We start from the raw sequence: 113,258 nt of genomic DNA, 5'->3' as shown, positions 1-113,258 counted from the left end.
CCGGGTTGTCGGTCTTCGTCCGGGCCAAGAACAGCTGCGACGAGGCCGGCGGTGTGGTCCGGCTGGCCGCCCCGCAGCGCGGGGTGCTGCGCATCCTTGAGGTCAGCGGCCTGGTGGAGGTGCTGCACACCTATCCGACGGTCGAGCAGGCCGTCGCGGGTGACCCCACCCCCGCGTCGTCCTGACCGGTCTCCTCAGCGCTCGTCCTCGATGAACCGGGGACGGGCGATCACCATGCCCGCCGTCGTCTGCACCGCCAGCGCGGCGAGCAGGAAGCCCATCGGCGCGGTCCAGCCGCCGGTCGCCTCGTAGAGCACCCCGACGAGCAGCGGGCCGAGCGCGGCGATCACGTAACCGGTGCTCTGCGCGAAGGCGGACAGCGCCACCGTGCCGTCGGCCGTGCGGGCCCGCAGGCCGATGGTGGTCAGGATCAGCGGGAACGCGCCCTGGCCGAAGGCGAGCAGCAGCACCCACAGCAGCGCCCCGCTCCGTGGCGCGAACGCCAACCCCAGGTAGGCCGCCGCGGAGAAGGCGGTCAGCCCGAACACCAGCGGGCGCAGCGTCCGGAGCCGGCCGGCCAGCGTCGGCATCAGCAGGGCCACCGGCACCCCGAGCGCGGTGACCCCGGCGAGCAGCAGGCCGGCGCTCTCCGGCCGGAAGCCGGCGTCCCGGAAGAGCTGGGCCAGCCAGCCCATCACCGCGTACCCGCTGAGCGACTGCGCGCCGAAGTAGACCGCCATCGCCCAGCCGAGCCGGGTGCGGGCCGGCCGGACCCGGGTGCGGGCGGCCGGGACCGCCGTCGGGGTGGTGGCCCGTCGGGCGGCGCGGGCCCGCAGCGCCAGCGGCACCCACGGGAGTACGGCCACCGCCGCCAGCAGCGCCCACACGCCGAGCCCGGCCCGCCAGGAGCCGAAGGCGTGCGCCACCGGCACGGCGGAGGCGGCGGCCACCGTCGTGCCGGTGGTCAGCGCCATCGTGTACGCCCCGGTGACCAGCCCGGTGCGGTGCGGGAAGTGCTGCTTGACCAGCATCGGCAGCAGGATGTTCGCCACCGCGATGCCGGCCAGGGCGAGCGCGCTGGTGAGCACGAAGATCGTCGCCGAGCCGGTGACGACGCGGAGCAGCTGACCGACGGTGAGCGCGAGCATAGCCACCACCAGCACCCGGGCGGCCGGCCAGCGCCGGATCAGCCACGGGGTGAGCGCGCCGAGGCCGGCGAAGGCGATGGTGGGCAGGGTGGTGACGAACCCGGCCATCGCGCCGGAGAGCCCGAGTCCGGTGCGTACCTCGTCGAGCAGCGCGCCGAGGCTGGTCACCGCGGCCCGCAGGTTGAGCGCGACGAGCAGCATCCCCACCAGCACCAGCGCGCCGCCGGTGGCCGGCGACGGGGTGCGGTGGGCCGGCCGGTGGGCGAGCGGTTCGGGTGCCTCGACGGCGGGAGCGGTTGGCGGGGTCATGACCTCGAACCTACAATCATGGGATGAATTTCGGCAGCTGGTGTAACCGGTGACACCGTCGCTCGATTCCCCACCCGTGCCCCCGCGCGGTCAGCGGGTGCAGCAGACCATCGAGCAGCTCCGGGGACGGATCCTCGGCGGCGAGTGGCCGGTGGGCGGGCGCATCCCCACCGAGCCGCAGCTGGTGACGGCGCTCGGGGTGGGGCGCAACACCGTCCGGGAGGCCGTCCGGGCGCTGGTGCACGCCGGGGTGCTGGAGTGCCGGCAGGGCTCCGGGACGTACGTGGTGTCGACCGACGAACTGGCCCCGGTGGTGGCCCGCCGGCTCACCGACGACCGGATGGCCGAGGTGGTCGAGGTCCGCCGGGCGTTCGAGGTCGAGGCGGCCCGGCTGGCCGCGCTGCGGCGTACCCCGGAGGACCTGGTGGCGCTCGACAGCGCGCTGGCCGCCCGGGAGGCCGCCTGGCGGTCGGGCCGGGTCGCCGAGTTCGTGGAGGCCGACGTCACGCTGCACACGGCGGTGGTCGCCGCCGCGCACAACGGCATGCTGGCCGAGCTGTACGCCTCGGTCGGCGCGGCACTGCGCAGCACCGTCGCCTACGTGACGGGTGACTCCCTGCAACCGCAGCGGTACGTCGACCACAGCCGGCTGGTGGCCGCGATCCGGGACGGCGATCCCGGACGGGCGGCGTTCGAGGCCGGTGCTTTTCTGGAGCCCCTGTCCGGGGCATAGGTTGTCCCCGACGGAGAATCGGACGGCACAGGAGTAGGGATGCTCAAGGGCTTCAAAGACTTCATCATGCGCGGCAACGTCGTCGACCTGGCGGTCGGTGTCGTCATCGGCGCCGCGTTCACGGGCGTGGTCACCCAGCTGACCAAGTCGTTCCTCGAACCACTGGTCCGGGTCGTCATCGTGCTGATCACCGGCCAGAAGGACGGCCTCAAGGGCTCGACGCCGGAGTTCCGCGGCATCCCGTTCGACTGGATCGCCTTCGTCAACGCGGCGATCACCTTCGCGCTGACGGCGGCGGCGCTGTACTTCCTGGTCGTCTACCCGATGAACCGGCTCGCCGAGCGGCGCAAGCGGGGCGAGGAGCCGCCGCCCGCCGCGCCGAGCGAGGAGGTCAAGCTGCTCACCGAGATCCGCGACGCGCTGCTCGCCGGCGGACACGCCACCCCGGGGCAGCGCGGCGCGCTGGACGACGTGCTCGGCCGGCGTCCGGAGCCGCCCGCCCCGCGCTGACCCGACCGGCGCACATCGGCCCCTGCGGATTCCCGCAGGGGCCGCCTTCTGTCGTACACATGTTCGATAGAGTCCGGCCATGGAGCAGCGTAGGCACTGGTGGAACGGCAAATGGGGACGACTGGCGCGGCGGGACGTCTTCCTCCGCGTCGACGCCGACCGGTGGCACGTCGAGCAGCGCGCCGGTGGCGCGGAGGGGGTCTCCCAGTTCTACGAGTACGGCAGCGCCGACGAGGCCGAGGAGACCGTCCGGGCCCTGCTGGAGGGGACGGACGCCTGGCGGGAGCTGTCCCCGCGTCCGCCCGGTGCCTGGGGTCCGGCGGTTTAGCGGTGGGTGGGGCAGGGAACCGCCCGGGGATGGAGCAGCAGGGCATGGCAGAGCAGGCGGTCATCTCGCGGATCACCACCGGCATGCGGGTGGTCGACACGGTCGGGGTCGAGATCGGCACCGTCGACCTGGTCCAGCGGGGCGATCCCAACGCGGTGACCGTGCAGGCGTCGACCGCCGATCCGGGCGGCAGCCTGGACGAGCTGATCGAGTCGGTGGCCGTCGAGGAGCCGGACGTCCCAGCCGACCTCGCCGCCCGCCTGCTGCGCACCGGCTACCTCAAGGTCTCCACCGAACTGGCCCGCACCGGCGCGGTGTACGTGCTGGCCGACCAGATCGCCACGGTCACCGACGACCAGGTACGCCTGCACGTCCCCGTGGGTGACCTGCCCCCGGAGGAGTGATCCACCCGCCCCGCACCGCCGGGCGGTGTCGGTGGCGACCCGGGCGGCCACCGTGGCACCGACGCGCCGGCGGCGTCCGCTCCGGCGTGCCGAGCCCTCACCTCGACAGCGGTCCCACCGGTGTCGGCGTCGGTGGGGGCGTCGGCGTCGGTGTCGGTGGGGGCGTCGGTGGGGGCGTCAGTGTCGGCGTCGGTGGGGGCCCGGTCGGGGCGGGTACTCGAAGCCGCACCTCGACAGCGGTGCCACCGGGGCACCAGTACCTGTCGCGCTCCCTTTCGACCTGACGGCGTCAACGAATCACCTGCCCGAGGCATGGCGCGACAGCGAAGCCGGGACCGTTCGCCCGGGTGAGTGGGTGAGCGGGCAGCCAGGGGGGTGAGCGGACGAGCGGGTGAGCGGGCAGCCAGGGGGCGAGCGGGCGAGCGGGTGTCTGGGGGCGAGCGGGCGAGCGGGTGCCTGCGGGCGAGCGGGCGAGCGGGCGAGCGGGCGAGCGGGTGCCTGGGGGCGAACGGGCGGGCGGGCGCCATGGGAAAGCCGGCGATCGGGCAGCCAAGGGGTGAGCGGGCGTGCCGGCACCCGGCAGGATGCGGATGAGTCGTTGACGCCGTCAGGTCGAAAGGACGCGCGGAGGTAGTTACCCCCTGGCCGAACGGTGGCCGAGAAGGCGCGGTGCCACGCCCTCCTGACGCGGGAGCAGGCACCGGGACGGCGGGCGGAGCGGCGTCGCGTCGCGTCCCGGGTGGGGGCGCGGCGGTGGGGCGGTCGGACCGGTCGCCGTCGGCCCATCAGGCGGCAGGGACGGGCCTGCGGCGACGGAAGAGCAGCAGCATCAGCCAGCCGGCGACCAGTCCCCAGAACGCCCCGCCCACGCCGAGCAGGCTGACCCCCGAGGCGGTGACCACGAAGGTGACCACGGCGGCCTCGCGGCTCCGGGGATCGGAAATGACCACCGACGCGGTGGCGGTCGTCGGTTCCGGCAGAGCGGTGGACGCGGACCCCGGCAGAGCGGTGGACGCCGGTGCCGGCAGAGCGGTGGACGCCGGTGCCGGCAGGACGGGGGTCACGGACGCCGGCAGAGCGGTGGACGCCGGGCCAGGGGTCGCGGGAACGAGGGGTGCAGCGGGAGCGGGGGGCGTGACGGGAACGAGGGGTGCAGCGGGGGCGGGGGGCGCGGACAGGGCCGCGGAGAGGGCACCGGCCAACGCGCCGAGCAGCGCGAGCCCGGCGACCGCCTCGATGAGCACCGGCGGGGAGAGCAGCACCAGCGTGGTCGCCGCGCCCGCGCCGAGCCCGAGCAGCGCCAGGCCGACGCCGGCGGTCACCGAGGCGATCCAGCGCCGGTCCGGATCGGGGTGGGCGTCGGGGCCGGCGGCGAGGGCGGCGGTGATCGCGGCGAGGTTGACCGCGTGCCCGCCGGTGGCGGCACCGAGCGCGCTGGCCAGCCCGGTGGCGCGCAGCGCCGGGGCGAGCGGCGGCCGGTAGCCGAAACCGCGCAGCACCGCCGTGCCGGGCACGTTCTGCGCGGCCATGGTGACCAGGAACAGGGGTAGCGCCAGGCCGATCACGGCGGGCAGGGTGAACGCCGGCACGGTCGGCGACACCACCGGCCGCAGGTCGCCGAGGGCGACCCCCACGCCGGACGTGGTCAGGGCGATCACCACCGCCGCCGCCACCAGCGCGGCCGGGACCGCCCACCGGGGGGCGAGCCGGTGCAGCACCAGCCAGGTGACGATCACCGGGGCGGCCAGGGCCGGCACCTCGACCAGCGCGCGTACGGGGGCGGTGCACAGCGGCAGCAGCACCCCGGCCAGCATCGCGGCCGCCACCGGGGCGGGGATGGCGGCCACCGCCCGCCCCAGGGCGGGGAAAAGGCCGGCGGTGACGATGAGCAGCCCACACAGCGCGAACGCGCCCACAGCGGCGGGCCACCCGCCGGGGACCGGCCCGGTGGCGACCAGCAGCGCCGCGCCCGGCGTGGACCAGGCGATCGCGATCGGCATCCGGTGCCGCAGGCCGAGCCAGGTCGCGCAGATCCCGGCGGCGACGCTCACCGTGAGCAGCCCGGAGGCGGCCTGCGCCTCGCTGGCGCCGACCGCCCGCAGCCCGGCGAGCACGACGGTGAACGAGCTGGCGAAGCCGACCACGGCGGTCACCACGCCGGCCAGCAGCGGTTGCAACCGATCCCCCACCACACTCCCCCTCGCGCCGGCCACCCATCGTTCCGTTTACGGAACAGCGGCGTGTAGCACCATAGCCGGATGACCCCGCCCCGCCCAGCCCGCCGGCCCGCGCTCGACACCGACGCCGGGGCGGTCGGCCACCGGTTGCGCGCGCTGCGGATGGAACGCGGGGTCTCCCTCTCCACGCTGGCCCGTACCGCCGGGGTCGGGAAGGCCACCCTCTCGGCGCTGGAGAACGGCACCCGCAACCCCACCCTGGAGACGCTCTACGCGATCACCGCCCAGCTCGGCGTACCGCTGGCGGCCGTGCTCGCCGGGCCCGCCGCCACCCCGACCGTGCGGGGCACCAGCGTCGTCGCCACCCTGCTGGAGTCGTTCACCGACACCGACGCCAGTTACGAGCTGTACCGGCTGCGGGTCCGCCCCGGCGGAGAGCAGGTCTCCCCCGCCCACCAGTCGGGGGTCACCGAACACGTCACGGTCTTCGCCGGGGTGCTCCGCGCCGGCCCGGTCGACGCCCCGCTGACCGCCGCCGCCGGTGGCCACCTACGCTGGACCTCCGACGTACCGCACGGCTACGCCGCCCTCGGCGACGAGGAGGTCGCCGCCAGCCTGCTGCTGCGCTACCCCCGCACCTGACCCGCACCGGGCACCCGGTGCTGCACCGCCCAGATCGCCGCCTCGGTACGCGACGCCGAGCCGGTCTTGCGCAGCAGGTTCGACACGTGCACGGTCACCGTCCGCACCGAGATGCCCAGCGCCCGCGCGGCCTGCTTGTTGGACATCCCGGCGACCAGGCAGCCCAGCACCTCGACCTCCCGGCCGGTCAGCTCGGCCTCGGGCGGGGCGGCGGCCCGGGGCGACGGCATCCGCAGGTGCTCCGGCAACGGCTCCCGGACCAGCGCGTCCAGCCCCCGGCCGGCGTGCACCGCCAGCAACTCGGTGAGCGCGTACGGGTTGCCGCCGGTGCGTTGCCAGACGTCGGCACAGACCCGCGCCGGGGGTGGGCTGTCGCCGTACACCTGGGTGAGGATCTCGGCCACCTCGGCGACGCCGAGCGGGCCGAGGTGCTGGCGCACCGCGCCGCGTACCCCGCAGAGGCGGGCCAGGACACGGCGGGTGAGGTCGGGTGCGACCGCGTCGGCCGGCGGCCGGCTCGCCACCACCAGCAGCGCCGGCAACTGCGGCGCGGTGGCCAGCTCGACGACCAGGTTGAGGCTGGCCGGATCGAGATCGTGCAGGTCCTCCACCACGAGCACGGCCGGGCCGGCACCCACCAGCGACCGGACGGTACGCACGGCGAGCCGGAGCAGCGTGCCGGGGGCGTACCGCTCGCGCGGCGCGGCCGGATGCTGGGCCAACCAGGCGAGCGCGTCGGACGGCAGGTCGAGCGCGCCGACGTCGCGGACGCTGAGCACCGCCGCCAGCCAGTCGTACGGGGCCGGATCGTGCACCCGTGCCGTCCCGGCGAGGATCACCGCCGGTCGGGGGGAGAGACCCTCGACGGCCGCCGCGACCAGCCGACTCTTGCCCACCCCGGCGGCCCCGGTGATGACCGTGACGGCGGGGGCCGACCGGCCCGTACCGGCCACGGTGGACCACGCCCGGTCGAGCTCGGCGAGCTCTCCGACGCGACCCACCATGGACACCGGGATCATTTCTCCCACCCTACGTACTAGTGCGTAGAGACGGAGCGAGGGTGTATCCGGCAAGCTTGTCCCATGACGCTGATCCTCCGCTCGGCCATCCTCAACGACGTCGGCCTGGTCCGCACCAACAACGAGGACTCCGCCCTCGCCGGTGAACGCCTGGTCGCGGTGGCGGACGGCATGGGTGGGCTCCCCGCCGGCGAGGTGGCCAGCGAGATCGTCATCCGCATCCTGGACGAGCTGGTCCCCCCCACCGGCACCGACGAGGCCGCCGAGGCGTTGCGGGCCGTCGTCTCCACCGCCAACCGGCGGATCCGGGCGGCGATCTCCGCCGACCCGGCCCGCGAAGGCATGGGTACGACGCTGACCGCCGCCCTGCTCGCCGGGGACACCCTGGTCCTCGCGCAGGTCGGCGACTCCCGGTGCTACCTGCTGCGCGACGGGGAACTGACCCAGCTCACCCGGGACGACACCTTCGTCCAGGCGCTTGTCGACCAGGGGGCGCTCTCCCCCGACCAGGCCCGCCACCACCCGCAGCGTTCCCTGGTCACCCGGGCGGTGCAGGGAGCGGACGCGCCCCCGGCGATCGGGGTGCTGACCGTCTTCGCCGGGGACCGGGTGCTGCTGTGCAGCGACGGTCTCTCCGACTACGTGGCCGACGAGGCGATCCACGGGGCGCTCGTCACCTACCAGGACCGCCGGCACTGCGGTGAGCAACTGGTCAAGCTGGCCCACCAGGCCGGCGCACCGGACAACGTCACCGTGGTGGTCTCCGACGTGACCGAGGGCTGAACCCGGCCAACCGGGTTGCGGCCGACCGCCGGCCGGGTTGGGATGGACGGATGCTCATCCGTCGCCTGGCCGCCGAGGAACGACTGACCACCAGCTTCCCGCTCCAGGCGTACGCCTTCGAGGCGACCCCGCTGAGCCGGGAGCGGGTCGACGCGTTCCACCGCTACCTGCCGTACAACAAGGGCAACCGGACCCTGGTCGTCGAGGAGGGCGGCGAGGCGCGGGCCACCGCCAGCGCGGTGCCGATGCGGCAGAACCTGCGCGGCGCGGTGCTGCCGATGGCCGGGGTCGCCGGGATCGCCACCCACCCGCTGGCCCGCCGTCAGGGGTACGTCCGCGCCCTGCTCTGCCAACTCCTCGACGAGATGCGCGACGGCGGGCACCCGGTGACCGCGCTGTACCCGTTCCGGGCCAGCTTCTACGAGCGGTTCGGCTACGTGGGGCTGCCCCGGGCCCGTACCGTCCGGTTCTCCCCGGCCGACCTGGGCCCGCTGCTGCGCGCCGAGCTGCCCGGCACGGTGGGCTGGGAACGGATCGGCGGCGGCTATCCGCACTACCGCTCGTTCACCGAGCGGTGCCTGCGGGAGCGGCACGGTTTCGCGATCTTCCCCGACTTCCGGGACGTGGGACTGCGGGACCGGGACGACAGGTGGCTGATCACCGCGACGATCGACGGCAGCGTGGTCGGCGCGCTCACCTACCGGATCGACGACCACGGTGGCGAACTGGTCGGCGACGACCTGCTCGCCGCCGACCCGTACGCCCGCGCCCTGCTGTTGCAGTTCCTCGCCCGGCACGTCGACCAGGTGGAACGGATCAGCCTCCGGGTGCCCGCCGACGAGCTGCCCGAGCTGTGGCTGACCGACCTGGCCGTGCACGTCGAGGCCCGGGTGTCCCGGCCCGGGTCGCCGGCGCCGATGGCCCGCCTGCTGAGCGTGGACGCCCTCGCCGGGCTGCCCGCCGGGCCGGGCCGGGTGCGGGTGGACCTGGTCGACGACCGGTGGCTCGCCGGCACCCACCTGCTCGACGGCGTCGACGGGCGGATGGCGTTGGCGCCCGGCGGCCGGTCGGCGGTGACCGACGGTGGCCGGGTGCCGACGGCGACGCTCACCGCCGCCGGGTTGTCCGCGCTGGCGTACGGGGTGCTCGACCCGGCCGAGGTGCACATCCGGGGGCTGGGTGACGTCGGCCCGGAGGCGGCGGACGAGTTGCGCCGGCTCTTCCCCCGTGCACTGCCCTACCTGTTCGCCGACTTCTGAGCGGCCGGCCCCGGCAGGGCCGCCGGGTCTGGTTGACGCGGTGCGGGGGCGGGTACGGTCCCCGGAATGCCGCAGTGGTTGCAAGCCGGGGCGTGGGGCCTGTTGGCCGGTTCCGCGCTCCTGGTCGGGGCTGCCGTCGGGTTCTTCCTGCCGGTGCCCCGCAAGGTCGTCGCGTCGATCATGGCGTTCGGTGCGGGGGTCCTGCTCTCCGCGGTCTCGTTCGAGTTGATCGCCGAGGCGCACGAGCAGGGTGGACTGCTGCCGACCGCGATCGGGGCGGCGGGCGGGGCGTTGGCGTACACGGGGGCCAACCTGCTCCTCGCCCGACGGGGTGCCCGGCACCGGAAACGCTCCGGCGCGGAACAACCCTCCGAGCGGGAGCAGCCCGGTTCGGGTTCGGCGATCGCGGTGGGTGCGCTGCTCGACGGCGTACCCGAGTCGGTGGTGATCGGCGCGAGCCTGCTGGCCGGTGGCCCGGTCAGCCTGGTCACGGTGGCCGCGGTCTTCCTCAGCAACGTGCCGGAGGGGCTGTCGAGCGCCGCCGGCATGCGCCGGGCCGGCCGTTCCCGCCGGTACGTCTTCGGGCTCTGGACGGCGATCGCCCTGGTCAGCGGGGTCGCCGCGCTGCTCGGCAACACCCTGCTGGTTGGTGCGCCGCCGGAGCTGCTGGCCACCATCACCGCGTTGGCCGCCGGGGCGATCCTCGCGATGATCACCGACACCATGGTCCCGGAGGCGTTCGAGGACGCCCACCTGCTGGTCGGCCTGATCACCGTGCTGGGCTTCCTGACCGCGTTCGCCCTCTCCCACGCCTGACGGACCGGCGGCCGGTGGCGGGGGTCAGTAGGGGTCGCCCTGGCCGGGGACGCGGCCCCGGAGCAGGCCGGCGGCCCGACCGGGCAGGTCGGCGACGCCTGACATCGGCGGGCCGGCGGTGTGCGCGCCGTCGGCCATCCCGGCGAACAGTTCCCGCAGCGCGGTCACCGCGTCGACCCGGGGCTGCCAGCCGAGTTCGGTCTCGGCCCGTTCGCTGGACATCAGCGGCGCGGCGAGCCCCAGCTCGACCCAGCCCGCGTCCACCGGTTGCAGCCGGCACCGCCAGGTCAGCGCGGCGGCGGCGCGCAGCACCGGGGCGGCCACCGGCACCGTCCAGCCCTTGAAGTGCCGGGCCACCAGTTCCGGGGTCAGCACCGGGTCCGCGGCGACGTTGAACGCGCCGCGCGCCGCACCGAGGACCGCCCGGGCGTACGCGTCGGCGACGTCGTCGGCGTGCACCGCCTGCATCCGCAGCCGCCGGTTGGCCGGTACGAGCGGGATCCGGCCGTACCGCAGCAGCCGTACCGGGGCCAGTGGCCCGAGGAAGTACCTGGTGATCTCGGTGCCGGCGTCCCGTTGGAAGATCAGTCCGGGGCGCAGCCGCACCACCCGCAGCTGCGGCTGGGCGGCCTCGACGGCGTCCAGCACGGCCTCCACCTCGGCCTTGTCCCGGCTGTACGAGGAGCCGGGCACCCCGGTCGCCGGCCACCGTTCGCTGACCGGGTGGTCCTTCGGGCCGGGCGCGTAGGTGCCGACCGACGAGGCGTACACCAGGGCGGGCACTCCGGCCCGGACGGTCGCCGAGATCACCGCGCGGCTGCCGCCGACGTTGGTCCGGTGCAGGGTGCGCTGGTCGTGGCTGGGCTGGATCTGCCAGGCCAGGTGCACCACCGCGTCGGCCCCCGCGAAGATCGCGGTGAGCTGGTCGACCGCGCCCGGCGCGCCGATGTCGCAGGAGTGCCACCGCACCCCGGCGTAGGGCACTCCGGCGTCGGGGCCGGGCAGCCGGCGGGCGACACCGACCAGGTCGAGCCCCCGTTCCCGACCCAGCCGGCGCAGCACCGCCGTGCCCACGTTGCCGGTGGCCCCCACGATCACGATCCGCATGCCGGGTGCGGTACCCGCTGGACCGTCCGCCAACCCCGCCGGGGGCGGATCGTGGGTCAGCCGCCGGCCGGGGTACGCGCCGGACCGTTGTCGACCAGCTTGAACGTGCTGCGCAGCGGCGCGTCGCCCAACTCTTCGAGGATCAGGCCCCGGCTGGGCGAGAACTGGAGGAACGCCGAGTCGTTGCTGATCGCGTACGCGCCCTTGCCCTTGCTGACGATGCTGAACAGCTGCGTCGGCTTACGCTTGTCGCAGGCCGACCCCTCGACGGTGAGCGGCGTGCCGTCGCCGGGGTTGACCACCTGCCAGCAGGCCGGGTCGTCGTTGGCGGGGTGGCCGTCGCGCCGGCCGTACGCCTTGACCAGGTACTTGCCGCCGCCGGCCGGCGTCGGGACGAACAGTTGGCGTCCGCTGTCGTCGTCGACCTCGACGAGCGCACCGCCGTCGAGGGCCACCCCGGACTCGGTCGCCTGCACCCGGACGATGGTGACCTCCCGCTTGCCGGACAGCACCCCGCCGGCACCGGCCGTGGCCGACGGCTTCCCGGCGGGCCGCGACGGGCTCGCCGACGTCGACGCCGGGGGCGCGGTCGGGTCGGGTGCCGTCGTGGCGGTGGGCGTCACCGCGTCGGAGGGCGTCGCCGACCCCGACGGCGTGGCCGTGGCCGACCCGTCAGCGGCCGGCGTGCCGCCGTCCCCGCAGGCCACCAACGCCCCGGAGCACGCCAGTACCGCGACCCCGGTGACCCACTTCAGCTTCGACATCCCCTGCTCCTCCACCGGCGACCCCGCGCGGGCGCGGGGTGTCCACTGCGCTCCACCCGGACGATGGACGCGCCACAGCATCGAACTGGACGCCGGTGACCCCCCGGCGGTTTCCCCGTACCCGGGAGAACCCGAATCTATCTGCGCCGCCGCGTACCGGGGCCGGCGGCCGGCCGGGACCGGTTCCGGCGGCGGCGTCCACAGTGACCCCGGTCACGTCAATGCCGTGTTTTCCATCGACGGTGACCCCTGCCAAATGGCTGACCAGTACGAACGGCACGACCGTCCACTGTCGTCGAATCGTGGGCGGGTACGGGTCCGATAAGACGGTAGGGTTGGCACACATCGGCGTCGACCAGTGGCGTAGGACCGCCGCTGTCTGTGGCTTGACCAGGATTGGATACGACGACTTTGGCGCACAAACAGGCCGACCGCGAAGAACCGCGCCGCGCCTCAGACGACCAGGCCGCACCGACGACACCGGGTCGCCGTGCCGGTCGACCGCAGTCGATCAAACGACGCGTGATCAGGCTGGTGCTCATTCCCAGCGTCGTCGCCCTGGTGGTCTGGCTCGTCGCCTCCGGCTATCTCATCTTCCAGGGTTTCTACAACCGCCAGGTCGCCAACAGCGTCCGGCAGGTGTCGATCCCGGCGGTCTCCGCGTTGTCCTCGATCCAGCAGGAACGGCGGCTGAGCGTCAGCTACCTCACCCAGCCGTCCCGGGATCTCAGCCGGCTCATCGAGCAGCGGCAGCAGACCGACCAGCGGGTGGCCACCCTGCGTCCCGCCGCCAACGCCGCGCTGGGCAACGCCCCGGACTCGATCGTGACCCGGTGGGAGACGCTCGCCGGCCTGCTCGACGAATTGGCGAGCGTGCGGAGCACCATCGATTCCCGGTCGGCCAACGGGACGGGTGTCTACGATTTCTACAACCGTCTGCTCGACGCCGCGACCGACCTCTTCGACACCCAGGCGAGAATCGTCCCCGACCCCGCCGCAGCCCAGGGCGGTATCGCGGCGACCGAGACTTTCCGCGCCAGTGACCTGATGTCCCGGGCCGGTTCCACCATTGACGGCGCTTTCGGTGCCCGCACCCTCAGCCCGCAGGACCATCTCGACTTCACCAACCTGGTCGGGGCCTATCACGCCGGCCTCACCAACGTGGCTCCGCACCTCGAACCGGAAGCCCGGGAACGCTTTGCCGCGATCACCGGGAGCGACTCCTGGAAAGAACTAGTCGCGGCAGAAAACGCCCTGGTCAGCAATGGGCCGTGGCGTTCCGGCGCACCGCGTGCCCTGACGTTCAACCGGGCCCGGTGGGAAGCCCTCACCCGGCAGGTGTCCGACGATCTGATCAACCTGACCGTGGTGCAGGCCGACACGGTCTCGGCGCGGACCCTGCGCACCGGCAACACCCAGCTCTTCACCGCCTCCCTGGGCAGTCTGGTCGCCCTGCTCGTGGTCATCGCCGCGATCATCTGGGCGATCCGGCAGTCGCAGATCCTGGTGGACCGGGCGTTGTCGGTACGCCTCGCCCAGCTCGGTCGGGACGCCGAGGCGGTGGTCGACAAGCAGCTGCCGGCGATGATGGACCGGCTACGCCGACGGGAGAAGGTCGACCTCGCCTCCGAGCTGCCGCTACCGGATTACGGCAGCGACGAGATCGGCCGGGTGGCCGAGGTGATCAACCGGTCGTTGCAGGCGGCGGCGGGTGCGGCGGTCGACGAGGCGAAGACCCGGGCGGCGGGTATCGCGATGCTGATGGGTGTGGCCCGCCGTCCGCAGCGCCCCCTGCAACGCGGCCTGAAGGTCATCGAGGACCTCCAGAACCGGATCGGCGACGAGAAGCTGCTGGCCGAACTGTTCGACATCAACCACCAGCTCACCCAGACCCGCCGGTTCCTGGAGAACCTCGTCATCCTGGCCGGCGGTCAGATCGGCCGCCGCTTCCAGAACCCGGTGCCGGTGCGCCGGGTGCTGCTGGCGGCCTTCGCGGAGGCCCAGCAGTACCAGCGCATCACCCTGCGCAGCGCGCCGGACGTGGCGGTCGCCGGGCCGGCGGTGGCCGGCACCGTCCACCTGATCGCCGAGTTGCTGGACAACGCGCTGGCGTTCTCGCCGCCCGAGACCACGGTCTGGGTGACCTGCATCGAGGTCAAGCGCGGCATCGCGGTGGAGATCGAGGACGCCGGCGTGGGCATGCGGGCGGACGCGTTGGAGCGGGCGAACGACCTGCTCGCCACCGCACCCACGCCGGACGTGACGGCGCTGAAGGACGGCGCGCAGGTCGGCCTGCACGTGGTGGCGGAGCTGGCCAAGCGGGACGGCGTCCAGGTGAGCCTGCGGGCGTCGGCGTACGGCGGCCTGCTGGCGATCGTGCTGCTGCCCGACCGGGTGATCGTCACCGAGTCGTACGCCGCCGAACTGGACCGCACCGACCCGGGCGTCCTGCCGCTCGGCGGCGTCGCCACGGCGATGTCCCGCCCCGGTGTCGGCGCGGTGCTGCCGGTCGGCGGCGGCCGGCGGGAGCTGCATCCGGCCGCCGGGGCCCGACCCACCGCCGTGGCGACCACCGCACCGGGCGGGGCCGGGCGGACGCCGGCAGATCCCACCGGGGAGCGACACTCCGACCGCAGCGGGGGCATCATGACCGAAGTTCCGGCGCAGCGTGGCCCGGCCCGCGGCGGCTCGTCCGGCCCGCAGGTCGCCGACCGGCCGCCCCTGCCGCACCGCCGGCCGCAGCAGCACCTCGCCCCCGAGTTGCGCGACGAGGGTCTGCCCGGGCCGAAGCCCGACGCCGCGCCGGCTCCCGCCCGTTCACCCGAGGAGGCCCGGGACCGGTTCAGCAGATACCAGAAGGCCTGGGCCGCCGGCCGGGCAGCGAAAAACGGGGACTCCGCCAGCAGAGACGACCGAGGCAGGAACGTATGACCCACTCCGCATCGCAGAACGATCTGACCTGGATCCTCGACGATCTGGTGGAGGTCCCTGACGTGGTCTATGCGGTCGTCCTGTCCACCGACGGGCTGATCGTGCAGAAGTCCACGTCGCTCCCGCAGGATGCCGGGGAGCTGTTGGCCGCCGGCGCGTCGTCCCTGCACAGCATCGCCGCGGGGATGGGCCGCCGGTTCGACAGCGGCCCCGTCCAACAGGTCATCATCGAGTACGAGGGACGCACGCTGTTCGTCGCCGCCGCCGGCCAGAACGCGCGGCTGGCGGTGCTCTGTGAACAGTCCGTCGACATGGGCACCGTCGCGTACGAGATGAGCCGCCTGGTGACCCGCATCGGTGACTACCTCGGCTCCGAGGCCCGCCTCGACGGCCCCCTACTCACCGACCGACCCGGGTCGAAACCATGAGTCACGACGTGTGGGACGGCGACGACGAGGCGGAGGCCGGCCGGCTGGTGCCGTTGTACATCCTCGTCAACGGGCGGACGAGCCCCCGCAACACCAGCCTCGACCTGGCCACCCAGGTCATCGCCCTGCCGGCCGACCAGAGCCGGCTGGAACTGGAGTACCGGGAGATCCTGCACCAGTGCACGGGGTGGATCTCCATCGCCGAGATCGGCGCCTACCTGCACCGGCCGCTCGCCATCACCAAGGTGATGGTCGACGTGCTCCACGAACAGGGGTTCCTGGACATCGGCTCACCGGCACAGGAGAAGATCGCCGACCGGTGGCTGCTGGAAACGGTTCTCGCCGGCCTGCAGCGGATATAGAAGAGGGACTGATACGCGTGGATCGGAAATCGGTGAAGGTCGTCGTGGCGGGCGGCTTCGGCACCGGCAAGACCACCCTGGTCGGCTCGGTCAGCGAGATCCCACCACTGGTCACCGAGGAGGTCCTCACCCAGGCCAGCATCGGGGTGGACGACCTCACCGGCGTGGAGGACAAGTCCAGCACGACCGTCGCCCTGGACTTCGGGCGGATCACCATCAGCGACGACGTCGTGCTCTACCTGTTCGGCACCCCGGGGCAGGACCGGTTCTGGTTCATCTGGGACGAGCTGGCCCAGGGCGCGGTGGGAGCGATCGTGCTGGTCGACACCCGTCGGCTCGGCACCAGTTTCCCGGCCGTCGACTACTTCGAGCGTCGGGGCATCCCGTTCGTCGCCGCCGTCAACCGCTTCTTCGGTGAGTGCCCCTACACCGAGGAGGAGATCCGCGCCGCGCTGGAGCTGGACGAGACCGTGCCGCTGCTGTGGTGCGACGCCCGGGACCGGGCCTCCAGCAAGCAGGCGCTGATCGAGCTGGTGCGGCACGCCCTGTCCCGGCTGCCCGCCACCGCCTGAGCGACCCCGTCCCGCGGTGTCGGCCGGCTCCGGCCGCGCCGGCCGGAGCCGGCCGTACCGGGTTCAGTCGGTACCGCCGCCTCCCGTCGGGAGCTGCGCCAACCGCACCTTGAAGTGGCGGAGCAGGGGCGGCGACGAGACGACCCGGTAGCCGGGGACCCGGCCGGGTTCCTTGGCGATGTCGGCGAGCACGGCGGCCACGTACTCGAAGTGGGTGTCGGTGTAGACGCGGCGCGGGATGGCCAGGCGCACCAGTTCGAAGGGGGCCGGCGTGACCAGCCGGTGCCGGTCGTCCATCCCGCCGAGGTAGAGGGAGCCCAGCTCGGCGCAGCGGATGCCCCCGTCGAGGTAGAGCTGGCAGCCGAGGGCATGCCCGGGGAACTCCGCCGGGGACAGGTGGGGCAGCAACCGGCCGGCGTTGAGGTAGAGGGCGTGGATGCCGGCGGGTTGCACGGTGTCCACCCCGGCCTCGTTGACCAGCCGGGCCAGCCGGGCGGTGGAGGCGGCCCGCGCCCGCAGGTACGCGGGGTCGACCACCTCGCGCAGCCCCTGGGCGAGCCGTTCGAGGTCGTGTCCGGCCAGCCCGCCGTAGGTGGAGAACCCCTCGGTGGCGATCAGGTTGGCCTCGCACCTGGCGAACAGGTCGTCGTCGCGCGACCCGATGAGCCCGCCGATGGCCGACAGACCGTCCTTCTTGAGGCTCACCACGCAGCCGTCGGCGAGCCCGAAGGCGTGGGTGGCGATCTGCCGGGGCGTCCAGTCCCGGTAGCCGGGCTCGCGCTGCCCGACGAGCCAGGCGTTCTCGGCGAACCGCGCCGCGTCCAGGAAGAACGGCACGCCGTGCGCGCGGCACAGGTCACGGACGGCGGTGAGGTTGGCCATCGACACCGGTTGCCCGCCGAGGCCGTTGTTGGTGATCGTGATGAGGACCAGCCCGACCCGGTCGCGTTCCGGCCCGGTGAGCGTGGCGGCCAACGCGTCGAGGTCGATGTCGCCCTTGAACGGGTCCGCGCTGTCGAGGTCGAACGCGGCCGGGCAGGGCAGGTCCCGGGCCTCCGCGCCGGCCAGCGTGACGTTGGCCCGGGTGGTGTCGAAGTGGGTGTTGCTGAGGCAGAGCTGACCGGGTTCGAGCAGGCTGGTGAAGAGCACGCGTTCGCCGGCCCGCCCCTGGTGCACGGGGAGCAGGTGCGGATAGCCGGTGAGGTCGCGTACCTCGTCGCGGAACCGGAACCAGGAGCGCGCCCCCGCGTAGGACTCGTCGCCGAGCGCGGCGGCGGCCTCCTGCGCGGCCGAGGTGGCCCCGGTGCCGGAGTCCGACAGCAGGTCGATGGTGATCTGGTCGGCGCGCAGCTCGAACGGGTTGTATCCGGCGTCCGCGAGGGCCTCCCGCCGCTGCTGCGGGTCGAGGAAGGGGATCGGTTCGACCACCTTGATCCGGTACGGGGGCAGCATCGCGTAGGCGTCGACGGGCACTGTTCGCTCCTCGATGGACGGTCAGGGGTGTCCCGCGCCGGCCCGGCCGGTCGGGGTGGCCAGCGCCGTGCGGTCGACGGTCAGCGGGCGGCGTACCGGCGGGGTCACCCGGTACGCCTCGGCGGACAGGTAGACGGTCACCCCCGGCCGGGGCGCGCCCAGCCGCAACGACAGGTGCGGGATCAGCCCGACGCCGTCCCGCAGCGGCCGTCGGGCCACCGCGGCGAGCGCCCGGTCCAGCAGCGTGTGGCCGAAGCCGTAGCGGTCCAGCACCGCCACCACCCGGTCGTACGCTTCGTCGTCGTCGTCGACGTAGCCGCGGATCGGCACGTAGAGGCTGTAGCCGACCGGCCGGTCGACCCCCTCGACCAGGGTGTAGCTGCCCACCAGGGGAAGACCGGCGAACCGGGTCCGGCCGCCACCGGCCAACTCGACGAACTCGGTGAGCCGGGTCGCGTCCACGTCGTGGACGATCCCGGCAGCCCGGACGACGTCGCGCACCTCGGCGTCGTGGTGGGTCAGGTAGAGCTTGACCCGGGCCTGGGCGTCGTCGTGCAGGTCGAGGGCGAAGAACGTCAGCCGGTCCCGGCGGCCCAGCTCGCCCGGCCGGACGCCGTGGTCGAGCATCGCCCGGTAGGACCTGCCGAGCCCGAGCCGGTGCAGCGCCTCGGCGATCAGGCCCGGCGCCCGGTCGGCCCCCCGCAGCTCCGGATTGAGGTAGACCTTGAACTCGGGCCGCCGGCCGCTGCGGAACACCAGTGAGCACCAGAGCGCGAAGGCGCCCTGCGGGTCGTCGGTGGTGAACAGGTCGCGTACCGATTCCAGCCGGGACGTGGACAGTCCGGCACGGTGCGCCTGCCGGTCGAGGAACCGTCGGGTGGCGACCATGTTGGCCGACCGGCCGGGTGGTGCACCCAGGGTCTCGCCGAGAATGCGCACGGTCGGCGGTTCGGTGGCGCTGAAGGCGATGGAGAACTCCACCGGGGTGTGGTCGTCGGCGATGTCGGACGGCCAGCGTGGCGGGGCCGACAACGGCTGCGAACCGGCTGTTCCGAGCAGGCTTTCCAGCAGTTCCACCGGCTCTGCCGCAGCGATTCCGCCGACCTCGCACAATCGCCTCAGCTGGTCGCCCAGACGATCGGAAAGGGACACCTCGTCCATCAATTCCCTCTCCCGATCAGGCTGCCGACCAAAAGAGACCTTAGGAAGCATTTCACGACAAGGTCAAGATTGATCACAACTTGCAATGACATAACGGGAGCGAGACCGGCAAATCACCTCGGACAATTACCCAGAGTCGCGTACAGGATACGTCACACCGAGTTGATGAACGCGCGGGGGCATCAGTTTTCCGGGTCCCACCCCGCTCGCCGCCGCCGCGTCGGCCGGCAACCACCAACACATCCATGTGCGACACTGTCCGTCACGGTGCGACACCGGTCACACACCGAACGGAGGGGCGGGCGATGGCCACCGCTGCGGCACCATCAGTGCTGATCGGCGCGGTCGTGCGCGTCATGAGGGACCTGGCGGTCCACCCGCTCGCCCTGGAGATCGACGGCACCGGGGCACGCGTGCTGACCACCATGCACGCCAAGGCGCTGCGGACCCGCAGCCGGGGCCCCTACAGTCCGGACAACCTGCCCCCCGAGGCCCTCACGATGATCGACTGGCTCAGCCTGAAGCTGTCCGTCGACCCGCAGCGGGTCGACGTCACCATCGAGGGCGGCGGACCCTGGCCCCGACTGCTGCTGGAGTTGCCCGACAAGCGGGTCACCGTACGGTTCGTGGTGCCCGAGGACGCGCCGCCCGGATACCAGCCGGAGTCCAACAACGCCACGTTGTCGGGTGACGTGAACATCGCCCTGGAGTTCCTGGCCGGTTCCCTGCGCGCCCTGGGCGGTCGGCTGCACGGCGAGCCACCGATCACCCTGACGCTGAGCTACCCCGACGATCCCCACTACGAACGCAACACCGCAGGGCTGCCGGCGGAGTTCCGGGATCTCGTCCCGCCGGTCGTGGCCGACCTCGCGGTCGACCGCAGCCGGTTCTCCCGCAAGCAACGGGTCGCCCACAACGAAGCGCTGCGCGCGGCGGCGTACGACGACCAGCCGATGGAACCCGCGGCGGGCAGTTGGTTCAGCACCCGGCTCAGCACCCGGCTCGGCGCGGCCCGGTTGCGGGTCAACCCGTGAAGTCGTAGTCCCAGTCCAGCTCCCACCGCCGGATCGCCGGCCGGTTGTCCATCGACACCAGGCTCCGGCCGTCCGCCGTGAACGCCACGGACGTCACCGGCTCCGGATGACCGTCGCACGTGTGCACGCGTCGTCCCGTCCGCACGTCCCAGATGCGCAGCGTACGGTCCGCGTCGGCGGTCACCGCGTGCCGCCCGTCGGGGCTCACGTCGAACACGTCCGCCTCGGAGGCGAGTTCGCACAGCACCCGCCCGGTCGCCGTCTCCCACACCGACACCACCCGCCCGTACGACCCGTCGTACGCGGCGACGAGCCCGACCCGTCCGTCCCGGCTCAACGCTACGGCGTCGCCCCGGCTCGGTAGCGCGTACCGCTGGCGGCCGGTGTGCACGTCCCACGCGGTCAGTTCCCTCGCCGAGTTGACCAGGAGCTGTCGTCCGTCCGGGGTGAACCGCAGCGTCGTCCGCCCGAACCCGACGGGGACCGTGAGCACCGGGCTTCCGGTGCCCGTACGCCACAGCCGGCACGTCCGGTCCTCCGCACCGGCCGACGCGGCGTACCTACCGTCGTCGCTGAGTCGGACCGACCCCACCGGCCCCTGGTGCGCCACCATCGTGCGGCTCAGGTGCAACCGGTGCAGGCTCCACAGGCACAGGTTGCCCTCGGCGTCACCGACGATCGCGTACCGGCCCGCACCGTCCAGGGCGATTGCCCGTACCGCGCCGTGGTCGCCGTGCAGTTCCGCCTGCCGCCGGCCGGCCGTCAGGTCCCACAGGTGGGCGGTCCCGGCCCAGTCCGCGCTGACCGCGAGCCGGGCGTCGGTGGAGAGCACGAGGGTGTGCGCCTTGCCCACCCGCTCCGCGAAGGTGTGCCGTTGCCGGCCGGTCGGCAGCTCCCACACCCGGATCAGGCCGTCGGCGCCGCCGGTCACCGCCAGCTCGCCGTCGACACTGAGCGCCGGCTCCAGCCCGGGTACGAAGGTGAACTGGCCGCCGCGCAGCTCGTAGCGCTGCCAGATGCCCAGCGGCGCGGTCCGCTCGCCCGCCGCCCGCCCCAGCCGCTCCCACAGGTCCCGCAGCTCCGGGTGACGCTCGAACCCGACCAGGTCGCGGGCGGCCCGCAGTTCCCCGACGGCGTCGGCCGTCCGGCCCTCCCGGGCGAGCGCCTCCGCCCGGACGATCCGTTGCCGGACCTGCGCCTCGGCCGCCAGCACCGCCCGCGCCGCCAGGGGCCGCTCGTAGCTCCACGGCGCACGCAGGTCGGGACGGGGCAGCCGGTGGACGTGCAGCCCCCCGTACTCGTCCCCGACCACGACCAGCGCGCCGTCGGCGCTGATCGCCACACAGGTGAGCGACAGCAGACCGACCAGCTCCGGTGGCAGCCCGTCGGTACGCGTGGCGACGGTACGCAGGCACCGGCCGGAGGCCGTCTCCCAGACCCGTAGCGGTTGGCCGGCACTGCCGTACCCGACCGAGGCCGCCCGTTCGCCGTCAACGCTGAGCACGACCGTCGAGTACCGGTTCAGGGTGTTCGGCACCGGACCCCGCACCCGGTTGGGTCGGGTCTCCCACAGGTGCGCCACCCGCGTCTGGTGCCCGATCAGCAGGGCGTACCTGCCGGACCCGCCCAACGCCACCTGGTCGACCCCGGTCATCCGCATGTCGGCGGACTTGACCAGGCGGTGCAGCCAGCGCCCGGTGTCGACCTCCCAGACCACCACGCTGCCGTCGCCAGGTGCCGCCGACACCGCGACCGTGCCGTCCTCGCTCAGGCCCAGCACGGTGACCTCGGCGGGCCTCTCCTGGATCTCCGGCAGGATCCGGCCCGTCGCCGGGTCCAGCCGCTGGTAGGTGCCAGGCGGATGCTCCAGGGTGCGCCGCAGCCGCCCGTCCGCCGTGTCCCGTAGCTCGATCCGGCCGTCGTCGTACCCGATGGCGGCCGTGCCCGAGGCGGTGAGCGCCAGGGCGGTCACCGCCGCCCCCCGGTCGGACGGCACCCGGACGCACCCGCCCCGCGCCAGGTCCCAGCACTCGACCCGGCCGTCCTTGCGGGCGACGAGCGCGGCCCGGCCGTCCCGGTCGACCGTCAGGGCCGTGACCGCGGCACCGGTGGCGTCCGCACCGAGTTCGGTGCCCGCCGGCGGCCCGGTCAGCGACCACGTCCGGAGGCTGCCGTCCGCGCCGCCGGTGACCGCCACCCGGCCGCTTGCGTCCACGGCGACGGCGGACACCCGGCGACGGTGGCCGGGCAGCCGCTGCGACCCGGGCTGCGTCCCGCGCCGGGCCAGGGCGGCGGTCACCTCGGTGACCTCGGGGCCGGCGGGCGCGGTGGCCAGCAGCGTCCGGGCCGCCGCGTCGTCACCCCGTTCCGCGTGGACGAACCCCAGCAGGTGGTCGGCCCGCCAGTTCTCCCCGGCGATCTCCCGTGCCGCCAGTAGCTCCGCCAGCACCTGTTCGTCGGTGATCCGGCCCTGCCGCCACCGGTACAGCGCCCAGTTGTAGACCGCGCCGGGATGGTGCGGGTCGATGTCGACGGCGGAGCGCCACAGGTGTTCCGACTCCGCCGGCCGGTCGAGGTCGAGCAGCGAGAGCGCCTGGTTGGAGAGGCTGCCGGCGAGCAGGCCCGCCGCCGACGGCGGCACCCGTGGATAGCGGACGCCGAGCAGGTCGGCGTACGTCCCGGCGACCTCGGTGGCCAGGTCGGCGAGGCTGTGCGGGCGGGTCGACGGGTCGACGTCGAAGCACCGCCGGAGCAGGTCGACGATCCCCGGTGGCATCGGCTGCGCCCCCGGGCGGGCCTCCCCCGCGGCCAGGTATTCGGCGAAGGCCTCCCGTGCCGCCTGACCGTAGCGGCAGGGGCGGTGACCGGCGAACATCTCCCACACGCACAGCGCCCACGACCAGACGTCGGTGGCCCGGGTGAGGGTGACCCGCGCGCCGGCCGCCGCCTCGGCCTGCTCGGGCGAGCAGTAGGCGGGGGTCATGCCGCCGAAACTCGCGCCCAGGCTGGCGTCCGGCCCGGTGCCGTCGGCCCCGTCGACGGCGGCGCGGGCACCGGCCAGACCGAAGTCGGTGACCTTCGCGGTCCAGTCGCCGTCGAGACCGACCATGATGTTCGCGGGCTTGACGTCCTGGTGGACCAGGCCCTGCCGGTGGGCGTGGTCGATGCCCCACGCCGACTGCACCGCGAGGTCCAGCGCCCGGGCGAGGAACCCGCCGTCGGGGCCGTCCGGCCCCCCGTGCAGCCGCCCGGCCCGGACCAGGTGGTCCAGCGACCCGCCGGTGACCCACTCGGCGAACACGCAGGGCAGCCCGTCGACCCGGCGCACGTACGCGCAGCTGACCACGTGGGGGTGCAGGCCCAGCCCGACCCAGGTGCCCGCCTCGGATTCGAAGCGGGCCCGTCGCGCCTCGGTGGACAGTTGCTCGGGGCGCGGCACCTTGACGGCGAGGTCGGTTTCCCAGCCGGGGTGCCGTACCCGGTAGACCAGGCCCATGCCACCGGCGAGGGGGTCGTCGAGCACTTCGTAGAGGTCCAGAATCCGGTCCCCGGGACGCCACGGCATGGTTCGAGCCTGGCACCGCCCGGCACACGGGACAACCGTCGGTTGGTCGCGGACGGTAACCTCGGGGGTCGGGCCGCGTCGTCAGGGAGTGACCGTGAGTTTTCGTTACTACCTCTACGTCAGCGACGCCAAGGTGGACATGCTGCTGTCCCAGATCGACCCGGGTCACCAGCGCAGGAGGGCCGCCGAGTTCAGCGTGAACCTCACCGTCGTCGGGGTGAAACGCAGCGTCGAGAACCCCGGCACCGACCGGTTGGCCCGCCTGGAGCGGGTCACCCGCTACCTGGACGAGCACGCCGACGTCGGTTCCGTGGACGAGCCGGGGCAGTTCTTCCGGGGGCTGCTGCCGATGCGGTGGGGCATCGTCCCGACCACGGGCGAGCTGTCACTCGTCTACTTCGGTGGCCGCACCGACGACACCATCGTCGGGCTCGGCGGGTCACCGTCGCACCTCATCGGCGCGACCCCGGCGGCCGAGTCGACAGTGCGCGGGCTCGTGGGTTCGTCCACGATGCCGGCGCTGCTCGCCGGGCTCGTCGACGAGGAGGCCGAGCCGGCACCGGGCCCCCCACCCGCCGGGGTGGACGAGCCGGACCCGGCCGAGGTGGCGGCGCTGGCCTCGGTGCACCAGGCCGGCACCCGCCTGCGTGGACCCACGCAGAACGTCGAGTTCCTCGCCAAGCGGCTGCTCCACGGGCCCAGCCCGTACCCGGAACTCGACGGGCGGCCCGGCATGACCGTGCTGCTCGGCAGCCCGTTGTACGTGGCGCTGGTCGACTGACCGGGCGGCCGGGCGTGGACACCGACGACCCCGGGGCCGGGCGACCCGCCGGGGCGGTGCCGGCTCCCCCGCCCGTCACGGTGACCGTCCTGGCCGGGTCCACCGTCGACACGTACGTCTTCGACCGCCGCACCTCGGTCGTGGTGGGGCGGGCCGCCGACTGCGGGATCCGGGTCGACGACGGGCACCTGCGGGTCTCCCGCCGGCACTGCCGGCTCGACATCGATCCGCCGCAGGTGCGGGTACACGACCTCGGCAGCCGGCACGGCACCTGGCTCGACGGCCGGCCCGTCGACGGCGGGCGGCTCCTGTCGGCCGGTGACGAGGTGCGGATCGGGCGCGCGACGGTACGCGTCACCCTTTCCGACGACGGGACGCGGGCCGCCGCAGCGACCGGACCGGACCGGGGCCGGCCCCTGCCGGCGTTGGCGGCGGCCGCCGCGCTCGGGGCCCCCGCCCTCGACGGCTTCGCCGACCACCTGGTGCTGCGCGAGCTCGGGCGGGGCGGCCACGGTGTCGTCTACCTGGCCCGCCACGAGCCGTCCGGCCGGCTCGTCGCCCTCAAGACGCTGCTCGCCGACCGGGCGGTGGACCCTGCCGCGCGGGACGCCTTCCGCCGTGAGATCGCCTGCACCCGGGGGCTGCGGCACCCCAACATCGTCGCCCTGCACAGCAGCGGTGTGGCCGACGCCGCGTTCTTCCTCACCTGCGAGTACTGCCCGGGTGGCAGCGTCGCCGAGTTCGTGGCCCGGCGCGGCGGCCGGCTCACGGTCGACGAGGCGCTGCCGATCACGCTCGACGCGTTGGACGCGTTGGCCTACGCCCATCGGGCGGAACTCGCGGTCGTGCTGGCCGACGGCCGGACGGAGACCGCCCACGGGCTGGTGCACCGGGACGTCACCCCGCACAACCTCCTGCTCACCACCGGGCCCGCAGGGGAGGTCGTCACCAAGGTCGCCGACTTCGGGTTGGCGAAGGCGTTCGAGAAGGCGGGCCTGTCCGGGCACACCGGGACCGGCGCGACCGGCGGCAGCCTCGCCTTCCAGCCCCGGGCCCAACTGGTCGACTACCGGTACGCCCGCCCCGAGGTGGACCTCTGGGCGGTCACCGCCTGTCTCTACTGGATGCTGACCGGGGCGACGCCCCGGGACTTCCCCGCCGGGGCCGATCCGGTCGCGGTGGTCCTGCGTACCCGGCCGGTGCCCGTGCGGCAGCGGGTCGGGGCCGTGCCGCCACGGCTGGCCGGGGTGATCGACGCGATGCTCGTCGACCAGCCCCGGGTCACCGCGACGACGGCCACGGAACTCGCCGACGCGCTCCGGCAGGCCCGCTGACGGTGTGCCGCGCCGGGACCGGGACGGTGCCGGCCTGTCGCGCCGGCACCGGGCGACCCGGTTCGGCGGGCGGCGGCCGGGTGGGCCTGGGTCACTGCCGGGTCCGGGGCGGTGAGCTGCCCGGACGGGGCACGCTAGCCTCTGCCGGCATGTCAGCATTCGGCAACTCGCCCAACGTCCTGTTCGCGACGACCGTGACGGCGACCCGGCGGCTGTCGCCCGGGTTCGTCCGGGTGACGCTCGGCGACGAGCGGCTGCGGGAGATGGCCCCGTACCAGCTCGACCAGCGCATCAAGATCATGCTCCCGGTCGACGGCGGCTACCCGGCCGAGCTGCGGGCGGGGCTGCCCGAGCAGACGTGGCGACGCGAGTGGCGGTCCATTCCCGGCGACGTGCGCCCGAGGCTGCGCAGCTACACCGCGTACCGGACCCGGCCGGCGGCGGGCGAGCTGGACCTCGACTTCTACCTGCACCAGCCGCACGGTCCGGCGAGCGGCTGGGCGGCGGCGGCCCGGCCTGGTGACCGGCTGCTCCTGTCGGGCCCGCACGTGGGGGCGGGCCAACCCGGGTACGGCGTGCAGTGGGAACCGGGGCCGGCGACGCGGGTGCTGATCGCGGCGGACGAGACGGCGTACCCGGCGGTACGCGGCATCCTGTCCGGCCTCGGCCCGGGGGTCCGGGCGACGGTCCTGCTGGAGGCGGGCGACGCGGCGGATGCCGCCACCCTCGACGACGTGACCGCCGGCCACCGGGTCGAGGTCCGGCTGCGGGGCGACGCCCGGGGCGGGACGACGCTGACCGGGCTGGTGGCCGACTGGCTGGCCGGGCACGGCCGGACGGCGGCGACCGCGGGGACGGACTTCTACGCCTGGGCAGCTACGGAGAGTAGCAAGATTGCCCTGGTGCGTCGGCTCTTCACCGAGGCGAACGTTGATTTACGGCAGGTGCACACCCAGGGCTACTGGCACGACCGGCCGGCCCGCGAAGAGATCGATGATTAGGTAATGCTAACCTAAACATCGCCGTGAGTAATCACTGTCAGTAGCCAGACGGGAACCTGCACCATGCGCACGCCGACCCCTCGAACAATCCGCCGACGACTCCTCGCCCTCACCGTCGCCTCGGCGGCCGTGCTCGCCGTGGCCGCCTGCGGCTCCGACGACTCCGACCCGGCGGGCAGCGTCGGCGACACCAGAACCGTCGAACACGCACGCGGCAAGACCGCCGTGCCGAACAAGCCGACCCGGGTCGTCGTCCTCGAACCGGTCCAGCTCGACACCGCCATCGCCCTGGAGCTCACCCCGGTCGGCGCGGCCGTGCTCAACGAGGCCGCCGGCGTGCCCAAGTACCTCGGCGACAAGGCCGCCGGCATCACCACCGTCGGCACCGTCCAGGAACCCAACGTGCAGAAGATCGCGGCCCTCAAGCCCGACCTGATCATCGGCACCGAGTCCCGGCACTCCGCCCTGTACCAGCAGCTCACCGACGTCGCCCCGACCGTGTTCATGGCCTCCCAGGCCGACCCGTGGCAGGACAACGTCAGGTTCACCGCGACCACGCTCGGCGGCGCGGACTCCGCCGACAAGCTCCTCGCCGGCTTCCAGCAGCGGTGCGCGGACATCGCCAAGAAGTTCGGCACCGCCGGGAAGACCGCGCAGCTCATCCGCCCCCGCGACGGTGTCCTCACCCTCTACGGCCCCACCTCGTTCGCCGGCAGCGCCCTGGAGTGCGTCGGCTTCACCACCCCGAAGCGCGACTGGGAGAACTCCATCTCGGTCGACGTCTCCCCGGAACGGGTGCTGGAGGCCAAGGCCGACCACGTCTTCGTCACCACCGTCGACGTCAACGACCGCAGCACCATCCCCGCCTCGATCACCGCCAACGCCGCCGCCTTCCCCCGCCTGCACCTCGTCGACCAGTCGTTCTGGATCACCGGGGTCGGCACGGTCGGCGGGAAGGTCGTCCTCGACGATCTCGAACGCATCCTCACCGCGTCGAGTTGACCGCCACCACACCCGCCCGCGCGGTACGGCCGGACACCGGCCGTACCGCGCGTCGCCGTACCACCCGGCGGTGGCTGGTCGGCGCGGTCGTCGTACTCGTGGGGTCGCTGGTGCTGTCGGTCTTCGTGGGCGCGAACCCGGTGCCCCCGGCGGACGTCTGGGCGGCGCTGCGGGGCGCGGGCAGCGACACCGCGCAGTACGTCGTCTGGGGGCAGCGCCTGCCGCGCACCCTCGCCGGGCTGCTCGTCGGAGCCGGCCTCGGCGTCGCGGGCGCGCTGATGCAGGCGTTCACCCGCAACGCGCTCGCCGAACCGGGCATCCTCGGCGTCAACGCCGGTGCCGCCGCGTTCGTCGCCGCCGGCATCGCCTTCTTCGGGATCACCTCGCCGGCCGGCTACATGTGGCTCGCCCTGCTCGGCGCGCTCCTGGTCGCCGTCGCCGTGTACGCCGTCGGCGGTGCCGCCGACCTGCGGGCCACCCCGACCCGGCTGCTGGTGACCGGGGTGGCGACAGGTGCCGTGCTCGCCGGCCTGACCACCGGGATCACCCTCACCCACCCCGACACCTTCGACCGGATGCGCGGCTGGAACGCCGGCAGCCTGCTCGAACGCGACACCGCCGTGGTGCTGCCGGTGCTGCCGCTGATCGTGGCCGGTCTGCTCGCCGCGCTGGTCGCGGCCCGCAGCCTCAACGCGCTCGCGCTCGGCCCCGACCTGGCCGCCGCCCAGGGCGTCAGCCTGGTCCGGACCCGGCTGCTCGTGCTCGGCGCGGTGACCCTGCTCGCCGGTGGGGCCAGCGCCATCGCCGGCCCCATCTCGTTCGTCGGTCTCGTCGTGCCGCACCTGGTGCGCTGGGGCGTCGGCACCGACCAGCGCCGCATCCTCGCCGGATCGCTGCTGGCCGGCGGGATGCTGGTGCTGCTGGCCGACGTGCTCGGCCGGATCGCCGTCCTGCCCAGCGAGATGCCCGTCGGCATCGTCACCGCGTTCGTCGGTGCGCCCATGCTGATCGCGCTGGCCCGACGCCGACGGGCGACCGCGCTGTGAACCGGCCGGTCCGCCGCACCGCCGGGGGTCGCCGGCTGCTGCTCGGCACCGACCACCGGCACGTGACCGTCGGCGTACGCGAAGCCGCCGTCTGCGCCGCCGCCGCGCTCGTCGTCGCGGCGCTGGCGGTGGTCGGCCTCTGGCTGGGTGACTTCCCGCTCCGCCTCGACGAGGTGCTCGGCGTGCTCGGCGGCCGGATCGACGGGCTGACCCGCACCGTCGTGCTGGAGTGGCGGCTGCCCCGCATCGCCGCCGCCGTCGCCTTCGGCGCGGCCCTCGGCGTCGCCGGGGCGATCTTCCAGACCATCACCCGCAACCCGCTGGCCAGCCCGGACATCATCGGCCTGGCGAACGGCTCGTTCACCGGCATGCTGATCGCCCTGCTGCTGCTCGGCGGCGGCTGGCACCTGCTGATGCTCGGTTCGCTCGCCGGCGGCCTGCTCGCCGCGCTGGCGATCTACCTGCTCGCCTACCGGGACGGGCTCTCCGGGTTCCGGTTCATCGTCGTCGGGGTGGGCGTCTCCTCGATGCTCGCCGCCACCAACACCTGGCTGCTGCTCCGCGCCGACCTGGAGACGGCGCTGTTCGCCGCCGCCTGGGGTGCCGGCTCGCTCAACGCGGCCACCGCCGACGTGGTCTGGCCGGCCGCCGCGATCATCCTGGTGCTGCTGGCGGTCACCCCGCTGTGGGCGGCGGCCCTGGCCCAGCTCGAACTGGGCGACGACGTCGCCGCCGCCAGCGGAGTCGCGGTCGAGCGCAACCGCGCCGTCCTCGTGGTCATCGCGGTGGTCCTGGTCAGCGCGGTCACCACCGTCGCCGGCCCGATCTCCTTCGTCGCCCTGGCCGCACCGCAGATCGCCCGCCGGCTCGTCCGGGCACCGGGCCTGCCGCTCGCCGCCACCGCCGGGGTCGGTGCGCTGCTGCTGCTCGGCGCCGACCTGGTCGCCCAGCACGTGATCCCGCTGACCGTGCCGGTGGGGGTGGTCACGGTCACCCTCGGCGGCGCGTACCTGCTCTGGCTGCTCGTCCACGAGATCAGGAGGACCCGATGGTCGACCAGCTGACCGCGCGGCTGCGGGCCGAGCACGTCACCCTCCGGTACGACCAGCGGACCGTCAGCGCCGACCTGTCGTTCGCGGTGCCCGACGGCTCGTTCACCGTGCTCATCGGGCCCAACGCGTGCGGCAAGTCGACGCTCCTGCGCGCCCTCGCCGGGCTGCTCCGCCCCGCCGGGGGCCGGGTCACGCTCGACGGGTCGGACCTGGTCACCCTGCCGGCCAAGGAACGCGCCCGGCGGATCGCGCTGCTGCCGCAGACCATGACCGCGCCCGAGGGGATCACCGTCCGCGAACTGGTCGGCCGGGGCCGCTACGCCCACCAGCGGGTGCTGCGCCGCTTCTCCCACGCCGACGAGGAGGCCGTCGAGTCGGCGCTCGACTCCACCGGCACCACCGACCTGGCCGACCGGCGGGTCGACGAACTCTCCGGCGGGCAACGCCAACGGGCCTGGATCGCCATGGTGCTCGCCCAGGAGACGCCCCTCGTCCTGCTCGACGAGCCCACCACCTATCTGGACGTGGCACACCAGATCGACGTACTCAACGTGCTGCACCGCCTGGTCACCCGGGGACGCACCGTGGTGGCCGTGCTGCACGACCTCAACCACGCCGCCCGGTACGCCACCCACCTGGTGGCGATGCGCGACGGCCGGATCGTGGCCGAGGGGCATCCGGCGTCGACCGTCGGTGCCGGGCTCGTCGCCGAGGTGTTCGGGATGCCGAACCAGGTGGTCCCCGACCCGGTCACCGGAGCGCCCATGGTCGTACCGGCCGACACCCGGGAACCGGCCGCCGGGTGAGGTGGGCGACCGCCGCCCGGCCTCCGGGGCCGCCCGCAGGCGTACCCGACCGGGAGGGCGTGGTCGGGTAACCTGTGGGCGAACGGGCCGCTAGCTCAATGGCAGAGCTGAGGACTTTTAATCCTTAGGTTCAGGGTTCGAGTCCCTGGCGGCCCACCACGATCCGCCTTGGACGCGAAAGCGTCTGACGAAGGTCACCGGACGCAGCCGGGGCACGACGCAGCCCCGGTCCTCGTCTGCACGCAGACCCCGAGCACTGCCCGTCTCCCGCCTGCGGCCACCCACCGGGCCGCGCGGCCGGTCCTTCTTCGGGCACCCGTTGAACGTAGGTCTGTACGTGCTCCGCAGGCTGGCGGCCCGATCCCACCGGCGTCGGCCGGGACGCCGGTGGGCCGTGCGCTGGAGGGCACCGCTGGACGCCTTCCATTTCGCCTTCGAGATCGGGTCCCACCCCACCGACGACTGACCACCCTGACTTCCGAGACCAGCCGTCGATGTAACCGGCCCTGCCTGCCCGGCTACAGGGTGCATCGGCGCCTCAGGCGGCCCCGGCAATCGGGCCCAAGGGTTCGGCGTTGCTGCGGCGGATACTCACCACCTCTCCCTCTTCGTGCCAACCAAGCTGTTCCGCTTTCGCTCCCAGCGCGTAGAGAGTGGGTGCGTTTGCGCGCTGGCGGAGCCTGGCGAGCATTCTTTCTGCCGTCCTCGTGCTGACGTAGAGTGCTGCTGCCGCAGCGGCGACGGTCTGCCCCAACAACAGTAGTCGCAGTAATTCGTGTTCCTGGCCACTAACACTTCTGTCCCCCGTGGACATGACAACCTCCGGCTGAGAATCCCGGCATCGGTAATCAAGAGCCTAGGGTGCAGCACCCATCCCCGACTGTCAATGCCGACAAATACGCCAAAAGCTCGATACCGGACACGGTCGCAGCACTGCTGCGGGTATCCGCAACCCTTCCCCGGCAGGCTTGTCGTGGCCCCATGGGTCCGGCCAGTCTGCATCGACGGGAGTTCCCGTGACAACTATCGGTTCCATCGGGAGGATGCATCTTGTTCGCCAAAGGGATTATCGGCCGCATTGTCGCCCTCACGGCCCTCGTGTCCGGGAGTGTGGTAATCATCAGCGCCACGGGAGCGCAGGCGGCACCTGAGCCCCTCTGTCTCAGCAACTCCGCGGCCAACAGGGCGACAGCCGGCGACGGCGGGGCAAAGGCGTTGGACCGCACCCTCGTCGCCCTGCGTCGTTCCGGCAAGTCGCAGGCGGAGATCGACCGGACGCTGTTCGCCGAGGAGGGACTCAGGCTCGTCTCGACCCCGACGCCCCGAACCGCTACTCCGATGTCGTCGGAAAGCATCGTCAGCGTGCCCGCGCCCTCCATCTACAGGGACACCTGCACCAGTAAGTACTACGCGATCGCAACGTGGAAGTTCAGCAGTCTCACCTCACTCAAGAGTGACGGTGGCTGCACGACCACGTGCAATGTCGGTGGATACGACGTGTTCGCGATCTCCTTCAGCCGTAACGTCTCCTCGGTGTCGGGATACTCCTCGACCGCATGGGGCGCGTCCAGCACGTTCCCGTCCTTCAGCCTGACCATGGTCTCCGGCGGGACCGACGGGGTCGCGGCCAGGGCGCAGGATCGACTCTGCGGTGGATCCGGCTGTGGCGCGCTGGACTACAACATGTACAACGGCCAGATCGTGTACTCGATCAATACTCCCGGCTGCGGCGAGCTCCAGGCCTTCTCGGAGTACACCCACACCTGGTCGACCGCACAGATCACCGGCATCGGCGTCGGGATCGACTCGATCAGCGTTTCGTGGAACCCGACCGACAAGGGTTGGGACAAGGGCAGCCAGCCCTCGAACGTCGTGCGGCCGTGCTGAGTCCCGGCGCCTTCTCCAGGGCATCCGGTGGCGTTTTCGTCGCGGCGGCAGTGCTGACGGCCACCCTCGGCGTCGCCTCACCCGCCCTGGCCAACGACGGCAACTGCGGACCTGGCGACTTGTGCCTCTTCGAGGGCAACAACATGAGCGGTGGTCGCTGGGACCTGGGCAGCAGCGACAGCGACTACGCCAGTGGCGACAAGTGGTGGGGGACGACGATCTCCATCAACGACCAGGCCAGTTCCGGACAGAGCAAGTACAGCTTCTGGGACGCCTACCTTTACGAACACTCCTACTACCGAGGCTCCTGGCTCCGCATCCTCCCGGGGGAGAAGGTCTACTACTTCTCCGACTACGGGTTCAACAACAAGGCTTCTTCCAACGACTACTGAACATTCCGCAAGTGGCGGAATTGAGGAATAATTGTGATGCGTCAGGCGCTGGTGGCCCTGCCGGCCACCAGCGCCTCAATCGCAGAGGTAGGCCATGCCACGATTGAGAACTTTACTCCCCGTCGTTGTGGTGACCTTTATTTCCGGCTGCGCAGGGCCGACCGCCGAAGTTGCGGGTGAGCCGGAGATAAGTGTCCGTACGGGACCGGTGCTCGCCGAGAAGGTTGCCCTCCCACTCGACGCCTACATGCTCGACGCGCGGAGCGAGGCGATAGTCACCTACGCAACTTCCCTGATCGCCGCGAAATGCCTGGCTCGCTTCGGCTACCAGGTCGTCCCACCACCGCTGGTCGAGGGACGCCCCGGTCATCCCGACAGGTTCGGCATCACGGACGAGGCGGAGGCACGACGCTACGGCTACCACCCGCCTCCCAGCCGGCTGGCCGGCCCGAGGCGGGAGCCGGAGTTACCCCCGGGGGCCTACGCGATCATGCATGGCGAGGTCGCCAGGAGCGAAGCCGGCCAGGTTCCGGAGGGCGGATGTCTGGGGGAGGGACGCCGGGCGCTGGGGTCAGCCTCCGCGGAGAGTTTCGCGCTGCCCTTCGCGCTCGCCGGTGAAGCAACGGCGCGGGCCAGGCAGGACCGTCGCCTCCTGGCCGCCTTCGACGACTGGCGTGACTGCATGTCGAAGCGGGGCCATGACTATCCGGACCCCTGGAAGGCGAATGACGATGTGCGGTGGCAGGGTTCGAACGTCGCGACGGCAACCGAGAGGGAGGTCGCGGTCGCCGATGTCACGTGCAAGCGCGAGACGAATCTGATCAACATCTGGATGGCAGTGGAGGCGGCCTACCAGACGCGCTCCATCGAGGAGAACGAGACCCGCCTCGACGAGGTCAAGCAGACGATGGATGCGGAGCTTCGCGCTGCCACATCCGTCGTCATGTCGAGTGGGACAACATGGTCCCCTCACGTCGCACCGCGTTGATCGCGACAACCGCTGCGGTGGCGGTACCCACCGGTCGACCGTGGCAGGCTGGCGAGCCCTCCGGGCCCGATGCCAGCACGCCGCGCCCGAACTCGACGGGCACAGGGGGAGGACAACGCGATGAGCGGTGAAACACACAACGGCGTTTGCCGGTGCGGGTCCGCGAAGGCTGGCCTGGCGACAAGACGACGGTGGTTGGCACTGACCGCCGGGGCAGCTGTCCTGTCCGTGACCGGTCTGGTGGGCTCGACCTATGTGAAGTCGCCGGCGGAGCGGCGAGCGGCCGCCGCGCCGCCAACTCCCACCGTGCTGACCGCGCCCGTCGAGCGCAAGGTTCTGGCGGACACCGTAGTCGTACGGGGGACCGTGGTCACCGAGCGGCGAATAGAGGTCACGCCCGTGGTGTCCGATGTCGGCGCTCAGGTGGTGACCCAGGTCAGGGCGAGGACCGGTGCCACCGTGCGCGCGGGGCAGGTCCTTCTCGCCGTCTCGGGACGGCCCTTGGTGGTGCTGCCGGGGCGCACGCCCGGCTACCGTGACCTCAAGCCGGGAGACAGTGGTGAAGACGTCACGCAGCTTCAGCATGCCCTGAAAGAACTGGGCCACTACCGGGGTGGCGACCGGGCAGGGTACTTCGGTGCATCGACCAAGTCAGCGGTGCGACGACTGTACCGCTCGATAGGTTACGACGTTCCTGACACAGGAGGCCGCGGCGGAGCAGCCGATCGTCCCGCCCTGGACGCCGCTCGGTCGGCCATCGAGTCAGCGGAACACGAGCTACGGACCGCGGCTCGCGACGCCGCAGGTCACGACGCCGTCGACATCGCCCGTCGTCGTCTCGAACGCGCGAAGGCGGCAGAGACGGAACTGATTGCGCATACGGGGCCGATGCTGCCGTTGGCGGAGGCTGTCTTCGTCCCAGCGTTCCCGGCCCGGGTCATCGACACGAAAGCGGAAGTCGGCCGCAAGATCGAGGAGCCCCTGCTCACCCTCGGCGCCGGGAATCTCAGCATCGAGGCGAAGCTGCCCCCGGACCAGGCCACCCTGGTGCAACCCGGGATGGGGGCGATCGTGGCGTCGGAGATCACCGGTGACGAGACCGCCGCGAAGGTCACTGCGGTTGGCGAGCCGGTGGTGGACAGCACGGGTGGGGCGGCTCCACACTGTGTCGTCCTCCTGCAGTCGCTGCGCAGGTTGCCGTCAAGTTGGGCCGATCTCGACGTGCGGGTCACGGTGACCTCCGCCAAAAGCGCGCGGAAGGTCCTGGTGGTGCCGGCGTCCGCGATCTTTGCCGGTGCGGACGGAACATCCGCCGTGCTCGTCCAGCCGGCTGCCGGCGTCCCCGTCAGGACCGAGGTACGCGCCGGGGCGAGTGCGGGTGGATTCGTCGAGGTCACCCCACTACACCAGGCACGCCTGCGGGAGGGCGACGTCGTCGTGGTGGGTACCGGCGCATGAACGACCTCATGCGCCTGAGTGCGATCGGACTCACCTATCCCGGTCCGCCGCCGGTGCGAGCGCTCAACGACGTGAACCTATCCATCGCGGCCGGCGAACGAGTCTCCGTGGTAGGCGCCTCCGGTTCCGGAAAGTCGACCCTGCTGAACGTCATCGGGCTGCTGGACCGGCCTACAGCCGGGCGCTACGAGTTCCGGGGCAGGGATGTGGGCTCGCTGTCGGAAGGGAAGCGATGCGCGCTGCGCGCTTTCGAGATCGGGTTCGTCCTCCAGGCGTTCCATCTGCTGCCCCGGCGCTCGGCGTTGGAGAACGTGGAACTCGGCCTGCTCTACCGGGGCGTAGCGGGTGAGACGCGCCGGGCAGCGGCCACGGAGGCGCTGAAGCGTGTCGGACTGGCCCGTCGAGCACAGGCGATGGCCAACAATCTCTCCGGAGGGGAGCGGCAGCGGGTCGCTGTGGCGCGGGCCATCGTCGGACGGCCGCAGGTGCTGCTCTGCGACGAACCCACCGGAAACCTCGATAGCCGGAGCGCGGCTGACGTCCTCGATCTCTTCGACGAACTTCACGGTGACGGTCTGGCGCTGATCGTCGTCACTCATGACATGGCGGTGGCGGATCGGTCACCGCGCTCCATCTCCGTCATGGACGGGGTGGTCACGTGAATCGCCGCACCAGTGTCCGCTTTCTCGACCTGATGTCCGAGGCCTTGGCCGGCCTGCTGCAGAGGCCCGGTCGATCGGTCCTGACGGCACTCGGCGCGGTGCTCGGCATCACCTCGCTCGTCTCGGTCCTCGGCCTCGCCGCTACGGCCGGGGCGCAGATTGATGACCACTTCAGCGAACTCGCCGCGACGACCATCACGGTCGAGGATATCGGCAGAGCCGGGGAGATCTCCTCTCCGCCGTCCTTTCTCCCGGACGCACCGGAGAAAATTGCCCGCCTGAACGGCGTGACGGCTGCGGGAGTGTGGTGGCCGGTACCGAACGAGCGGTATCACCTTGCGGCAGCGCCCGGAGTCCGCAACGACACGAATGTGGGCGTGATGGCTGCGGACAGTGGCGCGCTGGCCGCAGCGGAGATCAAACTCCGGTCGGGTCGGATCTTCGACACCTTTCACGAAGAACGTGCGGAACGGGTGGCCATCCTGGGTGCTGCGGCGGCCGACAGGCTCGGGATCTCGACCCTCGCCTACCAGCCCACGGTCTTCATCAATGACATGCCGTTCTCAGTGATGGCGGTTGTCGACTCGGTAGAGAGGTTGCCCGAACTGCTCCTCAGCGTCATCATCCCCCCGAACTCGGCCGTGGTCGCGTTCGGCACGCCCGAGGAACCTCGTGCCCGAATGCTGGTGGAGACGAGGGCCGGGGCAATTTCCCTCGTCGCATCCCAGATAGCGTTGGCTTTGCGGCCGGAAGCTCCGGAAATGTTCAAGGTGGTAGCGGCCGGCGACCCTCAGTCGCTACGCGCGAAGGTCACCGGCGATCTCGACGATATGATCATCGTGTTGGCAGTCGTATGTCTCGTCATTGGCGCGGTCGGTATCGCCAACACGATGCTCGTGTCAGTCCTGGAACGGGTCGAGGAGATTGGGCTGCGGCGGACGCTGGGCGCGCGGCCGTGGCACATAGGTGTCCAGTTCATAGCCGAATCCGCCGTGCTCGGCGCGACCGGCGGGCTCATCGGCACCGCCCTCGGCGTCTCCCTCGTCTTGGCCATCGCCATCGCGCGGAGGTGGACCGCGGTGATCGAACCTTGGACGGTCGCCCTGGCACCCTGCCTCGGCTTGGCAATCGGGCTATCGGCAGGGCTCTACCCAGCACGTCGTGCGGCGCGTATCGAACCAGCCGACGCAATGCGGCGATGAGGTAGCGTAAGAAGTGACATCTACCGATCAGGAGGGCGCTGTGAAGATTGGTCACCCGCAAGTACGGTCAGCAGCCTGCGTCGTTTTGTCAGCCTTGGCCCTGGCCGCCTGCGGAGGTCCCGCCCGCACCGAGGTCGATGTGGAAATCCGCCTCAACTCCTGCAACACGCAGAAGGCGAGCTGCCTTGCGTTGGGGCTTTCTGAAGCCGAGATCTCGCTGGTGGATGCCGACGGGCAGACCATCGCCTCCGGAAAATCCGACGACGCGGGAAAGTTGGTGCTGGCGACAGGAGGTGCCGTGGGCGAGGCGCGGGTGATTGCCGTGTCCCCGCTGATTGAAGGTGGCCGGAAAGAGGCCAATCTCGTCCTTCCCCGCGAGGGAGAGACGACAAACATCACCATCATGGCCAACGGATCCGGGACCTCTTCACCCTAGTCGATCCACTTGCAGAGAACCGTAAGAATTAATCAGATCCTTGCCGCACCCTCTTGCTTTCCATAGGCTGGAACCGCCAATAAAATCAAGACAAGGGAGTCGTCGTGAAAATTTGGCGGTTTGGAAGAACCGTTTCAGCGCCCGTCGTTGTCGCCACCACGGCAGCGATCATGGTGTTGACCGGGGCAAGTGCGGCTACAGCTAACGACGGGGTCTGCGGTTCAGGTGACGTGTGCCTTTACGAAGACACGTCGTGGAGCGGTGGTCGCTGGGACGACAGTGGCAGCGTCTCGAACTTCACGAACGAGCGTTGGTGGGGAACGTCGCGATCCATCAACGACGCCGCGAGCTCCGCCGAGAACAAGTACAGCTGGGCGGTGGCCACGCTGTGGGAGCACTCGTTCAACCGCGGAAGCAAGGTCAGCTTCGGTCCAGGAATTCGGATCGGAAACCTGGGCGACTACGGAATGAACAACAAGGCGAGCGCCAACTGGTGGGGCTAGCCACCAGTACCCTGCTCCTACGAGACCAGCGCGACTTGGCGTGATCCTCCATCCTCCCGAGCGAAGGACGCCCTGGCGAGAACAGCCTCACCCAGGGCGTCCGCCCGCCAGGTCCGATATGAAGCCGGGTGACTGTCACTCGGCGTGACCGGCTGGCCCTCCGGCCCGACACGACGCGCCGCATCCCGTCGCGCCGCCCACCGCACGCGCCGTGGAGCGACGCTGAAGAGCGTTCGGGCCGGAGTGGGGGGCCACGGCCCGATGCCCATCGTGGGCGTGCGTCACGCTCGGGCCGGCCGGGCGGACAACGTCGTACCGCCGCCCGGTGACGCGGAGCGGGGGCAGTTGCTGCGCGCGATGGCCAGCGACGCCATCCGGGCCAGCCTGGAACGCCACTTCGGGGTGAAGCTGGCGTTCCAGAACTGCCACCGGGTCGCCGCGTTCCGTCCGGCGGCGGTCGACTCGGGGTCCTACCGCCGGTTCGTCTCCACCCGGGGCCAGCTCCTGAACCAGTCACCCGAGCTGCGCAACTGCTGACCCGCCACCGGTCGTCAGCGGGCGCACTCCGCGCAGGTGCCGAAGATCTCGAAGGTGTGCCCGACCTCGGTGAAACCGTGCTGGGCGGCGACCTGGTCGGCCCACCGCTCGACCGCCGGCCCGGCCACCTCGACCGTGCTGCCGCACCGGCGGCAGACCAGGTGGTGGTGGTGCCGGCTCTGGCTGCACCGGCGGAACAGCTGCTCCCCGCCGGGCAACCGGGTGGAGTCGATCTCCTGGGCGTCGACGAGAAGTTGCAGGGTGCGGTAGACCGTGGTCAGCCCGACCCGGGCCTTGCGGGCCACCAGCATCTGGTGCAGCTGCTGCGCGGTGTGGAAACCGTCGACCTCGCGCAGCAGCGCCAGCACCTCGCCGCGCTGACGCGTGTTCCGGGTCACGTTCGGCATCGCCTGGGTCACCGTACCGCCGTCTCCGCTCGTCGCCCCGGCCCCGCCCGGCGGCCGTCGCTGCTTCCCGCCCCCGCCGGTCCACGCGGAGGCCGTACCCATTATGCGCTGCGGATACGGGCACCCCACGGCCCGAGGCGGGCCCGGGGACGACGACCGCCGGGGGCGGGTCAGGCCACGGCCGCGACCGTGGTGAGGGCCGCGTGCCGCGACCGGGCGACCACCGCCAGCTCGGTGGCCGGCACCAGCTCGTACTCGGGCACCCCGGCGCGGAGCACGGTGAGCAGCTTCTGCCCGGTCACGGTGCAGGTCCTGCCCCGCGCCGCGAGCAGGGCCGGCACGTCCGCGAACGAGCCGGTCGCCACCACCGCGCCGGCCACCCGGAGGGTGGCCAGGCCCTCGGCGGCGAGCACCGCCTCGACGGCGTCCGGGTCGTCGCCGGTGAGCACCACGGAACGGGCGTCGGCCACCACCGCGTACGCCGGGTCACCGGTCGGGCCGATCACCGAACCGACGTGGAAGTCACCGGTGTTCAGCCGGCAGGTGACCGTCACACCGTGCCGGGCGGCCAACTCGACGGCCCCGGAGTGCAGCACCTTCGCGCCGGCCCGCGCCATGGTCACCACGTCGGCGTACGCCAGGGTCGGCAGCAGTCGCGCCGCCGGGACCTGCCGGGGGTCGGCGTCGTACACGCCCTCCACGTCGGAGTGGATGTCGCAGCCCGGCAGCCGTAGTGCGGCGGCGACCGCGACCGCGGACAGGTCGGAGCTGTTCTTGCCCAGCCAGGTGGGGCGCTGGTGGGCGTCGGCCGCCTGACCGCCGGGCAGCACCAGCGCGTCGGCGGCGGCCAGGTGCCCGTGCAGGTAGACCGGGTCGACACCGGTGAGCGCGGCGGCCTGCCCACCCGCCGGACTGCTGGCCAGCCCGATGTGGTGCGGCGGCAGCAGTTCGGCGCGCAGACCGGCGCGTTCCAGCGCGATCCGCAGCAGGGCCGCACCGACCGTGTCGGCCAACGGCAGCAGGCCGAGCAGGGCCGGGCTGCTGACCTCGGGATGCAGCTCGGTGGCGAGGCGACGCAGTTCCTCGGTGGCCCCGGGCATCCCGCTGGTGACGACCACCAGTTTCTCGCCGTCGCGGACCCGTCCGGCGAGGTGGGCGGCGACGGTGTGGAAGTGCTCCGGACCGGCGAAGCTGGAGCCGCCGAACTTGACCACCCGTACCCGGCTCACCGGACCCCCCTCGCCACCAGCACCTCGGCGATCTGCGCCGCGTTCAGCGCGGCACCGATCCGCAGGTTGTCCGCCACCAGCCAGAACGCCACCCGGTTCGGGTGCTCCGGGTCGACCCGGATCCGCCCGACGTGCACCAGGTCGGCGTCGTCGAGGGTGCGCGGGGTCGGCGGCCGGTCCGTCCACACCCGGACCTCCGGCTCACCGGCCAGCAGCGCGGCCAGCTCACCGGCGTCGACCGGCGCGTCGCAGTCCACCACCACGGTCTCGCTGTGCCCGTTGAGCACCGGCACCCGGACGCAGGTGGCGGTCACGTCCAGCGTCGGGTCGCGGAGGATCTTGCGGCTCTCCTGCCGCATCTTCTGCTCCTCCAGCGTGAAGCCGTCGGCGAGCAGGGTGTCGATCAGCGGAATCACGTTGTACGCCAGCGGCACCCCGAACGCCTCGACCGGGCCCGTGCGGGTCGGGTCGTCGGTCGCGGCAGCGGCCTGGGCGCGCAGTTCCGCCATTCCCCGGTTACCCCGGCCGGAGGCCGCCTGGTAGGTGCTGACGGTGACCCGGCGCAGGCCGTAGCGCTGGCGTAGCGGGGCGAGCAGGCGCACCAGGGGAATGGTGGAGCAGTTCGGGTTGGCGATGATGCCGCTGTCCGGCCGCCGGTGCAGCACGTCCGGGTTGACCTGCGGCACCACCAGCGGCACGTCCGCCGCCATCCGGAACGCGTTGGTGTTGTCGATGACCAGGGCGCCCTGGGCGGCGGCGCGACGGGCGTGCCGTTCGCTGACCCCGGTGCCGGCGGAGAAGAACGCCAGCCGTACGGCGGAGAAGTCGTACCGGTCGAGGTCGTGGACGGTGGCGGTGCCGCCCGGCACGTCGATGCGCTGCCCGGCGGAGCGCGCCGACGCCACCGGCACGCACTCGCCGACCGGGAAACCCCGCTGGACGAGCAGGTCGATCAGGGTACGACCCACCGCGCCGGTGGCCCCGACGACGGCGATCGGCAACGCGGCGCCGGTGGCGGCCCGCGGGGCGGTCTCGGGGAGAGCGGGGGTGTCGGTGGAGGATGTCACGTCAGCCCTGCTTTCGAAGGACGGAGTGGGGTGACCCGGCCTCGTCGACGGTCACCAGAGGAGTGGGTGCCCCGGTCGCCACCGGCACCTCGGCCGGCTCGGGCACCGCGGGCCCGGTCGGGGTGCCGCCGGGCGCGGGGTCCGGGCGGCGGGCGGCCAGCGGCTGCCAGCGCAACGTCACCCCGAGGCTGGACAGCACGATCAGCACGATGCCGACGATCTCGGCGAGGGTGGGCCGGTGGGCGTAGACGACGACGTCGCAGACGATCGCCACCGCCGGGTTCACGAACGCCACCACCGCGATGGTGGAGCTGGGCAGGTGCGGGACGGCGGAGTAGAGCAGGTGGTAGAGCACGCCGGTGTGGAACACCCCGAGCACCGCCAGCCAGATCCAGCTGCTCGCGCCCGGTGCCGGCAGCGCCGCGAAACGGACGAACGGCAGCAGCAGCGGAATGCCGATCAACACCTGGATCAGTGCGGTGATCTGTGGCCGTACCCCCTTGAGCTGCTTCGCGGCGATGGTGGCCAGGGCGTAGAGGACGGCGGCGGCAAGCGCGTTGAGGATGCCCAGGAGCTGCCGGGAGTCCAGCCCTTCGCCGCGCAGTGCCGTCCACAGTTCGGTGGTCAGCACCAGCCCGACGAAGGCCAGCACCACCCAGCCGACGTTGGCCCGGGTGAGCCGTTCCTTGAACAGCAGCGCGCCGAGGAACAGCACGTAGAACGGCTGGGTGTGGTAGACGACGGTGGTGATGGTGATCGACGTCTGCTCGAACGAGGAGAACAGGAACACCCAGTTGAACACCAGGCAGACCCCGCCACCGGCGGCGAGCAGCAGGTTGCGCCGGGTCAGCCCGGTGTTGCGGAAGTAGCCGCCGACCAGGCAGGCCACGGCGAGGGCGACCGCGCCCAGCACGCACCGGGCGAAGACCACGTTGAACGCCGGCTGCCCGGATTCGAGGACGAACACCCCGATCGTGCCCCAGCCCGCCATCGCGACGATGATCTGGACCATCGGTGTCCTGCTGCTGCGGTGGTTCTCCATGGTGTCCCTTCCGGTTGCGGTCGCCGCCCCCTCGGCTGCGGCCGTGCTCAGGCGAACGGCGGGGCGTACATCAGGCCGCCGCGCGTCCACAGGTCGTTGAGGCCGCGGGGCACGTCGAGGCCGCTGGCCGCGCCGAAGCTGCGGTCGTACACCTCGCCGTAGTTGCCGACCTGACCGACGGCGTCGCCGATCCAGGTCCGCGGCAGGCCGAGCGTGTCGCCGAGGTGGGCCTGCGCGTCCAGCAGCGCCGACGCCGCGCCCTGGCCGACGGTGGCCGAGGTCAGACCCTCCTCCTCGGCGGCGATCAGCGCGAAGATGATCCAGCGGACCGTCTTGAGCCAGTGCGAGTCACCGTCGGCGACCGCCGGGCCCATCGGCTCGCGGGAGATCAGCTCGGGCAGGACGACGTGGGCGTCGGGGTCCGGCAGCCGGGTCTTCTCGGCCGCCAGCACCACCCCGTCGCAGACGTACGCGTCGACCGCGCCGTCGCGGTAGCCGACGAGCGCGTCCGCCGCGTCCGGGTACGGCACCACCTCGACCTCGGCGTTCAGCGGCGCGTAGTAGCGGGCGAGGCTGGCGGCGCTGCTGGTGCCGCCGAGCACCCCGATCCGGCGTCCGGCGAGCTGCGCGGCGGCGGTGACACCGGCCGCCCGGGGCACCAGGAACGCCCCGCCGTCATAGCAGGTGGTGGCGACGAAGGTGGCCCCGAAGCCGGCCTCCCGGCTCACCGTCCAGGTGGCGTTGCAGGTGAGCAGGTCGATGTCGTCGCCGGCCAGGGCGGGCATCCGCTGGTCCGGGGTCAGCGGCACGAACTCGACCGCGTTGGCGTCACCGAGCACGGCGGCGGCCACCGCACGGGCCGTGTCCACGTCCAGGCCCTGCCACCGGCCGTCGGTGTCGGGGGCGGACAGGCCACGGATGCCGGTGCTCACCCCGGCGCGCACCGCGCCGTGGCGGCGGACCCGGTCGAGGCGGGCGGTCGTGCTGGTCAGGACCGAGGTCATCGGGTCTCCCTGTCAACGGGCCGGGCTCAGGGCCGGCGTGGTCGGCTCGGTGGTCGGGGTGTCGAAGCGGCGCTGGTTGAAGGCGAGCATGTCGATCAGTTCGGCCGAGCCGAGGTCGGCGGCGTGGCCGGTGGCGGGCCGCAGCGGCATCCGCCCGGTGCGGGTCCAGTGCAGCGTCCCGTCGGGTTCGACCCGGCTGCGGGCCTGGTTCGCGTTCTCCGGGTGCAGGCAGAACGGCACGTCGAGCAGGCCGGTGCCGAACGCCGCGGCGAGGGCGGCACCGGGCTCGGGGTGCAGGTCGAGCACGGCCTCGACGAGCAGCCGCGCCTCCGCGTACGCGGGGGAGGCGGCCGGGTCGAAGGACTGCCGGGTCGGTGCGGCGCAGCGGGCCGCCTGGGTGGCGGCGAACTCCAGGGCGGCGACGTTCTCCGCCACGGTGGGGATGCGGAACGCCTCGGCCGAGGTCTTGACGATCAGCCGGGCGGCCCCACCGGCCACGGCGAGCCGGACGCTCTCCGCCAGGATCGCGGCGGCACCGGCCGGCGTGCGGGGGAACAGCCCCATGAACGTGTAGACCACCAGGTGCACGTCGCAGTCCGGCAGGAACTCGGCGGCCAGGTGCCGCAGGGCCAGCAGCGCGTCCAGGTCCTGCCCGGGGTTGGTCTGCTGGGCGAAGCTGAGCGACAGGCTGCGCACCCCGTGCCGGCGGAAGAACAGGCCCTCCAGGATGCCCAGCGCGACGAGCAGGGACGGCGGGCAGAGCTGGCCGAGCATGCAGCCGGCGAAGCTCTCCAGGTGGGCGCCCCGCCCGTCGCCCACGGTGGCGAGCAGTTCGCAGCAGGCCGCCCACTCGTCGATCGCCGCCCGCAACGGCACCCGGCTGTAGGGCAGGCAGTACGAGACGGGCCCGCCCTCGGTGGCGTCGAGGCCGGCGTCGAGCAGGGCGTGGAAGATGCCCAGCGGCAGTGCCGAACCGTGTCGTACCTGGACCGGGAAGTCGTCGGCGGCGATGTCCTCCAGCATCGCCCGGGTCATCACCGCCCCGTGCGCGACCAGCGGATAGCCGTTGAGGTCGTGGCCGTGCACCAGGGCACGGGCGGCGCTGGCGTGGTCGCCGACCCGGGTGAAGCTGTCCAGGGTGAGGGTGCCGGCGGTGGTGGCCCGGGCGGCGCGGACGGCGAGCAGGCCGCCGCGCATCTGTTCGGTGGTGGCGAAGCCCATCCGGGGCTGCACCACCAACCGACCGGCGGCCTGGTTGTCGGCCACGTACGACGCGAACCGTCCCCGGGTCACACCGGGCTCGCGGCCAGGTGCGGGTGGGCGTGCAGGGTGTGCAGGTGGGCGCGGAAGTCGTCGACGGCCCGGTCGCCGACGAAGACGCCGGTGTAGCCGGCGTCGAGCAGGGCGGGCACGTGCCGTTCGTCGGCGGACCCGGCCACGCCGAGGTTGCCGCCGATCACGACGGGGGTGGTGTGGTCGTGCCGGCGCAGCCGGCGGACCAGTTGCTCGCCCTCGACCGCGCCGTGCCCGTTGACGGTGCTGACCACGACCAGGTCGGGCGTGTGCCGCAGGTGGGCGGCGACGAGTTCGTCGATCGGCGTGCAGGCGCCGAGGTTGACCACCCGGAAGCCGTGCTCCTCCAGCAGCAGGTGGAGGTAGACCAGGTTCCAGGTGTGCGAGTCGGAGGGAATGGTGGACAGGACAGCGACCGGTGCGTTGGCCGTTGAGAGGCGCATGCCGAACTCCAGGACACTTCGCTAGCGGAAAATCGTCACGGAAAATGGGCACGACTGGTCCGCCGCAGCCTCCGGGCGGAAGCTCGGCGAAAGCCGTTCCATGGTCAGAGAAAGATGATCTGGCTAGCGCAGGCCCGCCATTGCATTGAACACCGCAACTCCCCGTAAGTGGGTGTCTCACACATCTGTCGGTCGCCGAGTCTAGGACGCGACCAGAACCCTGACAAGCAATGTCCCGGTTGACTTCCGGCGGGTCGTCGTCGGTGGATACGCACGGTAGCCAAATCACCACCGACACCCGCGTGCAGCCCACCCGCACCGCCTGCGGGCCGCTTCCCACCAGCACCGCCCGCCGGGCCGGCCGCCACTCGAAGTGGCGCAGGGTGACCGAGGTAATCTGTCCCCGCGTTCCGCATCCTGAGACGTAGTCGACCGCACACCCCCGTCGCACCCGACGACCGCCGCTGCGGAGTGACCCAGATCATTCCCGCCACCGACCGCTCCCCCGCCGCTCACCCGGGTGGGCCGGATCGCCGATCCGACACGTGTTCGGTTCGACCGGAGACACCCGAACGAACCGGGAAACCGCCTCCGCAGATCATCGTTCCCGAATCGCGGGACACTTGAACAGGTCAATTGATGACTGCGGGTCACGGACGAGGCCCTGCCGGTGGCCAGGGAATAGATAAGGCGCGATGGGCTTCGACACTCGGTGACGAGCCGACCCGGGGCGAAGAGATGCATTGCACGGCCCCCGCAACCGACCTATGGTCTACCCGCACGCCTGATCGACAGTGATCATTGCGGCACTCATAGTCACCGGCGCCGCCGCGTCACGGGGGTTCCCCGCACCGCGCGTAGCCGACGAACATCCGGTCGTCGTCGACCGTCCCCCGTGCCGTCGCCGCCAATGCGCGGTGACCCGGCACGCCCTCGGAAGGAGGTTTCCGTGGCGAGTGCGAAAGGCCAACGCGAATTGTTCGCGGTACACGGCGAAATCGAGGTGAACGCCACCGGTCAGCACATCTACGAAGTGGTCAGCGACCTGGCGGGCAGCGGTCGGTGGAGCCCGGAGTGCCGGGGCGGGAAATGGATCTCCGGCACTCCCGGCACGGTCGGTGCGGTGTTCCGGGGCGACAACGTGCGCAGCGACGACGTGGTGCCCTGGGCACCGGTGGTCCGGGGCGAGTGGCAGACCACCGCCGAGGTGGTACGCGCCGAACCCGGTCGGGAGTTCGCCTGGGCGATGCGCAACAGCGCCGGTGAACGACAGGAGAGCGTCTGGTCGTACGAGATCGGCGCCGCCCCGGGCGGCAGCCTGCTCGTCCACCGGTTCCGGATGGGCGAGGCGACCGAGGGCATCCGGGGCATCACCGCCGACCTCGACGCCGAGGCCACCGAGCGGTTCTTCACCCAGTGGACCGAGAAGCTGCGCGGCGACATCGAGCTGACCCTCGCGCGGCTGAAGACCTACCTCGAACAGCCCTCCGGAGGACAGTAGCCATGCTGCTGCAACGCGTCGCCAACCAGGGAATCCGACTCGGCACGGTGTTCGACCGGGCACTCGCCCGGCACCCCGCCAACCTGCTCATCCTCGACCACGACCTGGACGTCGCCCCGGAACTCGGCCGCCGGATCGCGATGGCCGAACTCGCGGACCTCGTCGACGACCTCGCCTCCCGGCTGTGGGCGGCACGCATCCGCCCCGGCGACCGGGTGGTCGTCTACAAGTCGGACGGGTTCGACATCCCGCTGCTCGCCGTCGCCATCGCCCGCATCGGCGCGGTACCGGTGCTGCTCTCCCCCAAGCTGGACGGTGCGACCGTCGCCGAGCTGCTGCGCCGGGCCGCCCCGGCGTACCTGCTCACCGACGGGACGAAGCTGACCGGCAGCCTGCCCGAGGGCGTCGGGGAGCTGGCCGACGGGGTGCTGCTCGCCGCCGGCAGCCACCCGGCGGGCACCGCGCTGGCCGAGCTGGCCGGCGCACCCCGGGTCGCGCCGGTGACCATGCCCGCCGACCACCCGTCGCTGGTCACCCACACCTCCGGCACCACCGGCATCCCCAAGATGGCGGTGCACACCGGCCGGTCGCTCCAGGCCCGGTACCGGCCGCAGGCCACCATCGCCGCGCTGGTCCGCCGCCGGGAACCGCTGCTGCTGCACGTGTCGTTCGTGCACTCCCGGGCGATCAGCGCGATGACGCTGGCGCTGTCGCGCGGCGTACCGCTGATCGTGCTCGCCGACGACGACCCGGCCCGCGCCGCCGAACTGCTCACCCGGTTCCGGCCCGGCGTGATCGAGGCGCACCCCAACTCGTTCCTGCGCTGGGAGGAACTGGCCGACGACCCGCGCCGGCCGCTGGCCAGCGTCCGCTACTTCAGCAGCACGTTCGACGCCATCCACCCGCGCACCATCCGCCGGATGCTCGCCGCCTCCGAGCACCGCAACCCCAAGTTCGCCCAGCTCTACGGCCAGAGCGAGACCGGCCCGGTGGTCGGTCGGACGTACAGCAGGCGGTGGGAGCCGGAGCACGACGGGCGCTGCGTCGGCGTGCCGTTCCCCGGCATGACCGACATCCGGGTGGTGTCGATCGACGGCCGGCCCCCGACCCGGGAGTCGCCGGGTCGGATCGAGGCCCGCAGCGACGGACGGGCGGTCACCTTCCTCGGCGAGCCGGAACGCTACGCGGCCCAGGTCGACGGTGGCTGGTGGAACATGGGCGACGTCGGCTACCGCACCCGGTGGGGCTGCCTGCACCTGCTCGACCGCGAGGTCGACGTGGTGCCCGGCTTCGGCAGCACCCTGGTCGCCGAGGACCACCTGCTGGCCCGGATGAGCGACCTCACCGAGGTGATCATCGTGGGCACCGAGGGCCGGCCGGTGCCGGTGGTGTGCACGCGCGACGACAAACCCCTCGACCTCGACGCCTGGCAGGCGGCGGCCCGGGGGTTGCCGCCGATGGCCGACCCGGTGCACCGCCGGCTGGCCGACCTGCCGCACACCGCCACCACCAAGATCAAGCGGCTGGAGCTGGCCCGGGCGCTCGTCGCCGAAGGTGTCGGTCGGTGAGCACCGTCGGCACGGCCCTGGTCACCGGCGCGGCCGGCGGGATCGGCGCCGAGGTGGCACGGGCGCTGGCCCGGCGCGGCACCCCGGTCGCCGCCGTCGACAGCGACGCCGACCGGCTGCGGGCCACCGTGGACGAGGCCCGTTCCGCCGGGCTGCCGCTGACCGCGTACCCGGCCGACGTCCGCTCGGGTGCGGCGGTACGCGACCTGGTGGACACCGTCGAAGGGACGCTCGGACCGATCGACGCGCTGGTCAACGCCGCCGGGGTGCTGCGCTCGGGCGAGGCCCGCACGCTGACCGAGGAGGACTGGCAGCACACCTTCGCGGTCAACGCGACAGGGGTGTTCCACACCTGCCGGGCGGTGGCCGACCGGATGGTGCCCCGACGGCGCGGCACCATCGTCACCGTCGCCTCCAACGCCGCCGGCACCGCCCGCGCCGGCATGTCGGCGTACGGGGCGTCCAAGGCGGCGGCCACCGCGTTCACCAAGGCGCTCGGGCTGGAACTCGCCAGGTACGGCATCCGGTGCAACGTGGTGGCCCCCGGCTCCACCGACACCCCGATGCTGGCCGCGCTGCTGCCCGACGACGCCGCCCGGCGCTCCACCATCGGCGGGGTGCCGGAGGCGTACCGGGTGGGCATTCCGCTCGGCCGGATCGCCGACCCGGCCGACATCGCCGCCGCCGTGCTGTTCCTCATCTCCGACGACGCCCGGCACATCACCATGCAGCACCTGACCGTCGACGGCGGCGCCACGCTCGGCGTCTGAACCCGACCGAGGAGGCAACCGTGGGCATCCCGGACACCATCCGGTACGACCTGCCCGACCTGCCCGGCAACACCGTCGGCTGGGTGCCCGACCCGGCCCGCGCGGTGCTGCTCGTCCACGACATGCAGGGCTACTTCCTGCGTCCGTTCCCGCCCGACGCGCAGCCGGGCCGGGCCCTACGGCACAACGCGGCCCGGCTGCGGGCCCGCTGCGCCGAGCTGGGGGTGCCGGTGGCGTACACCGCGCAGCCGGGCTCGATGACCCCGCTGCAGCGGGGCCTGCTCGCCGACTTCTGGGGGCCGGGGATGACCGCCGAGCCGCAGCAGCGCCGGGTCGACCCGGCGCTGGCCCCCGCCGTCGGGGACTGGGTGTTCACCAAGTGGCGCTACAGCGCGTTCCACCGCACCGACCTGCTGGACCGCATCCGCGCCGCCGGCCGTGACCAGCTCGTCGTCTGCGGCGTGTACGCGCACGTCGGCGTTCTGGCCACCGCCTGCGACGCGTTCTCGCACGACATCGAGACGTTCGTCGCCGCCGACGCGGTGGCCGACTTCACCGCCGACGACCACCGGATGGCCCTGACCTACGCGGCGAACCGGTGCGCCGTGGTCGCCGACACCGACACCCTGCTCGCCGCGCTGTCCGTCACCACCGCCGCCCACGCCTGAGCACGGGCCGGGTCGCAACCACCGTCGCATGCCCGGCCGGCCGGAACCTGTACCGGCCGGTCGGGCACCCACCACCACGAGAGGAGGCGGCCGATGTCCACGCAGCACCGACCACCGTCGTCCGACCCGGTCACGCTGCCACCCGCCGACCGGGCCGGGTGTCATGGACCGTTCGCCCTGCTGCACCGGCCGTACGCGCACGAGTACGGCTGGGTCGACGTGCTCGCCGGGCCGGTCGCCCCGGTCGACCGGCTGGCCGACCTGCCCCTGCCCGACCCCGCCGGTTCCCCGGCCGGCGAGGACCTGCTGGTGCTGATCCCCTACCGGCAGCTCGCCGAGCGGGGGTTCGACGCCCCCGACGACGGCACCCCGCTGCTGGCGATGCGGGTCGAGCAGCAGGAGGTGCTGCCGCTGGCCGAGGTGCTGCGCCGCATCCCCGACGGCGAGATCCCGGTCGGCCCCGGCGACTACGACCTGTCCGACGCCGCGTACGCCGGGCTGGTGCGTGCGGTGCTCGACGCCGAGATCGGCAGCGGCCAGGGGGCCAACTTCGTCCTCAAGCGCACCTGGATCGCCGACCTGAGCGGGGACCCGTTGACCGCCGCGCTGCGGTTGTTCCGTCGGCTGCTCGCGGCGGAGAACGGCGCGTACTGGACGTTCCTGGTGCACACCGGTGACCGGACGCTGGTCGGGGCGAGCCCGGAACGGCACGTCAGCCTGACCGACGGCCGGGCGGTGATGAACCCGATCAGCGGCACCTACCGCTACCCGGAGTCCGGGCCGACCCTGCCCGGCGTGCTCGACTTCCTCGCCACCTCCAAGGAGACGGCCGAGTTGTTCATGGTCGTCGACGAGGAACTGAAGATGATGGCCCGGATCTGCCCGGACGGCGCCCGGGTCCGGGGGCCGTACCTGCGGGAGATGACCCGGCTCGCGCACACCGAGTACCTGGTCGAGGGGGACACCGACGCGGACGTGCGGGACGTGCTGCGGGAGACGATGTTCGCCCCGACGGTGGTCGGCAGCCCGTTGCAGAACGCGACCCGGGTGATCGGCCGGTACGAGCCGACGGGCCGCGCCTACTACAGCGGCGCGCTGGCCCTGATCGGCCACGACCGGGACGGCCGCCGGACGTTGGACTCGACGATCGTGATCCGTACCGCCGACATCGACTCCGGTGGCCGGCTGCGCCTGTCGGTCGGTGCGACGCTGGTGCGCGACTCGGACCCGGTGGCGGAGGCGGCGGAGACCCGGGCGAAGGCCGCCGGCCTGCTGACCGCCCTGCACGCCCAACCGCTCGGCCGGCTGGCCGGGCATCCGGGGGTGCGGCGGGCGCTGCGGCGACGCAACGAGCGGGTCGGCCGGTTCTGGTTGGCCTCCGACCAGCCCGGCACCGAGGGCCCGCACCGGGCCGGCGACGCCGATCCGCTGTTCGACGGCCGGCGGGTGCTGGTGGTCGACGCCGAGGACACCTTCGCCGTCATGCTCGGCCAGCAACTGCGCTCGCTGGGGTTGGACGTGACGGTGTGCCGGCACGACGAGCCGTTCACCGTCGACGGGTACGACCTGGTGGTGCTGGGGCCCGGTCCGGGTGACCCGTGCGACGGTGCCGATGCGAGGGTGCGGCTGCTGCGGGAGACCATCGGCACGTTGCTGGCCGGTCGCCGCCCGTTCCTCGCCGTGTGCCTGAGCCACCAGGTGCTGTGCGACCTGCTGGGCATCCCGCTGCACCGGCTGCCGGTGCCCAACCAGGGGGTGCAGAAGGAGATCCGGTTGTTCGGCGTGCGGCACCGGGTCGCCTTCTACAACACCTTCACCGGACGCTGTCCCACCTCGCTGCTGCCGGCGGGGCGGCACGCCGGGACGGTGCAGGTGAGCCGGGACCCGGCGACCGGCGACGTGTACGCGTTGCGGGCGGCCGGGTTCGCGTCGGTGCAGTTCCATCCGGAGTCGATCCTGACCGAGGACGGGGTGGGCATCCTGCGGGAACTGCTGCGGGTCCTGCCGCTGCCGGGCGCGGCGCGGATGCTCTCGGCCGTCGGCGTCGACTCCCGAAGCTAACCAGGACGTGTACTATCCAGGTTATGCGGATGAGCGAGCAGGTCGAGTGGGGGTTGCACTGCTGCCTCACCCTCGCCTGGATCGGCGGCGAACACCCGATGCCCGCCGTCCGGCTCGCCGAGTGGTTCGAGCTGCCTCCGGCCTACCTCACCAAGTGCCTCCAAGCCCTGACCAGGGCCGGCATCCTCCAGTCGGTGCCCGGTGCGCGCGGCGGGTTCCGGCTCGCCCGCCAACCGGCGGACGTGACGGTGATGGACGTGACGGTGGCGATCGAGGGGGCCGACAACCCGTTCCGGTGCACCGAGATCCGCCAGCGCGGCGCGGGGGTCGACCCCTCCGCGCCGGAGTTCCGCACCCCGTGCGCCATCAGCACCGTCATGCACCGCGCCGACCTGGCCTGGCGACGCGAGCTGGCCGGCCACACCCTGGCCGACCTGCTCGCCTCGGCACCGCCGGAGGCGGCCGAACGCACCCGTCGCCGCTACGCGCTGCTGCGCGGCTGACGCCCCGCCCGTCACCGCCGCGACCGCCGACCGACCGTCGGCCCGCGCACCCGCCGACCACCGGTCCACCCGCGACCGGCCGGGGCCATCCGCGACCGCAGCACCGGCCGCCGGGCCGGACGGACCCCCGCCGTCGGCCCGGTGGTCGTCCACACCCGAATCCCGTGCCCGGCGCGCTCCGCCGCGCCGCCGCATGCCGTCCCGTATCCGGAGACCCCATGTCCCACCTGCACACCCGCACCGGCCCGGAGCCGGCCACCACCGCCGGGCCCGGTCGGGGCCTGCGCTTCACCCTGATCCTCGCGGCCGGCACCTTCGCCGTCGGCACCGACGCGTTCGTGGTCGCCGGGCTGCTCCCCGACATGGCCGCCGCGCTGCACGTCTCCACCGCCGCCGCCGGGCAGTCCGTGACGGTCTTCTCCATCTCGTACGCGGTCCTGGCCCCGGTGCTGTCCACCCTGACCGCCCGGCTACCGCGCCGTACGCTGCTCGTCACCGCGCTGCTGGTGCTCGCCGCCGGCAACCTGGTCTCGGCCGCCGCCGACACGCTGCCGGTGCTGATCGTCGGCCGGATCGTCGCCGCCGCCGGTGCCGCCGCGTACACCCCGAACGCGGGTGCGGCGGGTGCCTCCCTGGTGTCACCGGCGCTACGCGGGCGGGCGCTCGCGGTGGTGATCGGCGGGCTCACCGTCGCCACCGCGCTGGGCGTCCCGCTGGGTGGGCTGACCGGCCAGTGGCTCGGCTGGCGGGCGGCGCTCGTCGCGGTGGCCCTGCTCGCGCTGGCCGTGGCGGTGGCCGTCCGGCTGGTGATGCCCGCGCTGCCCGGCGCGGCGGCGGTGCCGCTGCGCGACCGGTTGACCGCGCTGCGCCGGCCGGGCGTGCTCGCCGTGCTGCCGCTCACCGTGATCGGCATGGCCGCCGCCTACACGGTGTACGCCTTCGCGGTGCCCACCCTCGGCGCGCTCGGCGTCGGTGCCTACCAGGTCAACCTGATGCTGCTGGTCTACGGGGCGGGTGCGGTCGCCGGCAACGTCGCCTCCGGCTACGCCACCGACCGGTGGGCCGCGGTGCCGGTGCTGGTGGTGGGCTACGCCGCGATGGTCGTCGCACTGGGCGTGCTCGGCGCGCTCAGCACCGCCGGTTCCGCGCCGGTCCTCCTGGTCGGACTGCTCGTCGGCGTGTGGGGTGCGGCGAGCTGGTGTCAGACCCCGGCGCAGCAGCACCGCCTGATCGCCGCCGCGCCGCAGCAGGCCCCGCTGGTGGTGTCGCTGAACTCGTCGGCCATCTACATCGGCATCGGCCTCGGCACCACCGTCGGCGGGGCGACCCTCACCTCCGGCGTGCCCACCATGTACGCCCTCGGCGCGGCCGGGGCGGTGCTGGCCCTGCTGGTGCTCCACCTCGGACGGCGGATCACCGGGCGTACCCCGGCGGTGACGTCGTGACCGGCCGGGTCCCCGCCGCCCGGCCGACACCGGGTGCGGGCAGGTCGGCCCCGCCGGCACCCCGGTCCGGCGCGACGGACACCACGACCGCCGCGTACGTGGACCGCACCGGGCCCGCCGGGACGATCCGGGTCGGCCCGCTGCCCGCGCCCGAACCGATGCCGACCGAGGTGCTGGTCAGGGTCGAGGCGAGCCCGGTGAACCGGGTGGACACCTTCGTCCGGTCCGGCGCGTTCCGCACCCCGCTGACCTTCCCGTTCGTCATCGGCCGGGACCTGGCCGGCACGGTGCTGCGGGTCGGCGCGGCCGTCACCGGTTTCGCGCCGGGGGACCGGGTGTGGTGCAACAGCATGGGTCACGCCGGCCGACCCGGTGCCGCCGCCGGGCGGGTGGCGGTGCCCGCCGACCGGCTCTACCCGGTGCCCGCCGGGGTGGACCCGTTGGCCGCGGTGGCGGTGGCGCACCCGGCGGCCACCGCCTACCTCGCCCTGGTCACCCACGCCCGGGTCCGGCCGGGTGAGACGGTGCTGGTGATCGGCGCGGGCGGCAATGTGGGCAGCGCCGCGGTCACCCTGGCCCGCGCCGCCGGAGCCCGGGTGGTGGCCACCGCGCACCCCCGCGACGCCGACCACTGCGCCGGCCTCGGCGCGGAGCCGGTGGTCGACTACCGGGACGCCGACTGGGCCGCCCAGGTCCGCCGGGCCTGCCCGTCCGGGGTGGACGTGGTGCTCGACGCCGCCGGGGTCAACGACCTGACCAGCACCGTCGGCCTGCTCGCCCCCCGGGGCCGGGTGCTGGTGCTGGCCGGCCTGGGCACCACCCCGACGCTGCCCGCCGGTGAGCTGTACCTGCGTGACGGCGCGGTGCTGGGCTTCGTGATCTCGCACGCCACCGTCGCCGAGCTGGCCGACGCGGCGCGGGCGATCAACGCGTTGCTGGCCGACGGCCGGCTGCGGGCCCGCACCGTCGAGACGCTCCCGCTGGCCGCCGCCGCCGAGGCGCACCGCCGCGCCGAGGACGGCCTGCACGGGGTACGCACCCTCCTGCTACCCACCCCACCCTGACCGTCGCCGGGCGGGCGGATCGGGTCGGCCGGTCGGCGACGGTGGGGTCTCGCGGGGCCGGCCCGGGACGGTGGTCAGCGGCGCAGGCCCATCCCGGCGTAGCCGTGGGAGATCCGCTCCCGGGGTTCCCCGTCGGGTCGCCACTCGGCCACCCGGACCAGCCCCGGATCGACCAGGTCGTAGCCGTCGAAGAAGCGCAGCACGTCGGCGTGCGGGCGGGGCACCAGCGGAGCGCTGCTGCGTTGGTAGACCGCCTGCCCCTGCCGGGTGGGTAGCGGCGGGGCCCCGTCGGTGGTGAGGTGGGAGACCACCAGCGGGCTACCGGGGACGGTCGCGTCGCGCAGCCGGGCGACGGCGTCCCACGGCTGCTCGGCGTCGGTGACGAAGTGCAGCACCGCCACCAGCAGCACGGCCACCGGGCGGTCGAAGTCGATCGCCGCCCGCACGTCGGGGTGGGCCAGCAGTTCGTCCGGCCGGCGCAGGTCGCCGTGGACGACGGTGGTCCGCCCGTCGGCCGGCAGCAGCCGTCGGGCGTGCGTGACGGCGACCTCGTCGTAGTCGACGTAGACCACCGTCGAGTCGGGGGCGACCTGACGGACGATCTCGTGCACGTTGCCCTGGGTGGGCAGCCCGGCACCGATGTCAAGGAACTGGCGTACGCCCAGCTCGGCGGCGTGCCGGACGGCCCGGCGCAGGAAGTGCCGGTTGGCCTGGGCGGCGATCCCGGTGTCCGGGAAGATCCGCAGGATCTGCTCGGCGGCGGCCCGGTCGGCGGCGAAGTTGTGGCACCCGCCGAGGTAGTAGTCGTACATCCGGGCCACGTTCGGTCCCAGCTCGGCATCGGTCGGCGCGGTCACCGGCCCTCTCCCTCCACTCGCGTCGTCGCTGCGGGACGACCCACCGCCGGGCGGCGGGCACCCCGCGCCCTGATGTCTAGCACCCGGGGCGACGACATGTTGACCCCCCGTGTCGGCGAGCCGGCAGCACACGACCGTCACCTGCCGGTATGACGGTGACACCGACTGTCGGCGAGGAGGCATCCGATGAACACTGCCCGGGAGACCGTGGAGGTGGATCCGGCCCTGTTCCGGGCCGTGTACGACTCACCCGCCTCGCTGCCGGGGCGGCACCGCTGGACCACCCCGGAACACGACGTACGCCGGCTGGAGAAGCTGCTCGGGATGCCGGCGCAGAGCATCGGCGCGCCCCTGTGGGTCAGCGGCGACGAGCCGGACTGCCCCAAGTGCGGACGCCGGGCCACCTGGCTGGACATCGTCGCCTCGGCCCTCAAGGGGGTGCACGACCCGCTGATGATCGCCACCGTGATCCTCGGTGAACGCCGCTACGTCAACACCGAGATCCCGGACGCGATCGCCGGGGTGCACTGCCTCGACTGTCACACCCCGGTCACCGGCCTGCGCAGCTTCAAGTGCCACAACTGGGCGTACGCCTTCGAGGAGCTGGCGGTGGTGCGGGAGCGGATGCGGGGCGGGTCAGGCCCGGCGGGCGGGCCGCCGGCCGTGCGGTGACGGCGGTTCCGGCCCCGGGTCGGGCACCTGCGGCAGGGGCCGGGTGACCGCCGCCGCACCGGTGACCGTGACCGGCTCCCCGGCGTGCCGCAGGTCGACGGTCGTCTCCGGGTCGGCGTCGGGCAGCTCGTAGCGGGCCCCGTCGCGGGTCAGCGTGACCCGCAGCCGCTGCCCGTGCCAGCGCAGGTGGAAGGCGAGCCGGTCGATCCGGGCCGGCAGCCGGGGGTCGAACGACAGCACGCCGGTGTCGTCGCGCAGCCCGCCGAAGCCCTCCACCACCGCCGTCCACGCCCCGGCCAGCGCGGCCAGGTGCAGCCCGTCGCCGGTCTTGTCGCCGAGGTCGGCGAGGTCGTGCAGCGCCGCCTCGGCGAACAGGTCGTACGCCAGGTCGAGGTGGCCCAGTTCGGCGGCGAGCACCGCCTGGGAGCCGGCGGACAGCGACGAGTCGCGGACGGTGCGGGCCTGGTAGTAGGCGAAGTTGCGGGCCTTGGCCTCGGCGGTGAACTCCCCCGGGCAGCGCTGCATGGCGAGCACCAGGTCGGCCTGTTTGACCACCTGCCGCCGGTACAGCTCCAGGTAGGGGTAGTGCAGCAGCAGCGGGTAGTCGTCGTCGGTCATCGCCGCGAAGTCCCACTCGGGTTGCTCGGTGAAACCGGCCGCCTGCTGGTGCACCCCGCGCTTGCGGTCGTAGGGCAGGTGCACGGCGTCGGCGGCGGCCCGCCAGCCGGCGATCTCCGCCGGGTCGACGCCGAGCGCGGCGGCCCGCTCCGGGTGCCGTCCGGCGGCGTCGGCGGCGCCCCGCAGGTTGCGCCGGACCATCAGGTTGGTGAAGACGTTGTCGTCGACCAGTGCGGCGTACTCGTCGGGGCCGGTGATCCCGGTGACGTGGAACGCGCCGTCGTCGGACCAGTGGCCGTAGCCGGCCCACAGCCGGGCCGTCTCGACCAGCAGTTCCAGCCCGGTGTCGGCGAGGAACTCCTGGTCCCCGGTGACCGTGACGTAGCGCAGCACCGCGTCGGCGATGTCGGCGTTGACGTGCAGGGCGGCGGTGCCGGCGGGCCAGTAGCCGGAGCACTCCCGGCCGCCGATGGTCCGCCAGGGGAAGGTGGCCCCGGTGAGCCGCAGCTCGGCGGCCCGCTCCCGGGCCTGCGGCAGGTGGGCGTGCCGCCAGCGCAGCGCGCCCCGGGCCACCCCGGGCAGCAGGTACGTCAGCACCGGCAGCACGTAGCTCTCGGTGTCCCACAGCACGTGCCCGTCGTAGCCGTTGCCGGTGAGTCCCTTCGCCGCGATGGTCCGGTCGCCGTCGGTCCGGCCCGCCTGGAGCAGGTGGAACACCGAGAACCGGACGGCCTGCTGGAGTTCCGGGTCGCCGTCGATCTCCACGTCGGCGGTGCGCCACCGCTCGTCGAGCACGGCCCGCTGGTCGGCCAGGAGCGCGTCGAACCCGTGCCGGTGGGCGGCGTCGGCCTCGGCGGTGACCAGGTCGGCCAGCTCGTCGGGGGTGCCGCCGTCGACCGGGGCGCACTCGTACGCGGCGTACTTGGTCAGGCGGAGCCGCTGCCCGGGGGCGAGCCGTCCTTCGAGGGTCGTGCGCAGCCGGTCCGGGGTGTGGTCGTCGCCGTCGGCGAACCCCGCCGGCACGTCCGTCTCGTGGGTCACCGCGACGGCGACCCGCTGGGCGCTGCGGTCGGTGCGGTGCACCAGCACGCCCCGGTGGCCGTCGGGGCGGTGCAGTTCGGCGTCGAGCGGGTCGTGCACGATCGAGGCGGCCCGGGGGTCGTCGGCGCGTTCGGGCACCCGCTCGTTGGCGAGCACGTCCGAGCAGACCCGGATCTCGACCGGCCGGTCGTCGAGCGGTTCGACCTGGTAGTCGACGGCGGCGACGGCGTGCCGGGGCAGGGAGACCAGCCGGGTGCTGCGGACCCGTACCCCGTGCCCGGCCGGTGAGATCCACTCGGTGTGTCGGCGTACCACGCCGGCGCGCAGGTCGAGGGTGCGCTCGTGGGCGCGGACGGTGCCGGTGCGCAGGTCGAGGGGCTCGCCGGCCACCCAGAGCCGGATCAGGGCGGCGTTGGGCGCGCTGATCACGGTGTCGCTCTCCTGCGGGAAGGCGTACCCGTCCTCGGGGTAGCTCTGTCGCCGCCGTTCGTGGAACCCGTTGAGGTAGCTGCCCGGCATGCCGTAGGGCTGGCCCTCGTCGAGGGTGCCCCGCCAGCCCACCCACCCGTTGGACAGGGCGAAGACCGACTCGGTCTCGCCGAGCCGGTCCAGGTCGGTGGCGGTCCGCCGGATCTGCCAGGTCTCGTCCATCTGCACGGCGGGGAGGTACCCGGTGGTGGTGGGCGGCCAATCGCGGGGACCGCTGTGAACTCGCTGTGACGGGGGCGGGGATCCGCCCCGGCATCGCGCACCATGTGACCGGTCCACCCGGTTCCTGCACCTCGATGGGACTAAAAGAGGTATGACAGTTTGGTGAGGTGAGCAGTGATTCAAACGATTACCACAGACATTCCCGATATCAGCGAGGAGTGGTACCGCGACGTCGTCGACGTGGCCGATGCCGCCCCGGCCCCGGTGCAGTGGTTCGCGGTGCACTTCACCGAGGCAGTGATCCTGCTGCTCGGCCTGCTGGTGGTGGCCGTCGCCGTGCCCCGGCTGCGCCGACCCGACCCGTGGGGCCGGGCGCTCGCCCTGGTCGCGCCGGCCACCGTCGTCCTGGCGTACGGCTGCAGCGAACTGCTCAAGTCGCTGATCGACGAGGAGCGGCCCTGTCGGGGGGCGGTCACCATCCTGGCCGCACCGTGCCCGCCGACAGGCGACTGGTCCTTCCCCAGCAACCACGCCACGATCGCCGGGACGCTCGCCACCGCCGTGCTGCTGCTGTCCCCCCGGTGGGGTCTGCTGGCCGCCCCGTTGGCGCTGCTCGCCGCGTTCTCCCGGGTCTTCGTGGGCGTGCACTACCCGCACGACGTCCTCGCCGGCCTGCTGCTCGGCCTGGCGGTGACCCTGCTGGTGGGCCTCCCGGCGGCCCGGTTCCTCGCCGAGATGCTGCGCCGGCACTCCGGCCCGGCCACCCGGAAGGTCGACCAGGGTCAGCGGGTCGGCTGAGCGGGATCAGCCGGTCAGCAGGAGCGTCGCGCAGGTGCCGGCGACCAGGAACGGACCGAACGGCAGGTGGCTCGACCACCCGACCCGGCGGCTGGCCAGCAGCACCACCCCGACCAGCGCCGACAGCAGGAAGGTCAGCACCAGCCCGGTCACCACCGCACCCCACCCCTGCCAGCCGAGCAACGCCCCCACCCCGAGCGCCAGCTTGGCGTCGCCGAGGCCGAAGCCCCGCCGGCCGAGCAGCAGTGTGGTGGCGGCGAAGGCCAGGCCGAGCGCCACCCCGGCGGTCACCGCCCGCAGCCACGTCCCGGCACCCGCCCCGGTCGCCGCCGCCACCCCGAGCAACGTCCAGGTGCCGAGGGCGGCGGGCCAGGTGAGCCGGTCCGGCAGCCGGTGCACCGCCAGGTCCACCAGCACGAGCGGGACCGCGCAGCCGAGCCACCAGGCCAGCGCGGCCCGTTCGGCCACCGCGCCGTCGACCAGCGCCAGCACCGCCACGGCCACCACCAGCAGCGCCTCGACCGCGAACGGCGCGGCGCCGACCCGGCCCGCACAGACCGGGCAGCGGGCCGTCGGCCCGAGCGCCGGCAGCGGCCGGTCCAGCCCGACCGGCGCGCCGCAGCCGTCGCACCCGGCCCGGTCGGCCACCCCCGGGGGTACGGCGTACCGGGCGACCGCGAGCCGCAGCACCGGTACGACCGCCAGCATCCCGGCCAGCCGCCGGACGACAGACACGGAGCGTGACGTCCGGACGGGGTCGACGTAACGGTCCGATATCAGCTCGGCGTCCCCGGTGCAGACCTGAGCGCCCGCCGCCCCGTCGGGCGTTTCCGGGGCATCGACGGCTGCCTTCGGGGAGCGGATCGGACCGGCCCGTTCGACCCGTCCCCCATCCTCCGGCGACGCAGGCGGTTCGCCGATCGGGCCGACCCCTTCGGCGGGCACCGACCCGCGATCGGCGGGCACCGGTGACACCGGTCGGACTCCCTGGACATCGCCCACCTTCGGTCACTCCTGCCCATCACGGTGAGTGCTCGGATGAATTGCCTCTGTTGCATCGGCGCACGTCAGCCTATGCTCGCCCCTTGAGTACGACGCAACCCCGCGCAGCCGCGTCGGACGCCACAACCACCCATTCACACAAGATCCACACAGGTAAATGCCGCAGCACCCGGAATTGTCCGATCGACATCATCCCGGAGTACCGCCGCATGCCCGGAGGCCGCCACGACCGTCGCCACCGGGCGCCACCGAGGAGGGCACGGCAATGCGTACAGGGCGATCCCGCCACTGGACCAGCTGCCTGGTCGTCGTCGTGGTGGCCGCCCTCGCCGGCTGCGCCGACCCGCCGGAGACGACCTCCGCCCCCGCCACCCGGGCGGCCAGCGACGACCGTCCGCCCACCGAGGCGGAGCAGGCCGCCGAGCGGGCCGCGCTGGCCGCGTACGCCGGATATCTGGAAGCCTCCCGGGAGGCGAGCCGCAACAGCGATCCCCGCCATCCGAAGCTGACCCGGTTCCTGGGCGACCCGCTGCTCACCCGGGTCCGGGTGGCGATCGACGACGCCCGCCGACACGGCGCGGTCCGCACCGGGACCTTGACCTCGCAGCCCTCCGTCACCTCGGTCAGCCTCGACAGCGACCCGCCGACCGTGGAGATCCAGGACTGCCTGGACGCCACGGGTTACCGGCTGGTCTACCGCAAGGACAACCGGGTGGTGCCCGGCTCGGCCGGCACCCGGCACCTGGCGACCGCCACCGCGACCCGCTACCCGGACGGCCGCTGGCTGATCAATTCCGGTGCCGCCCATGAGGACCAGCCATGTTGACCCGGGAAGGAACGCCCGTGCCGACCCATTGCGCCGCCCTGCCCCCGGCCGGCCCCGAGCCCGCCGCTCCCCGTCTGCTCCGACCCGTCGGCGGCGTGCCCCGCCGGGTGCTCGCCGGCCTGCTGCTGGCCGTGCTGGTCGCCGTGGCCGCGCCACCCGCCCCGGTGCGGGCCGCCGGCCCGGGGGTGGAGTGCCCGCCGGGCCAGAACGACTGCAGCATCTGGGACGACGACCCGGGCACCCCCGGTGACCCGGGCGGTGGCACCGGGCCGGGCAGCCCGAACAGCCCCGGCGCGGCTCCGAAGTGCCAGTGGAACGGCAAGCCGCTGCCCTGCTACAACCCGAACCTCGGCTGGTTCGACAACTCCAGCGGCTGTTACTACAAGGTCGCCGAGCCACAGGAGGAGGCCCCCGAGGGTCAGGTGTGGTACGTCCAGACCTGCAACGGCGGTGACCTGGGCGCACAGTCGATGGTGCTGCTCGACGGGCCGCCGCCCGGGTTCGGCACCCCGCCCGACCCGGAGGAACTGGCCCGGCGGGCGCTCGCCTCGATCAGCCTCCTGCCGCCCCGCGCGTCGGTCGCCCCCCGGCGCAGCCTCGGCCCCGGCCTGGTCGGCCTGCCGGTCTGGATGTGGGCCAGCAGCGGCCGGAACTACTTCGGCCCGCTCCGCGCCTCGGCCAGCGACCGGGGCCTGACCGTGGAGATCACCGCGCAGGTCCAGCGGATCGTGTGGGACATGGGCAACGGTAAGAAGATCACCTGCCGCGGCCCCGGTACGCCCTACAAGGCGACCGGTCCGAACGCCGGCAAGAAGTCGCCGACCTGCGGCTACGACGGCTACCCCAGGGTCGGCAACTACCGGGTCAGCGCCACCACGTTCTGGAACGTGCACTGGGTCGGCGGTGGCCGCAGCGGCGACATCGCGCAGACCCGCACCAGCGGCGTCGTCGACATCCAGATCAAGGAACTCCAGGTGGTGACCCGATGAGCGCCCGTGCCGAGCTGATCTTGCGAGACCCGCAGTCGCGAACGGAGATGTACCAGTGAGTCTGGCCACCCGCGATGGAGTTCCGGTGGATGCGCCGATCGCCCCGCCCAAGGTGGTCCGGCAGCGCCGTACCCGGCCCGGCCTGCTCGGGCTCGCCGTACTGCTGATCGCGTTGGGTGGCCTCGGCGCGGCCTTCGCGGTCACCTCGGTGCGGGCCACCGGCAGCTACCTGGCGATCGCCCGGCCGGTCGAGGTGGGTCGCATCCTGACCGCCGACGACCTGGTCAGCGTGCAGGTCTCCGGGGGTGCCGGGCTGTCCCCGGTGCCGGCGAAGAAACGCGACGAGGTGGTCGGCAAGCGGGCCGCCGTGTCGCTGGTCCCCGGGTCGCTGCTCACCATGGCGCAGCTCACCGACGCCCCGCTGCTCGGTCAGGGGCAGCAGCAGATCGCGCTGGGCCTGGAGCCGAGCAAGGTGCCGGCCCGCAAGCTGCACCCCGGTGACAAGGTGTTGCTGGTCAGCACCCCGGACGAGGACTCCGACAACGCGCCGTCGTCCACCCGGTTCACCGCCACGGTGATCGACACCCTCGCCCCCGAGAACGACGACGTGGTGATCTACCTGGCGCTCGCCGTCCGGGACGTCCCGGCGGTGGTGGTGCTGGCCGCACAGGAGCGGATCGCCCTCGTGCTGACCGAGGCGGCCTGACCATGGCCATCATCGCGCTGGTCTCGGCGAAGGGGTCGCCCGGCGTCACCACCACGGCGCTGGCCTGCACCCTGAGCTGGCACCGGCGGCTGGTGCTCGCCGAGTGCGACCCGGCCGGCGGCTCGGTGCTCGCCGGTTACCTGGGCGGCCAGCTCGACGGGCCGCGCGGCATCGGCGAGCTGGCCGTGGGTGAGCTGCGCGACGGCAGCCTGGAGTCGACGTTCTGGTCGCAACTGGTCGACCTGGACGCGCCGAGGCGGGAGCGGCTGCTGCTGCCCGGCGTGGTGGACCCGGCGCAGGCCGGCAGCGTCGCCCCGCTGTGGCAACGGTTCGCCGACTTCTTCCGCACCCTGGAGAAGGGCCGTCCCGGCTACGACGTGATCGTCGACTGTGGACGGCTCCAGGTCTTCGGGCCGCCCTGGCCGCTGTTGCGCGCCGCCGACGTGGTGCTGCTGGTGACCCGGGCGCAGCTACCCGGGCTCTCCGGCACCCGGTCGATGATCCGCGCCATCGAACGGGACTTCACCCACCACCGGGTGCCCCCGGGCACGCTGCGGCTGGTGGTGGTCGGCGACGGGCACGGCAAGGCCGAGATCGGCAAGGCGTTGGGGGTGCCGGTGATCGCCCGGTTGCCGGAGGACCCGCGTACCGCGCAGGCGCTCAGCTTCGGCGGCACGGTCCGCGCCGGACGGCCGCTGATGCGCGCGGCGGCCGGGTTGGAGGCCCCGGTACGGGAGATCCTGGAGCAACGGCGGGCCCGGTTGGCCTGGCCGGCCCCGGCGCAGGGGGTGCCGGATGCGGTTTGAACCGGTCTCGCACGACCCGCGCACCCCGCCGCCGGGGGTCACCTCGACGATGCCGCCGCTGGCCCCGGTGAACGGCCGGCACCACGCCACCGCTGCGGCGACGCCGCCGGCCGCCGCCCCGCAGACGCCCCCGCCGGCCGCGCCACCCCGGCCGAAGGTGGACTTCGCGGTGGTCCGCGAGCTGCGCCGGGAGCTGAGCGAACGGCTGACCCAGTGGCAGCGCGGCCGGGAGTTCGACGCCGACGCCGAGGAGGTCGAGCGGGCCCGGCTCGCCGTCGCCGTGGTCTCCGGCTACGCCGACGCGGTACGCCGGGCCGGCACCCCGCTCAGCGCCGACGAGGAACGGACCCTGCTCGACCAGGTGACCGCCGAACTGGTCGGGCTGGGCCGGCTGCAGACCCTGCTGGTCGACGACACCATCGAGGAGGTGCACATCCTCGGCTGCGACCAGGTGCGCATCACCCGGCACGGTGGCGGCGTCGACTGGGGTGAACCGATCGCCGACAGCGACGACGAGCTGGTGGAGATCCTCCAGGCGGCGGCCCGGCGGGCCGGGGCGACCGAGCGGTCACTGTCCACCTCGAAGCCGACGCTGGACCTGCAACTGCCCGACGGCAGCCGCTTGGCGGCGGTGTTCCTGGTCAGCCACCGCCCCTACGCGGTGATCCGTAAGCACAACACGCTCGACGTCAGCCTCGACGACCTGGCCGGCAGCCGCCCCGACCTGGACGAGATGATCGACCCGCTGCTGCGCGACTTCCTCCGGGCGTCCATGCGGGCCGGGTTGAACATCATGGTCGCCGGGCTGGCCGGGGCCGGCAAGACCACTGTCATCCGGGCGTTGATGGACGAGATCCCGCCCGACGAGCCCTACGTGCTGCTGGAGGAGAGCCGGGAGCTGCTGCCGGCCCGGCGCGGGGACAAGCACCGGGCGGTGATGAGCTTCGAGTCCCGGGAGGGGCACGGCGAACGCGGCATGGACGGTCGCCCCGCCGGCGAGGTGAGCATCGCCGACCTGATCCCGGTGTCGCTGCGGATGGGCGTGCTGCGGATCATCGTCGGTGAGGTCCGGTCCCGGGAGATCGTGCCGATGCTCCAGGCGATGACCACCAGCCGTGGGTCGATGTGCACCATCCACGCCCGTACCCCGGCCGGGGTGAGCGAGCGGATCATCGAGCTGGCCCTGGCGCACGGCCGGGAGATGACCGTCGACCAGGCCCGCCGGATGGCCGGCAACGCCCTCGACCTGATCGTCTACGTCACCGTCGAGGACGAGACCGCGATCGGCGGACGCAAGCACCGGTTCGTCTCCCACGTGGAGGAGGTGGTCGGGGTCGGCGACGCCAACCGGATCACCACCACCACCGTCTTCGGGCCCGGTCCCGACGGTCGGGCCATCCCCCGCCACCTGCCGGAACGGGTCCGTGGGCAACTGCTGCGGGTCGGCTACGACGCCCGGCTGCTGTCCCGTTTCATCGAGGCCGGCGCGGGCGCGTGGCGTCGTCCCCGACACAGCCGACTCGCCCCGGCGGTGCGCCGATGAGCACCATCGAACTGCTCGCGGTGGTCTCCGGCGCGGCCTGCGTCGGTGGGATCGTGCTGGCCGTGGTGGCGCTGTTCGGCACCACCAGACCGACCCGTCCGGCGCGCAGTTCGACCACCGGGCTGCGCCGGCTCTGGCTCGGCTCCGGCACCAACCGGCGGGACCAGCGGGCGCACCAGATGACGTTGGGCGCGGCGGCGGTGGCGGGGGCGCTGGCGTTCCTGCTGACCGGGCTGCCGGTGGTGGGGCTGATCGTGGCGGTGGCGGTGCCGGGGGTGCCCTGGCTGTTCGCGGTGGGCCGGGCCGAGCAGCAGGCGATCACCCGGATCGAGGCGGTCGGCGAGTGGACCCGTCGGCTCAAGGACGTCTCCAACACCGGGCAGGGCCTCCAGCAGGCGATCGTCACCACCATCGCCACCGTCCCGGAGGAGATCCAGGAGGAGGTACGGCTGCTCGCCGCCCGCCTCCAGGCCGGCTGGACGGCCCGGTCCGCCCTGCTGGCGTTCGCCGACGAGATCGGTGACCCGGTCTGCGACCAGGTGGTCGCCGCGCTGATCCTGCACCTGACCGACCGGGGTGAACGCCTCGGCGACGTGCTCGGCTCCATCGCGTCGGCCGCCTCCGCCGAGGTGGCCACCCGACGCGAGGTGGAGGCCAAGCGCACCCAGCCCCGGTTCGCGGTCCGCTTCCTCACCGGGATGACCCTGGCCGTGCTGGCGTACGGGCTGGTCAACACCGAGTACGTCAGGCCGTACGGGACGTTCTTCGGCCAGGTGCTGATGGCGGTGCTCGCCACGGCGTTCATCGCCCTGCTGGCCTGGGTACGCGCGATGAGCCAACCCCCGCCGCCGCCCCGGTTCCTGCCGAGGCCCGACCCGGCGGAGGTGGTCGCGTGACGCTCAACTGGCAGCTCACCATCGCGGTGCTGGGCGGGGCGGCCATCGGGCTCGGCCTGTTCCTGCTGGTCCGGGAGGCGTTGCCGGCCTCCCCGGCGCTCGGCCCGGCGCTACGCCGGCTGCACCAGCCCGCGGGCACCGCCGTCGCCGCCGGACGCGGGCCGGACTGGCTGGGGGGCTTCGCCCGCTGGCTGCGCCCGCCGCACCGCCAGCTCGCCCTGCTCGACCAGACCCCCGAGCAGTACACGATGTCGATCCTGCTCTCCGCCCTGGTCGGGTTGGCCACCCCGACGGTGGCGGGGGCGCTGCTCTTCCTGGCCGGGGTGAGCATGCCGGTGGTCGTACCGGTGCTGGGGAGTCTGGGGTTGGCGCTGTTCTGCGCGCTGCTCGCGCACCGGTCGGTGCTGGCCAAGGCGGACACCGCCCGGGAGGAGTTCCGCGCCGCGGTCTGCACCTACCTGGACCTGGTGGCGTTGCAGTTGTCGGCGGCGCACGGCCCGGTGCAGTCGCTGGAACGCGCGGCGGCGGTCTGCGACGGCTGGGTCTTCGCCCGCATCCGGGAGTCGCTGCGGATCGCCCAGATGCAGATGCACTCGCCCTGGGACGAGTTGCAGGAGCTGGCCGAGAAGATCGGCATTCCGGAGCTGGGCGACGTCGGGGCGATCATGCGGTCCTCCGGCAGCGAGGGCGCCCAGGTGCACGAGACGCTGCGCAGCCGCGCCGAGTCGCTCCGGGACCAGATCCGCACCGACAACCTGGCCCGCGCCGAGGGCGTCACCAGCCGGCTGGACATTCCCGGCTCGCTGCTGGTCTTCGTGCTGCTGGCGTTCATCCTCTATCCGTTCGTCGCCCGCCTCTGAGCAATCCCCTCCCCAAGGAGTCCCGCCATGCACCTCGTCACCTTCCTCTACGTGGCCACCGTGGCCCGCCTGGCCGAGCTACGCCGGGAGTCGGAGCGGGGCGACAGCCCCGTCCCGACCGCCGTGATCATCGCCGGTCTGGTGGCGGCCGGGATCGCCGTCACCATTCTGGTGAAGGAAAAGGCCACGGCTTGGATGAACGGCATCCCGACCAAGTGACAGGCGCACCCCCGGCCCGCCCGTGCCGGGACCGGACGGCCCCCACCGCCCGGTCCCGGTGCGCACCCCTGCGCGCACCCGACGCCGGGCGTGCCGTGCCGGCCTGGCTCCGTGCCGCCGGCCGGGCCGCCCGTCGCCGGCTCACCGCCGGGGGTACGGACCGGGGGGCCAACCCCGTGGAACTGGCCGTGGTGATGCCGGCGGTGCTGGTGCTCCTCTTCGGCTCCATCCAGATCGCCGCATGGTTCGTGGCCCGGTCCACGGCGATGCACGCCGCCCAGAGCGGGGTGAACGCGCAACGGGTCCTCGACGCGCCGGCCGGGGCGGGTGAGACCCGCGCCAAGCACTTCCTCGGTGCCGCCGGGGACTGGCTGGTCGGTGCGAAGACCACCTGCGCCACCACCGCGACCGAGGTGACCTGCACGGTCACCGGGAAGTCCCTGAGCGTCATCCCGGCCGTCCGGTTCGACGTCCGGCAGACCGCCCACGGCACCGTCGAACGGTGGACGAACCCGTGACCGGCCACCTGCCCCCACGCACCAGGCGAACCTGGCGTGACCTGCTGACCCGGCCCGCCCGGGGGGAGCGGGCCGTGGCCCACGCCCCGCGGTCCGGCTGCCCCGCCGAGACGGTCGTGCACGCCGCCGGCCGCATCCCGGGCGACGTACCGGCCGACCGTGCTGCGGGGCGTACCCGGGGGTCGGTGTCGGTGGAGGTGGCGGTGCTGGCCCCGGCGTTCCTGGCGCTGCTGATGCTGGCCGGGGTGGCCGGCCGGGTCGCGGTCGCCGACGAGGCGGTGGAGGCGGCGGCCCACGACGCCGCGCGGGCCGCCTCGATCGCCCGCGACGCCGGCACGGCGGAGAGCGCCGCCCGGTCGGCCGCCCGCCGGCAGCTCGACTGGCGGGGCCTCAACTGCGCCAGCGCACCCCAGGTCACGGTCTGGGGTTCCACCCGTAACTCCGACCACACGTCGCTGGGCGCGGCGTTCCGCAGCCAGCTCGGCGAGCCGGCGAGCGTCTGGGTCCGGGTGAGCTGCACGGTCTCGTTCGCCGGGATGCGCTTCCCCGGCCTGCCGATGGGCGACAAGCGGGTCGAGGCCACGTTCGGCTCCCCGCTGGACCGTTACCGGAGCCGGCAGTGACCGCCCGCCCCACCGGTGACGAGGGCCGGATCAGCCTGTTCCTGGCCGTCGCCATGATCGGCGTGCTGGCGGTCATCGGCATCGCGTACGACGGCGCGGGTCAGCTGCGTACCCTGCAACGCGCCGACGACCTGGCCGCCGAGGCGGCCCGCAGCGGCGGCCAGGTGATCGACCGGGCCGCCGCGATCGAGGGCCGCCCCAAGGTGATCGACGAGCCGGGCGCCCGCGCGGCCGTCACGCAGTACCTGCGGGGCAACTCCGACGTGACCGGGCAGCAGGTCAGCTTCCCGGTGGTGGCCGGCGAGAAGCAGATCCGGGTACGCGTCACCGTCGTCTACCGCCGGCACCTGCTCGGCCTGATCGGCATGGACCGCACCGTCACCGTGGCCGGCGAGGCGACCGCCCGCACCCTCACCGACCGACCATGAACCCGCTGGCCCGACGGCCCCGTCGGCCCACGCACCCGGTGCCCCCGCACCGGCAGACCGTAGGAAGGAGGGCAGCATGACCACACCGCGTGGTTCCACCGCCCGACGAACCGGCCAGTTGCTCACCGGCTTCGGGTCGCTGGTGGTCCTGGTGGCGTTGCTGGTCGGCGCACCGGTGGCGCTGCTCGCCTTCGCCGGCAACCCGCTGCCCGACCACCTGCCCACCCTCAGCGAGGTCGGCACCGTGCTGACCAGCCGGGACGACGGTCAGCTCTTCATCCGGGCGCTCGCGCTGGTGGGCTGGTTCGGCTGGGCGACGTTCGCCTTCTCGGTGCTGGTGGAGATCGGCGCCCAGGTGACCCGCCGGCAGACACCCCGGCTGCCCGGTATGCGCCGGCAGCAGCGGGCGGCGGCGGCCCTGCTGGGTTCGGTCGCGCTGATCATCGCGGCCAGTCCGGCGGCGAGCGCGGCGGTGACCCTGACCCACCCGATGCCGGCCGCCGCCGGCACCGGCGTGGCGACGACGCTGGACGCCTCGCGTACCGGCCTGGGGGCAGCCCCCAGCGCCGGCATCGGTGGTGCCGCCCTCGGTGCCGCCCCCGGCACCGGTCTCGGTCCCGTCCCGGGTGCCGAGAAGCCGGCCGGGAAGCCGGTCTACCGGGTGGCCCGGGGCGACTACCTGGGCGAGGTGGCCGAACGGTACCTGGACGACTTCGACCGCTACCCCGAGGTGGCCCGGCTCAACGACCTGCGCGACGCCGACCGGATCAGGCCGGGCCAGCTCATCAGGCTCCCCGCCGAGGCCGACGACACCGGTGCCCGGCGGCACGCCAGCGGCCACCTCGTCCCGGGTACGCCCCGCAAGCCGTCGCCGCGCCCGCCCGCCACCACCCCCGGCGGCCAGGCCGACCCGCAGCATCAGGGTGCGCCTTCCACCCCGGGCAGGCCGACCGGACCCGCCGCCGCGAAGCCGACCGGTCCGGCCACCCCGAAGCCCGGGAAGGTCGGGCCGGCCACGCCGCAGACGGCCACCCCGCAGACCGCCCAACCGCCCGCCGAACGACCGGTCGGGGTGCCACCGGCGATGGCCGCCGGGGCGTCCCGGGGCACCCCGGACGACCCGATCAACAGGCCGCTGGCCGTGTCGGCGGTACTGGCCGTGGCGAGCATCGTCGGCGCGCAGATCGGTGCGGTGCTCGGCCTGCGTCGCCGCCCCGTCCGGGTGACCGCCGGCCGCACCTCGGCCGCCCGGATCGCCGCCGCCCGGACGTCCACCACCGGTCGCACCCCCGGCCGCTCGATGGGCAGCCGCGCCTCCGCCGCCCGGGACCTGGTGACCGGCCGCCACCGCCGCGACTGACCCGATTCCCCTTCGCCCGTTACCCCCCAACTCGCCCAACCCCGGGCCGCCCCAGCGAGCCCGCCCCAGCGGGGTCGCCCCGGTGATCAAGAAGTTTGCGTCAAGTGATCAAGAGGTTTGCGTCAAGTTGAAGATCGACTTTGACGCAAACCTCTTGATCGACCTCTGAAAGCGAGAGCGGGGCGGGGCGGGGTGGAGGCGGGAGCGGGGTGGGGGTCAGGGGAGGCGGGTCTGTAGGGTGCCGTCGACCACGCGGGTGGGGAGGATCTGCTGGTCGGTGGCGGACGGGCCGTGGACGACCTCGCCGCCGTTGAGCCGGAACGCCGAGCCGTGCCAGGGGCAGACCACGCAAGCATGCCCGTCGATCTCCTGCACCTCGCCCTCGCCGAGCGGACCGCTCTGGTGCGGGCAGCGCTCCAGCATGACGGTGACCTCGTCGCCGTGCCGGTAGAGGATCACCGAGACGTCGTCCACCTCGCGGGTCACCAGCTTGCGTTGCGGCAGCCCGGCCAGGTCGGCCACCGGCCGCCACCCGTCGCCCATCCGGTGCAGCTCGGAGACGCTCTGGCTGACCTGTGCCCCCTGCTTGTACGCCAGGTGCCCGCCGAGGTACGCCCCGGCGCTCGCCGCGCCCAGCCCCAGGTAGGCCAGGGCCCGCCCGACGCCGTGCCGGCCGGTCAACCGGGCCGCGAGGGAGCCGGCGTAGAGGGTCAGGCCGACGGTGTTGGCGGCGGCGTGCACCAGCCCCACCCGGCGCTGGTCCCGGGAGAGTTCCGCCCAGTCGTTGAGCCCGGCCACGGCGGCGGGAACCGCGCTCACGGTGCCCAGCGCGACCAGGGTGGTGGCCGCCCGACGCTGGCCGGGGAGCAGGTCGACCACCGCGGCGCTGATCCAGGCCCCCACCGGCACCTGCACCATCGCCGGGTGCAGCGGGTGGCCCAGGAAGACGCCGTGCAGCAGGTCGCGTACCCGCTGCGGGCGCAGGGTCGCCTGGACGGCACGTTGCAACCGGTCGCCCGTGCGGTCCAGGGCGGTGGCCTGTTCGAGTTTCGTCATCAACGCTCGCACCCTGTCCGACTTCCCGCCTGACCGGGTCGCAAACCGGGCGACCGGCACCGATCCGGGTTCCCGCCCCGATCAGCCCGACAGCGCCCACGCAGCACCATCGACCCCGCAACATCCCACCACCGCGTCGCGCCCTGACCTGCCCCTGGCGCTCCCGACCCGCCCCGCCATCCAGCGGCGCGCACGTCGTCCGGCCGCGAAGATCCACTCAACGGAGTCCCGACAGCGGCATCAGCGGCCCAGGACACCGCACCATCGCCCCACCAGCGCCATCCCCCGCCAGCCCCGCGCGTGCGGGATGCTGGGGGGATGGCGGTGCATGTTGTCCGGGACGGGGCGGTGACCACGGTGATCCTCGACCGGGCGGCGTCCCGCAACGCCGTCGACGGGCCGACCGCGCGGGCGCTCGCCGACGCGTTCCGCGCCTTCGAGGCCGACCCCGATGCCCGGGTCGCGGTGCTCTGGGGGGCGGGCGGCACGTTCTGCTCGGGTGCCGACCTCAAGGCCATCGGCACGCCCAGCGGCAACCGGGTCGAGCCCGACGGCGACGGCCCGATGGGTCCCACCCGGATGGCACTGTCCAAGCCGGTCGTCGCGGCGATCTCCGGGTACGCGGTGGCGGGCGGCCTGGAACTGGCGCTCTGGTGCGATCTGCGGGTCGCCGAGTCGGACGCGGTGCTCGGGGTGTTCTGCCGACGCTGGGGGGTGCCGCTGATCGACGGGGGCACCGTACGGCTGCCCCGGCTGATCGGCCAGAGCCGGGCGATGGATCTGATCCTCACCGGCCGTCCGGTGCCCGCCGACGAGGCGTACGCGATGGGGTTGGTCAACCGGGTGGTCGCGCCGGGTGAGGCACGGGCGGCGGCCGAGCGGCTGGCCGCCGAGATCGCCAGGCACCCGCAGACCTGCCTACGCAACGACCGGGCGTCGGTGCTGGCCGGGGCTCACCTGCCCGAGCCGGAGGCGCTCGCCGCCGAACTCGCCTACGGGATGGACTCGCTCGCGGCCGACGCGCCTGCCGGCGCGGCCCGGTTCGCCGCCGGTGCCGGCCGCCACGGCGAGTGACCCGACCCGCACCGGAACCACCCGCCAGCCGGCCCGCACCGACCGGGAGCGCCGCCCGGCCGGAGCCGGGCGGCGCGGTGGCTCAGCCCAGATCGTCCAGGGCACTCTGGATGGCCCGGTGGAACGTCGGGTACGCGTAGATCATGTGTCGGAGCTGACTGACCGGTACGGCCGCGTGCACCGCCACCACCAGCGCCGAGAGCACCTCGCCGCCGGCCGGGCCGACCGAGGTCGCCCCGATCAGCACCCCCTGGTCGGCGTCGGCGATCACCTTGATGAAGCCGCCCGGCTCGCTCTTGTGGATCCAGCCCCGGGTGGACGACGACAGCTCGGTGAACCCGACCTGCACGTTGATGCCCCGCTCGCGGGCCTGCCGTTCGGTGAGCCCGACCGCGCCCACCTCGGGGTCGGTGAAGGTGACCCGGGGCAGTGCCCGGTAGTCGGCCCGGGGCACGGTGCCGGCGGCGCCACTGGGGCCGGCCGCGCCCATCGACCCTCCGACGGCGCTGGCCGCGCCCATCGCGCCGCCGACCACGCTGGCGGTGCCGCTGGCGTCGGGGCCGCCCTCGGCCCGCCGGACCCGGTCGAGCACGTCGGCGACCACGATCGACGCCTGGTACATGGCGATGTGGGTGAACGCGCCCTCGCCGGTCACGTCGCCGACCGCCCAGATGCCGTCGGTGACGTGCATCCGGTCGTCCACCGGCAGGTAGCGCTGCCCGGCGTCGATCCCGACGGTGTCCAGCCCCAGCTCGTCCAGGTGGGCCCGGCGGCCGGTGACCACCAGGAGCTGGTCGGCGGCGAACGACCGGTCACCGGCGTGCACGGTGAACGTGTCGCCGTCGTGGTCGATCCGCTCGGCCTTGACGTCGGTGGCGATCTCCACCCCGTCGGCGCGCAGCGCGGCGGCGGCCACCTCGGACGATTCCGGTTCCTCCAGGGCGAGGATCCGGCCGGACGCCTCCAGCACGGTCACCCGGACCCCGAACCGGGCGAAGACCTGCGCCAGCTCGACCCCGATCGCCCCGCCGCCGAGGACCAGCAGGCTCGCCGGCAGCTCCGCCACCTCGATCGCCTGGTGGTTCGTCCAGTACGGGGTGTCGGCCAGCCCGTCGATCGGCGCGATCGAGGGGCGGGTGCCGGTGCCGAGGACGATGCCGTGCCGGGCCTGGAACACCTGGTCGCCGACCCGGACCCGGCCGGGGCCGTCCAGCCGGCCGCTGCCGCGCAGGAAACGGCCGCCCTTGCCGGTGAACCGGTCCACGGCGGCCCGGTCGTTCCAGGTGTCGGTGGCCTCCTCCCGGATGCGTTTCGCCACCGGGGCCCAGTCGGCCCGGACCTGCGCCGACCCGGCCAGCCCGTCGACCCGTCGCGCCTCGGCCAGGGCGTTCGCCGCCCTGATCATCATCTTGCTCGGGATGCAGCCCCAGTACGGGCACTCCCCGCCGACCAGGTCCCGTTCGACGCCGACGACGCTCAGGCCGGCCTCGGCGAGTCGCCCGGCCACCTCCTCGCCGCCCACGCCGAGCCCGACCACGACCACGTCCACCAGTTCCGGCTCTGCCATCCCGCCAGCATTGCGCACGGTCCGGGCCCCGGCCACCGCTCCACCCCGGAATTCCCGCCCCGGTGCGCCGGCCGCCCCCGGCCGGCACCGGCGGACCGGGCCGGCACAGCAGACAGGCCCAGGCCAGCGAAACGGACCGGGCCTGCGCAGCCGGACCGGGCCTGCGCAGCCGGACCGGGTCAGCGGAGCCAGACCGGGTCGGCGCCGGGCACCTCCAGCGGTGGCGGGTAGTCGAGGGTACGGCGGACCTCGGTGGGCAGCCGCCACGGTTGGTGCACGGCCCTGCCGGCGACCGTCGCCAGCTCCGGCACCCAGCGGCGCACGTACCCGCCGTCGGGGTCGTAGCGTTCGGCCTGGCGGACCGGGTTGAGCCCCCGGTACGGACGGCTGTCGTTGCCGGTGCCGGCCACCCACTGCCAGTTGCCGGAGTTGTCGGGCACGTCGCCGTCGAGCAGCCAGCGGGAGAAGACCGCGAGGCCGGGCCGCCAGTCGAGGCCGAGCACCTTGGTCAGGTAGCCGGCGGTGATCAGCCGGGCCCGGTTGTGCATCCAGCCCTCGGCGTGCAGTTGGCGCATGCCGGCGTCCACGATCGGCATGCCGGTGCGGCCGTCGGTCCAGGCGTCCAGTGCCGCCGCGTCGTACCGCCAGTCCTCGGTGGCCCCGCGCCGGTACGCCTTCGCCGCGATCTCGGGGAAGGCGGCGGTGACCTGGTGGTAGAAGTCCCGCCAGCAGAGCTGCCTGACGAACGGGTGCCCCCGGTCGTCGGCCCGGTTCGCCACCGTCAGCGGGGACAGGCAGCCGAACCGCAGGTACGGGCTGAGCCGGGAGGTCTCGTCGGCGGCCAGGTCGTCGTGGATGTCGTCGTACCGGGAAAGGGTGGGCAACCACCGCGTGAGCCGGCGTCGCCCGACGGACTCGCCGCCGACCGCGGCGTCCGGCGACTCCCCCTGCGGTGCCGCCGGCAGCCGACCGACGGCGACCCCGGTGGGCAGCGTGACCCGCCGGGGCGCGGCCAGCTCCTCCCGCCACCGCGCCCCCGACCAGACCCGGTGGTAGGGGGTGAACACCCGGTAGTGGTCGCCGCCGCCGGGCCGCAGCTCCCCCGGTTCGACGACGGTCACCCCGGGGAAGAGCCGCAGGAACATCCGGTGCCTGTCGCACTCGGCGCGCAGTCGCCGTTCCCGGCGGTGGGCGTAGCGGCTGACGTCGGCGGACAGCCCGATCCCCTCGGCGTCGACCTCGCGGGCGAGCCGGATCGTCTCGGCGACCGGGTCGCCCCGGCGGATCACCAGGTCACCGCCGAGCGTGCGCAGGGTGTCCCGCAGTTCGGCGAGGCACTGGTGCAGGAAACGGTTGCGGTTGGGCGAGTGGCCGGTCAGCGCCGGGTCGAGGACGTACAGCGGCACCACCCGGTCGAACGCGGCGCAGGCCGTCGCCAGAGCCGGGTGGTCGTGCACCCGTAGGTCGCGGGTGAACAGCACGACCGCCGTACGGCCGCTCACGACACCGCCGGGCCGGGCACCACGACCGGGGTGCCGGTACGGGTTAGCAGCGCCTTCGCCGCCACCGCGAGCCGTCGCCGCTGGGGCACCACGGCCCGCCGGGCGAACACGTCGTAGTCCTGGGCGGCGACCTCGTCGAGGATGCCGCCGTAGAGGGCGTAGGCGGTGCGCATGCACGCCTGGGAGGCGGGGGCGAGCAGGGTGATGCCGGGCGCGGCGGCGGCGTAGTGGGCCTGGGCGCGGGTCACCTCGTACTCGACGAGGTCGCGGATGCGGTCGGTGCTGCGGCCGGCGGCCCGCGCGGCGAGCAGGTCCTCGCGGGTGACGTTGAACTTGGCCAGGTCCTCGTCGGGCAGGTAGGTGCGGCCCCGGTCGAGGTCCTCGGCGACGTCCCGGATGAAGTTGGTGAGCTGGAAGGCGAACCCGAGCTGCCGGGCCGGCTCCCGGGCGGCGACCGGGTCGGTGCTGCCGAGGATGGGCAGCATCATGGTGCCGATGACCGCCGCCGAGCCTTCCATGTAGTCGAGCAGGTCGTCGTAGGTCGGGTAGGCCATGACGGTCAGGTCCATCGCCATGCTGCGCAGGAACGACGCGAAGTCGGCGCGGTCCAGGTCGAACACGGCGATGGTGTGCAGCACCGCCGGCAGCAGCGGGTCGTCGACCGGTTCGCCGTGCAGTCCGGCGACGAAGCGGGCACCCCAGGCGTCCAGGCGGGCGGCGCGTTCGGCGGGCGGCAGGTCCTCGGTGCGGTCGACGATCTCGTCGGCGTAGCGGGTGAATCCGTACAGGGCGTGCACGTGCCGCCGTTTCCATGCGGGCAGCAGCCGGGTGGCGAGATAGTAGGTGCGGCCGTGGTGTTTGTGCAGCTCCTGGGAGCGGGCATAGGCAGCGGTGAGATCGGTGTCCACCCGGGCCTCCTCGGATTCGACGCAGCAATCGACGCAACTCGTAACCCTAGGGTACGCTCCCCCACATGGCCAACGACGCAGTTGCGGGTAATGCGCTCCGCGTCGCACCGGAACAGCCGGGAGCGACGGACGATCCGGTCCGCGGCGTACTGGCCGCTTACGCCCGTGACCTGGTCAACGGGGTCGACGAAACGTTGTCGGCGTTCCTCGCCCGCGAGGTCGACGCGCTGACCGAGATCGACGCAGCGATGGGCGGTTTCGCCGCGACGGCACGCGACTGCGTGCTGGCCGGCGGCAAGCGGGTGCGCCCGACCTTCGCCTACTGGGGCTGGCGGGGGGTGGTGGGCGGCGACGAGCCGCTGCCCTCGGTCCTGCCCGCGCTCGCCGCACTGGAACTCCTGCACACCTTCGCCCTGGTGCACGACGACGTGATGGACGCCTCCGACACCCGGCGCGGCCTGCCGACCGCCCACCGGGCCGCCGCCGAGCGGCACGTCACCGCCGGACACACCGGCGACCCGCACCGGTTCGGCGAGTCGGTCGCCGTCCTCATCGGCGACCTCTGCCTGGTCTGGGCCGACCGGCTGCTCGCCCACGCCGCCCTGCCGCCGTCCCGGCTGATGGAGGTGCGGCGCTGCTACGACCAGATGCGGGTCGAGACCATCGCCGGGCAGTACCTCGACGTGCTCGGCGAGAACGACGCGGCGAACTGGTCGGTGGACCGGGCGCTGCGGGTGGCCCGCTACAAGACGGCCAGCTACACGGTGCAGCGTCCGCTGCTCTTCGGTGCCTGCCTGGCCGGCACCGACGCCGACGCGCCGCTGATCGCCGCGTACACCCGGTACGGGCTGGCGGTCGGTGAGGCGTTCCAGCTCCGCGACGACCTGCTCGGCGTCTACGGCGACCCGGCCACCACCGGCAAGCCGGCCGGCGACGACCTGCGTACCGGCAAGCCGACCACGCTGCTGATGCTCGCCCGGCAGCTCGCCACCGGCGGCCAGCGGCGGGCGTTGGAGCGGGCCGGCAGCCCCACCGGCGTCCGGGAGCTGGCCCGGCTGGCCGACCTCGTCGCCGACACCGGGGCGGTCGCCCGGGTGGAACACATGATCTCCGACCGGGTCGCCGACGCGCTGGCCGCGCTGGAGACCGCGTCGATCGACGAGACCGCGCGCACCGCGCTGACCGGTCTCGCCACCGCCGCCACCACGCGGCGGGCTTGATGGGCAACTTCGTGAAGGAGGTGGTCGCGTGCGGACCGTGACGGGACGTACGGACCGGGTGGTGGTCGTGGGCGCGGGCCTGGGCGGGCTGGCGTGCGCGCTGCACCTGGCCGGCAGCGGCCGGCAGGTGACCGTGCTGGAACGCGAACCGGTGCCGGGCGGTCGGGCCGGCCGGCTCAGCGTCGACGGGTACGAGTTCGACACCGGCCCCACCGTGCTCACCATGCCCGACCTGATCGCCGAGGCGCTGGGTGCGGTCGGCGAGGAGTTGCACGACTGGCTCGACCTGACCCCGCTGGACCCCGCCTACCGGGCCTACTACCCGGACGGCTCCACGCTGGACGTGATCACCGACACCACCCGGATGGCGGCCGAGATCTCCCGGGTCTGCGGCCCGCGCGAGGCCGACGGCTACCTGCGGTTCGTCGACTATGCCCGCAACCTGTGGAACTGGGAGCGGGCCGACTTCATCGACCGCAACCTGGACGCCCCGACCGACCTGCTCACCGGCAACCTGCTGAAACTGCTGGCGAACGGGGCGTTCCGCCGCCTCCAAACCAAGATCAACCAGTTCTTCTCCGACCCGCGCACCCAGCGGATCTTCTCCTTCCAGGCGATGTACGCCGGGCTCGCGCCGCACGACGCGCTGGCCATCTACAGCGTCATCGCGTACCTCGACTCGGTGGCCGGGGTCTACTTCCCGCGCGGCGGCATCCACGCGGTCTCCAAGGGGATGGCCGGCGCGGCCGAGAAGCACGGCGTCCAGATCCGGTACGACACCACGGTCGCCCGGGTGGAGACCGCCAACGGCCGGGCCACCGGCGTGGTCACCGCCGACGGCGAGCTGATCCCGGCCGACGTGGTGGTGCTCAACCCGGACCTGCCGGTCGCCTACCGCGACCTGCTGCCCGAGGGTCGGCAGCGGAAGCTGACCTACTCGCCGTCCTGCGTCGTCCTGCACGTCGGATCGACGCAGGGGTATGGGAAGATCGCTCATCACAACATCCACTTCGGACGGTCCTGGAAGGGCACCTTCGACGAGGTGATCGGGCGCGGTGAGCTGATGACCGACCCGTCGCTGCTGGTCACCAACCCGAGCCGGACCGACCCCTCGGTCGCCCCGGCCGGCCGGCACACCTACTACGTGCTGGCCCCGGTGCCCAACCTCGACCGGGCCCCGTTCGACTGGCGGGGTGACCTGAGCCGGCGCTACGCCGACCAGCTCGTCACCACCCTGGAGGAACGCGGGTACGTCGGGTTCGGCGCCGGCATCGAGGTGTTGCGTACGATCACCCCCGCCGAGTGGGAGGAGCAGGGAATGGCCGCCGGTACGCCGTTCGCCGCCGCGCACAGCCTCTTCCAGACCGGGCCGTTCCGCCCGTCCAACCTGCACCGCAGCCTGTCCAACGTCGTCTTCACCGGTTCCGGCACCCAGCCCGGCGTGGGCGTGCCGATGGTGCTGATCTCCGGCAAGCTGGCCGCCAACCGCATCACCGGCGCGGGTCGGTGACCGCGTGAAATCCCGGGAGGGCCACCTCGTCGAGCTGGTCGACGACACCGGCCAGGTGCTCGGCGAGGCCACCGTCGCCGCCGCCCACCAGGCACCCGGGCGGCTGCACCGGGCCTTCTCGGTGCTGCTCGTCGACCCGGACGGCCGGGTGCTCCTGCAGCAACGGGCCCGGGTCAAGACCCGGTTCCCGCTGCGCTGGGCCAACTCCTGCTGCGGGCACCCGCTGCCGGGCGAGTCGCTGGCCGAGGCGGCCAACCGCCGGCTCGCCGAGGAGCTGGGCACCGGACCGGTGTCGTTGACCGAGGTCGGCGTCTATCTCTACTACGCCGAGGACCCGGCCACCGGTCGGGTCGAGTTCGAGTACGACCACGTGCTGCGGGCCGACGTGCCGGCCGACCTCCCCCTCGGGCCCGACCCGGACGAGGTGGCCGAGCTGCGCTGGGCCGATCCGGCCCGGTTGATGGCCCAGATCGACGCCGACCCACGCACGTACTCCCCCTGGCTCGGCGGGGTGGTGAGCCGGCTGCTCCACCCGACCCCGACCGGTCCCGAAGCCCCCACCGGCGATCCCCGTGCCGCCTCCACCACCCCGTCCGGCCACCGGGTGGACCACGCGTCGGAGCGGTCGGGTGGTCGATGAGCCGCTGAGCGCGGGGGCCGTGGCACGCCGGCTGGGTGTGGCGGTCACCACGCTGCGCACCTGGCACCAGCGCTACGGCCTCGGCCCCAGCCAGCACGTCCCGGGCCACCACCGGCGCTACACGGCTGCCGATCTGGCCCGCCTGGAGATCATGCGCAAGCTCACCGCCGAGGGGGTCACCCCGGCGGAGGCGGCCCGCTGGGCGAAGCAGAGCCCGGTCGTCCCCGGTGCCGGGGTCGCCTCCGGGCTGCGGGCGGGCGCCGGCCGTGACGGCGGCGGGCAGACCATCCCGGTCGGCCGGGCCGGTCCGGCGGCCCGGGGACTGGCCCGCGCCGCCATGCGGCTGGACTCGGCGGTGATCAGCGACACGATCTCGCACGCCCTGGCCACCGACGGGGTCGTCGCCACCTGGGAGGGGCTGCTCCGGCCGGTACTGGCCGGCATCGGGGAACGGCACGTCGCCACCGCCGGTCTGATCGACGTGGAACACCTGGTGTCCCGGTGCGTCTCCGAGGCGTTCGCGGCGGTCGCCCGGGCCGGCCGGCCCACCGGGCCGGCCCGCATCCTGCTCTCCTGCGCCGACGAGGAGCAGCACACCCTGCCGCTGGAGGCGCTGGCCGCGGCGCTCGCCGAGGCGGGGGTGAGCTACCGGATGCTCGGGGCCCGGGTGCCGGCGGCGGCGCTCGTCGAGGCGGTCAACCGGACCGGGCCGGCGGCCGTGGTGGTCTGGTCGCACACCCGGCCGACCGCCGACCCGACGCAGCTGTCCGCACTGCTCGCGGTGCCCCGCCGGCCGCTGCTGGTGCTCGCCGCCGGGCCGGGCTGGCGGGCCGACACGCTGCCCGCCGGGGTGGTCCGCCCGGTCGACCTGGCCGAGGCGGTCTCGCTCGCGCTGGCCGTACGGGACTCGCTGGACCAGTCGACGGGGGCCGACCGGACCTGACACATTTCGCTTTCGTGAACTACCGTCGGGGCCGTCCGCGTACCCCATCCCCCGGAGTGACGATGCGTTCACGCCCCGTCCTGGCGGTCGCCCTCGGCCTGCTCCTGCTGGTCGCCGGCTGCGGCGACCAGCACCGGAACGTCCGGCCGGCAGCGGCACCCGCCCCGAGCACCACCGCGCCGGAGCCGGCCCACACCCCGTCGCCGAGGCCGGCGCCCACCACCAAGTCGAAGCCCCGGCTCCGGCCGAAGCCCAAGACGCTCCCCGCCGGGCTGCGCAAGGCGACCGGGGTACGCGCGGTGGCGTTGACCTTCGACGACGGCCCCGACCCGACCTGGACGCCCCGGGTGCTCAACCAGCTCCGGGCGAACAAGGTCAAGGCGACGTTCTGCGTGGTCGGCACCCAGGTGCGCAAGCACCCGGAGCTGGTGGCCCGGATCGTCCGCGAGGGGCACCAGCTCTGCAACCACAGCTGGCACCACGACGTCGACCTGGGCCGCCGGCCGGTCGCCGACATCCGGGCCGACCTGGTGCGCACCAACCAGGCCATCACCAAGGCGGTCCCGGGCGCGAAGGTGCCGTTCTACCGGCAGCCCGGTGGCCGGTGGACGCCGGAGGTGGTGCAGGTCGCCAAGGAACTCGGCATGCGGTCGCTGCACTGGACCGTCGACCCCCAGGACTGGGCGAAGCCCACGTCCGGGGTGATCTCCGGACGGATCAAAAGTTCTTCCCGACCCGGTGCGGTGGTGCTGATGCACGACGGCGGAGGCGACCGGAGCCGCACCCTGGGTGCCGTTCCACAGGTCATCGGCGACCTCAAGCGCCGTTTCGGCATCGCTCCACCTCGCTGACCTGCTACTTTGCCGGGCCGCACCCCGGCGGGCATACCGGTTTGGTCGACCGCCGGGGCATGGCATATGCTTCTCATGCCTCCGGCGGGGCCGGATGGGAGCAAGTCCGCTTGAAGTTGCGAGTGTGCAATGATGGCGGGGCCGCCCTCATCGTCTAGCGGCCCAGGACGCCGCCCTTTCAAGGCGGTAGCACGGGTTCGAATCCCGTTGGGGGCACGATCCGGCCCAGCCGGAGGCAACAGAGCAAGGTCCTGTGGAGCAGTTGGAGTGCTCGCCGCCCTGTCAAGGCGGAGGTCGCGGGTTCAAGTCCCGTCAGGACCGCCAGCGCCGACGCCGCGTGCACCAATGCGCGGCGTTCTGCGTATCGGGACGCGGCACCCTGTCGGCGGAGACCCCGCCCTCCGGGTACCATGTCCCGAAGTACCAGGCCAGGTAGCTCAGTTGGTACGAGCGTCCGACTGAAAATCGGAAGGTCGGCGGTTCGACCCCGCCCCTGGCCACATAGCCTTTCGCCGGGCTACAGAGAGCGGTGACCTGCGGAAACGCGGTCACCGTTTTCGTGTATCCGGGCCCTGTCCGGCATCGACCACCGCCGTGCACCGCCCACCCCGGGACATCCAGGAGCCTCGCTGCCCACTGACCGGAAAGAGCCGGTACATGGCGCTGCGGAGCGCATCCCCAGCCGGTATGGTCCGGGCCTATGGGACAGGAGAAGCCAGATCCGGAGGGCGTCCATCAGGACGTCGACCGGTACTCGCTGCGCTGCACCCTCCTCGTCCCCGCCCCGGCGGAGCAGGCGTTCGCGGTCTTCACCGGTTCGCTGGCCGACTGGTGGGTCCGCGAGTACACCTGGTCCGGGCCGGCGGCGCTCGCCGAGCTGGGGATGGAACCCCGGGCCGGCGGCATGCTCTACGAGATCGGCCCGTACGGCTTCCGGGGAGACTGGGGGCGGGTGCTCACCTGGGACCCGCCGCGTCGGCTCGTGTTCACCTGGCAGCTCGGCCCCGACCGGGTGCCGGTGCCCGATCCGGCGCGGGCCAGCGAGGTGGAGGTGCTGTTCCTGCCGGACGAGTCCGGACGGACCCGCGTCGAGCTGGAGCACCGCCACTTCGACAGGCACGGTGAGGCCGCCGAGGGCTACCGGGCGGCGTTGACCGCCGGCTGGTACGAACTGCTCGGCCGTTACCAGGGCACCGTCAGCCGGACCGCCCCCGACCCGCTCTGAGGGGCGGGCGCACCACGCGGGAGGACCGGGCCGGTCAGCGGGGCGGACCGCCCAGCGGCGTCCGGCCGGTCGGGCGACCGACCGGATCGGGACCGCCGAGGTCGGCCCGGTGGCCGGCCGCCGCGCCCGCGCCGAAACCGGAGCCCGCGAGCCGGCGGGTCGGCGCGGTACGCAGCCGGGGGTAGACCTCGGCGACCCGGCGGGCCACCCGGTCCGAGCGGTCGGCCAGCACCAGCGCCACCGACGGGGTGCCGCGTTCCGCCGCCGCGCCCGCCTCGGCGGCCCGCAGCCGTTCGGCGACCACCCGGGCGAAGCCGGCCAGCCAGGAGCGGCGGAAGGCGGCCGGCTGCTCACCGGGCGGTACGGCGGTGCCGGCGAGCCCGTGCGCGGCCTGCACGAGCAGCGAGGTGAACAGCAGGTCGACCCGTTCCAGGTCGCTGGCGAAGCCGAACAGGTGCAGCGCGAACCCGCTGCCGTCCGGCCGGCGTACGCAGCGGCAGCGCAGCGGGTCGGCCACCGCCGCGAGCAGCCCGGCCTTGTCCCGGGCGTACGGGGCGACGACGTCGACCACCCGGTCGCCGACCGGGTCGGTGGTGGGGTCGCGGGCGGCCAGCAGGGCCCGGTCGACGCCGTACCGGGCGATCAGCTCGGTGGCCTTGGCGGTGAACGCGGCCGACTCGGCGGGGGTGCAGGCCGGGTCCTCGGCCTGGGCCAGGAGCTTGCGCACCTTGCTGAGCATCGCCTCGGACATGCGTCACTGGTACCACAGCGGGTTCACGGTTCTGTCACAGCGGGATCAGAGATCGACAGATATCATCGCCACTCACCGCACCCTGTTCGCAACTCAGGGTCCGCCCCTCTTCCCCTGGAGGCACCACCATGGCATCCCGGACCGCCCGGCTGACCGCGCTCGCCGCCACCCTGCCCCTGCTCTGGTTCGGCACACCCGCCCAGGCCGCCCCGGAGACGAACCTCTCCGCGTCGGCCGCCACCTGCTACGGCGGGGCGGTCCGGTCGTACTTCCAGGTCGGCGGGTGGGGCGGGGACGCCGGGCCGTACAAGGCGAGCACCAGGTGCAAGGACGTCAACGTCAAGAACAGCAGCGAGTTCGGCACCGAGGCGTGCGTGGTCTTCATCGACAAGACCAACAAGTGCAACTACCTCACCTACCTGCCGGCGAAGTCGGACTGGATCACCGTCGCCACCAACGTGCGCGACGGCGCGAACTTCAAGGTCCGCTTCACCAACCTGCGCTACGAGTACGAGCCGCTGGTGGCGTACCACGCGTACTGATCCGCGCCGCCGGCCCTGCCGCCGACTGGCGGTGGGGCCGGGCGGGTCAGCCGGCCCGGCTGCGCAGCGTCGCCACCGCCGAACCGGCGAGGGTGAGCAGGCAGTCCGGCAGTTGCCCGTCGGCGACCGCCGCCCCGAACAGCGCCTCGCCGGTGTCGGCGTCGTGGTTGGCGTACGCGCTGACGAACCGGGCCACCCAGCGGGTGTCGTACCCCGCCTCGTCGATGCCGGGGAAGTCCAACGCGCACGCGCCGGGCGGCGGCGGGTCGCCGACCATCGTCGCGGCCAGGGTCCAGGCGACCGTGTACGCCCCGGCGAGCCCCGACCGGTCCACCACCGCGTCGAATGTGCCGACCACGGCGGCGCCGTCCCCGGTCAGCGCCGAATGGAGTACGGCGGTAGCGTCAGCGAGCGTCTGATCCGGTACGTCGGTCACCAGCGGCACAGTAGGACGCCAGGTCAAGCGCTCGGGCACCGGAAACGGTGACCACCTGCCGGGACAACGTGACGCAGCGTGCGCTGCACTGTCGGGCCGACGACGAGGGCCGCCTCCCTGGTCCCACGGCCCCCGCCGGCACGCTATGGTGCGCACCGGACCTGCGCCGGAGGAAGGACCACCATGCTCGTAACCCGCGGCCCGCGCGCGGCCATCCTGGCGGCCTGTGCGTCGTTGCTGCTCGCCGTCAGCGCGTGCGGGACGACCGACAAGCCCGAGGAGGCGGCCACCCCGCAGGTGCGTCTGTACGGCACCGACGGCAACATGCAGAACTCCTTCGCCGCCGAGCTGAAGGACCGGGCCGACCTCGTCGACGGCATGAAGGGCACCACCCCGCTCACGCCGCTCAGCGACGACTTCAAGCAGCGGCTGCGCACCGTCGACGCGAAGCTGACCGACTACCTCTACGCGGCGGAGTCGTACGACGCGGTGATGATCAGCGCGCTGGCCGCCCAGCTCGCCGGCAGCACCGATCCGGCCGACATCGCCAAGCAGATCGTCGGGGTGACCACCAACGGCCAGCGCTGCACGGACGCGGCGAGCTGCCTGGCGCTGGCCCGGGACGGTCAGGACATCGAGTACCGCGGCCCGTCGCTGAACCGGGCCGGGTTCACCGATCTCGGTGAGCCGGCCACCGCCAGCTACGCGACCCTGCACTTCGACAACCAGAAGATCAACGACGCGAAGACCGAGTTCGTCGGCGCGGGGGACGAGTCCGGGGTGAGCACCAAGGCCGCGCCGAAGCCGAAGAAGCAGCGGGGCGGGCGCAACGACCGCAGCGACGGCTCCCCGCTGATCCTCGGTGGCCTGCTGCCCAAGACCGGCGACCTGGCCCTGGCCTATCCGCCGCTGGCCGCCGGCGTGGCACTGGCGATCAAGGAGATCAACGCCGCGGGCGGGGTGCTCGGCGACCCGGTGACCTGGTTCGACGGTGACGACGGCACCAACCCGGCCGTCGCCAAGGCCACCGTGGCCTCGCACGTCAGGAACAAGGTCCAGGTCATCATCGGGGCCGCCGCGTCCGGGATCTCCGCCGCCGTGCTGCCGGACGTGGTGGCGGCCGGCAAGATCCTGTTCTCGCCGTCCAACACCGACGCGGGGTTGAGCCAGGCCGACGACAAGGGCCTCTACTTCCGGACCGCCCCGCCGGACAGCCTCCAGGGTCGGGCGCTGGCCGACGTGATCCTCCGGGACGGCCCGCACAAGATCGTGGTGGTGGCCCGCAAGGACTCCTACGGCGAGGGCCTCCAGGAGACCGTCCGCGCCGAGCTGGAGCGGGCCGGCTTCGGCACCGACCGGGTGAAGCTGCTCACCTACGAGCCGCCGGCCGACGCCAAGGCCCCGCCCGTCGACTTCGGCAGCCTGGCCGGCGAGATCAAGAACTACCAGCCGGAGGCGGTGCTGGTCATCGGCTTCGGTGAGTCCGCCGGACTGATCAAGGCACTGGCCGACGCGGGCGTACCGATCCGGCACTGACGCGACGTCGGCGGGGGCGGCACCGGTCGAGGTGCCGCCCCCGCCGACGTTCAGCGGGGCCGGCGACGTTCCAGGAAGTCGGTCATCCGGCGGTGCTTCTCCTCGTCCTCGAAGAGCACCGCCTGGCTGACCAGATCGAGCTGCGGGTGGGCACCGGGCGGGGCGTCCACCGCGAGCTTGGTCAGCCGCAACGCCAGGGCGGAACCCTTCGCCATCTCGTCGAGCAGCCCGTGCGCGGTGGGCAGCAGCTCCGCCGGCTCCGCCACCACCCGGTTGACCAGGCCGATCCGCAGCGCCTCGTCGGCGTCGACCCGGCGGCCGGTGAAGAGCAGTTCCTTGGCCCGGCCCTCGCCCACCAGGGCCGGCAACCGGTGGGTCGCCCCCGCGCCGGCCAGGATGCCCAACCGCACCTCCGGTTGACCGAAGACCGCCCGTGCCGTGCACACCCGCAGGTCGCAGGCGTACGCCAGCTCCGCACCGCCGCCCAGTGCGGGGCCGTCCACCGCCGCCACGCTCGGCATCGGCAGCGCCCGCAGGCGGGCGAAGGCCGCCGAGTTGATCGCGGCGAGCGCGTCCAGCCGGCCCCGCTCACGCAGCTGACCGATGTCGGCCCCGCCGGCGAAGAGCCCGTCCGTTCCGCCGGTGAGCAGCAGCAGCCGGGGCCGGGCCTCCAGCGCGGCGCAGACGTCGTGCAGCGCGCCGATCAGGTCGGCGTCGATGGCGTTACGTTTCTCCGGCCGGTCCAGCGTCACCACCACCCGGTCGGGCAGCTCCTCCACCCGTAGCCCGCTCACTGCCGGCGACCGTCCTTCCACACGTAGAAGCCCTGGCCGGACTTCTTGCCGAGCTTCCCGGCGGCGACCATCTCGACCAGCAGCGGCGGCGGGGCGAACCGGTCACCGTAGGCGGCCTGGAGGGTACGGGCGATGTCCAGCCGCACGTCCAGCCCGACGAGGTCGGTCAGCTCCAACGGGCCGACCGGGTGCCGGTAGCCGAGCACCATCGCCTTGTCCACGTCGGCCGGTGCGGCCACCCCGTCGGCGACCATCCGGATCGCCTCCAGGCCGAGGGTCACCCCGAGCCGGGAGGTGGCGAAGCCGGGCAGGTCGCGTACGACGACGGGGTCCTTGCCCAACCGGTCGGCGAGCGCCACGGCCGCCACGGTGGTCTCCGGCGCGGTGGCCGCGCCGACCACCACCTCCAGCAGGGTCATCGCCCAGACCGGGTTGAAGAAGTGCAGCCCGAGGAAGGACTCCGGCCGGGCCAGCCCCTCGGCCAGCTCGCCGATGGGGATGCTGGAGGTGTTGCTGCCCAGCAGGGCCGGGTGCAGCCGTTCGGCCTCGGCGAGCACCGACCGCTTCAGGTCGGGCCGCTCGGGCACCGCCTCGACGATCACCTCCGGTGCCGGGGCGACCTCGGCGAGCGCCCCCCGCAGGGTGATCCGGTCCCGCTGCGCGGCGGCGGCCTCGGCGTCGAGCTTCCCCCGCTGCACCGCCCGCGCGCACAGCTCGTCGAGGCGGTCGGCTGCGGCCCCGGCCCGCGCCCGGTCCACCTCGACCAGTTCGACCGTGTAGCCCACACCGGCCGCCACGTAGGCGATGCCGAGCCCCATCGTGCCGGCCCCGACGACGACAAGACGACTCATGGACGCTCCCTCACTGCGCACGGCGGCGTACGGGGTCTCCGGCACGCCCTGCCGCTCGCTCCGCTGGCTCATGGGTGCGACCCTATGCAGCACCGTTCCCGGCGGCATGCGTGGGGGACCGCCGCACCGGGTACTGACGGGCCAACGCCAAGGGAAGGAACCAGTCGACATGAGCCAGGCACCGGAGACCGTGGACAGCGGCACCACCGACGGCACGGCGGTCGTGGAGACGCGCGGCGACGAGCGCATCGACCTGCTCCGCGCCGACACCAACAACGACGGCAAGACCGACGTGTGGGTGGTGGACACCGACGGCGACGGCCGGGCGGACCTGTTCCAGTTCGACACCGACGGTGACGGCAAGGTCGACATCACCATGGTCGACATCGACGAGGACGGCACCCCGGACGAGGTGGTCGACGGCGACGGCGGCCTCCCCCCGGAGCCGCTTCCCCCGACCGTCCAGGTCTGACGCGGGCGCGGGGGGCCCGTCCGGGCCCCCCGCTCACCGCCCGGTCAACCGCAGGGTGGCCAGGTAGTACGGGGCGTCGCGGTCGTCCACGTCGGTCAGCCGCCACGGGGTGCCCCGGACCAGTTCGGCCAGTTCCTCGGCGGAGCAGACCAGGTAGTCGAACCACTGCGTGCCGAGTTCGCGGTAGCGCAGCCGCAGCCGCAGTTGCCCGCCCAGCCGCCCCCGCCGCCGGTTGCGCTCGTGGTAGCCGGTGTGCACCGGGTCGGTGGTGCCGTACGGGTCGGTGCCGTGCGCGATGATCTGCGCACCGGGCCGGGCCAGGGCGGCCAGCGCGGCGAGGAACGCCGGTGCCCGCTCCCGCCCCTCGAACAGCCCCAGGTTGTTGCCGAGCAGCAGGAACGTGTCGTAACGCCGGCCGTCGGCGACGTGCTCGTCGACGGTGCCGAGGACGAGGTCCCGCACGCCCCGGTGCCGGCTGACCCGCAGCGCCCCGGGCGAGGTGTCCAGCCCGGTGACGGGGATGCCGCGCTCCTGGAGCACCAGCGCGATCCGCCCGCCCCCGACGCCGACGTCCAGGGTGGCGCCCCGGGTCCGCTCCACGGCCCGGTGGTCGTACGGCTGCCAGTGTTCCGGCCCGTCCAGGTAGTGCGCGGCGGGCGCCCCGTTGACCAGTCCGTCGTCCCGTTCGATGATCTCGATGACCGGTCGGGGCAGCCGCCCGCCGACCAGCGGCCGGGGGCCGACCCCGGTGTGCACCGCGTACGCGTCACGCAGCAGTTCGCCGAACACGTCGCCGAGTCGAGGTTCTCCGGTCACGACCTGCACGGTATCCGGGTCCGTCCGCCGTATCCTGGGCGGCGTGACCGACCTGGACCGCCTGGCGGCGGAGAAGTACATCCTGTTGACGACGTTCCGCAAGGACGGCCGCGCGGTGTCCACCCCGGTCTGGGCGGTCCGCGACGACGACACGCTGGCGGTCTGGACGGTCGCCGACTCGGGCAAGGTCAAGCGGATCCGGCGGGACGGCACGGTGACGGTGGCCCCGTGCGACGTGCGCGGCCGTCCGCTGGGTGAGGCGGTGCCGGGTCACGCGGTGCTCTGCGGTCCGCAGGAGAGCAGCCGGATCCGCGACCTGCTCAAGCGCAAGTACCGGCTGCTGGGGCGGTTGACCCTGCTCGGCAGCCGGCTGCGCCGGGGTGAGGCGGGCACCGTCGGCATCCGGATCAGCCTGACCGGCCCGCCGGGGTGACCGGGTCCGGCGGGCGGGCTCGCCGGAGCGGCCGGGGGTGGAGACGACTCAGGGGCGGTGGTACGTCGCTGCTGCGACGTCCGCCCGCCCCTGAGGTCCGTAACGTTCTGACCGGGTCAGTCTCCCTGGCGCTGCTGGGGGATCTGGCCCTGTAGCAACGCCCGCACCTCCGACTCACGGTACCGACGGTGTCCGCCCAGGGTTCGGATCGCGCTGAGCTTCCCCGCCTTGGCCCACCGGGTCACCGTCTTCGGGTCGACACGGAACATCGACGCCACCTCGGCCGGCGTGAGTAGCGGCTCTGGTTCGTGCGTTCGCGATGCCATCGGTCACTCCTCCACATGGATAGACATCGGCCGGGGTCCCGCCGGCCGACGCGTCTCCCATGGTCCGGCTAGTCCCCGATGTCCGACATGGGCCGAACGGCCGAAGGTCCCTAGACGGACGGATGAACCATGCCCGATTTATCTGACTTTTACACGGCAGAAAGTACCTTATTCGGACTCATGATCACGGTTCGTGATGCGTCAACTACGAGTGTGACTCATAATTGACAGCTCGAATGGGCGATATACGGTCAATTGCACCGCTCCAGCAACTGGATCGCGCGCCACCGCGCCACCAACCGGTCGTACGCCGCCGACGCCTCGTCCGTCTCGCCCCGGGAGAGCCCGGCCAGGCCGCCCGCCACCAGCTCCGGAGAGTCGTCCGCGGCCAACGTCTCGTCGGAGAGCAACTGCACCAGGCCGCCGTAGTCCAACTCGACCACCGACCGGGGGTGGAACTCCTCCAGCCACCGGGCGGCCTCCTCGACCGCCTCGGTGATCGGCGCGGCACCTATCGACTTCCTGAGCACCGCCAGCGCCCGCGAGGCCCGCCGACGGGCCTTGGAGATCTCCGTGCGGTAGCGCAGCGCCCGCCGGTCCGGTCGGGTGACCAGCTCCCGCTCGCCCGCCTCGACCAGCACGAACCACCGCAGCGGCACCCCCCAGGTGGCGATCTGCTCGTGCAACCGGGGCACCCCGTGCTCCAGCACCCGGGCACCGCTGCGCCAGTCCTCCACCACGGTCTTGGCCTGCCCGGCCAGCACCGGCGGGACGAACGCGTCGGCGATCACCGACGGCACCCCTTCCCGGGCGCTCAGGGCGGCCTCGGCCACCCGGACCCGCAGGTTCCACGGGCAGACCAGCAGCGCGTCGTCGACCTCCAGCACGTACGCCTCGTCGGGCAGGTCGGGCAGTCGCGTCCAGCCCGCGCCGAGCGCCGCGATGACCGCGCTCCGTTGCCGGCCCGGCCCCTCCAACGGGGCCACCGCCCGACCCTCCCGCACGTAACGCCGCCAGTACGACTGACGGTCCCGGTCGAAGGCGGTCAGCGGCTCGTACACGCGCAGGTAAGAAGCGAAGAGCGACGGCACCGCGCGATCCTCCCACGAAACCTCTTACCGGTGCCGCCGCCGTCGGAGGCGACCGGAACGCCACCGGCGGGCGACGCCCGGAGCGGACCGGCGGGCGACGCCCACCGCGCCGCCGACGGACGACGCCCGGACGACCGGGTCGCGCGCGACGTGGACGACGGCACCATTTCCGACCGATATTAGGCTGACCAGCGCCGGCAGCATCCCCGCCGGCCGAGAAGGTCCGCGCCCCACAAGGGCGCACACCGACACCAGGAGTGAGCCATGGGCGTATTCGTGAGCACCGACGACCCCGGACCGGCCGGTCACGAGCAGGTCGTCTTCTGCCAGGACAGGCAGAGCGGCCTCAAGGCGATCATCGGGATCTACTCGACCGCGCTGGGGCCCGCGCTGGGCGGCACCCGGTTCTACCCGTACGCCAGCGAGGAGGCGGCGCTGGCCGACGTGCTGGACCTCTCGCGCGGGATGGCGTACAAGAACGCGCTGGCGGGGCTGGACCTGGGCGGCGGCAAGGCGGTCATCTGGGGAGATCCGGACCAGGTCAAGAGCGAGGCGCTGCTGCGCGCGTACGGACGGTTCGTGCAGTCCCTGGGCGGGCGCTACTACACCGCCTGCGACGTGGGCACCTACGTGGCCGACATGGACGTGATCGCGCGGGAGACCCGGTACGTCACCGGTCGCAGCGTGGAGCACGGCGGGGCGGGGGACTCCTCGGTCCTCACCGCCTGGGGCGTCTTCCAGGGGATGCGGGCCGCCGCCGAGCACGTCTGGGGCAACCCCAGCCTGCGCGGACGCCGGGTCGGGGTGGCCGGGCTGGGCAAGGTCGGCAGGCACCTGACCGGGCACCTGGTCGACGACGGGGCCGAGGTGGTGGCGACCGACGTCGACCCGCGGGCGCTGGAGTGGGCGCGGACCAACCACCCCGGGGTCGCCCTGGTCGCCGACACCGCCGCGCTGGTAGCCGCCGACATCGACGTGTACGCCCCGTGCGCGCTGGGCGGCGCCCTGAACGACGACTCCGTGCCGGCCCTGCGGGCCCGGGTGGTCGCCGGCGCGGCCAACAACCAGCTCGCCCATCCCGGCATCGAGAAGCTCCTCGCCGACCGGGGCATCCTCTACGCCCCCGACTACGTGGTCAACGCCGGCGGGGTCATCCAGGTCGCGGACGAGATCGAGGGCTTCAACTTCGACCGGGCCAAGCTGCGGGCCACCCGGATCTTCGACACCACCCGGCAGATCCTCCGGCTGGCCGACGATGAGGGTGTGCCCCCGGCGGTGGCCGCCGACCGGCTGGCCGAGCGCCGGATGGCCGACGTGGGTCGGCTGCGCGCCATCCACCTGGGCTGAGCGCGCGTCCCGGGCGTGGCGACGGTCCGCGCCCGGGACGCCCGGACGGAGCGGCCCGGCCCGGTGCGGCTGCCGGCCACCGGCGGGCGGAGCACGCGGTAGCATGGCTTTTCGCGGCTTTTTCAGTAGTTTGACCAGTGTCACGGGCGGTCCAGCGCCTACCCCTTACCGGGTACACTCGGTGACTGCCGGGTGACTGCGACGCGCAGGGCCGGCAGACGGTAACCCGAGGTGCCGAACGGTGGCATCCCCATGTACCGTAAGAGCCACGAGAGATGCCTGACGTCATCGGGGCCCGCCTTCGGGCTGCCCCGCATTCTGTGCGAGGGGGTCGAGCCATGGGGCGCGGCCGTGCTAAGGCCAAGCAGACGAAGGTGGCGCGGGAGTTGAAGTACCACTCCCCGAACACCGACCTCACCGCCTTGCAGCGCGAACTGGCGGGTGCTGGTGGGAAGTCTGAGCAGCACTTCGACGACGACTACAAAGAGTATGTCGACGACGACGATGAGGATCATGCGGACGACGACCCGGACCCCTGGGCTCCTCCGACCCGCTGACCTCCGGTCACACTGAGCACGCGGCAACTCTCCGCGTGCTCACGCATGTGCCCGACCAGAGCAGCGTCACCACCGGTGATCAGGGAACCCGCCAGCCCGGAGCACACTCCGGCCGGTCGGCGCGGTCCCTGATCACCGGTGGCCATGACCCGTCGTCGTACGGCGAGGCCGGGCGTCCCTGCTCAGCGCGGCCGGTTGTTCCAGTTGTAGAACGTCGGGATGTTCTCGAAGTGGTTCCAGGCGCAGACCGCGCCGGCACCCTCCGCGCCCGACACCTCGGCGCGGGAACGACGGGCGGCCTCGGCCTCGTGGAGCAGGGCGGAGAGTCCTCCAGCGGCCTCCCGCACCCGGTCGGTGACCTGGTCCGGGCCGGTGCCGACCCGCTCAGCGGGCCGGTGACTCGTGGTCTCGGGCATGCGCCAACACTCCCTCCAATAGGCGGATCTTGCTGTTGCGGCAGTGCTCGGTCTCCGTACCGTCGAACCGTCCCTGCTCGAAGTAGCGGTTGGCCGCGTGACCACCGCCGCAGAAGCCGAAGTACGGGCAGGACGACCGGCACGCCTCGACGCCGGTGAGGAACTCACCCACCCAGTCCGTGCCCGCCGCCCCGGCCAGGATCTCGGCCAGCGGGGTGGCCAGCACGTTGCCACTGCTGAAGTCGCCGTAGCGGGCGTCGGAGAAGCCGGCCAGCTCGGGGGAGAGCACGGTCACCGAGCCGTCGTACCCGATCGTCGGGATCGGGTCGAGCTGCCGGGGCAGCAGGTCGCCCTGCGCGCCGTCCAGCACCGCCGCCGCGTACCGCAGCGACCACTCGATCTCCCGCAGGTGCACCCGGGGCGCCCGCCGCCAGGCCGTCACCAGCTCCGCCCAGAACGCGGTCACCGCCGCCGCGTCGTGTGCGTTGCTGCGGGTGTTGACCCCCTCGGTCTCCTCGATGTTCAGCCCGAGCACGTCACAGCCCAGGTCGAGGAAGTAGTCGTACAGCTCGGTGGCGAGCCCCGGCGTCGGCCGGCTCACCACCGCCAGCGCCGAGAACGGCAGGCCGTGCCGGCGCAGCGCCGCGACCCCCCGGGCGATCCGGTCGTACGCCGGCCGGCCGGCCCGGGTCACCCGGTCGCCGTTACGGGCGGGCGGGCCGTCCACGCTCACGCTCACCCGCACCCCGTGCGCGGCGAAGAACGCGCACCAGGCGTCGTCGATCAGGGTGGCGTTGGTCTGCACGTGGTGTTCCACCCCGGCGGGGAACGCGGCCATCAGCGCCGCCAGGTGCTCCCGGCCGGCGGCGAGCGGCTCACCACCGTGCCAGACCACCGAGAACCGGCCCCGCGCCGCCCAGGGAGTCACCGCGGCGGCGACCGCCTCGGCGACCGTCACCGGCATCCGCCGGTCGGCCGCCCGGTGCGGCAGGTAGCAGTACGCGCAGTCCAGGTTGCACAGCGTCGTCGGCTGCATCACCACGTACGACGGGACCGCCGCGATCCCCCGCATTCCCGCCACGGACCCGCACCGAGCAGCCATCGACCCTCCTCCCCCGTGCCCGAAGTGTCCTTCAGGCTAGGCGGCGACGGCTGCTCGGGTGAACCCCCGACCAGGCAGCCGGCCGAGCGGCCACGCCACTCAGCCCCGGGTGTGCTGGCCGACCATCTGCACGTTGCCGGTACCCTCGATGATCTCGCCGGCCTGCCAGGCGTCCACGCCCCGGCCGGCGAGGGTGGCCAGCGCGCGGTCGGCGTCCTCGGCGGAGACGATGGCGAACATGCCGACGCCCATGTTGAACGTCGACTCCATCTCCGAATCCTCGATCCGGCCCTTGGACTGGATCAGGTCGAAGATCGGCTGCGGCTTCCAGGTGGCCCGGTTGACCACCGCGTCGACGTGCTCGGGCAGCACCCGGACCAGGTTGCCGGGGATGCCGCCGCCGGTGACGTGGGCGATCGAGCGCACCTCCGCCTCGGTGATCAGCTTCAGGCAGTCCTGCGCGTAGATCTTGGTCGGGGTGAGCAGCTCCTCGCCGAGGGTGCGCTGCCGGCCGAAGTCGTCGATCACCACGTCCAGCCGCATCCGGCCGGCACCGAGCAGCACGTGCCGGACCAGCGAGTAGCCGTTGGAGTGCAGGCCGGACGAGCGCATCGCGATCACCACGTCGCCCACCTCGACCCGGTCCGGGCTGAGGATCTCGCTCTCCTCGACCACGCCGACCCCGGTGGCGGAGACGTCGTACTCGTCGGGACGCAGCACGCCCGGGTGCTCGGCGGTCTCGCCACCGAGCAGCGCGCAGCCGGCGTACCGGCAGCCGTCGGCGATACCCGCGCCGATCTCGGCGACCCGGTCCGGCACGACCTCGCCGGTGGCGATGTAGTCGAGGAGGAACAGCGGCTCGGCCCCGCACGCCACCAGGTCGTCGACGACCATCGCGACCAGGTCGATGCCGATCGTGTCGTGGATGTCGAGCTGCTGGGCGATGACCAGCTTGGTGCCCACCCCGTCGGTGGAGGACGCCAGGATCGGGTTCTTGTACTTCTTGGTGTCCAGCCGGAACAGGCCGGCGAAGCCGCCCAGGTCACCCATGACCTCCGGCCGCCGGGTCTCCTTCACCTTCGACTTGAGCAGCTCGACCGCCCGGTCGCCCGCCTCGATCGACACCCCGGCGTCGGCGTACGAGACCGAGCGTTTGCGGGTGGTGCGACCGGTCCCCGCCGTCCAGGGCTGGCGGTCGCCACCGGCACCGCTCGGGCTGCTTCCTGCGCCGCTGCGCTCGGACACGTAGGTCACGGTTCTCCCCTTTGTGGTTCTCGGTGCCGCGCCGACGGTGGCCGGGCGACCCCGGTGTGCTACGGGCGGTGGGCGGTCGCGCCGCCCGGAGTGGCGACGAGCGGTGTGTGGTGCTCGGCGGAGGTGTCCGGGGCGTCGGCGACCCGCCGGCCCACCCCTTCGAGCACGTGCTTGCCGATCAGGTTCCCGGCCGGCAGGTCGATCGGGTACTCCCCGTCGAAACAGGCCCGGCAGAGCCTGCTCCTGGGCTGTTCGGTCGCGGCGATGAGACCGGGGAGCGAAACGTAACCGAGGGTGTCGGCGCCGATCGAGCGCCGGATGCCCTCGTTGTCCAGCCCGTTGGCCAGCAGTTCGGCCCGGGTGGCGAAGTCGATGCCGTAGAAGCACGGCCAGTTCACCGGCGGGGAGGAGATCCGGACGTGGACCTCCAGCGCGCCCGCCTCGCGGAGCATCCGGACGATCGCCCGCTGGGTGTTGCCGCGCACGATCGAGTCGTCGACCACGACCAGCCGCTTGCCCCGCACGTTCTCCCGCAGCGGGTTGAGCTTGAGTCGCACGCCGAGCTGGCGGAGGGTCTGCGACGGCTGGATGAAGGTCCGCCCGACGTACGGGTTCTTCATCAGGCCGGCGCCGTAGGTGATGCCGGACGCCTCGGCGTAGCCGATGGCCGCCGGCGTGCCCGACTCGGGCACCGGGATCACCAGGTCGGCCTCGACCGGGTGCTCCTTGGCGAGTTGCCGGCCGATCTGCACCCGGGCGGCGTGCACGTTGCGGCCGGCGATGGTGGCGTCCGGGCGGGCGATGTAGACGTACTCGAAGAGGCAGCCCTTGGGCTCCGGCGCGGCGAACCGGCTGGACCGCAGGCCCTCCTCGTCGATCGCGATCAGTTCGCCCGGCTCGACCTCCCGGACCACGCTCGCGCCGACGATGTCCAGCGCGGCGGTCTCGCTGGCCACCACCCAGCCGCGTTCCAGCCGGCCGAGTACCAGCGGGCGGACGCCGTGCGGGTCGCGGGCGGCGTAGAGGGTCGACTCGTCCATGAAGACGAAGCTGAACGCGCCGCGCAGCTGCGGCAGCACCTCCAGCGCGGCGGCCTCCACCGACAGGTCGGGGCGGCTGGCCAGCAGCATGGTCACCAGGGAGGTGTCGTTGGTTGCCCCGTCGTCGAGCAGGCCGCGCTCCGCGACCTCCTTCTGCAACTCGGCGGTGTTCACCAGGTTGCCGTTGTGCGCCAGGGCGATCGTGGTGCCGGAGGTGGTCGACCGGATGGTCGGCTGGGCATTTTCCCAGGTCGAGCCGCCGGTGGTGGAGTAACGCGCGTGCCCGATCGCCAGGTGGCCACGCAGGCTCTTCAGGGTCGGCTCGTCGAACACCTGGGCCACCAGGCCGAGGTCCTTGTAGACCACCACTCCCGAGCCGTCGCTGACGGCGATGCCGGCGGCCTCCTGGCCCCGGTGCTGGAGTGCGTAGAGTCCGAAATAGGTGAGATTGGCAACCTCTTCGCCCGGCGCCCAGACGCCGAAGACGCCGCAGGCGTCCTGGGGGCCGGGTCGCTGGGGGTCAAGGTCGTGGCTCAGCCGGCCATCGCCTCGGGGCACTGCCGCTCCCTCATGCTGGTCTGGACTGGCCTGGCGGAGCCGGGGGGCTGCTCCGCACCTTTCGGCCCTGGACCACTGTCGTCGCCTGACAGTGTACGCGAACACGAGTCGATACAGAAAGTCACGATCTGCCTCCACACCGTCACACCGTCGAGCGGAACGGTGCAGCTAGAGCGGCAGATGGTCAGCGAGATCCGCCCGGTTTCCACTCACCTGTACGCGACCGTCCGTGACCGCCCGCGCCCACGACAGCCGTCCGGTGGCAAGCGCCAACCAGGTGTCCGGTGCCATCTCCACCACGTTCGGCGGGGTACCCCGGGTGTGTCGGGGCCCGGGCACGCATTGAACTGCACCGTAAGGTGGGACACGCACCTCCACCGATCGGCCGGGGGCACGCTCCGCGAGGGCGGTCAGAAGGGCACGGACCGCCTCGCGGTACACCTGTCGTTCGGGGGTACGCCCCTCATCGAGCGCCGTCAGCGCCGCCAACACCGCGGCGGACTTAATGTGCGGAGAGGACACGACGGGACGATACGACCCCTGGCCGCGGAGCGCCACGCTGGCCCCTGGGTCGCGCCGATCCGGTCAGACAAGGCATAGTTGCCGACGGCGTATTCGTACCGTGATGATCCCCGGCCCCCGCCGGGGAGGTCAGACCGGAAGGCGGTGGACGTGTCAACACACCGACGTGCCTGGACGCAGCGGGCCGGTGTGGTCGTAGCGCTGGTGGCCGGCGCCCTGCTCACCGTCCCCGCCACACCCGCTTTCGCCGCTCCGAGCGTCAACAACGTGTCGGCGTCCCCGAGTTCCGTCGAGGCCGGGAAGACTACCCGGGTCAACTACTCGCTCACCGTGGGTGACGGCTCTCCGGTCGACGTCTCCGTCTCCTCCAGCAACGGCAAGCTCCGCTGCGTCGACGGTTGCAGTCGCAACAAGGTCGACCAGAGCGGTGGGTCGAGCGCCAGCTTCGCCCTCGCCGACGACGCGTCGAGCGGGTCCGCCACGATCACCGTGAAGGCCGTCGACGCCAACGGCGCCGAGAACTCGGCCAGCACGACCGTGACCCTGGTGGCCAAGGCCGCGCCGCAGACCACCGCGCCGCAGGACAAGCCGACCGTCAAGTCGATCTCCGGCAAGGTGGTCGTGGCGGCCACCGGCGACGCGGTGCCCAACGCGGTGGTGGGGCTGGAGGACTCGACCGGCAAGCAGTTCAACACCACCAGCGACGGCAGCGGAAACTTCCGGATCACCGGGTCGAGTTCCAACCCGATCGCGCCCGGCTCGATGGTGCTCGGGGCCAGCAAGGACGGCGTCGTCGCCACCAAGCCGATCAGCGCGGGGGCCGGGCAGAGCCTGAGCAACCAGCGGATCAGCCTGGCGTTGAAGGTCGAGGTGAGCCCGAGCGCCACCCCGTCGACCTCCGCCGAGCCGACCCCCTCGGAGGAGACGACCGCAGAGACCACCGAGGAGAGCGCCGAACCGACCGGCGGGCAGCAGCAGGCCGCCTCGCAGGACGACGACAGCGGGTTCGGCTCCTTCCTGATCATCCTGCTCGGCGGTCTGCTGGTGGCGGCCGGAGTCGGCACCATCGTGCTGCTCTGGATCCGCCGCAGGAACGCCGACGACGACGGGAACGGACCGGCCGGCGCCGCTGCGGCCGGTGACGTCCCCGGCCCCCGGAGCCCACGCGGCACCGACGACCAGACCCGGGTGGTCAACCGGGTCGGTGCCGGCCCCGACCCGACGATGGTCGGCAGTTCCGCGCTGAGCGACGCGCCGACGATGTTGCAGCGACCGGTCGTCGACGACGTCCCGCCGGACCCGTACGCCGCGCCACCGCAGCCCTACGGCGCACCGCAGGACAACTGGGCCGGTGCCGGCGGCTACGGCGACGAGCCCGGTGGCCCGGGCGGCTACGGCGGACAGCCGGGCGGCTACGGTGCCGCACCCGCCTCCGGCGGCGGCTACGGCGCGGCCGGAGCCGCAGGTGCCGCCGCAGGCGCGTACGGCGCGGCGAACCCGGCCGGTGGCGGCTACGGCAACGCGCCGTCCTCCGGGGGTGGCTACGGCAACGCGCCCGCGTCGGGCGGTGGTTACGACAACGCGCCCGCCTCCGGTGGCGGCTACGGCAACGCGCCCGCGTCGGGCGGTGGCTACGGCAACGCGCCCGCCTCCGGTGGCGGTTACGGCGGCCGGGACTACGGCGCGACGGCAGGTGCCGGCTACCCGGCGCAGGAGCAGACCGGCGGCTTCGGCGGCGAGCAACGCTACGACGAGCCCACCGGCCGTTACACCGGCGACAGCACCTCGTACGCGCCGGCTGCCGACCCGTACCCGACGAGCACCTACCAGCCGGAGCCGGACGCGTACGGCCAGCCGGGCGCGGGCGGCTACGGCCAGTCCGAGCAGGGTGGCTACGGTCGGGGTGCCGAGCCGACCGGTGGTTACGCCGGTGGCGGGTACGGCCAGCAGGCCGGGTACGACGCCGGCCCGGACCAGGGCTACGGCGGCCAGCGTGGCGGCTACGACCAGCAGCCCGGTGCCCACCAGGGCGGCCAGCACGGCGGCTACGACCAGCCGACGGGTGCCCACCAGGGCGGCTACGACCAACGCGGCGGCGGGTACGACCAGCGGGGTGGCGCCCACCAGAGCGGGTACGAACAGCCGACGGGTGCCCACCAGGGCGGCTACGACCAGCGCGGCGGCGGGTACGACCAGCAGCCCGGCTACGGCGCCCCGCAGGGCGGCTACGGTCAGGCCGGTGGCTACGGTGCCGAGCAGCAGCCGGGCGGCTACGGCCAGGAGCCCCCGCAGCAGCGCGGTGGCGGCTACGACCAGCAGGGTTACGACCAGCAGGGTGGTTACTACGGCGAGCAGGGTCAGCCCGGTCGCGACCAGCAGCCCCCGTCCGGTCGGGCCCGCCCCGACGGCCCGCCCCCGGAGCGCGGCGGACGCCGCCTCGACTGGCTGGACGACTGACCCGGACCGGCGACAACGAACCACGGTGGGCCGCCCCGATGCGTATCGGGGCGGCCCACCGTCGTCGCGGGTCGGGTCGATTCCTCCAGGCAGGCCGGCACGGTTCCGGCGGGCCGGGTCAGCCGGCCGAGAAGACACCCTGGCGGAGCAGCGGCACCACTGTCGAGACGTCCCGCTGCACGGCCGCCTCGACGTCCCCGGCGAAGCCGCTCTCGATCAGCTCCCGGCCGGAGACGCAGCCACGTACCGCCGCCGGCACGTCCGGGGTGCTGGCCAGGGCGGCGAGCGCCATCGCCGCCTCCACCGACAGCCCACCGGGCACCCCGGAGACGGCATCCAGCACACTGGCCGCGCCCAGCAGGTCCTCCACCGAGGGGCGCAGGGTGCCGTCCGGCCAGCGTTCACCGGCGGCGATCACCCCGACCGGGGCGTCCGTCGTGCCGTACCCCTGGTGGTGCAGCCACCGCCCGACGGCGCGGGCGTTGCGCAGGCAGGCCGCGACCACCGGCCGGCCGGTGGCGCTGGCGGCGGCGCTGATCGCGGAGCCGTTCGGCGACGGCAGCACCAGATCGCCGACCACGGGTGCGCCGGCCAGGGCCGCCGGGGACAGCGACCACGGGTGCTCGCTGGTGGTCTGCCGACGGCCCACCGCCGCCACCGCGCCGACCCGTCGCGCATAGTCGGCCGCCTGCTCGCCCCAGGGGAACGGGTGGACCCGTACCCCCCGGGCGACAGCGACCTCGACGGCGGTGGTGAACGACAGGACGTCCACCACCACCAGTACGGCACAGACCCGGCCGAGTTCCGCCGCCCCGGTCAGCCCCCAGTCGAAGCGGGCACCCGACCCGGGTTGAACGTGGACGGCCGAGGCCACCGCCTCAGCGCTGATCGGGCGTCGGGCGCTGCCCGTCACCGGCGTCGGAGGTCGCCGCGTCGGCCTGCGGGGTGAACCCGGTCGCCGGGCCGGCGGGGGCGTCCGACGGCGGCGCGGTTGCCGCCGGGGCGTCCGGTGCCGGCGCGGAACCAGCGGCTTCGTCCGCCACGGTGGCGCGGGCCTCAGGGGCGTCCGACCCCGGGCCGGTCGACGTCGGACCGCCCGACACCGGGGCGTCGGTCGTCGGGGCGGCCACCGCCTCGGCGGCCGGGTCGTCCGCGTCCGCCGGCTGCTGCCGCTCCGGCACGTCCACCGGCTGCGTGGCGGTGGCCGGCGCGATCGTGGTGGTACCCGTCCGGACCGCCTCGACCTGCACCTGGGCCGCCTCCGGGCCGCCGAAGAGCCGGGGCAGGGTCGCGGTGTGCGCGGCCCGCAACTCGTCCAGGCCGATCCGGAACTGGCCGTGCACGTCCAGGACACCGCTCGCCGGGTCGGTCACGCCGATCTGCTCCCACGGCACGCCCCGCTCGTCGCAGAGGGCGGTGAACGCCTTCTCGTGCCCCCGGGGCACGGTCACCAGCGCCCGACCGGCCGACTCGCTGAACAGGAAGACGAACGGCAGCGAACCGTCGGCGAACCGCTCCGGCACGCCGATCCGGACCCCGACACCCCGGCGCAGGCTCGACTCGACCAGGCTCTGGGCCAGGCCGCCGTCGGACAGGTCGTGCGCGGAGCTGAGGTGACCCACCCGGGCCGCCTCGGCCATCAGCTCGGCGAGCTGGCGCTCCCGGCCCAGGTCGACCTGCGGCGGCATGCCGCCGAGGTGCTCGTGCGTCACCCAGGCCCACTCCGAGCCGGACAGCTCCACGTGGGTGTCGCCGAGCAGGTAGACCTGGTCGTGGTCGCCGTTGGCGCGGGGCACGAAGCCCATCGGCACCCGGTCGGCCACGTTGTCCAGCACACCCAGCACGCCGACCACCGGGGTCGGGTGGATGGCGGCGGCACCGGTCTGGTTGTAGAAGCTGACGTTGCCGCCGGTCACCGGGATGCCCAGTTCCAGGCAGCCGTCCGCCAGGCCGCGGACGGCCTCGGCGAACTGCCACATCACGCCCGGGTCCTCCGGCGAGCCGAAGTTGAGGCAGTTGGTCACGGCGATCGGCTTCGCGCCGGTCACCGCCACGTTCCGGTACGCCTCGGCGAGCGCCAGCTTCGTCCCCTGGTAGGGGTCGAGGCGCGCGTACCGGCCGTTGCCGTCGACGGAGAGGGCGACCCCGAGGCCGGTCTGCTCGTCGATCCGGATCACGCCGGAGTCCTCCGGCTGGGCCAGCACGGTGTTGCCCAGCACGTACCTGTCGTACTGCTCGGTGACCCAGGTCTTGTCGGCCAGGTTCGGCGAGGCGATCATGCGCAGCAGGGTCTCCCGCAGCGCCTCCGGGTTGCTCGGCCGGGGCAGCGTCTCGGCCCGGTCGGCCTGGAGCAGGATCAGGTCGGCCGGCTCGCGCATCGGGCGGGCGTAGACCGGGCCGTCGTCGACCAGCGAACCCGGCGGTACGTCGACCACCACGTGGTCGTTCCAGGTGACCAGCAGCCGGCCCGGCCGGCCGTCGGGCGCGGGCGGGGTGACCTCGCCGATCGCGGTCGCGAGCACGCCCCACTTCTCGGCGGTCTTGAGCACCGCCTCCAGCTTGTCCGGGGTGACCACCAGCAGCATCCGCTCCTGGGACTCGCTGGCCAGGATCTCGTGCGGCTCCATCGACGGCTCGCGCAGCGGGACCCGCTCCAGCCAGACCCGCATCCCGGTGCCGGCGGACGCGGCGGTCTCGGTGAGCGCGCAGGTCAGGCCCGCACCGCCGAGATCCTGGATGCCGACGACCAGCTCGGCGTCGTACAGCTCCAGGCACGCCTCGATCAGCAGCTTCTCGATGAACGGGTCACCGACCTGCACCGACGGGCGGCGCTGCTCGCTGCCCTCGTCGAAGGTGGCGCTGGCCAGCACCGACACGCCGCCGATGCCGTCCCGGCCGGTCTTCGCGCCGAGCAGCACCACGACGTTGCCGGGGCCGGCGGCGTCCTTCTTCTGCAACCGGTCGACCGGCAGCACACCGAGGCAGAGCGCGTTGAGCAGCGGGTTGCCCTGGTAGCAGGGGTCGAAGACCAGCTCACCGCCGATGTTGGGCAGGCCGAGGCAGTTGCCGTAGCCGCCGACGCCGGCCACCACGCCGGGCAGCACCCGGGCGGTGTCCGGGTGGTCGGCCGCGCCGAACCGCAGCGGGTCCATCACCGCGACCGGGCGGGCGCCCATCGCGAGGATGTCCCGGACGATGCCGCCGACGCCGGTCGCCGCGCCCTGGTAGGGCTCGACGAAGCTCGGGTGGTTGTGCGACTCGACCTTGAAGGTGACGGCCAGCGTGTCGGAGACCCGGACGACGCCTGCGTTCTCCCCGATGCCGGCGAGCAGCCGGTCGCTGGGCGGGGCCTTCTCGCCGAACTGGCGCAGGTGCACCTTGCTCGACTTGTACGAGCAGTGCTCGCTCCACATGATCGAGTACATGGCCAGCTCGGCCTGGGTGGGGCGGCGGCCGAGGATGTGCCGGATCCGGTCGTACTCGTCGTCGCGCAGGCCCAGCTCGGCGTACGGTTGGAGTTCGTCGCCGGTGTCGGCGGCCCGCTGCACGGTGTCCACGCCGTCGGCCCAGTCGGTGGCCGGCGTCGGACCGCTGTGCCGACCGGCGTCGGCCGGCGCGACGGCCGCGTGCGGTTCCGCCGGGGCGACGCCCGCGGCTGCCCGAACGGCCGGGTCCTGGTGGGTGGTCATGACCTCTCCTCGCTGCGCTCGTACCCGCCGGTGGGGCGGTGGAGCCGACCGATGTTGCCGCCGCGCACCGTCACGCCGGCGTCCCCACCAGGTGCTTGAGCACCGAGGTGAAGAAGCCGAGGCCGTCCAGGGAGGGGCCGGTGAGCGCCTCGACCGCGTGCTCGGGGTGGGGCATGATGCCGACCACGTTGCCGGCGGCGTTGGTGATCGCGGCGATGTCCCGCTGCGAGCCGTTCGGGTTGCCGCCGACGTAGCGGGCGACGACCCGACCCTCGGCCTCCAGGGCGTCGAGGGTGGCGGTGTCGGCCACGTAGCAGCCCTCGCCGTTCTTGACCGGGACGAGGATCTCCTGGCCGGGCTGGAAGGTGTTCGTCCAGGCGGTGCCGACCGACTCGATGCGCAGGACCTGGTCGCGGTTGCGGAAGTGCAGGTGCTGGTTGCGGGTGAGCGCGCCGGGCAGCAGGTGGGCCTCGCAGAGGATCTGGAAGCCGTTGCAGATGCCGAGCACCGGCAGGCCGCCTCGGGCGGCGTCGACCAGGCTCTCCATCACCGGTGCGAACCGGGCGATGGCGCCGCAGCGCAGGTAGTCGCCGTAGGAGAAGCCACCGGGGAGGACGACGGCGTCCACCCTGTGCAGCTCCGGGTCACCGTGCCAGAGCCGGACCGGCTCCGCGCCGGCGATCCGCACGGCGCGGGCGGCGTCCCCGTCGTCCAGCGAGCCGGGGAAGGTCACCACTCCGACGCGGGCGGTCACGAGTTCGCGTCCGCGGTCTCGTCGGCCTCGACCCGGACGGTGAAGTCCTCGATGACGGGGTTGGCGAGCAGCTTGTCGGCGATCTCCCGGGCCCGGTCCAGGTCCGGTTCGCCGGTGAACTCGATCTCGATCCGCCTGCCGATGCGGACGGAGGCGACGTCACCGACGCCGAGCCGCGGCAGCGCGTTTGCGACGGCCTGGCCCTGAGGATCGAGGATCTCGGGCTTGAGCATGACGTCGACGACGACGCGAGGCACTGGGCACTCCTGACTGTGTACGCAGTTGGGTGCCGGCCCACTACGGGCGAGCGAGGCCAGCGTACCTGGCAGATTCCGGTCCGGACGCACCGGCCGGGCGCAGTTCAGGCAGTGATCGACGTTACCGGTCGCCGGGACGTGCGGTCGAGATCCGTTCGTTGCCGCTCTGATACGGATTTGTTGCCGATTGCCGTCGCGTCGCTCCGACACACCCTACCTGAGCAGGCAATACGCGGCTCAACGCCAGATTTACGACCGGTATCCGACAAACAGGGACGAGCACATCCCGGGTCATTCCTGTCACATTGGTTGATCTCGATGCCACCCTTGTGAAGCCGCTCACCGCCCCCTAGCCTCATCGAGATACATCGATGCATGGTCGGCGTCCCCGAGGGGCCACCCCCACCCCGACGTCCGACCCCCGCCCGGCCACCCCGGGCCCGACCCGAAGGAGTCCCCCCGATGCGTCTCCGCTCCACGCTCGCGGTGCTCACCACCGCCCTCGCCGGTGTCCTCGTCGCCGCCTCCGGGGCGACCGCCGCCCCGGCCGGTCCGCAGCCGATCATCGGCGGCAGCACCGTCTCCTCCGCCCCCTGGGCCGCCGCGGTCTTCAGCAACGGGTCGTTCACCTGCTCCGGCAGCGTCATCTCCGCCCAGTGGGTGCTCACCGCCAGGCACTGCGTCAGCGGCACCATGTCCGTCCGGGTCGGCAGCGTCTACTACGCCTCGGGCGGCACCACCCGCACCGTGAGCGCCTCCTACACCCGCAACGACCTCGCCCTGCTGCGGCTGTCCAGCACGGTCAGCACCACCGCGGTCAGCCTGGCCAGCAGCAACCCGCCGGTCGGCTCCACCAACACCATCTACGGCTGGGGCATGACCTGCTACAGCGGCTGCGGGGCCTCCAGCCAGCTCAAGACCGCCTCGGTGCAGGTGACCAGCACCAACGCCACCGACGCGTACGGCGGCCAGGCGATCCGCAGCACCCGGATCAACGGCAACGCGTGGCGCGGCGACTCGGGCGGCCCGCAGTTCTACAACGGCCGGCAGGTCGGGGTCGCCTCCACCGCCGACGGATCGAGCATCCAGAACTACGGCAGCGTCGCGTACAACCGGGCCTGGATCACCTCGACGGCCGGTGTCTGACGGTTACCACCGCAGGCGGTGCGGATGGCCGGTCGCGTGCCGGCCGTCCGCGCCGCCTGGTTTTGCAGCATCCGACCAGGTGCCAACGGGACGCTTCGACGCCGTACCGCTACTGACAGCATCGGAACCGTGCTGGTCGTGACGACGGATCAACTGCCCGGCTACGAGATCCGCCAGATCCTCGGCGAAGTGGTGTCGTCGATGGCGCGGACCCGGAACCCGTACCGCGAGGGGGTCAAGAACCTGCGCGGCGGCGCGTACGACCCGATGGCCCCGGACAACCTCACCCGCTGGCGCACCGACTCGGTGGCCCGGCTCGGCGAGGAGGCCCTGCGCATCGGAGCGAACGCCGTGGTGGGGATGCGCTTCGACAGCCGGGACTGCGGCGAGATGTGGATGGAGATCTGCGCCTACGGCACGGCGGTGATCGTGGTGCCCAAGGTCCCCGACGTCATGCCGCACGACCAGCCCCTGGTCGCCGCCGAGACCGCCCACGACCCCGGGTTCGCCGAGGCCCCCGGCGGCATCGCCGAACCGGCGAGCGCCCCCAACCTCTCCTCCGCCGCCGAAACCCCCACCCGGGACTCCTGACCCGCCCACCGGCCTTCCGCCCGCCTCCCTGGCCTCGGTGATCAAGAGGTTTGCGCCAATTCGATCTTCATTGGTGACGCAAACCTCTTGATCACGGGGGGAGAGCGGGCGGGGAGGGCGGGCCGGGGGGAGAGCGGGCGGGGAGAGCGGGCGGGGAGAGCGGGCGGGGAGAGCGGGCGGGGAGGGCGGGCCGGGGAGGGCGGGCCGGGGGAAGCGCGGGGCCGGGGGGTCAGAGGATGGGGGGTGGGGAGTAGGTGGCGGCTTCGGGGTGGGCGGTGACGACCGTGGTGATACGGCGGGTGATCGCCTCCACCTGGGCCTGGGCGGCGCCGGTGAAGGTGGCCGGGTCGGCGACCAGGGTGTCGATCTCGCTGCGGGTGAGGCCGAGGCGGGAGTCGGCGGCCAGCCGGTCGAACAGGTCGTTGTCGGGGGCACCCTTCTCCCGCATGGCGAGGGCCACGGCGACCGCGTGCTCCTTGATCACCTCGTGGGCGACCTCCCGGCCGACGCCCCGGCGCACCGCCGCGACCAGGATCCTGGTGGTGGCCAGGAAGGGCAGGAAGCGCTCCAGTTCCCGGCTGATCACCGCCGGGTACGCCCCGAACTCGTCGAGCACGGTGAGAAAGGTCTGGAACAACCCGTCGGCGGCGAAGAAGGCGTCCGGCAGGGCCACCCGGCGGACCACCGAGCAGGAGACGTCCCCCTCGTTCCACTGGTCGCCGGCCAGCTCGCCGACCATCGACAGGTAACCCCGGATGATCACCGCGAAGCCGTTCACCCGCTCCGACGACCGGGTGTTCATCTTGTGCGGCATCGCGCTGGAGCCGACCTGACCCGGCTTGAAGCCCTCGGTCGCCAGCTCCTGACCGACCATCAGCCGGATCGTGGTGGCCAGCGACGACGGCGCGGCAGCCACCTGCGCGAGCGCGGAGAGCACGTCGAAGTCCAGCGAACGCGGGTAGACCTGCCCCACGCTGTCCAGCACCCGGGCGAACCCGAGGTGACCGGCCACCCGACGCTCCAGCTCGGCGACCTTCTCCGCGTCGCCGTCGACGAGGTCGAGCTGGTCGGCGGCGGTGCCCACCGGACCCTTGATCCCGCGCAGCGGGTAGCGGCCGATCAGGTCTTCCAGCCGCTCGTACGCGATGAGCAGTTCCTCGGCCGCCGAGGCGAAGCGCTTGCCCAGCGTGGTGGCCTGCGCGGCGACGTTGTGCGAACGGCCGGTCAGCACCAGGCCGGAGTGCTCGTGGGCGAGCCAGGCCAGCCGGGCCAGCGCGGCGACCACCCGGTCCCGGATCAGCTCCAGCGAGGCGCGCACCTGGAGCTGCTCGACGTTCTCGGTGAGGTCCCGGGAGGTCATCCCCTTGTGCACGTGCTCGTGCCCGGCGAGCGCGCTGAACTCCTCGATCCGGGCCTTCACGTCGTGCCGGGTGACCCGCTCCCGCTCGGCGATCGAGGCCAGGTCGACCTGGTCGACCACCCGCTCGTACGCCTCCACCACGCCGTCGGGCACCGCCACGCCGAGGTCCCGCTGGGCGCGGAGCACGGCGAGCCAGAGCCGCCGCTCCATCCGCACCTTCTCCTCCGGGGACCAGAGGGCGACCAGTTCGGGTGAGGCGTACCGGTGGGCGAGCACGTTCGGGATCGTCGTCACGTACCTCATTCTCGCCTACCCGACGACCGCCGCCCTGGTCGGGCCGACCAGGGGCGGAGCGGGGCCGCCCGGCGGCGGCCGGCGGGGAGCCGGCCCGACCACGTGGGCCACGGAGTTCGGCGTCAGACCTTCGGGATGTCGTGCACCGGGGCGGTGACCACGATGGTCTTCGTCTGCTTGCCGTGTGCGTTGCGCGCCGTCAACGTGTACGTGTGCCGCTGGACGTCACCCTCGCCACCCGAGCACGGGAAGGTGAGTTCCTCACTGCCGGACGAGGGGTAGTCGTCGCGGTAGACGCCGGGGCCGTCGACCGACAGGGCCACCGAGGTCGCGTTGCCGACCTGCCACTCCATCCGCACCCCGCTGCCGGGGATCGGGTTGACGGTGGTGCCGGCCGGGCAGCTCGGCTTGCGGGTGACCCGGAAGGAGCCGATGGTGGGGCCGTTCGCCTTCGTACCGGACTTGTCCCCGCCGTCGTCCCCGCCACCGCCGGCCGTGGGGCTGCCGGTGGGTTCGGGTTCCCTGACCCCACCGGCCGAGGTCCCGCCGTCGACAGCCGTGCCGGTGTCTCCACGGCCGGTCGCCTCACCCAGCCCCACCGGGCCACCGTCCGCCCTCTTCGCCCCGGCGGTCCGGGGTCCCTCGACGCGCGGCGTGGTGGCGGCGCAACCGCTGGCCGCGAGCACGCCGGCAAGGGCAACGGCAGCGGTACGCAGCAGGGCACGACCAGGCATGACACTCCTCTACGGGGCACCGCCACCAGGACGTCCGGGCGGGCTGACACCACCGTAGGGAGCCCCGGCAACGCCGCCCTGAGCTGCGGCTCAGCGCTCCAGGATGGCGGTCACGCCCTGCCCACCAGCCGCGCAGATCGAGATCAGCCCCCGACCGCCGCCCTTCTCGGCGAGCAGTTTCGCCAGCGTCGCCACGATCCGGCCACCGGTCGCGGCGAACGGGTGCCCGGCGGCCAGTGACGAGCCGGTGACGTTGAGCCGGTCCCGGTCGATCGCGCCCAGCGGGGCGTCCCGCCCCAACCGGTCCTTGCCGAACTCCGGCGACTCCCAGGCGGCCAGGGTGGCCAGCACCTGCGACGCGAACGCCTCGTGGATCTCGTAGAAGTCGAAGTCCTGGAGGGTCAGCCCGGCCCGGTCCAGCATCCGGGGCACCGCGTAGGCGGGGGCCATCAGCAGCCCCTCGTCGCCGTGCACGAAGTCCACCGCCGCCGTCTCCGACCAGGAGAACCAGGCCAGCACGGGAAGCTGGTGCTCGCGCGCCCACTGTTCGGAGGCGAGCAGCACGGTGGACGCGCCGTCGGTCAGCGGGGAGGAGTTACCGGCGGTCATGGTGGCCTGCCCGGCGTCCGGGCCCCGGGTGCCGAAGACCGGCCGGAGCGCGCCGAGCTTGTCCAGGCTGGTGTCGGGCCGGAGGTTCTGGTCCCGGGTCAGCCCCAGGTACGGCGTCATCAGGTCGTCGAAGAACCCCCGCTCGTACGCGGCGGCGAGGCGCTGGTGCGAGCGCAGCGCCAACTCGTCCTGGGACTGCCTGTCGATCTGCCAGCGCAGCGCCGTCCGGGCGGCGTGCTCGCCCATCGACAGCCCGGTGCGGGGCTCGGCGTTACGCGGCAACTCGGGCCGGAACGGCTGGTGCGGACGGAGCTTCGCGGCGATTTTCAGCCGCTCGCCGAGGGTCCGGGCGCTGTTGAGCTTCAGCAGGGTGCGGCGCATGTCCTCGTTGATCGCCAGCGGCGCGTCGGAGGTGGTGTCGACCCCACCGGCGATGCCCACGTCGAGCTGCCCGAGGGCGATCTTGTTGGCGACCAGGATCGCCGCCTCCAGGCCGGTGCCGCACGCCTGCTGGATGTCGTACGCGGGGGTGTGCGGGTCCAGCTTCGAGCCGAGCACCACCTCCCGGGTCAGGTTGAAGTCCTTGGAGTGCTTGAGCACCGCCCCGGCCACCACCTCACCGACCCGCTGCCCGGCCAGTCCGAACCGGGCGACCAGCCCGTCCAGCGCCGCGCCGAGCAGGTCGGCGTTGGAGGCGCTGGCGTACCGGGAGTTGGACCGGGCGAAGGGGATGCGGTTGCCGCCGATGACCGCGACCCGCCGGATGCTCTGCACGATCCCGCCTCCGTTTCAGGACTTGCCCACAACCTACTGGCCAGTAGGCTACGCCTATGACCGACAGGTACGCGAGCTTCGTCCAATCGGGGGCCGGCCGCGCGCTGGTCAAGCGCCTCGGGCTGCCCGACCCACCGCGACTGCGCCGGTACGCCGTCGGCGACCCGCTGCTGCCCGGCCCGGTCCTGCTCGGCGCAGCCACCGGCGGTCGGCTCGGTGACCAGGTCGCCGCCCTGCTCACCGCCGCCGGGGCCGACGTGCGCACCGCAACCGGCACCACCCCACCCGCCGCCGGGCACGACGACTCCGCCGCAGCCGACGGACCCGCCGATCCGGCCGGTCGGGACGAGCGGGCCGGCAACGGCGGCGCACCGGCCGGGGGCGGGACGTCCGCCCGGTTCGGTGCCCTGGTCTACGACGCCACCGGCATCACCGACTCCACCGGCCTGCGTCAGCTCTACGACTTCTTCCACCCGCAGGCCCGCTCGGTGCTGCCCAGCGGCCGGGTGATCGTGCTGGGCACCCCGCCGGCCGAGTGCGGCCCACCCCGGGAGGCCACCGCCCAGCGGGCCCTGGAGGGGTTGACCCGCAGCATCGGCAAGGAGTTCGGTCGCGGTGTCACCGCCCAACTGGTGTACGTCACCCCGGACGGGGACGCCGGCACCACGACCAGCCTGGAGGCGACCCTGCGGTTCCTGCTCTCCGGCCGGTCGGCGTACGTCTCGGGGCAGGTGGTCCGGGTCGGCACCGGGCCGGCCGCCGTCCCGGCGGACTGGGACCGGCCGCTGGCCGGGCAGGTGGTGCTGGTCACCGGCGCGGCCCGGGGCATCGGCGCGGCGGTGGCCCGGGTGCTCGCCCGCGACGGCGCGCAGGTCGTCGCGCTGGACGTCCCGGCGGCCGGCGACGCCCTCGCGGCGGTCGCCAACGAGATCGGCGGCACCGCCGTACAGCTCGACCTGACCGGCGCGGACGCCCCCACCCGGCTCGCCGACCACCTGGCCGACCGGCACGGCCGGGTCGACGTGGTGGTGCACAACGCCGGCATCACCCGGGACAAGACGCTGGGCCGGATGGACGCCGACCGGTGGGACGCGGTGCTCGACGTCAACCTCTCCAGCCAGGAGCGGATCAACGACGTGCTGCTGGAGCGGGGCCTGATCCCCGAGGGGGGCCGGCTGGTCGCCGTCTCGTCGATCGCCGGGATCGCCGGCAACCGGGGGCAGACCAACTACGCGACCAGCAAGGCCGGGGTGATCGGCCTGGTCGACGCGCTCGCCCCGGCGCTGGCCGGGCGGGGGATCAGCGTCAACGCGGTCGCACCCGGGTTCATCGAGACCCGGCTGACCGCCCGCGTCCCGCTGGTGATCCGGGAGGCGGGTCGCCGGATGAACAGCCTGGCCCAGGGCGGCCTGCCGGTGGACGTCGCCGAGACGATCGGCTGGTTGGCGTGGCCGGCCTCGGCGGCGGTCAGCGGTAACGTGGTCCGGGTCTGCGGCCAGAGTCTGCTGGGGGCGTGATGGCACGGCGCAGGAACCGACCCGAGGAGTCGGGCGACGGCGAGCTGTCGGTCGGCGACCTGATCGAGGGGCCGACCGAGGTCATCTCACCGGCCGCGCTGGCCGCCGCCCGCGCCGCCGGCCCCGGACCGGAGCGCAGCGTCGACGAGACCCACGACCTGTCGGCGTACGCCACCCGGGACCTGACCCCCACAGCCGGCACGGACCGCACCGAGGACCTGACGGACCGGTCGGACGGCCACGACGGCGGGCCGGCGGCGCGGCCCCGGGTGGTGCTGCCGGGGCTCCCCCGACCGGGTGCGCTCCGCCGGCGGGCGCTGCGCGACGCGCTGCCCGGGATCGGCCGGTCCCGCCGGCCGGACGCCGCGCCCCCGGTCGAGCTGGCCGTCGCCGGGGTCACCGTGGACCGTGCCCACCTCAGCGGGTACGACCGGGTGTGCGGTTTCCGGTTGACCGACGCGCTGCCGGCGACCTACCCGCACGTGCTGGGGTTCCCGCTGGCGCTGCGGTTGATGACCCTGCCGGAGTTCCCGTTCCCGCTGGCCGGGGTGGTGCACGTGGGCAACCGGATCACCGTCCACCGGGCGGTTCCGGCCGACGTGCCGTGGGACTTCGTCGCGTACGCCGAGAATCTGCGGCCGCACGCCCGGGGTCGGCAGGTCGACGTCGTCCTGGTCGGCTCGGTCGACGGTGAGGAGGTGTGGCGCGGGGTGTCGACGTACCTGGGCCGGGAGCGCGCAGCCGGCGGGGGTGCCGGGCGCGACCCGGGTGAGCGGCCCGCGCCGCCGGCCGCCACCGCGCACTGGCGGGTCACCCCCCGGGTGGGTACGGACTACGCCCGGGTCTCCGGGGACCACAACCCGATCCACACCTCCCGGCTGGGGGCGCGGCTGTTCGGCTTCCCCCGGCCGATCGCGCACGGCATGTGGAGCAAGGCCCGCTGCCTGGCCGCGCTGGAGAGCCGGCTGCCGGAGGCGTACACGGTGGAGGTGGCGTTCAAGCTGCCGGTGCCGTTGCCCTCGACTGTCGCATTCAGCGCCGTGCCGGGGTGGGACTTCGCCCTGCACGACGCCCGGACCGGCCGCCCGCACCTGGTGGGCACCGTCCGCTGAGGCCCGGCGGGCGCGGTGGGAACGCTGCCCGGACGCCGCCCGGCACGGCATCGTGCCGGGCGGCCACGTGACGGGACGCACAACGCGGTTCGGCCGCCGCGCCGGTCCCACCGGTTGCGGAGCACTTTTTCGTGAGCTAGGTTGTTCTCAGATCGAGTAATTCTCAACCCGAGAGGGACGCCGTGAACGAGCAGGACTTCCTCGCCGGGTACGACCCCAGCGCCTACCCCGCGACCGCGATCACCGTGGACGTGGTGGCGCTGACCATCCGCGAGGGCGCGCTGCACCTGCTGCTGATCCGGCGTGGCCAACCCCCGTACCAGGGGCACTGGGCACTGCCCGGCGGGTTCGTCCAGCCCGACGAGGACCTCGCCACCGGGGCCCGCCGCGAACTCGCCGAGGAGACCGGCCTCGGCGGCGACCGGCTGCGCCGCGTCCACCTGGAACAACTCGCCAGCTACGGCGCGCCGGACCGGGACCCCCGGATGCGGATCGTCTCCGTCGCCCACCTCGCCTTCGCCCCCGACCTGCCCG

The 113,258-nt window shown here is 73.2% G+C and carries 111 protein-coding genes, 4 tRNA genes and 1 pseudogene (2 of these 116 only partly in view); 75 read left to right on the top strand and 41 right to left on the bottom strand.

Annotated features, from left to right (window positions below; genetic code table 11):
* On the top strand, window positions 1–185 hold the 3' portion of the coding sequence (locus ACN268_RS23635) for an STAS domain-containing protein (RefSeq protein WP_088642031.1). Its footprint begins 172 nt before the window's first position; the window shows 185 of its 357 coding nt (coding positions 173–357); the start codon falls outside the window, past its left edge; it ends in the stop codon at window positions 183–185.
* Between the two features lie 9 nt (window positions 186–194).
* Here the strand turns inward: ACN268_RS23635 and ACN268_RS23630 are convergent, their stop codons facing one another.
* Window positions 195–1,457 (bottom strand): MFS transporter, encoded by a 1,263-nt coding sequence (locus tag ACN268_RS23630; protein ID WP_421485043.1) that lies wholly within the window; start codon window positions 1,455–1,457, stop codon window positions 195–197.
* Between the two features lie 49 nt (window positions 1,458–1,506).
* Here ACN268_RS23630 and ACN268_RS23625 point away from each other — a divergent pair, with 49 nt between their 5' ends.
* The 4 genes from ACN268_RS23625 (at window position 1,507) to ACN268_RS23610 (ending at window position 3,432) form a co-directional block, all read left to right on the top strand.
* Window positions 1,507–2,190 carry a FadR/GntR family transcriptional regulator gene (locus ACN268_RS23625; RefSeq protein ID WP_421485042.1) on the top strand — a complete coding sequence of 228 codons (684 nt, stop codon included), beginning with the start codon at window positions 1,507–1,509 and terminating at the stop codon, window positions 2,188–2,190.
* 39 nt (window positions 2,191–2,229) lie between these two features.
* Entirely contained in the window at window positions 2,230–2,700 is a 471-nt protein-coding gene (gene mscL / locus ACN268_RS23620; RefSeq protein ID WP_088642028.1) for a large conductance mechanosensitive channel protein MscL, read from the top strand.
* A gap of 79 nt (window positions 2,701–2,779) precedes the next feature.
* Entirely contained in the window at window positions 2,780–3,028 is a 249-nt protein-coding gene (locus ACN268_RS23615) for a hypothetical protein (RefSeq protein WP_421485041.1), read from the top strand.
* 44 nt (window positions 3,029–3,072) lie between these two features.
* Window positions 3,073–3,432, top strand: a complete 360-nt coding sequence (locus ACN268_RS23610; RefSeq protein WP_145917392.1) for a hypothetical protein — start codon at window positions 3,073–3,075, stop codon at window positions 3,430–3,432.
* Between the two features lie 785 nt (window positions 3,433–4,217).
* Here the strand turns inward: ACN268_RS23610 and ACN268_RS23605 are convergent.
* Window positions 4,218–5,621, bottom strand: coding sequence for a benzoate/H(+) symporter BenE family transporter (locus ACN268_RS23605; protein ID WP_421485040.1), 1,404 nt, complete (start codon window positions 5,619–5,621; stop codon window positions 4,218–4,220).
* A 69-nt stretch (window positions 5,622–5,690) separates the two neighbouring features.
* Here ACN268_RS23605 and ACN268_RS23600 point away from each other — a divergent pair, with 69 nt between their 5' ends.
* Window positions 5,691–6,251: a helix-turn-helix domain-containing protein gene (locus ACN268_RS23600; RefSeq protein WP_421485039.1), complete on the top strand. Its 561-nt coding sequence runs from the start codon at window positions 5,691–5,693 to the stop codon at window positions 6,249–6,251.
* On the opposite strand, the gene ACN268_RS23595 is transcribed toward ACN268_RS23600, so the two are convergent.
* The gene (locus ACN268_RS23595) at window positions 6,236–7,270 is read right to left on the bottom strand and encodes an AAA family ATPase (RefSeq protein ID WP_421485038.1); all 1,035 of its coding nucleotides are present in this window, start codon (window positions 7,268–7,270) and stop codon (window positions 6,236–6,238) included. The two genes, ACN268_RS23600 and ACN268_RS23595, sit on opposite strands and share 16 nt — an antisense overlap.
* A gap of 63 nt (window positions 7,271–7,333) precedes the next feature.
* Between ACN268_RS23595 and ACN268_RS23590 the strand changes: the two genes are divergently transcribed.
* The 3 genes from ACN268_RS23590 (at window position 7,334) to ACN268_RS23580 (ending at window position 10,128) form a co-directional block, all read left to right on the top strand.
* The gene (locus tag ACN268_RS23590) at window positions 7,334–8,053 is read left to right on the top strand and encodes a PP2C family protein-serine/threonine phosphatase (RefSeq protein ID WP_088642022.1); all 720 of its coding nucleotides are present in this window, start codon (window positions 7,334–7,336) and stop codon (window positions 8,051–8,053) included.
* A gap of 50 nt (window positions 8,054–8,103) precedes the next feature.
* Window positions 8,104–9,312 carry a GNAT family N-acetyltransferase gene (locus ACN268_RS23585; RefSeq protein WP_421485037.1) on the top strand — a complete coding sequence of 403 codons (1,209 nt, stop codon included), beginning with the start codon at window positions 8,104–8,106 and terminating at the stop codon, window positions 9,310–9,312.
* Between the two features lie 66 nt (window positions 9,313–9,378).
* A complete protein-coding gene (locus ACN268_RS23580) occupies window positions 9,379–10,128 on the top strand; it encodes a ZIP family metal transporter (RefSeq protein WP_421485036.1) in 750 nt (249 codons plus the stop codon).
* Between the two features lie 24 nt (window positions 10,129–10,152).
* Here ACN268_RS23580 and ACN268_RS23575 read toward each other — a convergent pair whose 3' ends face one another.
* Together ACN268_RS23575 and ACN268_RS23570 are read right to left on the bottom strand one after the other, a co-directional pair.
* Entirely contained in the window at window positions 10,153–11,235 is a 1,083-nt protein-coding gene (locus ACN268_RS23575; protein ID WP_421485035.1) for an NAD-dependent epimerase/dehydratase family protein, read from the bottom strand.
* A 56-nt stretch (window positions 11,236–11,291) separates the two neighbouring features.
* Complete coding sequence (locus ACN268_RS23570) at window positions 11,292–11,999, bottom strand: hypothetical protein (protein ID WP_421485034.1); 708 nt, start codon at window positions 11,997–11,999, stop codon at window positions 11,292–11,294.
* A 522-nt stretch (window positions 12,000–12,521) separates the two neighbouring features.
* On the opposite strand from ACN268_RS23570, the gene ACN268_RS23565 reads away from it, so the two are divergent.
* The 4 genes from ACN268_RS23565 to ACN268_RS23550 are packed head-to-tail and all read left to right on the top strand — an operon-like array spanning window position 12,522 to window position 16,292.
* Window positions 12,522–14,930 carry a nitrate- and nitrite sensing domain-containing protein gene (locus ACN268_RS23565; RefSeq protein WP_421485033.1) on the top strand — a complete coding sequence of 803 codons (2,409 nt, stop codon included), beginning with the start codon at window positions 12,522–12,524 and terminating at the stop codon, window positions 14,928–14,930.
* The gene (locus ACN268_RS23560; RefSeq protein WP_204925689.1) at window positions 14,927–15,358 is read left to right on the top strand and encodes a roadblock/LC7 domain-containing protein; all 432 of its coding nucleotides are present in this window, start codon (window positions 14,927–14,929) and stop codon (window positions 15,356–15,358) included. The genes ACN268_RS23565 and ACN268_RS23560 overlap by 4 nt, the downstream gene beginning before the upstream one ends.
* Complete coding sequence (locus ACN268_RS23555) at window positions 15,355–15,720, top strand: DUF742 domain-containing protein (RefSeq protein ID WP_204925688.1); 366 nt, start codon at window positions 15,355–15,357, stop codon at window positions 15,718–15,720. Before ACN268_RS23560 ends, ACN268_RS23555 begins: the two co-directional genes overlap by 4 nt.
* Before the next feature lie 11 nt (window positions 15,721–15,731).
* Entirely contained in the window at window positions 15,732–16,292 is a 561-nt protein-coding gene (locus ACN268_RS23550; protein WP_421486976.1) for a GTP-binding protein, read from the top strand.
* Between the two features lie 63 nt (window positions 16,293–16,355).
* Here the strand turns inward: ACN268_RS23550 and ACN268_RS23545 are convergent, their stop codons facing one another.
* Complete coding sequence (locus ACN268_RS23545; RefSeq protein WP_421485032.1) at window positions 16,356–17,765, bottom strand: tryptophanase; 1,410 nt, start codon at window positions 17,763–17,765, stop codon at window positions 16,356–16,358.
* 21 nt (window positions 17,766–17,786) lie between these two features.
* Complete coding sequence (locus ACN268_RS23540) at window positions 17,787–18,842, bottom strand: tryptophan dimethylallyltransferase family protein (RefSeq protein WP_421485031.1); 1,056 nt, start codon at window positions 18,840–18,842, stop codon at window positions 17,787–17,789.
* Between the two features lie 440 nt (window positions 18,843–19,282).
* On the opposite strand from ACN268_RS23540, the gene ACN268_RS23535 reads away from it, so the two are divergent.
* Window positions 19,283–19,960: a hypothetical protein gene (locus tag ACN268_RS23535; protein WP_421485030.1), complete on the top strand. Its 678-nt coding sequence runs from the start codon at window positions 19,283–19,285 to the stop codon at window positions 19,958–19,960.
* On the opposite strand, the gene ACN268_RS23530 is transcribed toward ACN268_RS23535, so the two are convergent.
* The gene (locus ACN268_RS23530; RefSeq protein WP_421485029.1) at window positions 19,950–23,525 is read right to left on the bottom strand and encodes a protein kinase domain-containing protein; all 3,576 of its coding nucleotides are present in this window, start codon (window positions 23,523–23,525) and stop codon (window positions 19,950–19,952) included. The two genes, ACN268_RS23535 and ACN268_RS23530, sit on opposite strands and share 11 nt — an antisense overlap.
* A gap of 94 nt (window positions 23,526–23,619) precedes the next feature.
* Here ACN268_RS23530 and ACN268_RS23525 point away from each other — a divergent pair, with 94 nt between their 5' ends.
* From ACN268_RS23525 to ACN268_RS23445, 17 genes and pseudogenes are all read left to right on the top strand, one after another.
* Entirely contained in the window at window positions 23,620–24,306 is a 687-nt protein-coding gene (locus ACN268_RS23525; RefSeq protein WP_421485028.1) for a DUF7019 family protein, read from the top strand.
* A 14-nt stretch (window positions 24,307–24,320) separates the two neighbouring features.
* Window positions 24,321–25,640, top strand: coding sequence for a protein kinase domain-containing protein (locus tag ACN268_RS23520; protein WP_421485027.1), 1,320 nt, complete (start codon window positions 24,321–24,323; stop codon window positions 25,638–25,640).
* 149 nt (window positions 25,641–25,789) lie between these two features.
* The gene (locus ACN268_RS23515; RefSeq protein ID WP_421485026.1) at window positions 25,790–26,641 is read left to right on the top strand and encodes a siderophore-interacting protein; all 852 of its coding nucleotides are present in this window, start codon (window positions 25,790–25,792) and stop codon (window positions 26,639–26,641) included.
* A gap of 63 nt (window positions 26,642–26,704) precedes the next feature.
* On the top strand, window positions 26,705–27,643 hold the full coding sequence (locus ACN268_RS23510; protein ID WP_421485025.1) for an ABC transporter substrate-binding protein: 939 nt from the start codon (window positions 26,705–26,707) through the stop codon (window positions 27,641–27,643).
* Entirely contained in the window at window positions 27,640–28,689 is a 1,050-nt protein-coding gene (locus ACN268_RS23505) for a FecCD family ABC transporter permease (RefSeq protein ID WP_232377957.1), read from the top strand. The genes ACN268_RS23510 and ACN268_RS23505 overlap by 4 nt, the downstream gene beginning before the upstream one ends.
* Window positions 28,686–29,753, top strand: a complete 1,068-nt coding sequence (locus ACN268_RS23500; protein WP_421485024.1) for a FecCD family ABC transporter permease — start codon at window positions 28,686–28,688, stop codon at window positions 29,751–29,753. Before ACN268_RS23505 ends, ACN268_RS23500 begins: the two co-directional genes overlap by 4 nt.
* Entirely contained in the window at window positions 29,750–30,547 is a 798-nt protein-coding gene (locus ACN268_RS23495) for an ABC transporter ATP-binding protein (RefSeq protein ID WP_421486975.1), read from the top strand. The genes ACN268_RS23500 and ACN268_RS23495 overlap by 4 nt, the downstream gene beginning before the upstream one ends.
* Before the next feature lie 84 nt (window positions 30,548–30,631).
* A tRNA-Lys gene (locus ACN268_RS23490) sits at window positions 30,632–30,706 on the top strand.
* 891 nt (window positions 30,707–31,597) lie between these two features.
* Window positions 31,598–32,434: a hypothetical protein gene (locus ACN268_RS23485; RefSeq protein ID WP_363650003.1), complete on the top strand. Its 837-nt coding sequence runs from the start codon at window positions 31,598–31,600 to the stop codon at window positions 32,432–32,434.
* A gap of 50 nt (window positions 32,435–32,484) precedes the next feature.
* Window positions 32,485–32,826, top strand: coding sequence for a peptidase inhibitor family I36 protein (locus tag ACN268_RS23480; protein ID WP_363650001.1), 342 nt, complete (start codon window positions 32,485–32,487; stop codon window positions 32,824–32,826).
* Between the two features lie 208 nt (window positions 32,827–33,034).
* Entirely contained in the window at window positions 33,035–33,814 is a 780-nt protein-coding gene (locus tag ACN268_RS23475) for a hypothetical protein (RefSeq protein WP_421485023.1), read from the top strand.
* A 228-nt stretch (window positions 33,815–34,042) separates the two neighbouring features.
* Window positions 34,043–35,272 carry a peptidoglycan-binding protein gene (locus ACN268_RS23470; protein WP_363649997.1) on the top strand — a complete coding sequence of 410 codons (1,230 nt, stop codon included), beginning with the start codon at window positions 34,043–34,045 and terminating at the stop codon, window positions 35,270–35,272.
* Entirely contained in the window at window positions 35,269–35,934 is a 666-nt protein-coding gene (locus tag ACN268_RS23465; RefSeq protein WP_363649995.1) for an ABC transporter ATP-binding protein, read from the top strand. Before ACN268_RS23470 ends, ACN268_RS23465 begins: the two co-directional genes overlap by 4 nt.
* On the top strand, window positions 35,931–37,136 hold the full coding sequence (locus tag ACN268_RS23460; RefSeq protein WP_421485022.1) for an ABC transporter permease: 1,206 nt from the start codon (window positions 35,931–35,933) through the stop codon (window positions 37,134–37,136). The genes ACN268_RS23465 and ACN268_RS23460 overlap by 4 nt, the downstream gene beginning before the upstream one ends.
* Before the next feature lie 40 nt (window positions 37,137–37,176).
* Complete coding sequence (locus tag ACN268_RS23455) at window positions 37,177–37,572, top strand: hypothetical protein (RefSeq protein WP_363649991.1); 396 nt, start codon at window positions 37,177–37,179, stop codon at window positions 37,570–37,572.
* A gap of 104 nt (window positions 37,573–37,676) precedes the next feature.
* Window positions 37,677–38,075 (top strand): peptidase inhibitor family I36 protein, encoded by a 399-nt coding sequence (locus ACN268_RS23450; protein WP_363791305.1) that lies wholly within the window; start codon window positions 37,677–37,679, stop codon window positions 38,073–38,075.
* 291 nt (window positions 38,076–38,366) lie between these two features.
* Window positions 38,367–38,612 (top strand): annotated as a pseudogene (locus ACN268_RS23445) (SCO5389 family protein); the annotation flags it as partial.
* Window positions 38,613–38,626: 14 nt separating this feature from the next.
* Here ACN268_RS23445 and ACN268_RS23440 read toward each other — a convergent pair.
* The 7 genes from ACN268_RS23440 to ACN268_RS23410 form a co-directional block, all read right to left on the bottom strand.
* Complete coding sequence (locus ACN268_RS23440; RefSeq protein WP_211291356.1) at window positions 38,627–39,019, bottom strand: Fur family transcriptional regulator; 393 nt, start codon at window positions 39,017–39,019, stop codon at window positions 38,627–38,629.
* 170 nt (window positions 39,020–39,189) lie between these two features.
* Window positions 39,190–40,248, bottom strand: coding sequence for an aspartate kinase (locus tag ACN268_RS23435; protein WP_421485021.1), 1,059 nt, complete (start codon window positions 40,246–40,248; stop codon window positions 39,190–39,192).
* On the bottom strand, window positions 40,245–41,315 hold the full coding sequence (locus ACN268_RS23430; RefSeq protein ID WP_421485020.1) for an aspartate-semialdehyde dehydrogenase: 1,071 nt from the start codon (window positions 41,313–41,315) through the stop codon (window positions 40,245–40,247). Before ACN268_RS23430 ends, ACN268_RS23435 begins: the two co-directional genes overlap by 4 nt.
* A 1-nt stretch (window position 41,316) precedes the next feature.
* Window positions 41,317–42,327, bottom strand: a complete 1,011-nt coding sequence (locus tag ACN268_RS23425; RefSeq protein WP_421485019.1) for a DMT family transporter — start codon at window positions 42,325–42,327, stop codon at window positions 41,317–41,319.
* Between the two features lie 77 nt (window positions 42,328–42,404).
* Window positions 42,405–43,361, bottom strand: a complete 957-nt coding sequence (locus ACN268_RS23420) for an amino acid ABC transporter substrate-binding protein (RefSeq protein ID WP_421485018.1) — start codon at window positions 43,359–43,361, stop codon at window positions 42,405–42,407.
* A 12-nt stretch (window positions 43,362–43,373) separates the two neighbouring features.
* The gene (locus tag ACN268_RS23415) at window positions 43,374–44,654 is read right to left on the bottom strand and encodes a methylaspartate mutase (RefSeq protein ID WP_421485017.1); all 1,281 of its coding nucleotides are present in this window, start codon (window positions 44,652–44,654) and stop codon (window positions 43,374–43,376) included.
* On the bottom strand, window positions 44,651–45,097 hold the full coding sequence (locus ACN268_RS23410) for a cobalamin B12-binding domain-containing protein (protein WP_421485016.1): 447 nt from the start codon (window positions 45,095–45,097) through the stop codon (window positions 44,651–44,653). The genes ACN268_RS23415 and ACN268_RS23410 overlap by 4 nt, the downstream gene beginning before the upstream one ends.
* 949 nt (window positions 45,098–46,046) lie before the next feature.
* On the opposite strand from ACN268_RS23410, the gene ACN268_RS23405 reads away from it, so the two are divergent.
* From ACN268_RS23405 to ACN268_RS23370, 8 genes are all read left to right on the top strand, one after another.
* Complete coding sequence (locus ACN268_RS23405; protein WP_421485015.1) at window positions 46,047–46,598, top strand: SRPBCC family protein; 552 nt, start codon at window positions 46,047–46,049, stop codon at window positions 46,596–46,598.
* A gap of 2 nt (window positions 46,599–46,600) precedes the next feature.
* Window positions 46,601–48,166 (top strand): AMP-binding protein, encoded by a 1,566-nt coding sequence (locus ACN268_RS23400; protein WP_421485014.1) that lies wholly within the window; start codon window positions 46,601–46,603, stop codon window positions 48,164–48,166.
* On the top strand, window positions 48,163–48,936 hold the full coding sequence (locus ACN268_RS23395; protein ID WP_421485013.1) for a 2,3-dihydro-2,3-dihydroxybenzoate dehydrogenase: 774 nt from the start codon (window positions 48,163–48,165) through the stop codon (window positions 48,934–48,936). The genes ACN268_RS23400 and ACN268_RS23395 overlap by 4 nt, the downstream gene beginning before the upstream one ends.
* Before the next feature lie 20 nt (window positions 48,937–48,956).
* A complete protein-coding gene (locus ACN268_RS23390; RefSeq protein ID WP_421485012.1) occupies window positions 48,957–49,604 on the top strand; it encodes an isochorismatase family protein in 648 nt (215 codons plus the stop codon).
* Between the two features lie 93 nt (window positions 49,605–49,697).
* A complete protein-coding gene (locus ACN268_RS23385) occupies window positions 49,698–51,665 on the top strand; it encodes a chorismate-binding protein (protein WP_421485011.1) in 1,968 nt (655 codons plus the stop codon).
* Between the two features lie 29 nt (window positions 51,666–51,694).
* Window positions 51,695–52,168: an RrF2 family transcriptional regulator gene (locus ACN268_RS23380; RefSeq protein WP_357925226.1), complete on the top strand. Its 474-nt coding sequence runs from the start codon at window positions 51,695–51,697 to the stop codon at window positions 52,166–52,168.
* A gap of 218 nt (window positions 52,169–52,386) precedes the next feature.
* Window positions 52,387–53,613, top strand: coding sequence for an MFS transporter (locus ACN268_RS23375; protein ID WP_421485010.1), 1,227 nt, complete (start codon window positions 52,387–52,389; stop codon window positions 53,611–53,613).
* Window positions 53,610–54,677 carry an NADPH:quinone reductase gene (locus ACN268_RS23370; protein ID WP_421485009.1) on the top strand — a complete coding sequence of 356 codons (1,068 nt, stop codon included), beginning with the start codon at window positions 53,610–53,612 and terminating at the stop codon, window positions 54,675–54,677. The genes ACN268_RS23375 and ACN268_RS23370 overlap by 4 nt, the downstream gene beginning before the upstream one ends.
* Window positions 54,678–54,751: 74 nt before the next feature.
* Here ACN268_RS23370 and ACN268_RS23365 read toward each other — a convergent pair whose 3' ends face one another.
* A complete protein-coding gene (locus tag ACN268_RS23365; protein ID WP_421485008.1) occupies window positions 54,752–55,534 on the bottom strand; it encodes an SAM-dependent methyltransferase in 783 nt (260 codons plus the stop codon).
* A 186-nt stretch (window positions 55,535–55,720) separates the two neighbouring features.
* Between ACN268_RS23365 and ACN268_RS23360 the strand changes: the two genes are divergently transcribed.
* A complete protein-coding gene (locus ACN268_RS23360; RefSeq protein WP_421485007.1) occupies window positions 55,721–56,206 on the top strand; it encodes a hypothetical protein in 486 nt (161 codons plus the stop codon).
* On the opposite strand, the gene ACN268_RS23355 is transcribed toward ACN268_RS23360, so the two are convergent.
* On the bottom strand, window positions 56,171–58,516 hold the full coding sequence (locus ACN268_RS23355; RefSeq protein ID WP_421486974.1) for a glycoside hydrolase family 65 protein: 2,346 nt from the start codon (window positions 58,514–58,516) through the stop codon (window positions 56,171–56,173). The two genes, ACN268_RS23360 and ACN268_RS23355, sit on opposite strands and share 36 nt — an antisense overlap.
* A 174-nt stretch (window positions 58,517–58,690) precedes the next feature.
* Here ACN268_RS23355 and ACN268_RS23350 point away from each other — a divergent pair, with 174 nt between their 5' ends.
* On the top strand, window positions 58,691–59,314 hold the full coding sequence (locus ACN268_RS23350) for a phosphatase PAP2 family protein (protein ID WP_421485006.1): 624 nt from the start codon (window positions 58,691–58,693) through the stop codon (window positions 59,312–59,314).
* 6 nt (window positions 59,315–59,320) lie between these two features.
* Here ACN268_RS23350 and ACN268_RS23345 read toward each other — a convergent pair whose 3' ends face one another.
* A complete protein-coding gene (locus ACN268_RS23345) occupies window positions 59,321–60,022 on the bottom strand; it encodes a prepilin peptidase (RefSeq protein ID WP_421486973.1) in 702 nt (233 codons plus the stop codon).
* Window positions 60,023–60,581: 559 nt separating this feature from the next.
* Between ACN268_RS23345 and ACN268_RS23340 the strand changes: the two genes are divergently transcribed.
* From ACN268_RS23340 to ACN268_RS23285, 12 genes are all read left to right on the top strand, one after another.
* The gene (locus tag ACN268_RS23340; RefSeq protein ID WP_421485005.1) at window positions 60,582–61,142 is read left to right on the top strand and encodes a hypothetical protein; all 561 of its coding nucleotides are present in this window, start codon (window positions 60,582–60,584) and stop codon (window positions 61,140–61,142) included.
* A complete protein-coding gene (locus ACN268_RS23335; RefSeq protein WP_421485004.1) occupies window positions 61,136–62,131 on the top strand; it encodes a hypothetical protein in 996 nt (331 codons plus the stop codon). Before ACN268_RS23340 ends, ACN268_RS23335 begins: the two co-directional genes overlap by 7 nt.
* A gap of 55 nt (window positions 62,132–62,186) precedes the next feature.
* On the top strand, window positions 62,187–62,837 hold the full coding sequence (locus ACN268_RS23330) for an SAF domain-containing protein (RefSeq protein ID WP_421485003.1): 651 nt from the start codon (window positions 62,187–62,189) through the stop codon (window positions 62,835–62,837).
* Between the two features lie 2 nt (window positions 62,838–62,839).
* Window positions 62,840–63,643 carry an AAA family ATPase gene (locus tag ACN268_RS23325; protein WP_357925206.1) on the top strand — a complete coding sequence of 268 codons (804 nt, stop codon included), beginning with the start codon at window positions 62,840–62,842 and terminating at the stop codon, window positions 63,641–63,643.
* Window positions 63,633–65,186 carry a CpaF family protein gene (locus tag ACN268_RS23320; RefSeq protein ID WP_421485002.1) on the top strand — a complete coding sequence of 518 codons (1,554 nt, stop codon included), beginning with the start codon at window positions 63,633–63,635 and terminating at the stop codon, window positions 65,184–65,186. Before ACN268_RS23325 ends, ACN268_RS23320 begins: the two co-directional genes overlap by 11 nt.
* On the top strand, window positions 65,183–66,082 hold the full coding sequence (locus tag ACN268_RS23315) for a type II secretion system F family protein (RefSeq protein WP_421485001.1): 900 nt from the start codon (window positions 65,183–65,185) through the stop codon (window positions 66,080–66,082). Before ACN268_RS23320 ends, ACN268_RS23315 begins: the two co-directional genes overlap by 4 nt.
* Entirely contained in the window at window positions 66,079–66,942 is an 864-nt protein-coding gene (locus tag ACN268_RS23310; protein WP_421485000.1) for a type II secretion system F family protein, read from the top strand. The genes ACN268_RS23315 and ACN268_RS23310 overlap by 4 nt, the downstream gene beginning before the upstream one ends.
* 27 nt (window positions 66,943–66,969) lie before the next feature.
* The gene (locus ACN268_RS23305; RefSeq protein ID WP_421484999.1) at window positions 66,970–67,161 is read left to right on the top strand and encodes a hypothetical protein; all 192 of its coding nucleotides are present in this window, start codon (window positions 66,970–66,972) and stop codon (window positions 67,159–67,161) included.
* Window positions 67,162–67,229: 68 nt separating this feature from the next.
* Entirely contained in the window at window positions 67,230–67,679 is a 450-nt protein-coding gene (locus ACN268_RS23300) for a TadE family protein (RefSeq protein WP_421486972.1), read from the top strand.
* A gap of 134 nt (window positions 67,680–67,813) precedes the next feature.
* Window positions 67,814–68,302: a TadE/TadG family type IV pilus assembly protein gene (locus ACN268_RS23295; RefSeq protein ID WP_421486971.1), complete on the top strand. Its 489-nt coding sequence runs from the start codon at window positions 67,814–67,816 to the stop codon at window positions 68,300–68,302.
* 53 nt (window positions 68,303–68,355) lie between these two features.
* On the top strand, window positions 68,356–68,730 hold the full coding sequence (locus ACN268_RS23290; protein WP_402893940.1) for a hypothetical protein: 375 nt from the start codon (window positions 68,356–68,358) through the stop codon (window positions 68,728–68,730).
* A 76-nt stretch (window positions 68,731–68,806) separates the two neighbouring features.
* Window positions 68,807–70,090: a LysM peptidoglycan-binding domain-containing protein gene (locus ACN268_RS23285; RefSeq protein ID WP_421484998.1), complete on the top strand. Its 1,284-nt coding sequence runs from the start codon at window positions 68,807–68,809 to the stop codon at window positions 70,088–70,090.
* A gap of 216 nt (window positions 70,091–70,306) precedes the next feature.
* Here ACN268_RS23285 and ACN268_RS23280 read toward each other — a convergent pair whose 3' ends face one another.
* Window positions 70,307–71,146, bottom strand: coding sequence for a Rieske 2Fe-2S domain-containing protein (locus ACN268_RS23280; protein ID WP_239485277.1), 840 nt, complete (start codon window positions 71,144–71,146; stop codon window positions 70,307–70,309).
* Between the two features lie 318 nt (window positions 71,147–71,464).
* On the opposite strand from ACN268_RS23280, the gene ACN268_RS23275 reads away from it, so the two are divergent.
* Window positions 71,465–72,220 (top strand): crotonase/enoyl-CoA hydratase family protein, encoded by a 756-nt coding sequence (locus ACN268_RS23275; RefSeq protein ID WP_421484997.1) that lies wholly within the window; start codon window positions 71,465–71,467, stop codon window positions 72,218–72,220.
* 82 nt (window positions 72,221–72,302) lie between these two features.
* On the opposite strand, the gene ACN268_RS23270 is transcribed toward ACN268_RS23275, so the two are convergent.
* From ACN268_RS23270 to ACN268_RS23260, 3 genes are all read right to left on the bottom strand, one after another.
* Window positions 72,303–73,787, bottom strand: coding sequence for a dihydrolipoyl dehydrogenase family protein (locus ACN268_RS23270; RefSeq protein ID WP_421484996.1), 1,485 nt, complete (start codon window positions 73,785–73,787; stop codon window positions 72,303–72,305).
* Between the two features lie 179 nt (window positions 73,788–73,966).
* Entirely contained in the window at window positions 73,967–75,289 is a 1,323-nt protein-coding gene (locus ACN268_RS23265; RefSeq protein ID WP_421484995.1) for a cryptochrome/photolyase family protein, read from the bottom strand.
* Window positions 75,286–76,197, bottom strand: coding sequence for a phytoene/squalene synthase family protein (locus tag ACN268_RS23260; RefSeq protein WP_421484994.1), 912 nt, complete (start codon window positions 76,195–76,197; stop codon window positions 75,286–75,288). Before ACN268_RS23260 ends, ACN268_RS23265 begins: the two co-directional genes overlap by 4 nt.
* Before the next feature lie 65 nt (window positions 76,198–76,262).
* Between ACN268_RS23260 and ACN268_RS23255 the strand changes: the two genes are divergently transcribed.
* The 9 genes from ACN268_RS23255 (at window position 76,263) to ACN268_RS23215 (ending at window position 82,586) form a co-directional block, all read left to right on the top strand.
* On the top strand, window positions 76,263–77,417 hold the full coding sequence (locus tag ACN268_RS23255; protein ID WP_421484993.1) for a polyprenyl synthetase family protein: 1,155 nt from the start codon (window positions 76,263–76,265) through the stop codon (window positions 77,415–77,417).
* Window positions 77,418–77,445: 28 nt separating this feature from the next.
* Entirely contained in the window at window positions 77,446–78,927 is a 1,482-nt protein-coding gene (gene crtI, locus ACN268_RS23250) for a phytoene desaturase family protein (protein WP_421484992.1), read from the top strand.
* Between the two features lie 4 nt (window positions 78,928–78,931).
* On the top strand, window positions 78,932–79,567 hold the full coding sequence (gene idi / locus ACN268_RS23245) for an isopentenyl-diphosphate Delta-isomerase (protein WP_421484991.1): 636 nt from the start codon (window positions 78,932–78,934) through the stop codon (window positions 79,565–79,567).
* Window positions 79,557–80,510, top strand: coding sequence for a MerR family transcriptional regulator (locus tag ACN268_RS23240; RefSeq protein ID WP_421484990.1), 954 nt, complete (start codon window positions 79,557–79,559; stop codon window positions 80,508–80,510). The genes idi and ACN268_RS23240 overlap by 11 nt, the downstream gene beginning before the upstream one ends.
* A 62-nt stretch (window positions 80,511–80,572) precedes the next feature.
* Window positions 80,573–81,361: a polysaccharide deacetylase family protein gene (locus ACN268_RS23235; RefSeq protein ID WP_421484989.1), complete on the top strand. Its 789-nt coding sequence runs from the start codon at window positions 80,573–80,575 to the stop codon at window positions 81,359–81,361.
* 143 nt (window positions 81,362–81,504) lie between these two features.
* Window positions 81,505–81,577: transfer RNA gene (locus tag ACN268_RS23230), tRNA-Glu, on the top strand.
* A gap of 31 nt (window positions 81,578–81,608) precedes the next feature.
* Window positions 81,609–81,685, top strand: a tRNA-Asp gene (locus ACN268_RS23225).
* A 102-nt stretch (window positions 81,686–81,787) separates the two neighbouring features.
* Window positions 81,788–81,861, top strand: a tRNA-Phe gene (locus ACN268_RS23220).
* 200 nt (window positions 81,862–82,061) lie between these two features.
* On the top strand, window positions 82,062–82,586 hold the full coding sequence (locus ACN268_RS23215) for an SRPBCC family protein (protein WP_421484988.1): 525 nt from the start codon (window positions 82,062–82,064) through the stop codon (window positions 82,584–82,586).
* A 34-nt stretch (window positions 82,587–82,620) separates the two neighbouring features.
* Here the strand turns inward: ACN268_RS23215 and ACN268_RS23210 are convergent, their stop codons facing one another.
* On the bottom strand, window positions 82,621–83,337 hold the full coding sequence (locus ACN268_RS23210) for a DUF2786 domain-containing protein (RefSeq protein ID WP_421484987.1): 717 nt from the start codon (window positions 83,335–83,337) through the stop codon (window positions 82,621–82,623).
* Window positions 83,338–83,465: 128 nt separating this feature from the next.
* Between ACN268_RS23210 and ACN268_RS23205 the strand changes: the two genes are divergently transcribed.
* Complete coding sequence (locus ACN268_RS23205; protein WP_421484986.1) at window positions 83,466–83,879, top strand: hypothetical protein; 414 nt, start codon at window positions 83,466–83,468, stop codon at window positions 83,877–83,879.
* A gap of 46 nt (window positions 83,880–83,925) precedes the next feature.
* Here ACN268_RS23205 and ACN268_RS23200 read toward each other — a convergent pair whose 3' ends face one another.
* A complete protein-coding gene (locus tag ACN268_RS23200; RefSeq protein ID WP_204928428.1) occupies window positions 83,926–84,315 on the bottom strand; it encodes a hypothetical protein in 390 nt (129 codons plus the stop codon).
* Between the two features lie 183 nt (window positions 84,316–84,498).
* Here ACN268_RS23200 and ACN268_RS23195 point away from each other — a divergent pair, with 183 nt between their 5' ends.
* The gene (locus ACN268_RS23195; RefSeq protein ID WP_421484985.1) at window positions 84,499–85,851 is read left to right on the top strand and encodes an ABC transporter substrate-binding protein; all 1,353 of its coding nucleotides are present in this window, start codon (window positions 84,499–84,501) and stop codon (window positions 85,849–85,851) included.
* Window positions 85,852–85,901: 50 nt separating this feature from the next.
* On the opposite strand, the gene ACN268_RS23190 is transcribed toward ACN268_RS23195, so the two are convergent.
* The gene (locus ACN268_RS23190; RefSeq protein ID WP_421484984.1) at window positions 85,902–86,645 is read right to left on the bottom strand and encodes an enoyl-CoA hydratase/isomerase family protein; all 744 of its coding nucleotides are present in this window, start codon (window positions 86,643–86,645) and stop codon (window positions 85,902–85,904) included.
* Window positions 86,642–87,496 (bottom strand): 3-hydroxyacyl-CoA dehydrogenase family protein, encoded by an 855-nt coding sequence (locus tag ACN268_RS23185; RefSeq protein WP_421486970.1) that lies wholly within the window; start codon window positions 87,494–87,496, stop codon window positions 86,642–86,644. Before ACN268_RS23185 ends, ACN268_RS23190 begins: the two co-directional genes overlap by 4 nt.
* A 169-nt stretch (window positions 87,497–87,665) precedes the next feature.
* Here ACN268_RS23185 and ACN268_RS23180 point away from each other — a divergent pair, with 169 nt between their 5' ends.
* On the top strand, window positions 87,666–87,968 hold the full coding sequence (locus ACN268_RS23180) for a hypothetical protein (RefSeq protein WP_357925163.1): 303 nt from the start codon (window positions 87,666–87,668) through the stop codon (window positions 87,966–87,968).
* Between the two features lie 33 nt (window positions 87,969–88,001).
* Here the strand turns inward: ACN268_RS23180 and ACN268_RS23175 are convergent, their stop codons facing one another.
* On the bottom strand, window positions 88,002–88,784 hold the full coding sequence (locus tag ACN268_RS23175) for a class I SAM-dependent methyltransferase (RefSeq protein ID WP_421484983.1): 783 nt from the start codon (window positions 88,782–88,784) through the stop codon (window positions 88,002–88,004).
* Window positions 88,785–88,827: 43 nt separating this feature from the next.
* On the opposite strand from ACN268_RS23175, the gene ACN268_RS23170 reads away from it, so the two are divergent.
* Window positions 88,828–89,217 (top strand): PPOX class F420-dependent oxidoreductase, encoded by a 390-nt coding sequence (locus ACN268_RS23170; protein ID WP_421484982.1) that lies wholly within the window; start codon window positions 88,828–88,830, stop codon window positions 89,215–89,217.
* Between the two features lie 116 nt (window positions 89,218–89,333).
* Here the strand turns inward: ACN268_RS23170 and ACN268_RS23165 are convergent, their stop codons facing one another.
* Window positions 89,334–89,543 carry a BldC family transcriptional regulator gene (locus ACN268_RS23165; RefSeq protein ID WP_007073996.1) on the bottom strand — a complete coding sequence of 70 codons (210 nt, stop codon included), beginning with the start codon at window positions 89,541–89,543 and terminating at the stop codon, window positions 89,334–89,336.
* Window positions 89,544–89,794: 251 nt separating this feature from the next.
* The gene (locus tag ACN268_RS23160; RefSeq protein WP_088641961.1) at window positions 89,795–90,634 is read right to left on the bottom strand and encodes a hypothetical protein; all 840 of its coding nucleotides are present in this window, start codon (window positions 90,632–90,634) and stop codon (window positions 89,795–89,797) included.
* A gap of 264 nt (window positions 90,635–90,898) precedes the next feature.
* Here ACN268_RS23160 and ACN268_RS23155 point away from each other — a divergent pair, with 264 nt between their 5' ends.
* Both ACN268_RS23155 and ACN268_RS23150 read left to right on the top strand, forming a co-directional pair.
* On the top strand, window positions 90,899–91,981 hold the full coding sequence (locus ACN268_RS23155; RefSeq protein WP_421484981.1) for a Glu/Leu/Phe/Val family dehydrogenase: 1,083 nt from the start codon (window positions 90,899–90,901) through the stop codon (window positions 91,979–91,981).
* Between the two features lie 338 nt (window positions 91,982–92,319).
* Window positions 92,320–92,538: a DUF3073 domain-containing protein gene (locus ACN268_RS23150; protein ID WP_088641959.1), complete on the top strand. Its 219-nt coding sequence runs from the start codon at window positions 92,320–92,322 to the stop codon at window positions 92,536–92,538.
* Between the two features lie 182 nt (window positions 92,539–92,720).
* On the opposite strand, the gene amcA is transcribed toward ACN268_RS23150, so the two are convergent.
* From amcA to ACN268_RS23125, 5 genes are all read right to left on the bottom strand, one after another.
* Complete coding sequence (amcA, locus tag ACN268_RS23145; protein WP_420119319.1) at window positions 92,721–92,954, bottom strand: multiple cyclophane-containing RiPP AmcA; 234 nt, start codon at window positions 92,952–92,954, stop codon at window positions 92,721–92,723.
* Window positions 92,923–94,026 carry a cyclophane-forming radical SAM peptide maturase AmcB gene (amcB, locus tag ACN268_RS23140; RefSeq protein WP_421486969.1) on the bottom strand — a complete coding sequence of 368 codons (1,104 nt, stop codon included), beginning with the start codon at window positions 94,024–94,026 and terminating at the stop codon, window positions 92,923–92,925. Before amcB ends, amcA begins: the two co-directional genes overlap by 32 nt.
* Before the next feature lie 129 nt (window positions 94,027–94,155).
* Window positions 94,156–95,310 carry a phosphoribosylformylglycinamidine cyclo-ligase gene (gene purM, locus ACN268_RS23135; RefSeq protein WP_421484980.1) on the bottom strand — a complete coding sequence of 385 codons (1,155 nt, stop codon included), beginning with the start codon at window positions 95,308–95,310 and terminating at the stop codon, window positions 94,156–94,158.
* A gap of 59 nt (window positions 95,311–95,369) precedes the next feature.
* Entirely contained in the window at window positions 95,370–96,908 is a 1,539-nt protein-coding gene (gene purF / locus ACN268_RS23130) for an amidophosphoribosyltransferase (protein WP_421484979.1), read from the bottom strand.
* Between the two features lie 168 nt (window positions 96,909–97,076).
* Window positions 97,077–97,400 (bottom strand): sterol carrier family protein, encoded by a 324-nt coding sequence (locus ACN268_RS23125; RefSeq protein WP_421486968.1) that lies wholly within the window; start codon window positions 97,398–97,400, stop codon window positions 97,077–97,079.
* 180 nt (window positions 97,401–97,580) lie between these two features.
* Here ACN268_RS23125 and ACN268_RS23120 point away from each other — a divergent pair, with 180 nt between their 5' ends.
* Window positions 97,581–99,887: a carboxypeptidase regulatory-like domain-containing protein gene (locus tag ACN268_RS23120; RefSeq protein ID WP_421484978.1), complete on the top strand. Its 2,307-nt coding sequence runs from the start codon at window positions 97,581–97,583 to the stop codon at window positions 99,885–99,887.
* Between the two features lie 118 nt (window positions 99,888–100,005).
* On the opposite strand, the gene ACN268_RS23115 is transcribed toward ACN268_RS23120, so the two are convergent.
* The 4 genes from ACN268_RS23115 to purS form a co-directional block, all read right to left on the bottom strand.
* A complete protein-coding gene (locus ACN268_RS23115) occupies window positions 100,006–100,761 on the bottom strand; it encodes a 2-phosphosulfolactate phosphatase (RefSeq protein WP_421484977.1) in 756 nt (251 codons plus the stop codon).
* 4 nt (window positions 100,762–100,765) lie between these two features.
* The gene (gene purL / locus ACN268_RS23110) at window positions 100,766–103,576 is read right to left on the bottom strand and encodes a phosphoribosylformylglycinamidine synthase subunit PurL (protein WP_421484976.1); all 2,811 of its coding nucleotides are present in this window, start codon (window positions 103,574–103,576) and stop codon (window positions 100,766–100,768) included.
* A 70-nt stretch (window positions 103,577–103,646) separates the two neighbouring features.
* Window positions 103,647–104,330, bottom strand: a complete 684-nt coding sequence (gene purQ / locus ACN268_RS23105; protein WP_421484975.1) for a phosphoribosylformylglycinamidine synthase subunit PurQ — start codon at window positions 104,328–104,330, stop codon at window positions 103,647–103,649.
* Window positions 104,327–104,587 (bottom strand): phosphoribosylformylglycinamidine synthase subunit PurS, encoded by a 261-nt coding sequence (purS, locus tag ACN268_RS23100; RefSeq protein ID WP_088641951.1) that lies wholly within the window; start codon window positions 104,585–104,587, stop codon window positions 104,327–104,329. The genes purQ and purS overlap by 4 nt, the downstream gene beginning before the upstream one ends.
* Before the next feature lie 462 nt (window positions 104,588–105,049).
* Here purS and ACN268_RS23095 point away from each other — a divergent pair, with 462 nt between their 5' ends.
* Both ACN268_RS23095 and ACN268_RS23090 read left to right on the top strand, forming a co-directional pair.
* Window positions 105,050–105,733 carry a S1 family peptidase gene (locus ACN268_RS23095; protein ID WP_088641950.1) on the top strand — a complete coding sequence of 228 codons (684 nt, stop codon included), beginning with the start codon at window positions 105,050–105,052 and terminating at the stop codon, window positions 105,731–105,733.
* A gap of 24 nt (window positions 105,734–105,757) precedes the next feature.
* Entirely contained in the window at window positions 105,758–106,324 is a 567-nt protein-coding gene (locus tag ACN268_RS23090) for a YbjQ family protein (protein WP_421484974.1), read from the top strand.
* Window positions 106,325–106,553: 229 nt separating this feature from the next.
* Here ACN268_RS23090 and purB read toward each other — a convergent pair whose 3' ends face one another.
* The 3 genes from purB to ACN268_RS23075 form a co-directional block, all read right to left on the bottom strand.
* Entirely contained in the window at window positions 106,554–107,978 is a 1,425-nt protein-coding gene (purB, locus tag ACN268_RS23085; protein ID WP_421484973.1) for an adenylosuccinate lyase, read from the bottom strand.
* Window positions 107,979–108,100: 122 nt separating this feature from the next.
* Window positions 108,101–108,712, bottom strand: coding sequence for a hypothetical protein (locus ACN268_RS23080; RefSeq protein ID WP_421484972.1), 612 nt, complete (start codon window positions 108,710–108,712; stop codon window positions 108,101–108,103).
* 90 nt (window positions 108,713–108,802) lie between these two features.
* Window positions 108,803–110,095 (bottom strand): acetyl-CoA C-acetyltransferase, encoded by a 1,293-nt coding sequence (locus ACN268_RS23075; protein WP_421484971.1) that lies wholly within the window; start codon window positions 110,093–110,095, stop codon window positions 108,803–108,805.
* Between the two features lie 56 nt (window positions 110,096–110,151).
* Here ACN268_RS23075 and ACN268_RS23070 point away from each other — a divergent pair, with 56 nt between their 5' ends.
* The 3 genes from ACN268_RS23070 to ACN268_RS23060 form a co-directional block, all read left to right on the top strand.
* Window positions 110,152–111,612 carry a 3-oxoacyl-ACP reductase gene (locus tag ACN268_RS23070; RefSeq protein ID WP_421484970.1) on the top strand — a complete coding sequence of 487 codons (1,461 nt, stop codon included), beginning with the start codon at window positions 110,152–110,154 and terminating at the stop codon, window positions 111,610–111,612.
* Window positions 111,612–112,724, top strand: coding sequence for a MaoC/PaaZ C-terminal domain-containing protein (locus ACN268_RS23065; RefSeq protein ID WP_421484969.1), 1,113 nt, complete (start codon window positions 111,612–111,614; stop codon window positions 112,722–112,724). The genes ACN268_RS23070 and ACN268_RS23065 overlap by 1 nt, the downstream gene beginning before the upstream one ends.
* Before the next feature lie 182 nt (window positions 112,725–112,906).
* Window positions 112,907–113,258 carry the start of an NUDIX hydrolase gene (locus ACN268_RS23060; protein WP_421484968.1) on the top strand. 401 nt of this gene lie beyond the right edge of the window, so the window shows 352 of its 753 coding nt (coding positions 1–352); its start codon is at window positions 112,907–112,909; its stop codon lies beyond the right edge, outside the window.

This window comes from Micromonospora sp. WMMD735 (assembly GCF_049178995.1).
Taxonomy (GTDB): Bacteria; Actinomycetota; Actinomycetes; order Mycobacteriales; family Micromonosporaceae; genus Micromonospora; species Micromonospora wenchangensis.
Note: the sequence above shows the minus strand (reverse complement) of the source record. Positions and strands in the feature narration are given on the sequence as shown.

Coding starts and splice junctions, on each gene's coding strand:
- amcA (WP_420119319.1), bottom strand. CDS start 92,954: ATGCCCGAGACCACGAGTCACCGGCCCGCTGAGCGGGTCGGCACCGGC.
- ACN268_RS23290 (WP_402893940.1), top strand. CDS start 68,356: ATGATCGGCGTGCTGGCGGTCATCGGCATCGCGTACGACGGCGCGGGT.
- ACN268_RS23580 (WP_421485036.1), top strand. CDS start 9,379: ATGCCGCAGTGGTTGCAAGCCGGGGCGTGGGGCCTGTTGGCCGGTTCC.
- ACN268_RS23515 (WP_421485026.1), top strand. CDS start 25,790: ATGTCAGCATTCGGCAACTCGCCCAACGTCCTGTTCGCGACGACCGTG.
- ACN268_RS23070 (WP_421484970.1), top strand. CDS start 110,152: ATGACCGACAGGTACGCGAGCTTCGTCCAATCGGGGGCCGGCCGCGCG.
- ACN268_RS23335 (WP_421485004.1), top strand. CDS start 61,136: ATGTTGACCCGGGAAGGAACGCCCGTGCCGACCCATTGCGCCGCCCTG.
- ACN268_RS23180 (WP_357925163.1), top strand. CDS start 87,666: ATGAGCCAGGCACCGGAGACCGTGGACAGCGGCACCACCGACGGCACG.
- ACN268_RS23555 (WP_204925688.1), top strand. CDS start 15,355: ATGAGTCACGACGTGTGGGACGGCGACGACGAGGCGGAGGCCGGCCGG.
- ACN268_RS23325 (WP_357925206.1), top strand. CDS start 62,840: ATGGCCATCATCGCGCTGGTCTCGGCGAAGGGGTCGCCCGGCGTCACC.
- ACN268_RS23150 (WP_088641959.1), top strand. CDS start 92,320: ATGGGGCGCGGCCGTGCTAAGGCCAAGCAGACGAAGGTGGCGCGGGAG.
- ACN268_RS23210 (WP_421484987.1), bottom strand. CDS start 83,337: ATGTCCGAGGCGATGCTCAGCAAGGTGCGCAAGCTCCTGGCCCAGGCC.
- amcB (WP_421486969.1), bottom strand. CDS start 94,026: ATGCGGGGGATCGCGGCGGTCCCGTCGTACGTGGTGATGCAGCCGACG.
- ACN268_RS23630 (WP_421485043.1), bottom strand. CDS start 1,457: ATGACCCCGCCAACCGCTCCCGCCGTCGAGGCACCCGAACCGCTCGCC.
- ACN268_RS23380 (WP_357925226.1), top strand. CDS start 51,695: ATGAGCGAGCAGGTCGAGTGGGGGTTGCACTGCTGCCTCACCCTCGCC.
- ACN268_RS23440 (WP_211291356.1), bottom strand. CDS start 39,019: ATGCCGAACGTGACCCGGAACACGCGTCAGCGCGGCGAGGTGCTGGCG.
- ACN268_RS23560 (WP_204925689.1), top strand. CDS start 14,927: ATGACCCACTCCGCATCGCAGAACGATCTGACCTGGATCCTCGACGAT.
- ACN268_RS23420 (WP_421485018.1), bottom strand. CDS start 43,361: ATGACCTCGGTCCTGACCAGCACGACCGCCCGCCTCGACCGGGTCCGC.
- ACN268_RS23235 (WP_421484989.1), top strand. CDS start 80,573: ATGCGTTCACGCCCCGTCCTGGCGGTCGCCCTCGGCCTGCTCCTGCTG.
- ACN268_RS23320 (WP_421485002.1), top strand. CDS start 63,633: ATGCGGTTTGAACCGGTCTCGCACGACCCGCGCACCCCGCCGCCGGGG.
- ACN268_RS23305 (WP_421484999.1), top strand. CDS start 66,970: ATGCACCTCGTCACCTTCCTCTACGTGGCCACCGTGGCCCGCCTGGCC.
- ACN268_RS23410 (WP_421485016.1), bottom strand. CDS start 45,097: ATGCGCCTCTCAACGGCCAACGCACCGGTCGCTGTCCTGTCCACCATT.
- ACN268_RS23400 (WP_421485014.1), top strand. CDS start 46,601: ATGCTGCTGCAACGCGTCGCCAACCAGGGAATCCGACTCGGCACGGTG.
- ACN268_RS23585 (WP_421485037.1), top strand. CDS start 8,104: ATGCTCATCCGTCGCCTGGCCGCCGAGGAACGACTGACCACCAGCTTC.
- ACN268_RS23615 (WP_421485041.1), top strand. CDS start 2,780: ATGGAGCAGCGTAGGCACTGGTGGAACGGCAAATGGGGACGACTGGCG.
- ACN268_RS23590 (WP_088642022.1), top strand. CDS start 7,334: ATGACGCTGATCCTCCGCTCGGCCATCCTCAACGACGTCGGCCTGGTC.
- ACN268_RS23275 (WP_421484997.1), top strand. CDS start 71,465: ATGGCGGTGCATGTTGTCCGGGACGGGGCGGTGACCACGGTGATCCTC.
- purL (WP_421484976.1), bottom strand. CDS start 103,576: ATGACCACCCACCAGGACCCGGCCGTTCGGGCAGCCGCGGGCGTCGCC.
- mscL (WP_088642028.1), top strand. CDS start 2,230: ATGCTCAAGGGCTTCAAAGACTTCATCATGCGCGGCAACGTCGTCGAC.
- ACN268_RS23570 (WP_421485034.1), bottom strand. CDS start 11,999: ATGTCGAAGCTGAAGTGGGTCACCGGGGTCGCGGTACTGGCGTGCTCC.
- ACN268_RS23095 (WP_088641950.1), top strand. CDS start 105,050: ATGCGTCTCCGCTCCACGCTCGCGGTGCTCACCACCGCCCTCGCCGGT.
- ACN268_RS23090 (WP_421484974.1), top strand. CDS start 105,758: ATGGCCGGTCGCGTGCCGGCCGTCCGCGCCGCCTGGTTTTGCAGCATC.
- ACN268_RS23065 (WP_421484969.1), top strand. CDS start 111,612: ATGGCACGGCGCAGGAACCGACCCGAGGAGTCGGGCGACGGCGAGCTG.
- ACN268_RS23355 (WP_421486974.1), bottom strand. CDS start 58,516: ATGGACGAGACCTGGCAGATCCGGCGGACCGCCACCGACCTGGACCGG.
- ACN268_RS23535 (WP_421485030.1), top strand. CDS start 19,283: ATGAGGGACCTGGCGGTCCACCCGCTCGCCCTGGAGATCGACGGCACC.
- ACN268_RS23530 (WP_421485029.1), bottom strand. CDS start 23,525: ATGCCGTGGCGTCCCGGGGACCGGATTCTGGACCTCTACGAAGTGCTC.
- ACN268_RS23575 (WP_421485035.1), bottom strand. CDS start 11,235: ATGCGGATCGTGATCGTGGGGGCCACCGGCAACGTGGGCACGGCGGTG.
- ACN268_RS23285 (WP_421484998.1), top strand. CDS start 68,807: ATGACCACACCGCGTGGTTCCACCGCCCGACGAACCGGCCAGTTGCTC.
- ACN268_RS23255 (WP_421484993.1), top strand. CDS start 76,263: ATGGCCAACGACGCAGTTGCGGGTAATGCGCTCCGCGTCGCACCGGAA.
- ACN268_RS23080 (WP_421484972.1), bottom strand. CDS start 108,712: ATGCCTGGTCGTGCCCTGCTGCGTACCGCTGCCGTTGCCCTTGCCGGC.
- ACN268_RS23315 (WP_421485001.1), top strand. CDS start 65,183: ATGAGCACCATCGAACTGCTCGCGGTGGTCTCCGGCGCGGCCTGCGTC.
- ACN268_RS23165 (WP_007073996.1), bottom strand. CDS start 89,543: ATGGCATCGCGAACGCACGAACCAGAGCCGCTACTCACGCCGGCCGAG.
- ACN268_RS23215 (WP_421484988.1), top strand. CDS start 82,062: ATGGGACAGGAGAAGCCAGATCCGGAGGGCGTCCATCAGGACGTCGAC.
- ACN268_RS23280 (WP_239485277.1), bottom strand. CDS start 71,146: ATGACGAAACTCGAACAGGCCACCGCCCTGGACCGCACGGGCGACCGG.
- ACN268_RS23465 (WP_363649995.1), top strand. CDS start 35,269: ATGAACGACCTCATGCGCCTGAGTGCGATCGGACTCACCTATCCCGGT.
- ACN268_RS23510 (WP_421485025.1), top strand. CDS start 26,705: ATGCGCACGCCGACCCCTCGAACAATCCGCCGACGACTCCTCGCCCTC.
- ACN268_RS23155 (WP_421484981.1), top strand. CDS start 90,899: ATGGGCGTATTCGTGAGCACCGACGACCCCGGACCGGCCGGTCACGAG.
- ACN268_RS23340 (WP_421485005.1), top strand. CDS start 60,582: ATGCGTACAGGGCGATCCCGCCACTGGACCAGCTGCCTGGTCGTCGTC.
- ACN268_RS23205 (WP_421484986.1), top strand. CDS start 83,466: ATGGCATCCCGGACCGCCCGGCTGACCGCGCTCGCCGCCACCCTGCCC.
- ACN268_RS23185 (WP_421486970.1), bottom strand. CDS start 87,496: ATGAGTCGTCTTGTCGTCGTCGGGGCCGGCACGATGGGGCTCGGCATC.
- ACN268_RS23600 (WP_421485039.1), top strand. CDS start 5,691: ATGACCCCGCCCCGCCCAGCCCGCCGGCCCGCGCTCGACACCGACGCC.
- ACN268_RS23360 (WP_421485007.1), top strand. CDS start 55,721: ATGAACACTGCCCGGGAGACCGTGGAGGTGGATCCGGCCCTGTTCCGG.
- ACN268_RS23345 (WP_421486973.1), bottom strand. CDS start 60,022: ATGCTGGCGGTCGTACCGGTGCTGCGGCTCGCGGTCGCCCGGTACGCC.
- ACN268_RS23385 (WP_421485011.1), top strand. CDS start 49,698: ATGTCCACGCAGCACCGACCACCGTCGTCCGACCCGGTCACGCTGCCA.
- ACN268_RS23375 (WP_421485010.1), top strand. CDS start 52,387: ATGTCCCACCTGCACACCCGCACCGGCCCGGAGCCGGCCACCACCGCC.
- ACN268_RS23610 (WP_145917392.1), top strand. CDS start 3,073: ATGGCAGAGCAGGCGGTCATCTCGCGGATCACCACCGGCATGCGGGTG.
- ACN268_RS23425 (WP_421485019.1), bottom strand. CDS start 42,327: ATGGTCCAGATCATCGTCGCGATGGCGGGCTGGGGCACGATCGGGGTG.
- ACN268_RS23270 (WP_421484996.1), bottom strand. CDS start 73,787: ATGGCAGAGCCGGAACTGGTGGACGTGGTCGTGGTCGGGCTCGGCGTG.
- ACN268_RS23195 (WP_421484985.1), top strand. CDS start 84,499: ATGCTCGTAACCCGCGGCCCGCGCGCGGCCATCCTGGCGGCCTGTGCG.
- ACN268_RS23595 (WP_421485038.1), bottom strand. CDS start 7,270: ATGATCCCGGTGTCCATGGTGGGTCGCGTCGGAGAGCTCGCCGAGCTC.